78 protein-coding genes (2 of these 78 cut by a window edge) are annotated in these 115343 nt (G+C 44.4%); 39 read left to right on the top strand and 39 right to left on the bottom strand.

Features of this window, described 5'->3' with window-relative positions:
• The 3 genes from ACFQ21_RS04725 to ACFQ21_RS04715 all read left to right on the top strand — a co-directional run.
• Positions 1-161, top strand: the end of a protein-coding gene (locus ACFQ21_RS04725; protein ID WP_377575542.1) for an OsmC family protein. 250 nt of this gene lie to the left of the window's left edge; only the last 161 of its 411 coding nucleotides appear in the window; its start codon lies beyond the left edge, outside the window; it ends in the stop codon at positions 159-161.
• Positions 162-276: 115 nt separating this feature from the next.
• Positions 277-1257, top strand: coding sequence for an NAD(P)H-quinone oxidoreductase (locus ACFQ21_RS04720; protein WP_377575539.1), 981 nt, complete (start codon positions 277-279; stop codon positions 1255-1257).
• Positions 1258-1348: 91 nt separating this feature from the next.
• The gene (locus ACFQ21_RS04715) at positions 1349-1750 is read left to right on the top strand and encodes an STAS/SEC14 domain-containing protein (RefSeq protein ID WP_377575537.1); all 402 of its coding nucleotides are present in this window, start codon (positions 1349-1351) and stop codon (positions 1748-1750) included.
• 105 nt (positions 1751-1855) lie between these two features.
• Here the strand turns inward: ACFQ21_RS04715 and ACFQ21_RS04710 are convergent, their stop codons facing one another.
• Complete coding sequence (locus ACFQ21_RS04710) at positions 1856-2746, bottom strand: diacylglycerol/lipid kinase family protein (protein ID WP_377575535.1); 891 nt, start codon at positions 2744-2746, stop codon at positions 1856-1858.
• Between the two features lie 66 nt (positions 2747-2812).
• Here ACFQ21_RS04710 and surE point away from each other — a divergent pair, with 66 nt between their 5' ends.
• From surE to treY, 6 genes are all read left to right on the top strand, one after another.
• Positions 2813-3580 (top strand): 5'/3'-nucleotidase SurE, encoded by a 768-nt coding sequence (gene surE / locus ACFQ21_RS04705; RefSeq protein ID WP_377575532.1) that lies wholly within the window; start codon positions 2813-2815, stop codon positions 3578-3580.
• 360 nt (positions 3581-3940) lie between these two features.
• Positions 3941-5284, top strand: a complete 1344-nt coding sequence (locus ACFQ21_RS04700) for a glycosyltransferase (RefSeq protein ID WP_377575530.1) — start codon at positions 3941-3943, stop codon at positions 5282-5284.
• Positions 5271-6572 carry a glycoside hydrolase family 57 protein gene (locus ACFQ21_RS04695; protein WP_377575527.1) on the top strand — a complete coding sequence of 434 codons (1302 nt, stop codon included), beginning with the start codon at positions 5271-5273 and terminating at the stop codon, positions 6570-6572. The genes ACFQ21_RS04700 and ACFQ21_RS04695 overlap by 14 nt, the downstream gene beginning before the upstream one ends.
• Positions 6562-8748 carry a glycogen debranching protein GlgX gene (gene glgX, locus ACFQ21_RS04690; protein ID WP_377575525.1) on the top strand — a complete coding sequence of 729 codons (2187 nt, stop codon included), beginning with the start codon at positions 6562-6564 and terminating at the stop codon, positions 8746-8748. The genes ACFQ21_RS04695 and glgX overlap by 11 nt, the downstream gene beginning before the upstream one ends.
• Positions 8726-10573, top strand: a complete 1848-nt coding sequence (gene treZ, locus ACFQ21_RS04685) for a malto-oligosyltrehalose trehalohydrolase (RefSeq protein WP_377575522.1) — start codon at positions 8726-8728, stop codon at positions 10571-10573. The genes glgX and treZ overlap by 23 nt, the downstream gene beginning before the upstream one ends.
• Positions 10566-14780: a malto-oligosyltrehalose synthase gene (gene treY, locus ACFQ21_RS04680; protein WP_377575518.1), complete on the top strand. Its 4215-nt coding sequence runs from the start codon at positions 10566-10568 to the stop codon at positions 14778-14780. The genes treZ and treY overlap by 8 nt, the downstream gene beginning before the upstream one ends.
• Positions 14781-14889: 109 nt before the next feature.
• Here the strand turns inward: treY and ACFQ21_RS04675 are convergent, their stop codons facing one another.
• Positions 14890-15480, bottom strand: a complete 591-nt coding sequence (locus tag ACFQ21_RS04675; protein ID WP_377575515.1) for a DUF4142 domain-containing protein — start codon at positions 15478-15480, stop codon at positions 14890-14892.
• A gap of 120 nt (positions 15481-15600) precedes the next feature.
• Between ACFQ21_RS04675 and ACFQ21_RS04670 the strand changes: the two genes are divergently transcribed.
• Positions 15601-16329: an acetolactate decarboxylase gene (locus tag ACFQ21_RS04670; RefSeq protein WP_377575512.1), complete on the top strand. Its 729-nt coding sequence runs from the start codon at positions 15601-15603 to the stop codon at positions 16327-16329.
• A 202-nt stretch (positions 16330-16531) separates the two neighbouring features.
• On the opposite strand, the gene treS is transcribed toward ACFQ21_RS04670, so the two are convergent.
• Entirely contained in the window at positions 16532-19882 is a 3351-nt protein-coding gene (treS, locus tag ACFQ21_RS04665; protein WP_377575510.1) for a maltose alpha-D-glucosyltransferase, read from the bottom strand.
• Positions 19883-20151: 269 nt separating this feature from the next.
• On the opposite strand from treS, the gene ACFQ21_RS04660 reads away from it, so the two are divergent.
• Complete coding sequence (locus tag ACFQ21_RS04660) at positions 20152-22128, top strand: ATP-binding protein (protein WP_377575507.1); 1977 nt, start codon at positions 20152-20154, stop codon at positions 22126-22128.
• Between the two features lie 120 nt (positions 22129-22248).
• Here ACFQ21_RS04660 and ACFQ21_RS04655 read toward each other — a convergent pair whose 3' ends face one another.
• Positions 22249-22629 carry a MerC domain-containing protein gene (locus ACFQ21_RS04655; RefSeq protein ID WP_377575505.1) on the bottom strand — a complete coding sequence of 127 codons (381 nt, stop codon included), beginning with the start codon at positions 22627-22629 and terminating at the stop codon, positions 22249-22251.
• 7 nt (positions 22630-22636) lie between these two features.
• Positions 22637-23713, bottom strand: a complete 1077-nt coding sequence (locus ACFQ21_RS04650) for a class I SAM-dependent methyltransferase (RefSeq protein ID WP_377575502.1) — start codon at positions 23711-23713, stop codon at positions 22637-22639.
• A gap of 171 nt (positions 23714-23884) precedes the next feature.
• On the opposite strand from ACFQ21_RS04650, the gene ACFQ21_RS04645 reads away from it, so the two are divergent.
• The gene (locus tag ACFQ21_RS04645) at positions 23885-24865 is read left to right on the top strand and encodes a helix-turn-helix transcriptional regulator (protein WP_377575500.1); all 981 of its coding nucleotides are present in this window, start codon (positions 23885-23887) and stop codon (positions 24863-24865) included.
• A 110-nt stretch (positions 24866-24975) separates the two neighbouring features.
• On the opposite strand, the gene ACFQ21_RS04640 is transcribed toward ACFQ21_RS04645, so the two are convergent.
• The gene (locus ACFQ21_RS04640; protein WP_377575497.1) at positions 24976-25269 is read right to left on the bottom strand and encodes a hypothetical protein; all 294 of its coding nucleotides are present in this window, start codon (positions 25267-25269) and stop codon (positions 24976-24978) included.
• A 44-nt stretch (positions 25270-25313) separates the two neighbouring features.
• On the opposite strand from ACFQ21_RS04640, the gene ACFQ21_RS04635 reads away from it, so the two are divergent.
• The 4 genes from ACFQ21_RS04635 to ACFQ21_RS04620 all read left to right on the top strand — a co-directional run bounded on the left by ACFQ21_RS04635 (position 25314) and on the right by ACFQ21_RS04620 (position 29703).
• Positions 25314-25601: a hypothetical protein gene (locus ACFQ21_RS04635; RefSeq protein WP_377575494.1), complete on the top strand. Its 288-nt coding sequence runs from the start codon at positions 25314-25316 to the stop codon at positions 25599-25601.
• 32 nt (positions 25602-25633) lie between these two features.
• Positions 25634-26389 carry a hypothetical protein gene (locus tag ACFQ21_RS04630; RefSeq protein WP_377575492.1) on the top strand — a complete coding sequence of 252 codons (756 nt, stop codon included), beginning with the start codon at positions 25634-25636 and terminating at the stop codon, positions 26387-26389.
• Between the two features lie 245 nt (positions 26390-26634).
• Complete coding sequence (locus ACFQ21_RS04625) at positions 26635-28935, top strand: RHS repeat-associated core domain-containing protein (RefSeq protein ID WP_377575490.1); 2301 nt, start codon at positions 26635-26637, stop codon at positions 28933-28935.
• A 6-nt stretch (positions 28936-28941) separates the two neighbouring features.
• Positions 28942-29703, top strand: a complete 762-nt coding sequence (locus tag ACFQ21_RS04620) for a hypothetical protein (protein WP_377575488.1) — start codon at positions 28942-28944, stop codon at positions 29701-29703.
• Positions 29704-29744: 41 nt separating this feature from the next.
• On the opposite strand, the gene ACFQ21_RS04615 is transcribed toward ACFQ21_RS04620, so the two are convergent.
• From ACFQ21_RS04615 to ACFQ21_RS04605, 3 genes are all read right to left on the bottom strand, one after another.
• Complete coding sequence (locus ACFQ21_RS04615; protein ID WP_377575485.1) at positions 29745-30686, bottom strand: nitrilase family protein; 942 nt, start codon at positions 30684-30686, stop codon at positions 29745-29747.
• A 132-nt stretch (positions 30687-30818) separates the two neighbouring features.
• A complete protein-coding gene (locus ACFQ21_RS04610; RefSeq protein ID WP_377575482.1) occupies positions 30819-31070 on the bottom strand; it encodes a hypothetical protein in 252 nt (83 codons plus the stop codon).
• A gap of 142 nt (positions 31071-31212) precedes the next feature.
• Entirely contained in the window at positions 31213-32280 is a 1068-nt protein-coding gene (locus ACFQ21_RS04605; RefSeq protein WP_377575480.1) for a substrate-binding domain-containing protein, read from the bottom strand.
• A gap of 268 nt (positions 32281-32548) precedes the next feature.
• On the opposite strand from ACFQ21_RS04605, the gene ACFQ21_RS04600 reads away from it, so the two are divergent.
• The 3 genes from ACFQ21_RS04600 to ACFQ21_RS04590 all read left to right on the top strand — a co-directional run bounded on the left by ACFQ21_RS04600 (position 32549) and on the right by ACFQ21_RS04590 (position 38993).
• On the top strand, positions 32549-35872 hold the full coding sequence (locus tag ACFQ21_RS04600) for a SusC/RagA family TonB-linked outer membrane protein (RefSeq protein ID WP_377575477.1): 3324 nt from the start codon (positions 32549-32551) through the stop codon (positions 35870-35872).
• A 31-nt stretch (positions 35873-35903) separates the two neighbouring features.
• The gene (locus ACFQ21_RS04595) at positions 35904-37574 is read left to right on the top strand and encodes a SusD/RagB family nutrient-binding outer membrane lipoprotein (RefSeq protein ID WP_377575474.1); all 1671 of its coding nucleotides are present in this window, start codon (positions 35904-35906) and stop codon (positions 37572-37574) included.
• A 189-nt stretch (positions 37575-37763) separates the two neighbouring features.
• Complete coding sequence (locus ACFQ21_RS04590) at positions 37764-38993, top strand: monooxygenase (RefSeq protein WP_377575471.1); 1230 nt, start codon at positions 37764-37766, stop codon at positions 38991-38993.
• On the opposite strand, the gene ACFQ21_RS04585 is transcribed toward ACFQ21_RS04590, so the two are convergent.
• Positions 38994-40310, bottom strand: coding sequence for a vanadium-dependent haloperoxidase (locus tag ACFQ21_RS04585; protein ID WP_377575468.1), 1317 nt, complete (start codon positions 40308-40310; stop codon positions 38994-38996).
• On the bottom strand, positions 40307-43672 hold the full coding sequence (locus tag ACFQ21_RS04580) for a VCBS repeat-containing protein (RefSeq protein WP_377575465.1): 3366 nt from the start codon (positions 43670-43672) through the stop codon (positions 40307-40309). Before ACFQ21_RS04580 ends, ACFQ21_RS04585 begins: the two co-directional genes overlap by 4 nt.
• A 184-nt stretch (positions 43673-43856) precedes the next feature.
• On the opposite strand from ACFQ21_RS04580, the gene ACFQ21_RS04575 reads away from it, so the two are divergent.
• The 5 genes from ACFQ21_RS04575 (at position 43857) to ACFQ21_RS04555 (ending at position 49966) form a co-directional block, all read left to right on the top strand.
• Entirely contained in the window at positions 43857-45203 is a 1347-nt protein-coding gene (locus ACFQ21_RS04575) for an alpha-L-fucosidase (protein WP_377575463.1), read from the top strand.
• A gap of 81 nt (positions 45204-45284) precedes the next feature.
• Positions 45285-45839, top strand: coding sequence for a helix-turn-helix domain-containing protein (locus ACFQ21_RS04570; RefSeq protein WP_377575461.1), 555 nt, complete (start codon positions 45285-45287; stop codon positions 45837-45839).
• Positions 45840-45942: 103 nt separating this feature from the next.
• Positions 45943-48189, top strand: a complete 2247-nt coding sequence (locus ACFQ21_RS04565; protein WP_377575459.1) for a heavy metal translocating P-type ATPase — start codon at positions 45943-45945, stop codon at positions 48187-48189.
• A gap of 52 nt (positions 48190-48241) precedes the next feature.
• Positions 48242-48442, top strand: coding sequence for a heavy-metal-associated domain-containing protein (locus ACFQ21_RS04560; protein ID WP_377575457.1), 201 nt, complete (start codon positions 48242-48244; stop codon positions 48440-48442).
• A 114-nt stretch (positions 48443-48556) separates the two neighbouring features.
• Positions 48557-49966: an MBL fold metallo-hydrolase gene (locus tag ACFQ21_RS04555; RefSeq protein WP_377575455.1), complete on the top strand. Its 1410-nt coding sequence runs from the start codon at positions 48557-48559 to the stop codon at positions 49964-49966.
• A gap of 76 nt (positions 49967-50042) precedes the next feature.
• Here the strand turns inward: ACFQ21_RS04555 and ACFQ21_RS04550 are convergent, their stop codons facing one another.
• Positions 50043-50447, bottom strand: coding sequence for a response regulator (locus tag ACFQ21_RS04550; protein WP_377575453.1), 405 nt, complete (start codon positions 50445-50447; stop codon positions 50043-50045).
• 62 nt (positions 50448-50509) lie between these two features.
• Here ACFQ21_RS04550 and ACFQ21_RS04545 point away from each other — a divergent pair, with 62 nt between their 5' ends.
• The gene (locus ACFQ21_RS04545) at positions 50510-54208 is read left to right on the top strand and encodes a chemotaxis protein CheB (RefSeq protein ID WP_377575451.1); all 3699 of its coding nucleotides are present in this window, start codon (positions 50510-50512) and stop codon (positions 54206-54208) included.
• Here ACFQ21_RS04545 and ACFQ21_RS04540 read toward each other — a convergent pair.
• Positions 54194-54595: a response regulator gene (locus ACFQ21_RS04540; protein ID WP_377575449.1), complete on the bottom strand. Its 402-nt coding sequence runs from the start codon at positions 54593-54595 to the stop codon at positions 54194-54196. The two genes, ACFQ21_RS04545 and ACFQ21_RS04540, sit on opposite strands and share 15 nt — an antisense overlap.
• Before the next feature lie 541 nt (positions 54596-55136).
• On the opposite strand from ACFQ21_RS04540, the gene ACFQ21_RS04535 reads away from it, so the two are divergent.
• Entirely contained in the window at positions 55137-55517 is a 381-nt protein-coding gene (locus ACFQ21_RS04535; RefSeq protein ID WP_377575446.1) for a hypothetical protein, read from the top strand.
• An 87-nt stretch (positions 55518-55604) separates the two neighbouring features.
• On the opposite strand, the gene groL is transcribed toward ACFQ21_RS04535, so the two are convergent.
• Together groL and ACFQ21_RS04525 are read right to left on the bottom strand one after the other, a co-directional pair.
• Positions 55605-57242, bottom strand: coding sequence for a chaperonin GroEL (gene groL, locus ACFQ21_RS04530; RefSeq protein WP_377575443.1), 1638 nt, complete (start codon positions 57240-57242; stop codon positions 55605-55607).
• A 30-nt stretch (positions 57243-57272) separates the two neighbouring features.
• Positions 57273-57551 (bottom strand): co-chaperone GroES, encoded by a 279-nt coding sequence (locus ACFQ21_RS04525; RefSeq protein WP_377575440.1) that lies wholly within the window; start codon positions 57549-57551, stop codon positions 57273-57275.
• Positions 57552-58028: 477 nt separating this feature from the next.
• On the opposite strand from ACFQ21_RS04525, the gene ACFQ21_RS04520 reads away from it, so the two are divergent.
• On the top strand, positions 58029-58739 hold the full coding sequence (locus tag ACFQ21_RS04520) for a hypothetical protein (RefSeq protein ID WP_377575438.1): 711 nt from the start codon (positions 58029-58031) through the stop codon (positions 58737-58739).
• 151 nt (positions 58740-58890) lie between these two features.
• On the top strand, positions 58891-59382 hold the full coding sequence (locus tag ACFQ21_RS04515; RefSeq protein ID WP_377575435.1) for a hypothetical protein: 492 nt from the start codon (positions 58891-58893) through the stop codon (positions 59380-59382).
• A 125-nt stretch (positions 59383-59507) separates the two neighbouring features.
• Here ACFQ21_RS04515 and ACFQ21_RS04510 read toward each other — a convergent pair whose 3' ends face one another.
• A complete protein-coding gene (locus tag ACFQ21_RS04510; RefSeq protein ID WP_377575432.1) occupies positions 59508-60767 on the bottom strand; it encodes an asparagine synthetase B in 1260 nt (419 codons plus the stop codon).
• A gap of 166 nt (positions 60768-60933) precedes the next feature.
• On the opposite strand from ACFQ21_RS04510, the gene ACFQ21_RS04505 reads away from it, so the two are divergent.
• From ACFQ21_RS04505 to ACFQ21_RS04495, 3 genes are all read left to right on the top strand, one after another.
• Complete coding sequence (locus ACFQ21_RS04505; protein ID WP_377575430.1) at positions 60934-62169, top strand: ABC transporter permease; 1236 nt, start codon at positions 60934-60936, stop codon at positions 62167-62169.
• Between the two features lie 502 nt (positions 62170-62671).
• Positions 62672-70132 carry a S8 family serine peptidase gene (locus ACFQ21_RS04500; protein ID WP_377575428.1) on the top strand — a complete coding sequence of 2487 codons (7461 nt, stop codon included), beginning with the start codon at positions 62672-62674 and terminating at the stop codon, positions 70130-70132.
• Positions 70133-70186: 54 nt separating this feature from the next.
• Entirely contained in the window at positions 70187-70633 is a 447-nt protein-coding gene (locus tag ACFQ21_RS04495; protein WP_377575426.1) for a hypothetical protein, read from the top strand.
• Between the two features lie 57 nt (positions 70634-70690).
• On the opposite strand, the gene ACFQ21_RS04490 is transcribed toward ACFQ21_RS04495, so the two are convergent.
• Positions 70691-72373 (bottom strand): tetratricopeptide repeat protein, encoded by a 1683-nt coding sequence (locus ACFQ21_RS04490; protein ID WP_377575423.1) that lies wholly within the window; start codon positions 72371-72373, stop codon positions 70691-70693.
• A 126-nt stretch (positions 72374-72499) separates the two neighbouring features.
• A complete protein-coding gene (locus tag ACFQ21_RS04485) occupies positions 72500-73108 on the bottom strand; it encodes an arylesterase (RefSeq protein WP_377575420.1) in 609 nt (202 codons plus the stop codon).
• Between the two features lie 88 nt (positions 73109-73196).
• Between ACFQ21_RS04485 and ACFQ21_RS04480 the strand changes: the two genes are divergently transcribed.
• Together ACFQ21_RS04480 and ACFQ21_RS04475 are read left to right on the top strand one after the other, a co-directional pair.
• Entirely contained in the window at positions 73197-73901 is a 705-nt protein-coding gene (locus ACFQ21_RS04480) for an ABC transporter ATP-binding protein (protein WP_377575417.1), read from the top strand.
• Between the two features lie 90 nt (positions 73902-73991).
• Complete coding sequence (locus ACFQ21_RS04475; RefSeq protein ID WP_377575415.1) at positions 73992-76559, top strand: ABC transporter permease; 2568 nt, start codon at positions 73992-73994, stop codon at positions 76557-76559.
• Positions 76560-76639: 80 nt separating this feature from the next.
• Here the strand turns inward: ACFQ21_RS04475 and ACFQ21_RS04470 are convergent, their stop codons facing one another.
• Positions 76640-77044: a TerB family tellurite resistance protein gene (locus ACFQ21_RS04470; protein WP_377575412.1), complete on the bottom strand. Its 405-nt coding sequence runs from the start codon at positions 77042-77044 to the stop codon at positions 76640-76642.
• A gap of 156 nt (positions 77045-77200) precedes the next feature.
• Here ACFQ21_RS04470 and ACFQ21_RS04465 point away from each other — a divergent pair, with 156 nt between their 5' ends.
• Positions 77201-77884: a head GIN domain-containing protein gene (locus ACFQ21_RS04465; RefSeq protein ID WP_377575409.1), complete on the top strand. Its 684-nt coding sequence runs from the start codon at positions 77201-77203 to the stop codon at positions 77882-77884.
• 331 nt (positions 77885-78215) lie between these two features.
• On the opposite strand, the gene priA is transcribed toward ACFQ21_RS04465, so the two are convergent.
• From priA to ACFQ21_RS04445, 4 genes are all read right to left on the bottom strand, one after another.
• On the bottom strand, positions 78216-80717 hold the full coding sequence (priA, locus tag ACFQ21_RS04460; RefSeq protein WP_377575406.1) for a replication restart helicase PriA: 2502 nt from the start codon (positions 80715-80717) through the stop codon (positions 78216-78218).
• A 54-nt stretch (positions 80718-80771) separates the two neighbouring features.
• On the bottom strand, positions 80772-81272 hold the full coding sequence (locus ACFQ21_RS04455; protein WP_377575403.1) for a hypothetical protein: 501 nt from the start codon (positions 81270-81272) through the stop codon (positions 80772-80774).
• A gap of 59 nt (positions 81273-81331) precedes the next feature.
• The gene (locus tag ACFQ21_RS04450) at positions 81332-83344 is read right to left on the bottom strand and encodes a thioredoxin domain-containing protein (protein ID WP_377575400.1); all 2013 of its coding nucleotides are present in this window, start codon (positions 83342-83344) and stop codon (positions 81332-81334) included.
• 89 nt (positions 83345-83433) lie between these two features.
• Complete coding sequence (locus tag ACFQ21_RS04445; RefSeq protein WP_377575397.1) at positions 83434-84414, bottom strand: GSCFA domain-containing protein; 981 nt, start codon at positions 84412-84414, stop codon at positions 83434-83436.
• An 85-nt stretch (positions 84415-84499) separates the two neighbouring features.
• On the opposite strand from ACFQ21_RS04445, the gene nagB reads away from it, so the two are divergent.
• Positions 84500-86404: a glucosamine-6-phosphate deaminase gene (gene nagB, locus ACFQ21_RS04440; protein ID WP_377575395.1), complete on the top strand. Its 1905-nt coding sequence runs from the start codon at positions 84500-84502 to the stop codon at positions 86402-86404.
• Positions 86405-86649: 245 nt separating this feature from the next.
• Here nagB and ACFQ21_RS04435 read toward each other — a convergent pair whose 3' ends face one another.
• The 9 genes from ACFQ21_RS04435 to apaG form a co-directional block, all read right to left on the bottom strand.
• Entirely contained in the window at positions 86650-87606 is a 957-nt protein-coding gene (locus ACFQ21_RS04435) for a transglutaminase family protein (protein WP_377575393.1), read from the bottom strand.
• Between the two features lie 9 nt (positions 87607-87615).
• Positions 87616-88551, bottom strand: coding sequence for an alpha-E domain-containing protein (locus ACFQ21_RS04430; RefSeq protein WP_377575390.1), 936 nt, complete (start codon positions 88549-88551; stop codon positions 87616-87618).
• Between the two features lie 74 nt (positions 88552-88625).
• A complete protein-coding gene (locus ACFQ21_RS04425; RefSeq protein ID WP_377575387.1) occupies positions 88626-90077 on the bottom strand; it encodes a circularly permuted type 2 ATP-grasp protein in 1452 nt (483 codons plus the stop codon).
• A gap of 262 nt (positions 90078-90339) precedes the next feature.
• Positions 90340-90783 (bottom strand): 50S ribosomal protein L9, encoded by a 444-nt coding sequence (gene rplI, locus ACFQ21_RS04420; RefSeq protein WP_377575384.1) that lies wholly within the window; start codon positions 90781-90783, stop codon positions 90340-90342.
• Between the two features lie 25 nt (positions 90784-90808).
• Positions 90809-91060, bottom strand: coding sequence for a 30S ribosomal protein S18 (gene rpsR, locus ACFQ21_RS04415; protein ID WP_377575382.1), 252 nt, complete (start codon positions 91058-91060; stop codon positions 90809-90811).
• Complete coding sequence (rpsF, locus tag ACFQ21_RS04410) at positions 91057-91443, bottom strand: 30S ribosomal protein S6 (RefSeq protein ID WP_377575379.1); 387 nt, start codon at positions 91441-91443, stop codon at positions 91057-91059. The genes rpsR and rpsF overlap by 4 nt, the downstream gene beginning before the upstream one ends.
• Positions 91444-91592: 149 nt before the next feature.
• Positions 91593-92525, bottom strand: a complete 933-nt coding sequence (locus tag ACFQ21_RS04405) for a chromosome segregation protein SMC (protein ID WP_377575377.1) — start codon at positions 92523-92525, stop codon at positions 91593-91595.
• A gap of 56 nt (positions 92526-92581) precedes the next feature.
• On the bottom strand, positions 92582-93364 hold the full coding sequence (locus ACFQ21_RS04400) for an O-methyltransferase (protein WP_377575375.1): 783 nt from the start codon (positions 93362-93364) through the stop codon (positions 92582-92584).
• A 105-nt stretch (positions 93365-93469) separates the two neighbouring features.
• On the bottom strand, positions 93470-93856 hold the full coding sequence (gene apaG, locus ACFQ21_RS04395) for a Co2+/Mg2+ efflux protein ApaG (RefSeq protein WP_331967834.1): 387 nt from the start codon (positions 93854-93856) through the stop codon (positions 93470-93472).
• A 137-nt stretch (positions 93857-93993) separates the two neighbouring features.
• Between apaG and ung the strand changes: the two genes are divergently transcribed.
• The gene (ung, locus tag ACFQ21_RS04390; RefSeq protein ID WP_377575372.1) at positions 93994-94656 is read left to right on the top strand and encodes a uracil-DNA glycosylase; all 663 of its coding nucleotides are present in this window, start codon (positions 93994-93996) and stop codon (positions 94654-94656) included.
• Positions 94657-94764: 108 nt separating this feature from the next.
• Here ung and lepB read toward each other — a convergent pair whose 3' ends face one another.
• From lepB to ACFQ21_RS04355, 7 genes are all read right to left on the bottom strand, one after another.
• Positions 94765-95919, bottom strand: a complete 1155-nt coding sequence (gene lepB / locus ACFQ21_RS04385; protein ID WP_377575370.1) for a signal peptidase I — start codon at positions 95917-95919, stop codon at positions 94765-94767.
• Positions 95920-95994: 75 nt separating this feature from the next.
• A complete protein-coding gene (gene dapB / locus ACFQ21_RS04380) occupies positions 95995-96702 on the bottom strand; it encodes a 4-hydroxy-tetrahydrodipicolinate reductase (protein ID WP_377575367.1) in 708 nt (235 codons plus the stop codon).
• Positions 96703-96807: 105 nt separating this feature from the next.
• A complete protein-coding gene (locus tag ACFQ21_RS04375; RefSeq protein WP_377575365.1) occupies positions 96808-97401 on the bottom strand; it encodes a DUF5683 domain-containing protein in 594 nt (197 codons plus the stop codon).
• Between the two features lie 116 nt (positions 97402-97517).
• Positions 97518-98468 carry a ParB/RepB/Spo0J family partition protein gene (locus ACFQ21_RS04370; protein ID WP_377575363.1) on the bottom strand — a complete coding sequence of 317 codons (951 nt, stop codon included), beginning with the start codon at positions 98466-98468 and terminating at the stop codon, positions 97518-97520.
• A complete protein-coding gene (locus ACFQ21_RS04365; RefSeq protein WP_377575360.1) occupies positions 98465-99238 on the bottom strand; it encodes a ParA family protein in 774 nt (257 codons plus the stop codon). The genes ACFQ21_RS04370 and ACFQ21_RS04365 overlap by 4 nt, the downstream gene beginning before the upstream one ends.
• Before the next feature lie 218 nt (positions 99239-99456).
• The gene (gene yidC / locus ACFQ21_RS04360) at positions 99457-101298 is read right to left on the bottom strand and encodes a membrane protein insertase YidC (protein ID WP_377575358.1); all 1842 of its coding nucleotides are present in this window, start codon (positions 101296-101298) and stop codon (positions 99457-99459) included.
• Positions 101299-101319: 21 nt separating this feature from the next.
• A complete protein-coding gene (locus ACFQ21_RS04355; protein WP_377575356.1) occupies positions 101320-102942 on the bottom strand; it encodes a CTP synthase in 1623 nt (540 codons plus the stop codon).
• Between the two features lie 377 nt (positions 102943-103319).
• Between ACFQ21_RS04355 and ACFQ21_RS04350 the strand changes: the two genes are divergently transcribed.
• The 3 genes from ACFQ21_RS04350 to ACFQ21_RS04340 form a co-directional block, all read left to right on the top strand.
• Positions 103320-103868 (top strand): hypothetical protein, encoded by a 549-nt coding sequence (locus tag ACFQ21_RS04350; RefSeq protein WP_377575354.1) that lies wholly within the window; start codon positions 103320-103322, stop codon positions 103866-103868.
• Positions 103869-104033: 165 nt separating this feature from the next.
• Positions 104034-104375 (top strand): hypothetical protein, encoded by a 342-nt coding sequence (locus tag ACFQ21_RS04345; RefSeq protein ID WP_377575352.1) that lies wholly within the window; start codon positions 104034-104036, stop codon positions 104373-104375.
• Between the two features lie 3 nt (positions 104376-104378).
• A protein-coding gene (locus tag ACFQ21_RS04340) for a T9SS type B sorting domain-containing protein (protein ID WP_377575349.1) crosses the window boundary here: on the top strand, positions 104379-115343 show its 5' portion. Its footprint extends 729 nt past the window's final position; only the first 10965 of its 11694 coding nucleotides appear in the window; its start codon is at positions 104379-104381; its stop codon lies off the right edge, out of view.

The following is a 115343-nucleotide window of genomic DNA, read 5'->3' as shown; positions in this document are numbered from 1 at the left end:
TCGAGAATGGTGTTATTACTCAATCGCACCTTACGTTAGTGGCAAAGGTGCCCGGCATAACGCCCGATAAATTCAAGGCATGTACCGAAGATGCCAAGGAAAATTGTCCTATATCAAAATTACTGAACACATCCATCACACTGGACGCATCGCTCATCTGAAGCAGGTCGGTCCTATAGTATAACTGAAGTGGACAACAGTAATGTTGCCCACTTTTTTTATGGATATATGGCAAGAGCTTTTTGCTTTACGTTTAACTTTTTACTTTTAAAGTATATGAAAGCCATCGTTATCGAGAAGCCCGGGGCTCCGGACGTGTTACAATATAAAGAGCGCCCACAACCCGAACCACAGGCGCATGAACTATTGGTGAAAGTAGCTGCGGCAGGAGTGAACCGTCCGGATGTTGCGCAGCGCAAAGGACACTATCCGCCACCACCCGGAGCTTCACCGGATATACCGGGTCTCGAAATAGCCGGTACTGTAGTAACAACCGGGACGAACTGTTCGCGATTCAAGGTTGGTGATAAAGTATGTGCATTGGTAACGGGTGGCGGTTATGCTGAGTATTGTGTAGTACCCGAAGGACAGGCGCTGCCCGTGCCTGCTAATCTTTCGCTCGCGGAAGCGGCATCTTTACCCGAAACATTTTTTACCGTATGGAGCAATGTATTTGACAGAGGCAGACTGCAACCCGGAGAGTCTTTACTGATCCACGGAGGATCAAGCGGTATAGGAGTAGCCGCTATACAAATGGCGCACACGTGGGGAGCCACAGTATATGTAACCGCGGGTACGGATGATAAATGTATATATTGTGAAAAGCTGGGAGCAACGAAGGCCGTGAACTATAAAACCGAAAAGTTTGGTGACGTATTGCGACAGGCCACCCATGGTAAAGGTATAGATGTTATCCTGGATATGATCGGAGGCGACTATACACCTGTAAACCTGGAGCTATTGGCAGAAGAAGGCAGGCTGGTCTTAATAAACGTTATGCGTGGCGATGAAACTCCTGTGAAACTTTCAGCTGTTATGCGAAAACGACTTACCATTACGGGCTCAACACTTCGCGCGCGCGACACTGCATTTAAGACTGCCATTGCCCGGCAACTTGAAACTCACGTATGGCCTTGGCTCGCATCAGGCAAGGTTAAGCCGATCATCTATAAAACATTCCCGATGGAGGCTGCAGCGGAAGCACATACTCTGATGGAAAGCAGTGAGCATATCGGTAAGATCATTTTGTTAACATAACCTAAATATACCCGTAAGTATAGTCTGGTATATAACGTTGATAATCTATAGCAGTGGTATAGCATTTGAATTTATTTCGTAGCTTAGAGTAATGAATCCGAAAGTATTTGAAGCACCCTATGCTTCAGTAACCTACTACCCTGAAAAGCGTTTGCTGGTACTGGTATGGAACGGAAGTCCGACCAAGGAAGAATACCAGGTGCCATTTGTTACCATGTTGGAGTATAGCAAAACACATCCTGTTGACAGCATGTTGTCTGATATTTCGAATCAGGGTGTGATCAGTCCTGATAACCGGAAATGGTTTGAAAAGGAAATGATGCCCCGCGCAGTAGCAGCCGGACTGAAACGTGCAGCCATTGTTACAAACGGAAACGCCTTCAAGCTATACTATATTAACCTGATCCTCTCTGCAGTAAATAAATTCCCCATCGTAACAAAACTATTCAACAAACAAAACGAAGCGATTGAATGGCTTGAACATGGGAAATAGCGGTGAGCTTTGAGCCGCGAGCTACGAGAGAAAAAAGCCGCTGGTTTCAGGCTGCTGGCTACAGGAAGTTACTGCTTCTTCGAAGTTATATGATTCCGGCAGCAGCTACGCTGTTTCGTGGCTCAAAAAGTGCACTGCGTCTTCCTGTAGTTCGATCTTGATTTCGGTTTCTTTGTCAAACTTGATATACTCATCGTCTACGTGAAGGTGTACACCCTGCCAGTTGATCTTGATGTTTTTGCCTTTTAGTATATTAAAGAAGGCGGGCTCTTCCTTGCCCATAATTTTGTTTAGTATATAATTAGCGAACTGCTCGCGTTGAGATTCGGATATCAATACAATTTCAAACTCACCGTCCCCGGGATCAGCGAACGGGACGAGGTTCAGGTTGGGACCTATCGAACGTGTATTCATCACTTCCGCCATCAGGTAATTTCCGGAGTGTTCGGCATCATCAATTTGAATGGAACATTTACGTGCTTCGTAGTTCAATACTATATCGTGGAGAATCTCCAGGGCCGTCCGTAGTTTTTTATCGGGCGAATGATCCTTCTTGCTTTCCTTCCGCATCTCCTTCATCAGCCTTGGAAAAACTCCGAAGCCCAATCCTTCAATAAAAAATTTTTGATCTTTCAGATTATAGATGCGTCCTACATCAAAGCGTTTTATTTTGTTGAGATTCCATTCTTTAATAATTTTTTGTGGATCGTCCGGGAGATCGAGTGTTCGCGCTATATTATTGGCAGTGCCCATCGGTATAAGTCCAATCGGTAGTCGTTTATTTAATAATTCAAAGACAACTTTTCGCACCGTACCATCACCACCGGCTATCACAATCAGTTCAGTTCCTTTCGAATCCAGTTTTCCCCAGTCGTCTTCTTTTGTAGATGAGCTGCTACATTCGTAGCCTGCCTTGTTTAAAAGAGAAACAATGTTTTGAGTAGTATCCACCCCTTCTCCGGCCGTAGGGTTGTAAATAAGCTTGGCTAGTTTCATATAAAGTATTTTCCTGTTGGCATGTAGGCTAATTATATGCCTGGTATGAATATTAACATGGAATAAATGGAAACAACGAAGTGGCGTATGAGAATTCTGGTAACAAATGATGATGGAATATATAGCCCGGGCATAGCGTGCCTGGCTAAAATAGCTGCACGTTTTGGTGAAGTGAAAGTAGTAGCTCCCGATGTTGAACAATCTTCTATGGGACATGCCATTACAGCTTCACGACCACTTTTCTATAAGAAGTCTCCTATAAATTTTGGAAATATAGAAGCATACCGTGTGAACGGAACACCAGCAGATTGTGTAGCCTTGGGATCGCACCTGTGGGCGCAGACGGATGTTGTGCTCTCCGGTATAAATATGGGTTCGAACTTGGGTAACTCCATGTGGCACTCCGGTACATTGGCAGGAGCGAAGCAGGCCGTGCTGATGGGTATGCGTGGCATAGCGTTGAGTACACCGGCCGGTAAATCCGAACCAGACTTCAATGCAATCGAACCTTTTGTTGAGAAGACTCTCTCTGTATTATTAGAGCATCCTGATCTTTCGTTGATCAATGTAAATTTTCCTCCTAAACCTGAGGGTATAAAATGGACACGTCAAGCTGTGCAGCAGTATGATGGTAAGATTGTACCAGGTACCGATCCGCTTGGTCGCAAACATTACTGGTTTACTGTTACGACACTCGAGCCAGCACAGGAAGGAACTGACCGATGGGCTGTTGAGAACGGATATGTATCCATAACGCCATTACGTCTTGATCTTACCAATGAAAATGAATTAATGAAGGCACTGCAGAAAACCCCTGAGCCGGCAGTAGGATAATACTAAAATTAGTATACTATATTCTTTACTTTTTATCCGTTTCGGGAAGGCTATACTTGTGGGTTAAATTTATACCTGTAGATAGCTTGTTCCTTATCAAAAAAAATCGGAATTTATCAGAGCGGTATATATAAGTTGGCTTGATCGGTGTGACGTATATGTTGGCACAAAGAAGTTTCTCTGAATAAAGATCGTCACGCAAAAATTATTCCACCGTGTTATCATAATGTTACCAAGCAGCATTGCAATGCTTTGCCCAAAGTGTGGAGCATAAGCTGGCATAAATTTTAGATAAAGGTATGCGGTCGTATACTTATCCGGATATATGACTTGTTATCGTAAAATCTTGAGGGGCACACTATGAGAGTATTAATGTTTGGCTGGGAATTTCCTCCACATATTTCGGGAGGATTGGGAACGGCTTGCTATGGACTTACTAAATCACTAACGAAAGAAAATGTAGACATCCTTTTTGTTGTACCCAAACTGCATGGAGGTGAAGATGTTCCGCGTGTTGATTTTATTGACGCGGGAAAAGTGCCGATTAAAATTGGCAGTCATAAAGAATACACGACCCACCGTATCGAGGAGCCGGGAGAAGAAGTGAGTGGTGTTAACATCAGTATCACAACAATAGAAGTGGAGTCTGTTCTTTCGCCATACCGCTCGTCCCGGTATCATGCTCCGGTTACGCACATGGAGAGCTGGAGTTATACGTTGGAACCTACGACACATGAGGTTACACAAGAAGTAGAAGTTATCGACACCTTTACGCATCTGTTCTCGGGCACATACGGTCCTGACCTCATTGAAGAAACAAACCGGTATGCGGAAGTAGCAACCGAGATCGCTCGTAATTTTTCATTCGATATTATTCACGCGCACGATTGGATGACTTTCCCGGCCGGTATAGCAGCACAACGGGCAAGCAACAAACCCCTGATTGTTCATGTACATTCTACCGAGTTTGACCGCTCCGGTGAATATGTAGATCCGAAAGTGTATGCCATTGAACGAGAAGGTGTGGAGAAGGCCGATCATATACTGGCTGTCAGTAAATGGACAAAAGATATACTGGTATACCGGTATAGTATTGATGCTGCTAAAATCAGTGTGTCCTATAACGGCATCATGCCGAAAGACTTGAAAACAACATCGGTGATGCCTTCTATCGGTTCACATGTTGTGACATTCCTTGGCAGACTTACCTATCAGAAAGGTCCGTTTTACTTCGTGGAAGCTGCGCGAAAAGTATTGGAAAAATTTCCGGATGCGCATTTTGTTGTGGCGGGTTCCGGGGACCTATTTCCTCAGGTTGTTGAAAGAGTCGCCCAGTTAAAACTTTCATCAAGATTTCATTTTACCGGATTTCTGAAGGGCGAAAATATAGATAAAGTCTGGTCTGTATCCAGTGTATATGTTATGCCTTCGGTTTCCGAACCATTCGGAATTACCCCGTTGGAAGCCATCCAGGCGGGTGTACCGGTTATTGTCTCAAATCAATCCGGTGTGGCCGAAGTAATGCCACATGCCATCAAGGTTGATTTCTGGAAAACGGATGATCTGGCAGATGCGATCTGCAACGTGTTAGCGTACGAAAGTTTATCAACTACTTTAAAAAAGAACAGCTTGAAAGAGATCAAGAATATAACGTGGGATAAAGCTGCAAAAAAAATAAAAACTATATATCATGAACTTATCTGACACCACAACCAAACAGCACATCGTGCTATATTTTCAAGTACATCAACCCAGAAGACTGCGCCCGTTCCGTTTCTTTGATATTGGAACATGCGGAGAGTACTTTGACGATAAGCAGAACAAAGCTATAGCAGAGCGTGTAGCCCGACAGAGTTACCTGCCTACGAACGCCTTGTTATTGCAACTCATTCGCAAGTACCCGAAGATAAAGGTGGTGTTCTCGGTATCTGGCGTGGCGATCGATCAGTTCAAAGAATATACTCCGGAAGTATTAGACAGCTTCCGTGCTTTGGCGGATACAGGGTGCGTTGAATTCCTGTCGGAAACAGACCATCACTCACTGGCTTGCATGATGCCAGGCGATGAGTTTGAGTTACAGATACTCGATCACACTGCGAAGTTGCACGAACACTTCAACGTTAGGCCTACTGTTTTTCGTAACACCGAACTGATCTATAGCGATGAGATTGGCAGACGTGTAGAAGCGCTGGGTTTCAACGGTATATTTACCGATGGCATCGAGCGTATACTGCATGGTCGCAGTCCGCATCATTTATACCAGCATTCCGACCTGGGAGGATTAAAGATATTTTTACGCAACTATCACTTAAGCGATGATATAGCATTTCGCTTCTCGCATCACGGGCTTACCGTGGAAAAGTATATGGCGTGGCTCAACGGTATACCGCACCATGAAAATGTGGTGACGCTGGCGATGGACTATGAGACATTTGGTGAACACCAGAAAGCCAACACCGGCATTGTAAAATTCCTGGAAGGATTGCTTACCGCGATAGCAAAACAAAAACGCTTCGTGATGGCAACGGCATCGGAAGTGATTCGCACGGTGAAGCCGCACGATACCCTTTCTGTGCCCCACTATATTTCATGGGCCGACCAGGAACGCGATTTGTCGGCATGGCTGGGCAACGATATGCAGCGCGATGCATTTGACTGCATGGTGCGCATGGAACGCGATATCAAAAGTATAGATGATCCGGATTTGCTCGAGCGCTGGCGCTGGCTGCAAACCAGTGATCACTTCTACTATATGTCTACCAAGAAGAACGATGATGGAAATGTACATGCATACTTTAGTCCATATCCATCACCATACGAAGCTTTCATGAACTATATGAACGTGTTAAACGATTTCTCATACCAGGTAAGTGAACACGAGCGTCACCCGCTGAACAAACAGAAAGCCGGTGCAATACGCTCAGAAGCGGAGCGAAGAGAACTACAAGTGCCTACGTGGGCCATGAATTTACAAAACAGTTATGAGCACTAAGGAATTAGAAATTGAACCCATTGTCACACCCAAGATAAAGTCATACCCCGGTAGTCCCTATCCCCTCGGAGCTACCTGGGACGGTAGCGGAGTAAATTTTGCGCTCTATGCAGATAAAGCAACTGGTGTAGAACTCTGTCTCTTCAAATCAACCACAGACGAAAAAGAGTTTGTGAAATTGAAGATGAACGAACGTTCACACCAGGTATGGCACATCTATATACCCGGCCTGAAACCAGGACAACTCTATGGTTACCGGGTACACGGTGCGTATGAACCGAATAACGGACAGCGATTCAATCCCCATAAACTTTTACTGGATCCCTATGCGAAAGCTATAGCTGGTAAAATTGAATGGAGCGATTCGCTTTTCGGATACGAAGTAGGAAGCGAAGAAGAAGATCTCAGTTTGAGCGAACAAGACAGTGCCGCGTTTTTACCGAAGTGCGTAGTGATTGATCCGACTTTTGACTGGGAGAGCGACACACCTCCGCGTATACCGTATCACAAAAGTATAATTTATGAAGCACATGTGCGTGGCTTCACCATGCTGCATCCGGATATACCGAAAGATATACGCGGCAGTTATTCCGCGCTCGCACATCCGGTAACAATAGAGTATTTGAAGAAACTTGGCATTACTGCGATCGAGTTAATGCCCGTACATCATTTTATTGCAGACCGTCATCTTGTAGAAAAAGGACTTACCAATTACTGGGGCTATAACACGATCGGGTTCTTTGCACCTGAAGTTCGCTACTCCAGCAGTGGCGTGTTAGGCGAGCAGGTGAATGAGTTCAAGAACATGGTGAAGGAACTCCACAAGGCAGGTATTGAAGTTATCCTCGATGTAGTATATAATCATACAGCAGAGGGTAACCACATGGGACCAACGCTGTGTTTCCGTGGTATCGATAATGAATCCTATTACCGATTGGTATCCGATGATAAGCGATACTATATGGACTACACCGGCACCGGTAATACACTCAATGCAAATCTTCCGAATGTATTACGCCTGATGATGGACAGCCTGCGATACTGGATACAGGACATGCATGTAGATGGTTTTCGTTTTGATCTTGCATCTACGTTAGCCCGCGAGCTGCATGAAGTAAATAAACTGAGTGCCTTCTTTGATATTATACACCAGGATCCGGTGATCTCGCAGGTAAAACTGATTGCAGAGCCATGGGATATAGGAGAGGGCGGATACCAGGTTGGTAAATTTCCTCCCGGCTGGGCCGAGTGGAATGGTAAATATAGGGACTGCATCCGCGATTTCTGGCGCGGGGCCGACAGTATGCTCGGTGAATTTGCCTTGAGACTCACCGGAAGCTCTGACTTATACGAAGGAGACTATAGGAGCCCGACAGCCAGTATAAATTTCATTACAGCCCACGATGGTTTTACATTGAATGACCTCGTGTCCTACAATGAAAAGCATAATGATGCGAACGGAGAGAACAATAATGATGGCGAGAATCATAATCGTTCTTGGAATTGTGGTGAAGAAGGAGAGACTGATAAGCAGGATGTAATTGAATTACGCAAGCGTCAGAAACGTAATCTGCTTACCACACTTTTCCTTTCGCAAGGTGTACCGATGTTGTTATCCGGTGATGAGATTAGTCGCACACAGCAAGGAAATAATAACGCATACTGCCAGGACAACGAGATATCGTGGACCGACTGGAAGGATGCCGATGATGAACTGCTGGCATTCACACAACAGTTGATTGCGTTACGTAAAGATCACCCGGTGTTTTGCAGAAGACGCTGGTTCCAGGGACAACCGATAAAAGGCATAGGACTTGAAGATATAGCATGGTTTCAGCCTGACGGAGAGGAGATGACTGAAGAGCACTGGACGAAAGATTTCGCCAAATCGATGGCTGTATTTCTGAATGGCCGCGGTATACACACCCCCGGACCACAAGGTGAGCAGATTATTGATGATGATTTTTACCTGATCTTTAATGCGCATCACGAAGCACTTGAGTTTAAGCTGCCAGGCGCAAAATATGCCAGGAGCTGGACACGGTTGTTAAGTACTGCAGATGGTAAAATAGAACCCGGTGAAGTATATCCAGCAGAGAGTGTTATACAAGTAGAAGGCCGCTCCATCCTTTTACTGCAACAACCCACTGCCTATGGTAAATCCACTAAACATTAACCGAAGATCTATTGGGGTAAACTTTACAGCAAATAACGAAGCGGAAATCCTGTTATGGGCACCCATGGCAAATAAAGCAAGCATCCGTTTACTCGATAGTAATCGGATGCTTGCTTTAAAGAAACAGGAGTTTGGTTATTGGCATCTCCATACCACACAACTGCAGACCGGAGAACTGTATAGTTTTGTATTGGATGAAAAACTGGAATTGCCCGACCCCGCATCGCTCGCACAACCGGGTGGCGTACATGGACCGTCACAAGCTGTAAACCTCAACGAATTTCAATGGACCGACCAGGCGTGGATAAATCCACCGCTGGAAGAGTATATATTTTACGAAGTACACATCGGTACATTTTCAGAGCGCGGTACATTTCGCGGTCTCGAAAAGAAAATTCCGCATTTAAAATCCCTCGGCATTAATGCGATCGAGATTATGCCGGTAGCCCAATTTCCGGGTGAACGCAACTGGGGATATGATGGTGTATTTCCTTTCGCAGTGCAACATTCCTACGGTGGCGCGAAAGATCTGCAACACCTGGTAAATGTTTGCCACAATCAGGGGATAGCCGTGGTGCTCGATGTAGTGTACAACCACTTTGGTCCGGAAGGTAATTATGTGCATCAATATGCCCCATACTTTACCGACAAGTATAAAACACCTTGGGGCATGGCTGTAAATTTTGATGATGCGTGGTGCGATGGTGTCCGGCATTATTTTATTGAGAATGCATTGATGTGGTTTCGTGATTTTCATGTTGACGCTTTGCGACTGGATGCCGTGCATGCCATCAAGGATTTTAGTCCGGTGCATATACTGCGTGAAATACACAGTTATACTGACAGCCTGATCCGGCAACAACAACGCAATCACTATATGGTTGTAGAACTCGACCTGAATGATACACGCTATATTAATTCAGTCGATAAAGGTGGTTACGGTATGGATGCACAGTGGATCGATGAATTTCATCACGCGCTGCGCGTAACAGCAGGCGGGGAGGGAACCGGGTACTACTCCGACTTCGAAGGTGTAAAACACCTGGCAAAAGCATATTGCGATGCCTATGTATACGATGGTATATATTCTACACATCGGCACCGGAAGTTTGGTGTAAAAGCAGCCGAGCACCCCGGTAGTCAATTTATAGTCTTCTCACAGAATCACGATCACATCGGTAACCGGATGCTGGGCGAGCGTACCAGCGTATTGGTAAGTTTTGAAATGCAGAAGTTGCTGGCCGGTGCAGTATTGGTAAGTCCATATATACCCTTGTTGTTTATGGGAGAAGAGTATGGCGAGACCAATCCGTTTCTATACTTTGTAAGCCATGGTGATCCGGAACTGGTGGAAAATGTTCGCAAAGGGCGCAAAGCTGAGTTTGCAGCGTTTCATATAGCAGATGAAGCCCCGGATCCGCAAGCCGAAGAGACGTTTGCCAAATCAAAACTTCAATGGGATTTACCGGAGAAAGATCATCATAAAATATTATTTGACTATTACCGGGCATTGATTGCATTACGCAGACAACTCCCCGCGTTGCATCGGCTTGATCGAAAACAATTGGAAGTCTCGCATAGTGAAGCCAATAAGACATTGCAGTTGCATCGTTGGCACAATAATCAGCATGTGTTGTGTCTGATGAATTTTTCAAATGCACCACAGACTATATCTGTAACAACCGGGCAGCGTTGGAAACGAGTATTCGACTCTGCTGATCCACAATGGAGCGGCCCCGCAGCATCCGCTGATCTGCTTACCAATATTTCTGTACTAACGCTTCAGCCTGAATCGATCGTTATTTATACCAGTAACTATGTTTAATCCCGTATCAACATATCGCATTCAGTTTCATAAGGATTTTAACTTTAGTGATTTTGAAGAAAGTATACCGTATCTGCAAAAGCTCGGTGTACATACTATATATGCATCGCCTGTATTCGAAGCCGTGCCGGGTAGCACACATGGTTATGATGTAGTGAATCCGCTTCGTATTAACCCGGAGATCGGCACCGAAGAACAACTACGTAACATCAGCAATAAACTGAAGCAGGCCGGTATAAAATGGATACAGGATATAGTGCCCAACCACATGGCCTTTCATTCCAACAATATATGGTTGATGGATGTGTTGGAGAAAGGACAAAACTCGGTGTATGCTTCGTTCTTTGACCTGGCCTGGACGAGCGATCTTTTTCAGGGCAGACTTGTCGTTCCATTTTTAGGGGGATCTGTTGAAGATATACTTTTCAATAAAGAGATTACCATTGAGTACTTTCAGCAACGCCTGGTGTTCCGGTATTTTGAAAGCACCTATCCTATACATCCGCGTTCGTATGCTACCATTCTTCAAATGGATGATGCACCGGAATCTATACAGGTTTTTACAAAGCAGATTGGTGAGTTGCACTCGCTCGATGACGCGATGAATTATACCATGCGCTGGCATGAGCTGTTGCTTCAGTTCGGAGCGCTGATGAACAACACCGACATCCGGAATTATATAGAGAATCGGTTGCAGGTCATGAATGATACTGGAGAACAACTGAAAGCTATACTGGATGAGCAGAAGTATAAGCTTTGTGAGTGGCAGCGATCGGATGAGCAGATAAATTTCAGGCGGTTCTTTACCATAACCAATCTCATCGGTCTGAATGTCCGGAACGAAAAGGTGTTTGATCATTACCATTGCTTCATCAAGACATTGGTAGACGATGGTATATTTAATGGCTTGCGCATTGATCACATTGACGGGTTGTACGACCCCACGCAATACCTGGAGCGACTTCGTAACCTGGTGGGGCCGGAAGTATATATAGTAGTTGAAAAGATATTGCAAGTTGATGAAAAATTACCGGCATGGCCCGTGCAGGGAACAACTGGATACGACTTTCTTGCGTATGTCAATAACCTGATTACGTGGAATGAATCCGAAGGGAAACTCTCATCTTTCTATAACGCGCTGTTAAAAGATCGTCAACCGGCTGATGAAAAGATATGGGACAAGAAGTCACATATCCTGCATCGGCACATGGCAGGGGAGTTGGAGAACCTGAAACATTTTCTGCTCGACCTGAATATACTTGACGATGCTACTTTGCAGCAGATCGATCCGGAAAGTATAAAAGCAACCATTGCCGAATTTCTCATCCGCTGTCCGGTATACCGCTACTATGGCAACCAGATGCCGCTGGAGAATGATGAAGCTGAAGCTATACGGACGATATTTAAAAATATTCGGGAATATAAACCGGAACTTGAAATCGTTGCGAATGCCCTGGAAGATATACTGCTGAATAGAACACAGCAGGATGATGTTGCTTATAATGACCGTGTGCTTCGCTTCTATATGCGGTGCATGCAATTTACTGGACCGCTCATGGCGAAAGGCGTGGAGGACACGCTCATGTATACCTATAATCGTTTTGTAGGACACAATGAAGTGGGAGATTCGCCTGTATTCTTCGGTATTACAACGGAAGAATTTCACAAGCGTATGAAAGACCGGCAACAGCAATGGCCGCTCGCCATGAATGCCACCGCTACGCACGATACCAAGCGGGGGGAGGATGTGCGTACACGACTGAATGTTTTACCGGAACTGGCAGACGAGTGGATCTCCACCGTAAAACAATGGCAAAAACTGAACGCATCCAAAAAGATATTGGGAATGCCCGATACCAACGATGAATACTTTATATACCAGACACTCATCGGAGTATATCCTGCCAATGATGATCGGTTCGCACAACGACTGGAAGAATATATAGTGAAGTCTCTACGGGAGTCTAAAAGGAATTCCGATTGGGCATCGCCAAACGATGCGTACGAAAAATCCACGACCGATTTTGCACTTCAACTGCTGGAAAGAGAGGGGCGTTTCTGGAAGAGCTTTGAAAAATTTCACAAGACTATAGCTGACTTCGGCATTGTTAATTCGCTGGCACAGGTATTACTCAAATTTACCTGTCCCGGTATACCCGATCTATACCAGGGGTGTGAGCTTTGGGACTTCAGTATGGTAGACCCGGATAACAGGCGCCCTGTAGATTATCAACAGCGCATGCAATGGCTCACCGAGATGGAAGCCCTTGCGAGCGAAGATGCTCCCGCATTGTTGGAGGAGCTTTGGCAGCAGCGTAACAATGCCCGGATCAAGGAATGGATAACCTATACCTTGCTGCATGCGCGCAAAGAAAATCCCGAAGCCTTTACAGAAGGAGAATATATACCGCTGTTGGTCGAAGGCGAGTATAAAGATTATGTTGTTGCCTATGCCCGCCGGTATAAGAAGACGTGGTATATTACGGTAGCTCCGTTGCATTTGGCATCGCTTGGTAAAATGCAGAAGAAAGGTCCGCTGGATATACGGTGGAAAGATACTCACATCGTGTTGCCACCCGAAGTGCCTGGCGATGTAACGGATATACTGGTGAACAAATCAGGCAAGCACACCGGTACGCTCGCTGTAAAAGATCTATTCAGCCATGTGCCGATTGCCTTTTTGAAGCTGGAGCATGTTTCGCAAAATCGCGGTGCCGGTATATTGATGCACATCACTTCACTTCCGTCAACGTATGGTATTGGTGATCTGGGGCCGGAAGCCTATAGCTTTGCTGATTTCTTATACCGCAGTCATCAGGCTTACTGGCAGTTATTGCCGCTGGGCCCTACCGATGCCGGAACGCAATATTCTCCGTATAGTGCATACTCAAGCATGGCAGGTAATGCGATGTTGATCAGTCCGGAGTTGCTAGTGAAAGATAATCTGCTTACCCGTGAAGATGCATCAACTTATATATTGCCGGCCTCGGATAAGGTAAATTTCGAAACGCTGCAAACGCAGAAAGAGAAGTTGTTGGAAGCAGCCTGGCAGAATTTTAACCGGAATAAAAGAGATCCGTTGCAGTCTTCGTTTCGGCGATTTGTTGAGACAGAGTCCTATTGGCTTCATGACTTCGCTTTGTATGTTGTGTTGAAGCGCCACCATGAAAACCACTGCTGGTGCGACTGGCCGGAAGTATACCGAAACCGCAATGCTGCTGCGCTGGAAAAATTTGCAGATGAACATGAAGAAGCTATACTATATGTACAATGGCTGCAGTTTATCTTTACACGTCAGTGGAAAAAACTGAAAACCTATTGCGCCAGCCTTGATATCCAATTGTTTGGTGATTTGCCATTTTACATGTGTTACGACTCCGTGGATGTGTGGGCGCATCGGGATATATTTTGTCTCAATGCCGAGGGAAAGATGCAATGTATAGCAGGTGTTCCTCCCGATTACTTTAATGCCAGCGGGCAACTCTGGGGCATGCCCGTATACCGGTGGGGTGTGCTGAAAAAGCAGAGATATCAATGGTGGATACAGCGTCTTCGCAAAAACATGGAACTCTATGATTTGTTACGCCTGGATCACTTCCGCGCATTTGCCGGTTATTGGGAAGTACCTGCCGGTGAGGAGACTGCCATCCATGGGAAATGGCAGCGCGGTCCGGGTGCTGACTTCTTTAAAATACTTCGCGATGAATTTAGCGAACTTCCCTTTGTAGCAGAAGATTTAGGAGAGATAACGGAAGATGTATACCAGCTACGCGATGCATTTGGTTTGCCCGGTATGAAAGTGTTGCAATTTGCCGTGACAGATGATATCGGTAAATCCATGTATAGCCCGCATAACTTCAGTTCGGATAACTTTATAGCCTATACCGGTACCCACGATAACAACACGACAGCCGGATGGTTCAAGAGCGATTTGAAGAAAGAGCATATCCGGAATTTAGCGCTCTATGCCGGCACATCGGTTCGTGAAAATAATATACATGATGTATTGATCAGGCTCGCGTATAGCTCCATCGCGAAGATTGTCATCGTTCCGATACAGGATATACTCGGCTTAGACGATCAGGCCCGGATGAACATGCCCGGCTCGGTAAACGGCAACTGGCGCTGGCGTTTACTGCCCGGTAAAATCACGTCCGCTACCGAAGAACAGCTACGCCATTGGACAAAGGTTTTTAACCGAGGCTGATCGGAGACATTCGTTGTATATTTTTATTTTACTATATATATAGCATAGAAAAAAGGAGTGTCCTTGCGGAAACACTCCTGAACAGACGTATATGAGGGGTCTGTTTTTTTTATTTCTTAGCCTTGTCGTCTTTGCGTTCAGCATTTTCTTTTGCCTGCTTTGCCATCTCCAGGTGGTGTGTCAGGATCGGTAATTTTGCTGCAGCCCAGGATTTCAATTCCGGATCTTTTCCGTTTTCAGATTCATCTTTAAATTCAGATATATCTTTTTCATGATCATCCACCATGTGCTTGATATAGGCTTCGTCAAAATCTTTACCTGATTTGGCCGCGAGGTCGTCAAATTTCTTTTTGTGCTCTTCGCTGAGTGAATCAGGTATAGATATATTCTTTTGTTGTGCCAGCGATTTTAGTTCTTCGTTAGCTTTACCATGGTCGGTTACCATGCTTTCACCAAACGCCTTCACTTGCGGATCCGTGGCTTTGCTCTGTGCGAGCTTGCCCAGTTCAACTTCCATTAAACCACCGGCAGCAGCTTTTACGGCAAACTCCCAATCGGCTTTCAGATCGGTTTCGGCAAACTTGTCTTTATTTTCTTCAACAGCTTCTTCTTTACTGTCTTGTTCTTTCGGTTTATTACACGAAATGGCTATCAGGGTCATGGTGATGAGCAGGAGCGTGATGTGTGCATACTTTTTCATATCGTTTGTTTTTTGGTCTGACCAACAAGTGGAAAAAAGTATGCCCGATGTATAATTTGAGTAAAATGATGGGCACGAGATTTATATAGGTTCGGTGAAACTCTATTAATCACTGTCGATATGCGTTTGCTTTTTTTTATTCTGCTGAGCTCTGTCCTGATGATACGGTCAGACCCGAGAATGAATCCGCAGTCCGATGATCTATACTATGCTTCCCTCAATGAAGCGATACACCAGGGACAATATGATGGTGTTATAACAGTTAACGAACTGAAGACTCATGGTAACTTTGGACTAGGCAGTGAAGAACGGCTTGCCGGTGAACTGGTATTGCTGAACGGAATTGCCTATAGTATACCGGCTAGTGGTAAAGCTCATGTTATGCCTAAAACAAACAAGATCGCTTTCGCTGCTGTCAAGTTTTTTACCAGTGATAAAAAGCTGTTTGTAAAACGATCGCTTACCATGGCGGAACTTGAATCGTTACTTGATTCGGTAATTACCCAGAATTCTTTTGCCGCCATACGCATCCGCGCACATTTTGCTTCCATACAATACCGATCGTTCGAAGTGCAGGAACAACCGTATAAGCCCATTAAGGATGTAAAGGAAATTCCATTTGCCGGTGCCGATGTACAGGGAACGCTCGTAGGATTCTTTACACCTAGGGCAGCCGAAGTTCTGAATAGTCCGGTATATCATTTTCACTATATCGACAACAATAAAACCACAGGTGGACATTTACTGGACTGCAAGATCAGCAAAGCCGAGATTGATATAGACTATACATCTGAGTTTACTACGAAGCTTGCCAATCCTTCGCTACTACAACATGTGGATTTGAATTAGCTACTGGTCGCTAGCTTTAAGCTGCTGGCCGTTTATCTTGTAGTCTGTAGTTTTAAGCTGGTAGCTATATAAAAAATAAAGGGAAAACGATTCATGATCTGCTTCCCTTTATTTTAGGACCTGAACTAGCTACTAGCTTCAAACTGGTAAATCCTGTAGCCAGCAGCTTGAAGCCAGTATCCTTTTGAGCGTGCACGTTCTGCTATACCGTGGCAAGTTCTTCCAGTTCGTGGTATTCTTCGTAGTGCATGATGGCCTTGATGCCACGCAGCGGTATAATTACCCAGTCCGGACGATTGTTCAGCTCATAGTTCAATTCATATATAGCTTTCTCCAACAGGAATGTATTCATGAGTATATCCATGTCTTCTTTGTTTTTCGGAATGAACGCACTTCCCTGTACCGTTTCCAGGTACGCTTTAACAAAGAAGCCGCTCATGTAGTGATACCATTGTTCAACGTACGGTATCAGGTTGCTATAGTCTTCTTTCCGGATCTGGTTGTCGAGGAACAAACTCGCATAGGCAGCATAGTGGAAAGAACGTACCATTCCGGCTATATCCCGTAACGGAGAACGTTTCAATCTGCGTTCGCTATAGCTGCGGGCCGGTTCCCCTTCAAAATCTGTGATCACAAAATCTTTACCGGTAAATAAGACTTGTCCTAAATGATAATCACCATGGATTCGGATCTTGACCACATCGATCTTACGCTTATATATATTGCGGAATGTTTTTAGTATATCATCCTTCATCGAAAGTACTTCTTCTGCTTCATGCCTTACTTCGCTGGACAGTCGCGATAATGTTCGTGTCTGATTCTGAAATGTACCCCGCACGAGCGACTGTAATCCGGAGAATAAAGATCGTTGATAATGCAATGAATATTCTTCAGATGAAAATGCCGGCAGCGAACTTCCGGAAGCGAGTGCCAGGTGCATTTCCCCGGTGCGTATACCGAGTTGTCGTGCACGCTCCGCCAATGTAGCATCGATCAGTTCTTTCAAAGACTCCGGCATCTGGTCGTAACCAACCGGATCTGTTATGGTTCCGTGCAGTGAAGGTAAATTCGGTACATCCGCGAGCGACAATACTTTTTCGTTGAAATCATCGAGGCGATCCAGCATGTAAGTCCAGGCATCGCTGCTGCTTTCTACCATCTCCTGCATCATGCCCAGCACAATGGCATCATTGCCCAATCGCCATTCGATCGCTCCTACAAAAGGAGGCACATGCTGGAAGTGCGCATGTTCTGTAAGGAAATGTGAAATTTCAAGATCAGGATTAATGATGCGATCTACCTTGCGGTATAGCTTCAGGAAAAATTTATTGTCGAACGTAAGCGATGTATTGCTTTGTTCTCCTCCCAATACCCGAGGCTTTATTGATTCCTGATCCTCTATATATTTACTCAACGTGCGACTTGCCTGGAAGCGTATTTCACTGTCGCGTAAGCCTATAGTTTGGTTGGCAGCCATACCGGTTATTAATGCCAGCTGATATTCTATACCGTAGAGCGCATCGTATAGTATACCTTGTTCTTCGCCAATCGTGAGGTTACAGATAACCGACTGCGGACAGCTCTCGCGCAGTTTGGTGGCCAGTGTATCTTTACCGAATGCTACCGGCAACTGGTATATCTCCGATAAACCACTTTGATAGTGTACTTCAACAAGCAGAATAACCGTAGTGCTGGTTTCGTGCGGTATGGTGGCATGCTGAATGATCTGCATGTTTTCAATCACGCGGCCCTTTCCTCCAAACCAGCGCAGGTTCAGCATATAGTTAGGGAGTACATTTTGAGACAACGTCTCCAATATGCGCTTGCTGGTAATTTCTTTCCAATCGCGAATAGCCAGGTGTGGCAATTCTTTGGCGCGATCTATTTCCGGGTGCACTTTGTCCAATACAAACCACTGGCAGCCGTGTGCACTCAGCGTGAAGAAATATATACCATCGTCTTTGATGATCGGGAATTTGTTATTGCTGAATATCTCTTTCGGTACATAACCCAGGAACTCACGAAGATCAAGTTCGGCTGGCTGCGTATAGCGCGAAAGGTTTACAATCACCAGGATGCTTTCCTCTTTATAGTTGCGTGTAAACGCGAGTATCTTCGGATTCTCGCACGCTATGAATTTCATGTCGCCCCGACTGAAAGCTTTATATTGTTTGCGCTTGTTAATGAGCCGCTTCATCCACCACAACAACGATGAGGTGTTGCGTCCCTGAATCTCAACGTTAACAGATTCGTAATGATAATCCGGATCGAGTATCACTGGCAGGTATAGCTTATGCGGATTGCATTCTGAAAAACCAGCGTTACGATTTGATGACCACTGCATAGGCGTACGAACACCATCGCGATCGCCCAGGTAAAAATTATCGCCCATGCCAATCTCATCACCATAATATAGCACCGGTGTGCCGGGTAGTGAGAACAATAGGTAATTGAGTAACTCTATTTTATTCCGGTTGTTCCCCATCAGTGGAGCGAGCCGGTGTCGTATACCCAGGTTGATGCGTGCTTTTGGATCTTTAACATATACCCGGTACATATAGTCTCGTTCCTCATCCGTTACCATTTCGAGGGTGAGTTCATCGTGGTTGCGCAGAAATATAGCCCACTGACATGTTTCCGGTATAGGAGGAGTCTGATCAAATATATCCGTGATGGGGTAGCGGTCTTCCGTCTGCAACGCCATGAACATACGCGGCATCACCGGGAAGTGATAGTTCATGTGGCATTCATCGCCATCGCCAAAGTAAGAAGCTGAATCTTCCGGCCACATGTTGGCTTCTGCCAGTAACATGGTGCCGGGGTAATTTTCATCAATATGTTTACGAAGCTCCTTTAGAAAATCGTGTGTCTCCGGAAGGTTCTCTCCGTTGGTACCTTCACGTTCGAAGAGATAGGGAACAGCATCAAGTCTGAACCCATCTACACCCATCTCGCACCAGTAATCCAGGATCTTGAAAACTTCCTGTTGCACGAGCGGGTTATCGTAGTTAAGATCGGGTTGATGATAGAAGAAACGATGCCAGTAAAACTGTTGTGCTACGGGGTCCCATGTCCAATTAGATGCTTCAAAATCCTGGAAGATGATGCGTACATCTTTATACTGTTTCGGATCATCCGTCCATACATAGTAATTCCTATAGTCTGAACCCTTCGGAGATTTTCGCGCCCGTTGAAACCACGGATGCTGGTCGGAAGTATGATTGATAACAAGCTCGGTAATTACTTTCAGGTTCCGGTCATGCGCTTCTTTCAGGAACTGTTTGAATTGGTAAATATTGCCATAAGCCGGGTTAATGCTATAGTAATCGGCAATGTCGTAACCATCATCCTTGAGCGGCGATGGGTAGAACGGCAGCACCCATATAGCTGTAACCCCGAGGTCTTTGAGGTAATCGAGTTTCTCCAGCAAGCCATCGAAGTCACCAATGCCATCGCCATTCCCATCGCGAAAGGCTTTAATGTGCAATTCATAGATCACAGCATCCTTGTACCAGTGAATCTTGTCATCCAGTTCAGTTCTATTTACGGGCATAATCGTAAGAATTTATAGTCTGCGTATAGTCTTACAAGAAATCCGATTAAAATAGTGTACCAGCCTTTACACAATAGAATGTAGACAAATCGGGTCTTCACTGGCCTTACACCAACTATTTGTATCACTTTTTGCCCGCTTTATATGCCACTCGCCAGACGAGGTGTAATATTTAGCGGTAACTTCCATTTCTATACTCTTACTTTTTCGACACTTTTGGAGAAAATCTGCTAATGCCCTTTTCGATACGTTTTTTTTCAGGATGCATTATGCTCTGCATGCTCAGTCTGCAACAGGTAACGGCACAGGATGCTCCCGGTAGTTCAATTGACTGGTATGAGAGTTTTTTTCAACCGCGCAAGCGTAAACCTGTTGAGAAAGAACTGGAACAAGCCACTATTAAGTTACGAGAATCAAAACGTACTGGCAACAAGACAGCCGAAGTAAAAGCGCTGATGGAAACGGGGTTGCTACATTTGACGGGCGCACACAATGTAGATCGGGCTATGGATTTCTTCATACAGGCGCTTGCGCTGGAAGACTCATTGAACCTGAACCATGAAAAAATATTTACGTATCTGGCGATGGCTGAGGTTTCACAGGAGGTAGACTCTCACCAGGAAAGTGCTGCTTTTTTAAACGATGCCTTTGCAATCAGCGAGCCTTTCAAAGATCCCCAAATTTTTGTATTGATCCTGAACAAACTCGGACGCGTAAATGCGAAGCGTGGAAAGATTGATGACGCGTTCGAGAACTATGAGATGGTGTTGAAATATGAAGATCAACTGAACCAGCCAAGCATAGAAGCCGAGGCTTTGTTTAACCTGGGACATCTCTTTTCACAACAAGGTAAATATACCGAAGCATTGCAGACGCATAAACGAGCTTTGGCGATTAGCCGATCTATTCGCGATAAAAAAAGTGAAGCAACATCGTTGAATGACATCGGTGAATTATACCACCTGATGAAGAACGATGAAAAGGCGCTGGCCAATCATATAGTAGCCCTTGAAATACGGCAGGCGTTAAAAGACAAGCGTACTATTGCCGAATCGTACAATAACATTGGTGCTCTATACTACCGGAAGAAAAATTACCAGCGCGCTGCTGCCAATTTGCAGTTAGCGCTGGAAGCCGCGCGTGCAGCGCAGGCACAGGAGCAGATACAAAAAAGTTATGAATACCTGAGCTTCTGCTACCAGGCTGTAGGTGATTTTAAAAAAGCACTGAACTATAAAGATGAATACTTAAGTATACACGATTTTATAGTGAATGAGCGTAATGAACAGCAGGCGCTTGCAACGGCAAATCGTTATGCGCTGAAAAAGAGAGAATCACAGATCGATAAACTTGAAATTGATCGCATCCAACGCGAGAAAGAAATCGCAGCGCAGAAGAAATTCAGAAATGTACTTTTCGGTCTTATCGGGCTTGGCTGTATCATTGTTATACTCGTAACCTATCTTTATATCGTTAAGAAGCGATCGAATAAAGTTTTACAGGAGGCGAATGATAAAGTGCAATTGCAAAATATAGCATTGCAGGATTTGAATGCTACAAAGGATAAATTCTTCTCGATCATTAGTCACGATCTCAAAGGGCCGCTGAATTCGCTTACATCTTTTTCGGGCTTGCTGATTAACCACACCGACAGTTTGAGTAAAGATGAAATCAAGATGCTGGCAAAAGATCTTGATAAATCATTGAAGAATCTCTTCGCGCTACTCGAAAATCTGCTGGAGTGGTCGCGCTCGCAAACCGGCAAGATTGAATTTAAACCGGAGGCTTTTGATGTACACAAGTTGCTGGAAGAGAATAAAGATTTACTCACCGCACAGGCACAGAATAAAAAGATAACATTGGAAAACGGAAGTACACAACAGCAGATGATCTATGCGCATAAGAACTCCGTTAACACCGTGGTGCGTAACCTCATTGCCAATGCTATCAAATTTACTCCGGAAGGAGGGAAGATTACCGTGAGCGCACAGCAGCAGGCAGATTCAGTAGTTATCTCGATTGCCGATACAGGTGTGGGGATGAGCAAAGATGTAATGAATAAACTTTTCCGCATCGACACCAAGCACACTACCAAAGGTACTGCCGATGAAAAAGGTACCGGCCTCGGACTCATTTTGTGTAAAGAGTTCGTTGAAAAGAATGGCGGACACATCTGGGTTGAAAGTGAAGAAGGCAAGGGTTCTGTATTCAGATTTACCGTGCCTCGAAATTCACAAGCGAATTAATATATAGTCTTTTTTTAATCCAATTTCACAAAGAACGAAGGAGGCACAAAGATAGACAGAGGTATAAATCTTTGTGCCCCTTTAAGCCTCTTTTGTGTACTCCGTGCAATGGATTTAAAGTTAATGTTTATGAAAACCTTTACTCACCATATTTAGTATATGTCCCGAAGCGATGAGCAATCCTGACAGGATGCGGATCAGGATCATACCATAAAGATGTGTATACTCGCAAAGTATAAATAACAGCCAGCCGGAGATAAAGGAAGCAATGACTGCCGGTTTGAATTTCATATCAGTATTATTTCGCAGCGTAAGAAAAGACAGCCCGATACCTGCACCGAGTACAGCGAGGTGAAAGTAATGATCGTGATGTTCGTGAGGGTAAAACACAAGCAGCGTACCTGCCAACGAAGTGGCTATGCAGTGAATCATGCAGAGAAACGAAAAGCAAATCCCGGAGAGGTCCGGGAGTTTGCCTGCTATTAAACGAAGCGTCTTCATGTATATATCAACGTTTGGCTTCAATAACCATATTTACCTGCGACTTTATAGCCGTGCGTACATTTTTGAATCCAGCCTTGTGCAGTATGTCAAAAAGTTTCGCACCACCCGCCTGAGCTCCGAGACATTCACCACCATCGTGTTGTGAGTGAGGTACGCAAAGCGCAGTGGACCCCGCATAGTACATGCGACCGATCGGGTTGAGGTTGTCTTCTACGCGATCACCGGCAAGTGGCTCTACGAGCATCACGGAACCTGATTTACTCAATGCACGTAACGCATATATAGCCGCACGGCTGGGATGACCGAGATCGTGAAAGGCATCCATAAAACAAATAAGGTCATACCCGATAGCCGGGTAATTTTCCGCGGTACAATTCTCGAACGTAACGTTGCTGATACCTTGCTCGTGTGCACGCTGCCGCGCAACCAGTATAGATTCTTTGTGATAGTCGAACCCGAATACATGACTGTTGGGAAATGCTTTTGCCAAAAGCAACGAAGATGCCCCGTGTCCACAACCTATATCGGCAATATTTCCGCCGGCCGTGAGTATTTCTTTTATACCATCCAGTGCCGGAATCCAAGCATCCACGAGATGTGCTTTATAGCCTGTTCGAAAAGATGCTTCTGTCCCGAAGAAAAGTTTATGAGCATGCTGGTGCCATCCCAAACCTTTGCCGCTTTTAAACTCCGCTACAAGTTTTTCTTCTTCAGCCCATACGGTAGCCGGTATATCTAAACCCGCTGTGAGGTATGCAGGGCTTTCAGGTTCTGCCAATACCAGGCCATGTTCAAAAGGAAGTTGGTATGTCTTGGATTCCGGGTTATAGTATATATACTTTCCGGCAGCCATACAGTTGAGCCATTCCTGCACATAACGTTCATGTGTTCCGGTTTTGTCAGCAAGGTGCCGCGGTGTGATCCATCCCGCACCATGCATCGCGGTGAACAAACCGAGCTTATGGCCGAGCTGCGTCATGGCAGAACCCATGGTAGCAGACATGTCCATAATAACCTGTCCTGCGAAAGCTTCTACTTTGGACAGGTCGATTGAAGGGAGGTTTTCAGTTGTTGTTGTCATTTGAGGTTAATTTTTTTTTGACAAAACTATGTATACCGAAAACCTTCAGCCTATGCGAAACGGATGAAAGCTTATGCGGGAAGTATTTTGTGTTTACCTGCCAAGTGTCGTTAAATAGTTGACACTTGATGATGAACCCATACCGAGTCGATTCGTTTAACACGAATGATCATGATGGAGGCTATTAAAACAAAAGGAGAACTGGAGCATGCGCTAAGTACAGTTCTGATGAATGGTAAAACCGATCAGCTCCGGGTACAAAATGAGCTGGGAAAATTCGAATGCCGGGTGACGCGTCATCAGCACTTCTCGTTGTTGCAGCATGAGTATACCAATGAAGGTCCGTTATTAACAATTCCGATTACTCGCAAGACACCTTGCATTACCATGATCTTTCAGTTTGGTGGTTACTCTGCATACCGTGATAAGCATAATCCGTTTTTACTGCCATGCTATCACCAGTCTATTAACTATTTTAATATGTATGATTGTCGTAGCCTGGTGGATGAACGCATGCGACAACATGACATCACATTTGTACTGGACGATACATTCTATAACACGTTGTTACACGATGGTGTTATGGAAGGAAATTTACTGACTGAAAAAATTCTGAATCGCGAAGAGTTCAATACCATCAATGCTCGTCAACCAATCGATGCCGGTGTTCAGGGAGTGCTGCATAATATACTCCATTGTCCTTTCAAGAACGGCATGCGCGACATGTATATAACCGCTCAACTCAAAGCGCTTATGATGCTGCAATGCTGTCAGTTCCATTATGCGGTAAGTGATAAACCTGCACCTAAAGACGCCAAACTCACGAGTCGTGATCGCGATACATTGATGGCTATATATGATTTTCTCACCGAACGTTATCACGATGAGACAACGCTCACGGACCTCTCGCGCAGGTTTGGTATAAACGAATTTAAACTGAAATACGGTTTCCGGAAACTATTCGATACATCTCCCATAAAATATATACAAGATCGAAGACTTCAATTCGCAGGTCTCCTGCTACGCAATACAAACAAATCCATAACCGAAGTAGCAGATGAAATCGGCTACGAACACGCTAATAATTTTTCGATAGCCTTTCGAAAAAAGTTTGGCGTGGCACCTCAGGTTTACCGGAATGGGCTCGGTTAATTTTTAGCCCGCAGAGAGCGCTGATAGACGCAGAATGATTTTGCTTTGGCGTCAGTATAGTTTACTGATAGGTACTAGTTGTTTTATATATCGCAGGAGATTTTACTCTTTCAGGAAACATCCCAGTCGTCATCCATATTGTCTACGGATTTCATGTATATTTCCCGGTATTGATTTTGAAGGCGTTCGCGGAGTCCGTCTTCTTTTGTATACCCGGGTACTTTAACCAATTCTTTGCTGGAGTTTTTATTCGTGATCGGAGGTGTGATACAGCTAACATTCATCCCAGCTCGTTGCATGGCAATGGTGTTGTTATAAAACAAATTGCCATCCGGAGATTGACCGCAAACCTCGTACGTTCTTTTCGCGTCATCTTTTATTATCAACCAACAGCCGGTGTACATCGATCAATTTTTTTAGTTCTAGATTGCAAAGATATAAGTACTGTATGAACAAAAAAGCATTTTATGACTCGCTATTGGCATCCTTTTTATACGTTGGTTTGGGAACCATTAGCGTGATGTCTATCTATCCCGGATCATTATTTCATGGAGGTTGGGCCTTTGTTGGCGTTCTTTTGACTTTACCAGTATCTTTTGTCGGTTTTGGTATTATGTATGCCGATTCGGATGGATATTGGTACACACTACTTGCTCAAGTATGTGTTTTCTTTGTTGCATGGTTTGTTACCTATCAATATTATGAGAAGAAATATAGGAACGATGATTTTGACTAGATTGGATATAAAAATCACTGGAAAGTAAAAATATGTCAAAGTGTGTTGCTTTGGTTGTGTTAATGGTCGTGGTAGCTCAATGTACCGTGAAAGACAAGAGGAGTAATCAAGTGACAATCCTGCCACCTGAATTAAGCGATCCTTACCTGCAATCTTTTCGAAACAAGAATATTAGGTTTATTGTATTTGAACGAATCGGAGAAATAGATCCGCGTCCTGACACAATTGAGTTAGATGTTCATGGCAATGTCGTTAGCATAACCGGGCCGTATGAACGAGAGAAGAGAGCCTATGATGCAAGGGATTTTCTTGTGAAACGAATGATGTTTTCTGACTTTTCTGTGCAATATATAGCCCGGTACTCGGTTCGAGGAGATACGTTAATTCAAACGATGAGAGAATGTAATTCTCGTGATTGGAATTTGCACGGTGATACAACAACAAGACCTTATAAAGTAAATTTTTTTGTTCTTGACAGCGAAGGAAAAGTTACGCAGGAATTTGATGATGGCTTTGGCCCACTCATGTATATTTATTCAGAAAGTAAACTAGTTCGTAAGGAAATTGAAGTGTCGCTAAACAGCGATGATGAATATCATTGGGAAACAACCGCAGAATATAATTACTATGAAAACGGAGAAATTAAGGATATAAAAGAATTTGATCGGCTGAAGAAGGAATTTTTATTCTTTTTCTCTAAGGGCTTACTAGATTCTTCCCGAGTTACGCGGTATATACAGGATATGGCATCCCATAATCGATATAAATATCGATATATCTACTATTAGTACTACCACTTTTTGTCGGTATCGGATTGGTGTATAAAACTACAATTTCTGCACCCAACTTTCTGTTCTGCCTCGTGCTCCAGCCAGGTATATCCCTACATAACTCCGGCCATCCGGCTTTGATATACCTATGTCCGCAGCTTGTGTACCTGGAAGCAAAATAACATTGTTGTGGGAAGCGGTGCTACCTTGAATGTAAGTGAACCCGGTTCTTATGTTGTAGTTGCAACGACTATACCTATGATGTGAATGGCAATATGACCGTTGATCTTAATAAGGGATTGAGTACACCAATAACCTATAATTATCTTAATCTTCCGGAGGTTGTTACCAAGAGCGTGAACAATATTCGGTATATATATGACGCTACGGGCCGCAAACTTTCTCAGATTGTACGGACTGGGTTGGCAGTGAATCAGACTGACTACGCAGGAGAGTTTATTTATGAAAATGACTTCCTGCGATTTGTAAATCATGAGGAAGGCAGAATTGTGGTCTCATCTGAAAAGCTTTTGTATAAGCATGATGGGGATGTGATTGAAGGACTCACCGCCTTAAATACTACGCTTACTCCGATGACAATAAACGGGGAGAAGTATATTAGCGCTTCTTCAGGTGGCTCAGGCTCTGGTATTTTCCCTATAGGCAATGCTATCAATGTTGTTCCCGGAGAAAAGTATTTGATCAGGGTTAAGGGTTACAGAAGTGACTACAATGTAGCTATTATGGTCAGACGTAATAATTCAACGATAACGTATGGTAGTTATTTGCCTGCGCTAGTTGCAAACGAGTCGTGGATAGAACAGATTTATGTAGTGCCTGCTAATACAACGACAATGGAAGTCGGAATAGGATGGAATTCCCCCACAGGTACGGCTCATCTATTCTTAAATGCATTTGAGTTAATCAAGTTGGAGAGTACTACTCCGGAGTATCAGTATAATTTGAAAGATCATTTAGGCAACGTAAGGTTGACGTTTACCACAAAACAAGATATAGAAAGCAACACAGCTACACTGGAAGATGAAAATGCAGAAGAGGAGCAAGGGAAGTTTTTGCGATACGACAATACGCGAATTGTAAATCACTTCTTGTTCGATCATACGAAAGGTTCGAAGCCAACACAAGTAGAAGGAGGAGCGCAGCGTTTAAGTGGACAGGGTAATGAAATATATGGCTTAGCAAAATCGTTGAGTGTAATGCCGGGTGATGTTATAAATATGGAAGTATATGCAAAGTATATAGATCCGAATGAATCGAACCGGACAGCGGCCTTGAATACACTTATCATGCAGATTGCTGCCGGTACAGCCCCTGGCGGTACAGTGATAGACGGGGGAAGCTATGCGGCAAGCACAAGTTCGTTTCCATTCCCTGCTGATGCAACACAAAATACATCGAGCAGCAGTGAGGCTAGCCCGAAGGCGTTCTTGAGCTGGTTGGTATATGATCGTAATTATACTTTGATAGCATCAAAGAGTGGCTTCAGACAGATGAGTTCTGTTGCCAAAGAGGATGGTAGTGATGTGGCGCATGAGCTGTTATCGGGTACCGTCACTATTACCGAGCCAGGGTATATATATGTATTCCTTTCCAATGAACAGGGTACAAATCCTTATGAAGTATATTTTGATGACTTTATGGTGGAACAGGTTAAGTCGCCCGTTATTCAAACACAGGATTATTATCCTTTTGGGTTGACCTTTAATTCTTATCAAAGAGAAAATTCAGTCGATCAGAGACATTTATATAATGGAAAGGAACAGCAAAATGAACTGGGGATTGACTGGCTTGATTATGGTGCACGTATGTACATGCCGGAGCTTGGAAGGTGGGGCGTGATTGATCCCCATAGTTATAAATATAGCTCAGTAAGCCCCTATAATTATGCGTTTAATAACCCTATTACTATAGTAGATCCTGATGGTAAGGACGGAGTTATTTATCTTCAAGTGCTTTTGAATAGGAAAAATATCCCAGCTATTGATATAAAAACGCTGAAACTAATAGTTAATAAAATAACCCTTATGTTAAAGGAGGCAGGGATTGATCTTAGGGTAGAGGTTCATTATTCGAATAGAGTAATGAGTAAGAAAGAATTCTATTCAAGAGAGGGGGCTCATAAGTCAGATAGTTATCTACTGCTCGGATCTAATGAACAATTGGTAAAAGCAGCGAAGCAAGCTACATCCAAAGAAGGTGGATGGGATGAACGGGTATCAAGAACAACATATGAGAACGAAAATGGCGTCCATTCATATGATGACCATTTTGGATTATTAAATTCTGATAACTTAGCACAGAATGGAATAGGAAAGGATGGTAGAATGGAACGATATGCCGGTATGGTTGATAAAGCTTCAAAAATAGCTGTGCACGAAGATGGACACTCAAAGCTAAATGGCCATCCGAGCGCCGATAAAGAGGGCCATGTTATTAATACTATTATGGACGAAAATCCAGGATCTGTTGTTAATCCTAAACATGATAAGTGGATGATTGAACGACTAAAAAAAATACATGGATCAATTCCAGTTAGCAAATAGACGCTTATGTATAAGGTGATTTCGTCTAGCTTTTATTTTTTTGCCTTCTTGGTGATTTTTGGCTGCTCTTCCGAGAAGAAAGAGCAATCAAAGGATTTTAAAGGCTTAGTACTAGAGTCTTTTAATAGCTACAATCAAAATGCTCTAAGTGATTATGATAGCTGTTTTTTTGTAAACATCTTGAAGCAAGGCGACTTAAAGAATGCAGGAGGTAGCCTATTGAGGGAGATCTATGGTATCGAAATCTTGTCATATACTATTCCCTCGATAGATTTTTCCTTTGCTATGATGAAAAATAAAAATGAGGTAAACTGGACTTTTTTTGGTGCTTTTGAAAACTATATGCTAAGTCACTCGAATCGTAATGATTCAGCAGATTTAATTCTTATGAAGAATGACAACTTAAATGTGGTGGTGAATAAGTTTTTTACATCTACATCGGTGTCATCAGATTCGGTTTCGTTGAAGGTGTTTTTGCATGAATTATATTATGAAAATTATAAAGGATTATATAGGCCAATGTTCGATGAGGATGTGCGAGTAATAAACCTAAGCGAGTATTTGACTAAAGACCAGATTGATGTGTTGGGTAATAGTGATAATCTAATTGTTTTTAAAGATAGCGTTTTTGGATTGACAATCTTCAAGTGGACTGTCAAGGGAAAAGTGATTGAGATCTCGCAATTTGTTTTCCCTTTTGGTAAATATAAATTTCTTGGAGGTTCGGATGTGCCACCTGCTTTTCGAGATTGCGATAACTTGGACTAATAGCTTATTAATTGAAGAAGTCTTGGAAGGATATGAATGTTTTACATCCACACTACCTTCTGCTCAGCTTCATGTTCCTTCCCAAGTATATCTTTATACAGCTCCGGTCGTCTCGCTTTGATGTATCTATAGCCACCTGCCTGGGTAAGCTTTTCGGGTGTTAGTGTAGCAATTACAAAATCATCTCCGAGCGTACGGCATTCTGCGAGTATATCTCCGAAGGGATCGATGATCATGGAGCAGCCGTTTTTGAGTTGGTCATCGTCCATGCCGATGGGATTTGAAAATATAGCATAGATGGCATTGTCGTATGCGCGTGCCGGTAGCCACTTCATGAGCCAGCCTCGGCCTTTCATGCTATCGAACTCCAGGCGTAAGGATGTAGGGTCTGCTTCTCTGTTCTTCCATAAGGCCGGATCAACAAAACCAGCCCCCGGTCGTGTTGATGGTGTGCACATGGTTACGTGCGGCATAAATATAGCATTGGCACCGAGCAGGGTAGTGGCGCGTACATTTTCAATGACGTTGTTGTCATAACAGATCAGTATACCGAATTTCCATCCGTATAATTCGAAGACACAATATTGATCGCCTGGCACTAGATGCGGATTGATAAAGGGGTGTAACTTTCTATACTTTGCCACCAGTCCATCTTTCGTTACGCATATATAGGCTTTGTATAATTTGTCATTGCTGTCTTTTTCGAAAAGACCCGCGAGTATAGCAATGTTATTTTTACGGGCCAGTGCAATAAGTTTGTTTGTACTCTCGCCATCCGGTATATATTCAGCCAGATCTAGCATCTGTTGTTTGTTAAGATGACGCGCAAACGTATAGCCGGTTATGGAACATTCATGAAAAGCGATCATATGTGCACCTTGAGAGGCCGCTTGTTGAGACAGCCGATCTATTACCGACAAGTTGTAGGCTTTATCGCCACTTCTGTTTTCAAACTGAGCGGAGGCTATTTTAATGGGCTGCATACGACTGGTTATTTTTTGCAGTTAACGTAGCCTACAGGTCGAAGGCTGCGAATTGTGTATGAAGATAAAAATAAAATGACGGTCGAAGTATATTCGTTATAAACGGTTTAGTTCAGTAGAAACGGCATGGCGTTATCGTATGGTTGCCTGTGGGGTAGTGAGGTTGTATGTCTTTGAAAGATTTTCGATGATTACCCTGGCATCGCCTTCATCAAAATAGCGGTTAATATTCTGTAGGTAATTGATGGCGTTTTCTATTTCGTCTACGGTCCAGTTCTTAGCGTTGCCATTCTGGTTTGTCTTGTAGATGAGGTCTTTGATGAGCGAGCTTCCGCCAGCTTTGCTGACGAGTGTAAAGAGTTGATTTATGAGTAACTGTTCCATAGCATACGCTTTGTTAAAGTTACTCATTAAAATTTATGCCTGCACGGCACTTGCAATATTAGGAGAGAGGGGTGGCAAGCTATGTATAGTGTTGAAGTTGTTATGAAGCACTATACATAGCTACATATATTACCGACACTTATCAATGTTGTTTTGAATTCAGATATGAATTCACATTCTGCCGGCTAATGATTTCCAATGGAAATAAGTAAGACGCTGTTGCCTGTTTCTTAAATAGCAAATGATTGGACAATTGACTGATACCTACAAACGCCTGGCGTTTTGAATTCTGGTTGATCAGGAAATCAATGATGCCATTGTTGAGGTAGTGGAGGTTTTCAGCCAAGAGGTCGTACGCTACCAGGCGAACGCCATTCTTTCCTTTCTTTTCCAATAATTTGGATACCGTGTAGGCTCCTTTGGAAGTTGTTACCAATATACCTTTCAAGGTGGATTCGTTGAGCAGGTCAGAGAGTTCTTTTTCGAGCGTTGACTCGTGTGTATAGTTAAGGTCGCGACTCAATACGTTATAGGTATGGCCGTTGTTCTGCTCCACAAAGTAGTCTTTGAATCCCTTTTCTTTTTCATTCAAGTGCGTAGAGTTGTGAATGTCATCATATATATGAAGAATAGCATAGGTGCCGTTCTCCTTTTCATTGAGGTGTAACAACTCGGCCCCTACACGCCCGCTTTGATAGAGGTCTTGTCCTACAAAACTTAATGGTCCTGCCTGTTCAATGTTATTGTTGATTAGCACGAAAGGAATATTCTTTTCCTTGCACGTATTAATAAAATGGAGTGCTTCATTATAAAATATAGGAGCCATAAGCACACCGTCCGGATTGCTTTCACAAACTGTCTCGGCAAGTTTTATAAATGACTCTTTATCATAAAGATCGAAGTATAAGGTTTGCAGTTGCACGCCATATTGCGTCCATTCTTCTTTTGCCTGCTTGATACCTTCTATAGACTGGTTCCAGTATTCGTCTTGTTCCGGATTAGGCATCAGGGCTGCAATCTTATAAGTTTTATTAGAGCCCAATGTTTTGGCGATGAGGTTGGGTTTGTAGCCGGTCTTTTCAAGAATGGCCATCACCTTGCTATAGGATTCTTTGGCAACCTCTCCTCGGTTATGGATGACCCGATCGACTGTTCCAACTGATACCTGGGCCATCTGCGCGATGTCTTTGATTCTGATTTTTTTGTCCATTGGTGCTAATGTTAAGGGATATTTCGGAGGTAAAAAACATCTTTCTTAGGTACGGTTACCCGGTTTTAGTGTCGTGTATATACCCCTTCATACGTTATATGTTGATATTTCGTTTGCGTGCACGTTTTCCCCGTGCGCGGAAACGAAGTTATGTTTTTCTTGGAGTTTAACAAATACCTTCCTACCTTTTGGTCGGAAATTCATTTTTCGATAGAATATTCTGTTGATTATATGGTTTCTGAAATTTTAATCTCTAACCCAAATTTTCATGAAGAAACGTTTACAATTCCTGTCAGTCGTGTTTACACTGGCGGCATTGACTGCTTATGGGCAGACAGTGAAAGGCCGGGTCACGGCAGCACAAGACAACTCCGCCCTTCCGGGAGTGTCTGTAGTTCTGAAGGGTACCAGCGTTGGTACCACGACCGATGCTGATGGTAATTACTCTATCGCAGTAGGTACGAACGACAATGCTATCTTGTCGTTTTCATTTATTGGTTTTACAACCCAGGAAGTACCCGTTGGCGGACGCACTGCTATTGATGTTGTGTTGGTTGAAGATGCGATGCAGTTAAGTGAAGTAGTCGTAACAGCTTTCGGTGAAAAGAAGGAAGTAGGAAAAATTGCCTACGCTGTTCAGGAAGTTAAAGGCGGTGAACTTACACGTGCCAATAACGCGAACGTTGTAAACGCGCTTCAAGGTAAAATTGCCGGTGTACAAATCGACCAGGGTACTGGTGGTCCGATGTCTTCTTCACGTATTCGTATCCGTGGTAACTCTTCATTAAGTAACAACACACAACCTTTGTTTGTTGTTGATGGAGTTTTGATCAGACCTACAGTAACTGGTGCTGACTCTTGGGGAGCGACTCAGGACTTCGGAAATATCATGAAGAACCTGAACCCGGATAACATTGAGTCAATGACTGTGTTGAAAGGTTCTGCAGCAAGTTCTCTCTACGGATCAGACGCATTGAACGGTGTTATTATCATCACTACTAAAAAAGGTTATGAGCGTCCAGGTTTAGGTGTAACCTATAGCCATACTTCATCTTTCGAGAAAGCTTATAAGTTTATTGATGTTCAAAACGAATTCGGTGGTGGTAACGCTGCTACGTTTGCTAAAGGATCTGACGGTGTAGAAGAAGTTGATCCTGCTTTATTTTTCTATAGCTACGGTCCGAAGTTTGACGGACGCATGGTGCGTGACGTTGACGGTCGTATGATCAAGTGGGAAGCGAATGACCCGCTCAGCCTTTTCCAAACGGGTAAATTCATTAACAATAACGTGGTGATTGAGGGCGGTAGCGATCGCACTACATTCCGTATTTCTTATTCACACCTTGACAACTCTACCATCATGCCTGGTGGTACTGAAATGGTGCGTAATAACTTCAATGCAAATGCTTCTCAAAAAATCGGAAAGCTGTTTGATATTGGTGTAAATGTAGATTATACCAACAACGATCTGGTAAACCCTATTCGTCAAGGTGGTAACTACAACCCTGTATTTGCCTTAGTATATTTCCAGCCAAGACACTTTGATATAGACTACTGGAGAAATAATTATAAAGATCCGGTAAATGGCGGAAGACTTGCTGATGCTAACGATCCATATGGTATTACAGGTTTCCTTTGGGATACATTTGAAGACAGAACAGAGCGCACAGAAAATGTATTCAGAGCAAACCTCGATATAACAACGCATGTGAGACCTTGGTTGAATTGGGTTGTTCGTGCTAATATGCAGAACGAGTTGTACAAAGGTGAAAGAAAGAGATTGGGAGATGGTCCTCGCTTCTCAGGTGGTACATATAGCCAGAACGAGTCTTATAATACTCAATACCGTATACAAACTCTCTTAACAGCTAATAAATCTCTTAATGATAATTTCTTCCTGAGTGCTACAATCGGTGGTGAGACTAATAAAGTGAGTGGTGGTAGAAACTATACCTTGGAAACAAGAGATGGTTTACGTCTGCCAGGTGTGTTCTCAATTACAAACGGTGTGAACGGTATCAACACAACAACAAGTCTGAATCCGTCAAGACTCAAGAACGCTTTCTATGTATATGGTGACCTGACTTACAAAGACATGTTAACCTTAACATTGAGCCATCGTACCGACTTCTCTTCTACACTTGCTTATGCTGATGGAAGTGGTGACTGGAGCTATAGCTATCCTGCTGCAGGTCTTGCATGGACATTCACTGAAACATTCTCTTCGTTGCCAAATTGGTTATCGTTTGGTAAACTTCGCGGTAACTTCGGTATAACCGGTGGTGATACTGATCCTTGGACTATCAATAGCACGGGTGCTTATAGAAAGGCCGACAGTGAATATCTGTCACCGAATGGTCTAGTAAACTACTATAACTTTGTTGACAATACACTTCCTAACAAGAAGTTGAAAAACAAAGAAGCTCGTGAGTGGGAAGTTGGAGCTGATCTTCAATTCTTCGATAACCGCATTGGCTTAGATGTAGCTTACTACGATAAGATTGCACGCAATGAGATCTTTAAACTTGCAGCGGCACCTGAGTCCGGCGTGAGTGATATGATTATCAACGGTGGAAAGATTCAGAACAAGGGTATTGAAATTACCTTACGTGCTACACCAATTAAATCTGCAGATTTAGAGTGGAACACAATCGTCAATTTTACGCGCAACAGAAACAAAGTTCTTGAACTTGCTGAAGGTGTAGAACAATACGAGTTGAGCCTGGCATTTGGTGCAGACGTTAAGTCTATTGCTAAAGCTGGTGAAGACTATGCTACAATTGTTACGAACTATGCCTATGCTACTTATCAGGCAAAAGATTCTGAAGGTAATCCTATAGATCATCCTAACAATGGTAAACGCGTAATCGGTTCTAACCCGAATGCAAACGCGTTGACTTTCCTGAGAAGTGGTGACTATGGCCAGGGCCAGAAGACAATCGGTACTGCTATGGAGCGCTTCCTGTTGAGCAACATCAACACGGTATCTTACAAAAACTTTACACTGAACGTTCAGGTTGATGCAAAAGTAGGTGGTATGCTTGTATCTGCAACGCACCAGTATGGTACTACAAATGGTAGCTTGACTAACAGTTTATATGGTCGCGATTTAGATCACGGTGGTGTGCAGTATACTGCTACTAACGGAGATGTTAGAACTGATGGTATTATACCGGATGGTGTTTTGGCTGACGGTATCAAGTCTATTAAAGATGGTAGTGATTTAGGTGGTATTACGTACCAGGAAGCTGTTGATGGCGGCCACTTACTTCCTATTGAGGCAAGACGTTACTACAGAAACATCTCTAACTGGGGTGCTGGTATACGTGAATACTCTGCATTTGAAAACTCATGGGTAGCACTGCGCGAAGTTTCTTTATCGTACAATGTGCCAGTGAGCTTTGTAAATAAAATCAAACTGCAAAGTCTGAAGTTAAGTGTTACCGGTCGTAACCTGACGTATCTGTATAGCTCATTGCCAATCAACCTGAATCCTGAAGGTTTGAAGAGTAACAGAGCTGGTGAATTCTCTGAGTACGGAGGTCTTCCATTTACTCGTCAGATGGGTTTTTCTGTAACAGCAGGATTCTAATAATTTGAAAGACTTAAAAGAGAAAATCATTATGAAAATATATTATAAAAAGGTGTTATTGTGCCTGGCCGTGTCGTGTGCAATGGTAGTGTCTTGTGATGATCAAGATTATATAGATGCTAACAAAGACCCGGATATTCTCAATGAAATACCACCGGAAAATCAATTCCTGAATGCGACTATTGGTATACATGGTCAGGACTTTGAAGCATACTATGATTTCTATAGACGTATCATGCCCTGGATGCAATATGTAACACCATTGACAGGTAATCCAGAGTCATTTACACTTGGCTTCGGTAACTTCTCTAACCGTTATGGCAGACTATATAACGGAATCGGAAACGTATTGACCGATCTGGAAATGCTGGTAAAGAATCTTCCGGAAGAAGAGCAACCGAAGTATGCGCAGATGCTTCATATATCACATATACTGAAAGCTTACTATGCATTTTATGTTAGTGACATATATGGAAGTATAGCATACACAGAAGCGTTTCAGGCGCGTTATGGAGGTACGATGTTCCCTACATACGACAACCAGCAAGCATTGTTTGCTAAATTGGATGCAGAGGTTGAGGCTTCGATCAATGGGTTGAAAGAGACACCGTCTATTCAACAAATATCACTTGGAAGCTATGATCAGTACTACGGTGGTGATCCTGCTGCCTGGATAAAAGCTGCTAATGCACTTCGTCTTAAAATGGCGATGCGTATACTTAAAAGAGATGAGACAACAGCAAAAGCTATCGTTCAGGAAGTGCTGAACGATGCTGGAAATCTCATGGAAAGCAATGATGATGGTTGGGTACTTGTAGCATCATCAGGAATTACAAGCGGTGGTAACTTCAATCCTGACGGATTGAGAGCATCTAAGCCTTTGGTTGATTTCATGCTTGACTATAACGACCCTCGTATCGATGCATTCTTTGCTCCTAACAGCTATTCACAGGCTAATATCAATCTTCTGATAGCTGCAGGTCAGCTTGAAGCAGGAACAACTGAAACAGTTCGTTATGTTGGAAGCTTTACAAGCCCTGATGATGCGGCTGATGAAGATATTCAGGATCAATACTATTCAACACGTTCACTGAATGGTCAGACCTTTGATACCCTTTCATTAATCCAAAGAAGATTGTTTCAGCCTGCATTCAATACTGGTACAGGATTGAACTACTTGCCAGTAATTTCATACCCTGAATTCTGCTTCATGAGAGCTGAATTAGCGGCACGCAACATTACAAGCGAAGATGCAGAAGAGTTTTATAACAAAGGCGTTACAGCTTCTATCGAGTGGTATAACGAAGTTGCCATAGGTGCAGCATTGACAAACTATACTCCGTTGACAGGATCTCAGATAACTGATTATCTTGCTCAACCTGGTATAGCCTTCGATTCGGATATAGCTGTAGAGCAAATTGCATGTCAGGCATTTTTACATTACTTCCGTCAACCGGCAGAAGGTTGGGCTTCATGGAAACGTACTGGTTTCCCGAGTACAACAAGTGTGTTAGCGTTGACTGATATGAAGACTAACGGAGTTTCTCTGCCAATTCCAAGAAGGGCTCCGCTTAGTATTCCATCAGAAGGAATTCCAAACTACGAGAACATAAAAGCAGCGTATGATGATATGGCTAAAGACTCTGGTTTTGGTCAAGGCCCAACGGATGCTTTTGGCCGAGTTTGGTGGGATGTAGAGTAATAATCTTTTTATTTGGTTTGGTTTTTAAGGGTGGCCGTAAAAAGCCACCCTTTACTTTTTGGTATATAGATGTTTTAGAAGATTTCTTTATTTTTAATGATGATCCGGTATAAACTTCTTGCAGCATTTTTATTTCTATTTGTTCAGGTTAAAGGACAGAAGCTTACTTTTTATAAAGACATTCAGCCATTGGTACATACAAAGTGTGCCAGTTGTCATAGGCCGGGAGGAGGAGCTCCGTTTAGTCTGATAACATATGATGATGTAAGCAAGCGCGCAGATTTTGTGAAAAAAGTAATCGCGAGTCGGTATATGCCGCCATGGAGAGCCGATGATCACTATACTGACTTCTCGAATAAACGCTCGTTGACCGATGATGAAATTCAGAAAATCACTTCGTGGATTGATGCCGGTACACCGAAAGGAAAAGTAAATCTTCAATCCGAAAAAGAGATACTGGAGAAAATACGTTTGGGGACAGCCTATGGCAGAGTACCCGATATGGTGTTGAAAATGAAAACTCCTTACGTGGTAAAAGCAAACCGGGGCGAACGCTTTGTTGTTTTTAAAATTCCTTTTGAATTAAAAGAAGAGGCAAATGTTGAGGCAATAGAATTTACCACGAACGAGAAAAGAGTTATACACCACGCAAACTTTGCTGTACATCCTGTTGAAGATCCCGCTATAGATATTTATAAAACCATTGACTCGGTGGATCTCAATACATCTATGCATTTGTACGATCAATGGTTACCCTATAAAAAACGAATGATATACTATGGAGGATGGATACCCGGTACTTCATATGAGTCTTATCCAAAAGATATAGGATGGGTTATGCCTAAACGTGGTGTGATTTTGCTTACGGTGCATTTTGCTCCGTCAGGGAAGACAGTAGAGAGTATAAACGGTATTAATCTTTTTTTTAAGAAGACGCCGGTGAAACGTCACGTAAAAGTAATCAGTTTAGGTTCTGGAGGCATCGGTGAAAGTGAAATATACCCACCCCTCGTCCTCTTTGCAGGTGAAGTGCAGACGCACCGGTTGCGCATAGCGAATTCGCGGGAAGATATATCCCTGTTATACGTGTGGCCCCATATGCATTATCTCGGGAAAGATTTCAAGGCTTTTGCTACACGTGAGCAAGATACCATTCCGCTGGTACATATACCTGCGTGGGATTTTCGCTGGCAGGAAATATACCGCTATAAAAAGCCGGTAATCCTGAAGCGAGGCGATGTGGTAAATGTATACGGCACGTACGACAACACTGCGAACAATCCGCTGAATCCGAATAACCCACCGAAGTTTGTGGAGTCATCCGGAGACATGCGAAGTGACCAGGAGATGCTTACACTGCTGCTGGTATATGTGCCGTATGAAGCCGGTGATGAGACACTGGTATATGATCAACCCTGATCACGTCTTTTGCAGTTTTATTTTTCGCAATACCTGTTCGCCTACTTTTTTGCCTTGGATCTGTCCTTGCTCAATCGCGGGTAAATAATGAATGCCTCCATACAGGCGACTGATCGCTGCCTCATTACAAGCCTGTATAAAAGAAGTAAAGGTGCGTGCGGGATAACCATACGGAATTTCGGAAGTATCAGTGAATAAAAAATTATCACCAAAGAAATTACTCAATACAGTGGCCGAAGCGGTAGAGATTACACTATGGCCACTGGTATATTCCGGGAAAGGCGGTGTTTGCAGAAGCGGCTTCCAGGTTTCATCTATATAACTGTTGATATAGGACTCTGGTCTGATAAGATTACTTCTGAATTTCTCATCCCAGCAACTGATAAAACCATCAAACAATGCTATAGCAGTTAGGGTATAGGCTGCTGATGTTTTTACGATGTCGGCATTTATTTTTTGTGAGGCTATACCTGCAATGGAGAGCCAGTGTCCTCCCGGTGAAAGTTTTTTGGTTGCATAGTTAATATGTCCATGAACATTTACAGCAAACGGGTTGCAATCCCAGAAGTTGGCGATCGCGGTTTGTTCCGGTGTAAGCGTATTGCGTGTATGGTATACGTGGTAAGCTTCCTTGTAGAATTCACTGTTCTTGTCTTTGCTGAAAGGTGTTGGCGGATGTGGCGCAAACTGTGCAGAGCTGTCCAATGCAAAGGGGCGGATCATGCGCCAGTGCGGTTCAATAGCGGCCATATATACCGGTGGTGTTGCAACCCATTTACCTTCTCCTTTTACAAAATCATAGCGCCTCAGTTTTCGTGTATCTGCATAGTGATCTTTTTTAGACCAGCTTATTATACTATCCGAAACCATTTTGCCATACGCGAGCGATGCCTGGAAAGCTTTTGGTGACAGTTGTTTCTTATATACTTTGATAACCTGTGTGATGGAGTCTTCCATCGTTTTTTCAGAGAAAATAAGATTTTTGCCGGTTAGCATAAAGGCATATACTCCTGCCAGCGGAATGGACACGGGTTGCTGCGGAGCAGCTATAGCAGGAAATTCTTTCAATTGTCCCTGAAGGCTGTAATAGGAATCATTTCCTTTGATAAACGTTTCGTAAGCCGCGAGGTGCGCATAGGCATATATGCGTGACGCCACCGGTGGCGAGAATATATCGTGAATGGTAATGCTTGTTAATACCTGGTGTGCATGATGCAAGGGTGCTGCCGATTGGTTAGACTTATCCTGTTGCCCGTATACAGTCTGAGTAAAGTGTATAAGTATGATTCCTAATATATAGTGTAAAGATTTCTTCATGGTTGTTGAATGGTAAGGATTTGCACAGCATCGTTGTTTTTTACGATGACAAGTTTCTTTGTGTGATTGGCATCTTTTATCACGGAGGCAGCACGAACATCGCCATCTGCGAAAAGTCCGGATGCAGAAGGATTTATAGTCTCAAATTCGCCACCGTCTTTTCCTTTCATCACGATACCGAGGCTGGCATCATTGTCTCCAAATTGTGTGCGGTTGGTAAATGAGTTTCCGGTTATGATGATGTCCGTTTTTCCATCGTTATCAAGATCATCCGTGAGAATGCTATGCACGTTTGAGAACTGTACTTCAGAAGGTAGTATCTTTTTCGAGAAACTCAATTTGCTGTTGTTGATCAATGCAATACTTCTTGCTTCGGTGCATTTATACACCCTTGCCTTGGCGAGTTGTTCTTTGGTAAATATGGTTTGAATCGTGGCATCTGCGTAATCCGTATACTTGATATACTTCTTCTTGAGCACGGGTATCTGATCCAGCAGCTCATCGCGACTTGCCAGCGGGTAACTTTTTCCCTGTATATAATAACATATAATCGGATCTATATTCCCGTTGCCATCAAAATCACTGACGTGCATCGTCATGGGTTCCTGTTCAGAAGGTTTGAACTGATTGTTAGTGCCGCAGTTCCCAAGCAGTATATCCCGGTCGCCATCGTTATCTATATCGGCAATGTGTATGGCACTCCAGAGTCCATAAAGACTGTTGGCGTCTGTGCCGGTCAATGTATTGGTAAGTTTGCCATTTGTATTCTTGAAAATCATTACCGGCATCCATTCTCCTGCCATAACAAGTTCGGGAAATTTGTCATTGTCCAGGTCAGCCCAAGCTGCTACGGTTACCATGCCGGGTAATTCCAATTGCTCGCTTACTTCTTTTGTTACATTGGTAAACGCTACTTTATCTACCCGACTGTCGTTTCGTAATATATAGCTGCGTGAAGCCTCCGGGAAATAACCGGACTTGCCGCGGCCACCGACAAACAAGTCGAGATCTCCGTCCTGATCGAAATCGCTGGCAGCGATAGCTTGTTTGCTTCCCAGCATGCGGGGAAGCGCTTTGAGCGCAGGTTCAAAATTCCCTTTCCCATCGTTCAGGTAAAGTATATCCTGAAATTCTGGTGAACCATCCAGGTATTCATTGCCTCCGTGTACTACATACAGGTCAAGGTCTTTATCTCCATCAGCATCGAAGAATAAAGCGTTTACATTTTCGCATTGGGTATATTTACCCCATGGCTGACTTGCTGCGGGAGAAAATGCACTTTGAGAGTTTTGTAGATATAGTTGTGCAGATTGTTCAATCGCACCACCTATAAATATATCTTCAAGTCCATCACCATTCACATCACCGGTAGCGAGCGCAGGACCGAGTTTGCTTAATTGATAGGGGAGTAGTACTTCTACCTTGAAATCAACAAAATTATTTTCCTGGTGACGAAATGGTATTTGTTGTTGTGCAGGTGCTTGAGTAAATAGTTTCTTTTGAGATTGAGACTTTGATTTATAGGTTACAGTTGGTGTTGTCTCTTCCACGAGCGTCAAAAGTTTGTCTATGGTTACTTCTCTTATAGCAGACTTTTTTCCGGAAGGCCATTCTATAATCATAGAGTCCGCGTGGCTTGTGTGCATACCGAAATATACCACGGGCGATACACACGACTGAAAGCCTCTTACCGGGTATAGCTCCTGGTATTGTACTTTGTTATCAGCATACAACCATAGTTTAGTGCCGAATGCCGCGGTGTTGCTGTTGCTGCCTTTCAGTTGTACCTGTAACCAGTGATGAGATCCTGCTGCATTATTTCTCCATACCATAACCGGCTCATTGTTATTTCCAATAACAAGATCGAGATCGCCATCATTGTCCAGATCTGCATAGGCAGCAGCGTTGGAAATGGACGGTACAGAAAAACCCCAGTCTTTTGTAATGTCCTGAAACGTGAGGTCGCCCTGGTTCCTGAATATATAGTTGCTGAGTTTGTTAGACGGCATCTTCTGCACCAGGCTATAGGTTTTGAAATTAAGATTACCCTTTGCCGCAGCTTCAAGCTGTGCATCGGCCATAGTATATTTCAGAAAATCAAGATCGGTGAAGTCGCGGAGATAGCCGTTGGTTATGACAAGATCTTTCCAGCCATCGCTGTCCAAATCAGCAAACAAGCCCGCCCAGCTCCAGTCTGTATTTGATACATTGGCAAACTGTCCTATTTCACTAAAGCGTACGTTGCCGTTGGCATCAGTTCCCCTGTTTAGCTGCAACATGTTGCGCATGTTCTGTCGATAGTATCCGCTGTCCAGTAAGAGATGGTATGCATCATATTCATCCGGACCTTTCAATAATTTTTGTCGGTGATTATCAGCCGGAAGCATGTCCAATGTAAATACATCCGGAAGTGCATCGTTATTAAAGTCGGCAATGTCAGCACCCATTGAAAACTTGGAGATGTGTGAAAACGATTTTTGCAAAGCCTGTGTGAAGGTACCGTTCTTGTTATTGACGTAATAACAATCATGTTCTGAATAATCGCTGGTGGTATATATATCGGGCCAGCCATCCTGGTTCACATCGCTGATGTTTACACTAAGCCCGTAATTAAGCGGGTTATTGATAATTCCGGCCTTTAGTGTTACATCGGTATATATAGTGGAGCCATCGGCTTGTTTATCATTTCTGAATAACCGATTGCCGTACCGAAGGTCGGGTGTAGCCCGTTGCTTCCGTGTGTTGAGAAAAGCATAGTATGTGTTGGTGGAGTGATTCAGCAGGAACATGTCCAGGTCTCCATCGTGATCATAGTCAAAGAAGGCAGCTTGTGTTGATTGCGTTCCGGGGGCATCCAGTCCATATAGCTTTGCCTGCTCCTTAAACACGGGCTTCCCATCGGTAATGCCTGTGTTGATAAATAATTCATTGGACAGTTTGGCGTCTTTGAATTTTCCGGAATGGCATACATATATATCTGCCAAGCCATCGCCATTTACATCTGCTATACTGACACCCGTACTCCAGGTTCCGTTTCCAGCGACAGCGGCAACTTTGGTAATGTCATCAAACTTCAGCGATCCTTTATTCAGAAAGAGTTTATTGGGGGTAGCATTACCGGATATAAATACATCTTGTAAACCATCGTTGTTGAAGTCAGCTATACCAATACCGTGTCCGTTGTAAAGATATTCATATACCAGCACGTGCAGCGAGTCGTCTTCCCGCACTTTGTTTGTAAAGCGTATGCCGGTTGCGTCTGGTTTTAGAAGTGTAAAAAGTGGTGTGCTCTTCTGTGCTTCTGTGTGCGAAACAGCGAGCAGCGTAAAAATATACCAACAAAAAAAATACTTTTTGGACATTGGGCAGTTAGGTTTTATTAGGAAAAGAGTAATTATAGGTCGTTAGGAAAACACGGAATAAACACGGTAAAAAGTGTAAAAAAAGAACTTTAATTTTGGGGGCGAATGTGTTAACAAAATATAAAGAAGCTTCTATTTTCGCAAGAGCTTTCACAGTTAAAATCGTGATATAACTATTCCACCTATGACAAAAAAAACAAATCGAATTGCGCAACAACTATGGCTGTATAGCCTTCTGTTATTGTTGACGCATGGCACTATATATGCACAACGTATTCCAGCAGATTCTATAGCAAACAAGATGGAGTGGTTTGCAGATGCCAAACTGGGTATCTTTATTCATTGGGGAATTTATGCCGTTAACGGAGTTGATGAATCATGGTCGTTCTATAATAAAAAGATTGGTCATGAAGCATACATGAAACAGCTGAAAGGATTTACAGCGAAGAATTATAATCCGGAGCAGTGGGCTGATATTGTGCAGGCTTCCGGAGCGAAGTACGCTGTGATTACTACCAAACATCATGATGGTGTTGCACTGTGGAAATCAGGACCGGTAAATGTAGTAAACAACAGTCCTGCAAAGCGTGATCTGCTGGAGCCTTTCTATAAAGCATTGCGAAAACGCAATATAAAATGCGGTGCATACTTTTCGCTCATCGATTGGTCGTACAAAGATTATCCGGCCTTTCTGAAAGACAGTACACGCTACAAGATCAGCGCACAGCCTGCCCGTTGGCAGAAGTTTCAGGCGTACAATAAAGGACAGATCCAGGAAGTAGCAACAAAATATACTCCGGATTTATGGTGGTTTGATGGTGACTGGGAGCATAGCGCTGAAGAATGGCAGGCACCTGAAATTCGTCAGATCATTCTGAAGTCAAATCGAAACGCTATTATCAATGGACGTTTGCAGGGTTATGGCGACTATGAAACTCCGGAGCAAAATTTCCCGGTAGAGAAGCCTGCGTTTCCGTGGTGGGAATTATGTCTCACCACCAATGCAAACTGGGGTTATCAACCTACAGACACTGCCTGGAAAAGTCCGTATCAAATTATTTCAATCTTCGCGGATGTTGTGAGTTATGGCGGAAATCTTTTGCTGGATATAGGGCCCAAAGAGGATGGCACGATTCCCGATAAACAAGTATATATATTGCAAGAACTTGGTAAATGGAATAAGAAACATGGTGAAGCTATTTTTGGTACACAGGCCGGATTACCTGCGGGACACTTTTACGGACCAACAACGTTATCAAAAGATTCATCAACGCTATATTTATTTCTGCAGGGGAATCCGCAGCAATCTGTGATGATCAAGGGACTGAAGAATACCATCAAGCGCGTTCGTGTTGTTGGTACATCTGCCGAAGCGAAGGTTAAAGTAGTTGGTAAAATATCCTGGAGTCCCGTGCCCGGACTGGTATATATTGAGACACCTGAGGATCAGCATGATCAATATCTTACCGTATTGGCCGTTGAGCTTGAAGGTAAAGTAAGTCTTTATCGTGGTAAAGGTGGTTTGCAATGATGGTATGCAGAACTTTTCGCGTGCCGCTAAAGTTGTTTTAAAGAACGATATATTTAGGATATGGTACTTCACATCAAAAACATGGTCTGCAACCGCTGTAAAATGGTGGTGGAGCAGGAACTTACAAAGCTGGGGTTTAAGGCAGATCATGTTACACTTGGAGAGGTGACGTTGCCGGAGTCTGAGTTATCGAAGGAACAATTGGAGCGGATCGATCAGGCGTTGCTGCAAGTCGGGTTTGAGCGGATCGATGATCGCAAGGCAAGACTCATTGAAAGTGTAAAGAACAAGATCATCGAGCGCGTTCATCATGTTGACAGCATCGATCGCAAGTTTAACTGGTCGGATATACTGGCAGATGAATTGAACCACGACTATAATTCATTAAGCAACCTGTTCTCTTCCGTGGAAGGAATTACAATTGAGCAGTATATCATCCGGCAAAAAATAGAACGAGCCAAGGAACTTCTTTTCTACGATGAACTCAACTTGAGTGAAATCGCCCTTAAACTTGGCTACAGCAGTGTGGCACATCTTTCATCTCAATTCAAAAAGATAACGGGACTTACTCCGTCTGAATTAAAGAAATCAAGAAAACCACAGGATGTAAGAAATCCGCTTGACGCTGTGCAATGAGTCTTTGGACAGCTTCAGAAATGATATAAATCGTCTCTATAATTCTGTAAAACACCAGCCTGCATTTCCCTGTATAATTGTACTGTAATAATACACGACTTTTATGAAGGGAAATGTTATAAATAACGGGAAGCTTGTGAAGCAGATTTTTCCGGTGCTGGAAATGAGCTGTGCAGCTTGTGCCGTGAGTGTTGAATCGATGCTCAAAACGGTGCCCGGTGTAAAAGATGCAGCCGTTAACTTTGCGAACCAGTCAGCATCGGTTGAATATGATCAGGCGCTGGCCGATCCGTTGGCATTGCAAAGTGCTGTACGTTCTGTAGGATACGATCTTGTCGTTAATAGCAATGCAGAAGAATCACAATCCATACAGGAAGAAGCACAGTATAAACACTATCAGCAAATCAAGAACAGAACCATTGGCGCTTCGGTATTGGCTATACCGGTGGTGATCATCGGTATGTTTTTTATGAATTTGCCCTATGGAAACTATATATCACTAGTGTTAACAGCGCCTGTGGTATTCTATTTTGGAAGAAGTTTTTTTGTAAATGCCTGGAAGCAGGCGCGCCATGGTAAAGCCAATATGGATACACTGGTGGCACTCTCTACCGGTATAGCTTTTCTGTTCAGTACTTTCAATACATTTTACCCGGAGTACTGGCATGCACGCGGCCTTCATGCACATGTATACTTTGAAGCGGCCGCGGTTGTAATTGCATTTATATCGCTGGGAAAACTCCTGGAAGAACGCGCCAAGTCCAATACATCTTTTGCCATCAAGAAATTGATGGGACTACAACCCAAAACTGTACGATTATTACGAGACGATGGAATTGAAAGCGAAGTGACTATCGCTTCCGTAAAAGTAAACGACACTATTGTGGTGCGCCCGGGAGAGAAGATCGCAGTAGATGGTGTGGTGATAAACGGTATATCGTATGTAGATGAAAGTACCATTACCGGTGAACCTATACCTGCTGAAAAGAAAAGTGGCGATAAGGTATTTGCCGGAACTATTAATCAAAAGGGAAGTTTTCAATTCAAAGCCGTTAAAGTAGGAGCCGATACGGTATTGTCCAATATCATTCGCATGGTGCAGCAGGCACAGGGCAGTAAAGCACCGGTACAAAAACTGGTTGATAAGATCGCAGGTATATTTGTGCCTATTGTTATTGGTATAGCAATTCTTACATTCATCGTGTGGCTGATCCTGGGAGGTGACAATGCGTTTACGCATGCGTTGCTTGCTTCTATTACGGTATTGGTTATAGCATGTCCGTGTGCATTAGGACTGGCAACGCCAACGGCCATTATGGTAGGTGTTGGTAAAGGCGCAGAGAATAACATCCTGATCAAAGATGCCGAAAGTCTGGAGACAGCTCATCGCGTTAATGCCATTATACTTGATAAGACCGGTACAATTACACAAGGTAAACCGGTGGTAACCGATATAGTGTGGCGCAATGCAGTTCTTCCTCCAAACGGTAAACAGATTTTGTATGCGTTGGAAAACCAATCGGAACACCCACTCGCAGAGGCTGTGGTGAACAAACTTAAAAATGAAGCTATAGCACCAGCATCGGTTACAAGCTTTGAGAGTGTTACAGCGCGTGGTGTAAAAGGTGTCGTCGGTGGAAAGGTATATTTCGTGGGGAGTAGGAGGTATATTGATGAGATTAAATCTTCCGTTGACACTGCTATAGATCAACAGGCATCAGCGTGGTTGCAGGAAGCTAAAACGGTTGTATACTTTGCGGATGAAAAAAATGTGCTCGCCATCATCGCGATAGCCGATGAAGTTAAAGCAACATCAAAAGCGGCAATCACTGATCTGCAACGGCAAGGTATAGATGTATATATGCTTACCGGTGATAACGAGCAATCTGCAAAGGCAATTGCTGCCCAGGTAGGACTTAAACATTACCGCGCTGAAATGTTGCCGGCTGATAAAGCAACTTTCATTCAGCAATTGCAGCAACAGGGAAAAGTTGTGGCAATGGTGGGCGATGGTATAAATGACTCGCACGCACTGGCACAGGCAGATGTAAGTATCGCCATGGGTAAAGGATCTGATATAGCCATGGATACAGCGAAGATGACGCTGATCACCTCAGACCTTCAATCTATACCGAAGGCGTTACGACTTTCATCTGTAACGGTACAAGCCATACGACAAAATTTATTCTGGGCGTTCATATACAACGTGATCGGTATTCCGCTGGCAGCCGGTGTGCTATATCCCGTAAATGGTTTCCTGTTGGACCCAATGATTGCGGGAGCCGCCATGGCACTGAGTTCTGTTTCCGTTGTATCTAACAGTTTGCGTCTGCGCTTCAGTAAGCTTTAAGAGAAAAATGAATCAATAGAGATTTTTTAACATACATTTTAAACAATGAATTATGAAAAAGTTCAAAACCAATATTAAATGTGATGCCTGTGTGGCCAAAGTAACACCGTATCTGAACGAAAGTGCCGGAAATGGAAACTGGCAGGTAAATCTTGCCGATCCACAGAAAACTTTAACAATAGAAGGTGATGTTGCATCCGAAAAGATACAGGATGCCTTGCAAAAAGCGGGTTATAAAGCGGATCAGGTTTAAAAACGTGGCTATAAACTGATCAAGTTTATAGACTATACCGAACGATTAACCGATGAAGCGTAAAGCGAAAAACTTAACTTATGATTATCTTTGCGCTTCATTAATGATTTATCCATGAAGGTTGAACAGATTTATACCGGATGCCTGGCCCAGGGAGCGTATTACATTGAGTCGGAGGGAGAGGCTGTGATCATCGATCCGCTGCGGGAAGTTGCCCCCTATATTGAAAAAGCAAAGAAGAATAACGCGGTTATAAAGTATGTTCTGGAAACACACTTTCATGCAGACTTCGTATCCGGTCACCTTGATCTTGCTGCCAAAACCGGAGCAACTATAGTATACGGACCGAATGCCAATCCGAAATTCAACGCACACATTGCTACAGATGGTGAAGAACTGAAGATCGGAAACATTACCATCAAGGTGTTGCATACACCGGGGCATACACTCGAGTCAACTACCTATCTTCTTAAAGACGAGGGCGGAAAAGATTACGCGATCTTCAGCGGTGATACTTTATTCCTGGGGGATGTTGGTCGTCCGGATCTTGCACAGAAGGCGGCACACCTGACGCAGGATGAACTGGCAGGATTGCTTTACGATTCACTGCGCTCGAAGATCATGCCGCTGGCTGACGATGTAATTGTATACCCTGCTCACGGTGCGGGCTCTGCATGCGGCAAGAGTATGATGAAGGAAACGGTTGATACACTTGGCAACCAACGCGTACGCAATTATGCATTGCGTGCAGATATGACGCGCGATGAGTTTATCAAAGAAGTGAACGATGGACTGCTTCCTCCGCCTGCTTATTTCCCGGAGAACGTAAAGATGAACAAGGAAGGCTACGAGAGCATCGACACGGTATTGAGTAAAGGTACACACGCGCTTACGCCCGATGAATTTGAGACAGCTGCGAATGAGACAGGAGCTCTGGTGCTTGATACACGTGCTGCCCAGTTATTCGCGAAAGGATTTATACCGAACTCCATCAACATTGGTATTGACGGAAGTTTTGCTCCGTGGGTAGGGGCACTGATTCCCGGAGTAACACATCCTGTTTTACTGATCGCTGATGAAGGTCGCGAAGAAGAAATTGTAACACGCCTTGCACGTGTTGGTTATGATAACACGTTGGGATACCTGAAAGGTGGTTTTAAAGGGTGGCTGCAAGCCGGTAAAGATGTAGATACCATTGATACTATATCTGCCGATGAATTTGCCAAACGCTTTCATCAAAGCAAGCTTGCTGTATTCGATGTTCGTAAACCCGGAGAGTTTCAGGCCGAGCATGTTGAAAATGCCCACAGTACTCCATTGGATTTTCTGAATGAACACCTGGCAGAAATTCCGAAAGAAGGTGAGGTATATATACACTGTGCGAGTGGCTATCGTTCCATGATCGCGGCTTCTATTCTGAAAGCAAGAGGATGGAATAATCTTGTTGAAGTGAGCGGAGGTTTCAAAGCAATTGCAGCAACAGATATACCGAGAACGGATTTTGTATGTGCATCCAATAAATAGTATATATAGCTATAGTTATGATAAGCGAATCTGTAAAGACAGGTTCGCTTTTTTTATGGATGGCTTATAAAAGGGATTAGTTTTTCTCAGCGTGCTGCGTGGCGATCTGCGTAATAGCTGTAACGGTTTGGTTGAATCCATCGACAGTAGCAGGCTTGCTCAGGAATTTATCGGCTCCGCACTTCAAACAGAAGTCCATGTCTTCTTTCGAAGAGGAAGTGGTAAGGATCACTACAGGGATATGATTGAAGCGCGAAGCTTTTAGGGAAATAAGTACCTCACGTCCGTGCATTTTCGGAAGATTCAAATCCAGAATAATAATATCGGGGAAATTATTGCACACTTCCAGGTAGGACAACACCTTATCACCTTCTTTAATTGACTCCATGGAAAACTCTACATCATTGTCATGCAGCGCTTCTAAAAGGAGTTCAACGTCATCCGGATCATCTTCTACCAAAAGAATGTTGAGGAGATTCATTGCTTAAATATAGGCACATTAATTTACCCGGCAAATTCCAAAAAATTGGCTTTTGAGTTAAAATGGCCCACTTAGTACGACATTCAAAACACTATATTGTTGGCGTTGGCGCCTCTGCAGGCGGCATGGAAGCAATTCACGATTTGTTCGACAATATAGATCAGCACACAGGCTTCTCCTTTGTTATTATCCAACACCTTTCACCCGATTATAAAAGTCTCATGGTTGAATTGCTGTCCAAGCATACTTCCATGGATGTGTTTGAAGCGGAAGATGGAATGACTGTTCAGCCGGATTGTATATATATACTTCCGCGCAAGAAAACGATGACAATACGAGAGGGAAAACTTTGGCTGGAGGAAAAAGAAAATACGCCTCAGCCAAATCATGCGATCGATATTTTCTTTTCTTCTCTTGCTATCGACAAAGGTAAAGATGCCCTTGCTATAATTCTGTCGGGAACCGGTACCGATGGATCGCGTGGTATAGCGGCTGTAAAAGAGAGGGGGGGTATTGTAATCGTACAGGACCCGCAGAGTGCAGCGTTTGACGGTATGCCAAACAGCGCGATTGCTACGGGACTTGTAGACCTGGTATTGCCACCTGAAATAATGGGCAACGAGATTTTGGACTTTCTGAGGGAAGTACCGCTGATCCGTTCCATGAACACTCTTACAAAAGCTGAAGAAGCTTTGGTAAAAGATATACTGCAGATGTTGCATGACCACACGCAACATGACTTCATGCACTATAAACGGCCAACGTTGTTCAGGCGACTGGCCAAGCGCATGACGGAACTGGAGATTAAAACATTAAAAGAGTATCGCGATTATCTGCGCGATAACGGACAGGAACTTGAAATACTCTGTAAAGAATTCCTGATCAATGTAACACGCTTCTTCCGTGATGGTGATGCGTTCGAATGTCTTCGGGTTGAAGTTATACCCGGTATATTTTCACTCAAGAAACCGGGTGAAGTAATCAAGATATGGATTGCCGCCTGTAGCAGTGGTGAAGAAGCATATTCTGTGGCCATTCTGTTGCTGGAACACCTGGAGATGGTAAATGTTAATTGTACCATAAAAGTATTTGCAACAGATATAGATGAAGAGGCGCTTGAAGTGGCTTCGCGTGGTATATATAGTGAATCGATTGCGGCAGATGTACCTTCAAATTTTCTGCAGAAGTATTTTATTAAAGAGGGCAATACCTATCGTGTGTCTCAGGAGTTGAGAAAAGTGGTTGTGTTTGCGAATCATGATATTCTGCGCGACCCGCCATTCAGCAAGCTCGATCTTATTACGTGCCGGAATATGTTTATATACCTCACGTCTGATCTGCAAACAAAAGCACTAAAGCGTTTTCACTTCGCACTGAATATAAACTCGTACCTGATGCTGGGGCCGAGTGAAAATATAGGTATATTAAAAGATGTGATGCATGAAGTAAGCCGCAAGTGGAAGGTATACCGCTGCCTTACCAAATCGCGTATCACCGACCAGGACGGCATCATTACTCCGTTGGAGAACCGGCTATATGTTAACCCGCAACACCCGTATGCCAAGCAGGTTACCAATAGCATGGCAGAGGCGTTTAAAGAAACTTTGATTGAAGGCAGAAAGATTGCCGGCTTCTTCATCGATCGTGAGTTCAACATCAAGCAGGCCACCGGTAGCTTCAAGCATTTTATGCAGTTGCCGGACGATCACTTCAATTTCAATTTGCTGAAACTTGTGCGCCCGGGCCTCGCTGTTACACTGGGTATATGTGTGCGGAAGGCGCTTGCCAAGAACGAACGCATGGTGATGAGACATGTGTTAATCCCGGAAGATACCGAACATTTCGTGAACATCACGGTGAAGCCTTTTTATCGTCAACCTGATTTTTCGTTTCTATGTGTTGTGCTGGAAGAAGAAGCGATAGAAGGACGGGTGGCATCTGCAGCGAACCTGGCAGCAAGCGACTACGAACGTGTTGCTGAACTTGAAAGAGAGCTGAAAGAGACACGCGAAAATCTTCAGTCGATTATTGAAGAAACTGAAACAACCAATGAAGAGCTTCAATCCAGCAACGAAGAACTCATCTCCACGAACGAGGAGCTGCAAAGTACAAATGAAGAGTTGCAGTCGCTGAACGAAGAACTTCATACCGTAAGCGGAGAGCATCAACTGAAAATAAAAGAACTGCTCGAGCTTAACGATGATCTTAGTAATTACTTTACCAATTCCGGTATAGGGCAGATACTGATCGATAAGAAATTTACGATTCGCAGGTTTAGTCCCGCGGTAAAACAAGTCATTAACCTGATCGAGTCAGATATAGGGCGTTCCATTATGGACATCACGACCAACCTTACGGATATTGATTTTATTGATTGTATACGGCAGGTAATTGCGGAAGGCAAATCTATTCAGAAAGAAGTCCGACTTGTCAATAATTCATATTACTCCGTGCGCATTACACCTTACTTGCGTCATACGCGCGAGAAGGATGGTGTAGTGATTAACCTGATCGATATAACGGAATCGAAGAAGCTGTCCAGTATAATTGAAGGTGTCTTTCACAGCTCAACCAGTGGTGTTATGGCGTACCAGGCTGTACGTAATGAAAAGAATGAAATTGCCGATTTTCAATGTATTGTTGCGAATGAGACAGCCGACAGAATCTTGGGGGCCAGGTTCAAGCCGCTTGTTGGGAAGAGATTGTATAGAGACGTGCGCGATTTTGAGGACTATATTGCCACGTATGTTCAGGTAGTAGAGACCGGTGATGCTGCACGCTTTGAATTTAACAAAGACGATCGTTGGTATGATGTTGTGGTTGTGCGTATGCTGGACGGTGTGGTAACAACGTTCAATGATGTTACCGATAAAAAACGCGCAGCCGATGTTGCCGCACGTAGCTATCATGATTTACAATCCACTTCGCAGAAATTGGTGGAGTCTAATAAATTACTGGAGCGATCTAACTTTGATTTGTTGCAGTTTGCTTCGGTGGCATCGCACGATTTGAAAGAACCTCTTCGCAAGATCCAGGCTTTTGGAAATATACTGCAGTCGAAGATCGAAGATAAACTATCTGAAAGTGAATTGAATTACCTGACGAAGATCGTCTCTGCATCTACACGCATGCAGACATTAATTGAAGATGTGCTGACGCTTTCGAAGTTATCCAATCGTGAATTATATAAGGAGAAGACTGATCTGAACAGAATCGTAAGACGCATTTGTGATGATCTCGATATTACCATCACGGAGAAGAATGCGGAGATCACTGTGGGTACATTGCCTATTATCAATGCTGTTCCGGGGCAAATGAGACAACTCTTTCAGAATCTTCTGACCAATGCGTTAAAGTTCAGCAATAAAGATATACCGCGGATAATTATTGAAGAGCACGCCATTACGGATGACATGGCGACTGATTACAACATTCGTAAAGAAGATTTTGTGTGCGTGAAGGTAGAAGACAACGGAATTGGTTTTGAAAATGAATACCGCGACAAGATCTTCGGTATATTTCAACGATTACACGGCCGTAACTATGAAGGCACGGGTATAGGTTTATCTATTGCCAAGAAGATCGTAGAGATACACGGAGGTATAATTGACGGAAAAGGAGAGTTGAATAAAGGCGCCACATTTTTAGTCATCCTTCCGATCGATGGCGTGAGAATAGAATTCGATGGTCACGATGGACTCCAGCTCCTGGATGGTAAAGATGGTCACGAAAAACGCGATGGAAAATCAGGAACGAACTAGAAGTTCTTTTAATCGCTCCAGTGATACAGGCTTGGTAACATACGCCATCACTTCTTCAAAGCTTTGGGCCTGGTTGATGTCACGCGGGTGATCAGACGAACTCACCACCATGATATCAACCTGCTTGCTCAACGTGCCTTTGATTTCCTTGAACTTGGAGAGGAAGTCCCAGCCATTTACAACCGGCATATAAATGTCCAACAGAATAATGTCGGGTAATTGATTTGTTGCTTTCGGGTTGGTCTGCAGATAATCCAGCGCAGCACGTGCACTGTTATAAATAGTGATGATGTCAGCTAATTCCCCGAGTTCAGCCAGTCGTTTGAGCATAAATGATGACATAGGATCATCATCAATTATCCAGATATTCGGTATTCTATTGCCCATAGACAGCTTTTACTTCAGATTTGTTGTTATGCCAAATTTATAGGAAATCCTTATAATTCAGCAGTTTCCATGGGAACGGCATAGGTTACAGGCACAGGTTTGAGTGTAAGATAAATACGTATATACGCGTATTTTTTACAGGAATGTAAGTGTCAACCAGACCGTTGGCTGCTTTTCACAGAATCATCGTGTGTTTTATCTATATATAGGTTTTGTGCATGATACACATTGCGGTAAGGTGTGTGTTCTTTCAGCATAAAAGAAGAGGCTGCATTTCAATGCATCAACACACAACCGTGTCGTGCATGCTAGATTTATACATGCTTGTTTATACATACATCCCAAGCCCTGTCAAAAGAGTATATTTTAAGCTTGTAAGTTTTTCAAAAAGAATACTTTGTATGTCGTATGGCTATACCGTTGGATTAGCATGTTGAGTGACAACTTGAATAAAAAATACACAATCTTGCGGTATGTATTTACCCTAACTCGGTCTCATTCTACAACGTTTACTACGCTATAAACAAAATACAATCAGCCCATGAAAAGAATATTAATGATGGCCATGATGGTGTGTGTGCTAGGCGTGGTTGCACAGGCGCAGACTCCGGTAAGACAAACGATCCGTATAACACCTGAGCAAGTGCCGCTTGCAGTGAAGCAAACGTATGACAGGGATTTCAACTCGTTACCGGAAGATGGATATTGGATGGTATATACTGAAACTACTCAGGAAGGAAAGCGTACCGCGACCAAGCCGTTGTGGTATAGCTATCACAAGCGCAGTAAATCAGATCGCATCGAAGTTCGCTTTTTGCCTAACGGTGCGCTGGAGTCTGCCAAAGGTATAGATCGTAACAAGTATAATGTTTCCGACTCAGTATCACTTGATGGTGATAAGAAGAAAGTAGGTACAGACTAAGTGTGTTACTTTGTTTATTGGTTTAGGTAAAAGAAAAAGGCTTCATCATTTGATGAAGCCTTTTTACTTGTATAGATCCGAAGCGGATTACATCATGCCGCCCATGCCGCCACCGTGTGGCATAGCAGGTGCTTCTTTTTCTTCTGGTATTTCTGATACTACTGCTTCAGTAGTTAACAGAAGACCAGCGATAGAAGCTGCATTCTCTAATGCAAGGCGTGATACTTTAGTAGGATCGATGATACCTGCTTCAAAGAAGTTTTCGTATTTGTTTTCGCGCGCGTTGAAACCGAAGTCTTTCTTGCCATCGCGAACTTTGTTTACGATTACAGAACCTTCCTGACCAGCATTCTCAGAGATGGTTCTCAGAGGAGCTTCCAGTGCAAGGCGAACGATGTTTACACCCGTAGCCTGGTCATCGTTATCAAGACCAAGAGCAGTTACATCTTTCAGTGCTTCGATAGCACGGATATAGGCTACACCACCACCTGGAACGATACCTTCCTGAACAGCAGCGCGTGTTGCGTGCAATGCATCGTCAACGCGATCTTTCTTTTCTTTCATTTCAACTTCTGTAGCAGCACCAATGTAAAGTATAGCTACACCGCCAGAAAGTTTAGCAAGACGCTCCTGCAGTTTTTCTTTATCGTAATCAGATGTAGTTGATTCGATCTGAGCTTTGATCTGCGCTACGCGACCATCGATGTCAGCTTTTTTACCAGCACCGTTTACGATCGTAGTATTGTCTTTGTCGATGTTGATTTTCTCAGCACGACCGAGCATATCCAATGTAGCGTTCTCCAGTTTGAAACCTTGCTCTTCAGAGATCACTTTACCTCCTGTAAGGATTGCGATATCTTCCAGCATTGCTTTTCTTCTGTCGCCAAAGCCAGGAGCTTTAACAGCGGCTACGCGTAATGCACCACGGATTTTGTTTACCACCAGTGTAGCAAGCGCTTCGCCTTCTACTTCTTCAGAGATGATAACAAGTGGTTTACCGGTTTGTGCAGATTGCTCCAGTATAGGAAGCAATTCTTTCATGCTGCTGATCTTCTTGTCGTAGATCAGAACGAAAGGATTGTCCAGATCGGCTTCCATTTTCTCCGTGTTGGTAACGAAGTAAGGAGACAGGTAACCGCGATCGAACTGCATACCTTCTACAGTCTTCACTTCAGTTTCAGTTCCTTTAGCTTCTTCTACTGTGATCACACCATCTTTACCAACTTTGTCCATAGCATCGGCAATCATTTTACCAATGGTAGTGTCGCTGTTAGAAGATATAGTTGCTACTTGTGCGATCTCGTTAGAGTCTTTTATCTTTTTAGATTGTTTCTTCAGGTTTTCAACAACAGCATCAACAGCTTTGTCGATACCGCGTTTCAGGTCCATCGGGTTAGCACCGGCAGCCACGTTCTTAATACCGTGTGCATAGATAGCTTGTGCCAATACAGTAGCGGTTGTTGTACCGTCACCGGCAGCATCAGCAGTTTTAGAAGCAACTTCTTTCACGAGTTGTGCACCCATGTTTTCGATAGGATCTTTCAACTCGATTTCTTTCGCTACGGATACACCGTCTTTTGTTACCGTAGGAGCACCGAATTTCTTGTCAAGAATAACATTGCGTCCTTTAGGACCCAGAGTAACTTTAACGGCATCCGCTAGTTTGTCAACACCCTTCTTAATTCTGTCGCGGGCGGACGTATCAAAGGTTATTTCTTTAGCCATAATTCTTAGTTGATTGTTTGAGTTGATTGATTAAATGATTCCGAAGATATCAGAGTTACGCATGATGAGGTACTCTTTTCCATCGATGTTGATTTCAGTACCGGCATACTTTCCATAGAGTACAGTATCTCCAACTTTCACTGTTACCGGCTTGTCTTTCAGACCTTCGCCTATAGCGATGATTGTGCCTTTCTGAGGCTTCTCTTTAGCTGTGTCAGGAATGATGATTCCAGACGCTGTCTTCGTTTCAGCTTCAGCGGGTTCAACTAGCACCCTGTCCTCATTTGGTTTAAAGTTGATTTTTGCCATATACGTAATGGATTTTTAAGGTTTAACAAATTTGATAGTCACCGCTTAACAGCTTTTGTGCCATGGCGGAAAGAGACGCGAATAACGGACAATTTTTCCAATTCCTGTCAGCTTTTACTACCTTATTATCCCCTTGGTGGCATGAAATTAGAATGCAATAATGGCAAGATGGCAGTAGGGGCGAAGGGTGCTAAGCGATGAAAAAGTTAGAAAGTCCGGAAGACTAATAGTCGGGAAGCTTGAGTTCGTGCAGGTGGCGCGATTCATTATCAAACCCAATTTTCAAATTTCTCCGTTCCTCAGACTCGGATTTTTTTACGTTCTGACTTTCGGTCTTCCGGACTTCCCGATTTCACTAACTCAATCAAAAACTCCCACTTTCCTCCAAACCTTACGCTCCACTTTGCGATTTTCTAACCTCGGGTCTTTACTGCTTCAAAAGGATTTGTTAAATTTTATTTGTTAAAACGCACAGATATGGAAAAATTGTCAAAAGACTGGCTGACGCAGGGCTTGATTGATTTTGAGTATAAGAAGTATGTGTTGCTGGCATATCTTCAAACCGTACGAAGTTCATTCGGCAAAGTTGAACTATATCCGTTCCTCGCTGACCTGGTTTTTCATTACCGGAATTTGTTAGCGGTAAAAGAAAACAAAACGCTTATACGCGAATCATTTCCAAAAGAGATATCACTGGAAGAATTCCGCAAGCTTGAGTTAACATACCGACAGTTGGTAGAAGATGATGCTGTTATGACCGAACTTGAAAACATCATCGACTTCTCATTGCCGAAGATAAAAGACTCGCTGCAGGAAGGTTCGGTGATCTATGAATATGTAGAGTCGCAGTGCGAGATTGCTCCTATAGGGGTAACGCCACTATATGCTAATGAAGGCTATCTCTTTGTAACGGTGCCTCCTGAAAAGGAAACCAACATTTACCGCTACCAGGTGAGTATATTTGAAGGGAGCCAGGAACAACTACGCAGCCTCAATACCGAATTTATAGAGTGTGTTGAGAAGCGTCCGCTGTATACTTACGAGAATTTGAAACTCGACCTGATCCGGAAATTTACCGATCTGCCAAACCCGGCTACCTATCTGATTTTGTCGAAGATGAAGTTCCCGTTTTACGAAACCTTAATGCCGGTGGCCAAGCGACTCTTCGTAAAACATATATCGAAGTAAGGACTGATCGGGATTTCAGATGTTGCTACTCATACCGGGTATCTCTCTGAAATCCAAAACTTTTTGGTATATACTATACATGTAATATATAGCTCGTTTTCAGACTACTTTAATAATAACAAGTTGAGTTCTTTGTATCAAAGAACCCCACATGAAAAAGAACTTCCTCCTTTTAAGCATGCTGTCCGTAGCAGCTTTCTCCTGCAAAGACGATATCGAAAATCCTGCATACAATTTCAAAGATCAGAATCTGACCGGAAAGATTGACAATGCCGACTGGGCTTATCAGGCCGGTTATGCATCGCAAGATGGGGCTTCGTCAGAGAGTACGCTTTATATTACACTGGTACAAGGGCATGAAGGCGAAGGGTGTAGTGTAACTCCGGAGGGCGATCATGTTTTCTTTACCGTGCCGAACGCAACGGGTTTATACAAGCTTAAGTTTGATTACAACAACTGGGATGCAGAGGACAACCAGATTGTAACGTTATTCGACAAAGAGACAACGACCAACTACTTTGCTTCTGAAGGAGCCGTAGAAATCACATCGATCACATCGACTCAGATCTCCGGCCGAATTGATGCCCGTTCCGAAGAAGACACCTTCGTAAACGGCCGCTTCACCATCACCATCTGCAACTGATATTTTTCTAACCTAACCTGATAGATAAGCGAAAAGGCACGTACTCCGTGCCTTCGCTTTTTATATACTATATATTATCTGTTGCCCTATCCAATAACATCAACACGCGAACACCTTAACACAACTCACGTTTTCTGCTTCTTCTTCTTCGCAGCCGGGAACAACACATTGTTCAAAATAAGTCTATAGCCCGGTGAGTTCGGATGCTGATTGAGGTCGGTAGGTTCTTCACCAACCTGGTGCTGGTAATCTTCCGGATCGTGTCCGCCATAAAAAGTCCAGAAGCCTTTGCCGAGTACACCGTGAATATACTTGGCTTCCTTGATCTCTTTATTCTCGCCCATAACCAGTACATCCGGTTTGATAAGATGCTTTTTGAAACCTGTAGTCTGTCCGAAAAATCCCTGGATTACCTGCGTGTGATTTTGTGTCAGCATCGTAGGGATAGGGTCCCACTTGGCAGAGAATTCGAATACCGAGAAGTAATCATTGTCTTGACGAAGCCCGCGTTCATTGGGTTGATTGTCGATATCCGAAAATTCATATTGAAGCGGATTACGCTCCAATCGGAAATTGGTAAACGCGAGTGTATTGTCGTAGTTTAATTTTTGCTGCGCCTGCGGATCAGCCGGATCGCCATCGTACATGTGATCGCAGATGTCAACACCATCTGCTGCCAAAGCTATATCATAGCTATCAGTAGCCGAGCACATCGCGAATAGGAATCCGCCACCACTAACAAACTCTTTTATCTTTTTGGAAACAGCAAGTTTCAATTGTGATACTTTATGGAATCCATGTTTACGCGCGAGGTCTTCTGCTTCCTTCTGTTGTTCTACATACCACGGATAATTACTGAACTGACTATAGAACTTTCCATACTGTCCGGTAAAGTCTTCGTGATGCAAGTGTATCCAGTCGTATTTCGGGAGTACACCATTCATTACTTCATCATCGAAGATCACATCATACGGAATTTCTGCATACGTTAATACGAGCGTAACGGCATCGTCCCACGGTTGCTTGCTTTTGGGAGAGTATACGGCAATGCGCGGATACTTTTCGAGTTTCATCAGATCGTAGTTAACGGCAGGACTCGCAATCTCATTGATGATCTGGTTTGCCTGCGCATCGGAAATAACTTCGAAGCTCACGCCACGCACCACGAGTTCATTCTGTATAGCCGGATGATACTGACACATAAAACTACCACCGCGATAGTTCAGCAACCAGTCAACTTCCATTTCACTTTTCAATATCCAATATGCAATGCCATACGCCTTCAGGTGGTTGGCCTGCTTTCCATCCATTGGTATAAAAATCGAATTAGCCATGCCGATCTTACCGATCAGCACCAAGGCGAGTAAAATCACACATTTCTTCATACACGACCCATTATTCAGTTTAAATTTACAACACTTGCGTAACATTCACGAGAATGATGCCCGAATTTGGTAATAACGCAGGCCGGCTAAATTTTAGTTGCCCGTACGTGTAACATTTCGGGCCGTTTATCAACCTATGTATACGCTCTAAACGTTTCAGACAGACATGGATATTGTTGAAAATATGAAGGAAGGCCTCCGGTCAGTGAGGGCCAACTTGCTGCGATCGATCCTTACCGCGCTGATTGTAGCCATTGGTATAACTTCACTGGTAGGTATACTCACAGCTATTGATGGTATCGAACAATCGGTTAACGAGAGTCTGGCGTCACTGGGCGTGAATACATTTGATATTAAATCCAAAACGAACCGGGGTGCCAACAACCAGGGCAGGACGGAGAAGGTGTATCCACAGATCACCCTTACGGAAGCGTTTCAGTTTATCGAGAAATATAGTGTACCCTCAACGAAAAGTCTCGCAGCCGATCTTACCTATGTTGCCGAAGTAAAACGCAAATCCAAAAAGACAAACCCAAATGTGCGCGTTATAGGATGTAACGAAGAGTATGCCGCTATAAAAGCACTGGAGTTACAAGACGGCCGTAACTTTTCACGTATAGAGATCGAGCGTGGTTCGCAGGTAGCGGTGCTCGGGTATAAGATATATAAGACGTTGTATGAAGAGAACGAAAAAGTGATGGGCTCTGAAGTAACATTTCTGGGAGCGCAGTTCAGAGTGATTGGAGTACTGGAAGAGAAAGGACAACTGGCTGAAGATAATTTTGACAACATGGTGCTGGTGCCGGTGATCAAAGCCAACCAGATGGCGAAGGGCCGTGGACTAAGTTATGAACTTACAGTAGGTATAAATGATCCGACCCAGGTTGAATATGCTATGGGTGAAGCTACTGGAGTGATGCGTAACATTCGTCACGATCGTATCGGAACGCCGGATTCATTCGAACTTGAAAAGAGTGAGACACTGGCTGAGAACATGGCTACTATTACCAATGCACTGCGTATAGGCGGCTTCAGTGTTGGCTTTATAACACTGCTGGGTGCATCTATAGCTTTGATGAACATCATGCTTGTATCCGTTACCGAACGAACCCGCGAAGTAGGTGTACGCAAAGCATTGGGAGCAACTCCGCTGCGCATTCGTCAGCAGTTTGTGATCGAAGCTATCGTGGTATGTTTACTCGGAGGTATAGCAGGAGTTATACTTGGTATAATTATAGGCAACCTCATGTCGCGTGCTATGGGTATAGATACCTTTGTAGTACCGTGGATGTGGATGCTGATCGGTATGATTGTGTGTATTGTTGTGGGGCTGATCTCCGGTTACTACCCGGCACACAAAGCTTCGAAACTTGATCCGATCGAGTCGTTGAGATTTGAATAAAATAGTTGCGAGCTGCGAGTTTTAACTACGAGCTCCTGGAAGCGTGCGAAATTATTGCGCTAGCCGTTAGTGCAGAAGGAGTACGCTCGGACTAGGTGCATCTATCAAGATTTTGTTAATCGATATTCCTGTTCTTTATTCTCCCTATTCATCTGAGGTTGGCGGGAGCGTGTTCGTGCTCGGGTGTTCCTAACCTCATCGTACGATGAAGTCTTAACCTTTTTCTTTCTATATGTCAGGTGGAAAACGCTTCCCCAGTATCATGCCAGAATACCAGGCACCAGGCTAAACGCGCATCTGCCAGCGGCCTGCAGCTAGCAGGGCAGTGTCCACTCAATCAACAGATAAACAGTATCTTAAAATCCCATTGTACAGTCATTGTGCAGTCCCATCTTCTCGTCTGTATGGTCGTTGTGAATAGCGCTTTTGGGGTATAGCTGTCTTTAATTGCCTACTGTTGCATGTGCGATGCACCCAATAATCATTAACCTAATCAAAACCTATGAAGAATTTTCTACGGCTAATGTCCTTAACAACCGTGGTCTGTTTGCTGATAGCAGGCAGCATCGTGGATGTGTGGGCACAAACAACATCGGCAGCTGTGGTGAGCGGCAAAGTGCGGATAAAGTTCAGCTCCGGGATGGAGGCCACCTTGAAGACCATGAAGGTCGCACGCAAGAGTGGTTACATCCAGACCGGTATAGCGGGCTTTGATGCGCTGGCGGTAAAACACAAGGCAATGGAAATGACGCGCGTCTTTCCTTACAATCCCAAAAAAGAAGCAGTACACCGCAAGCACGGCTTACACCTCTGGTACGAACTTACCGTTCCGCTGAACACGGATGTAGAGTCGGCAGCACGGGAGTTCAAGAGACTCGGTAATATAGCGCATGCGGAACCCATCCGCGCCAAAGCAGCAATACAGCCGGGCAAGGCTACCATTGTTTCCGATGCGCGCATCAGCTCCGTAACGGAAGCAGTGAACGATCCGCTTTTCTATCTGCAATGGCATTATGAAAATGATGGCGAGACCAACGGAGGTATACCCGAAGCCGACATCAACCTGGTAGAAGCATGGAAGGTACAGACTGGTGATCCGAATGTGATTGTGGCCGTACACGATCTCGGTATAGATGTAAAGCACCGCGACCTCGCAGCGAACGTATGGGTAAACCTTGCCGAGAAGAATGGTCGCCCCGGAGTAGATGACGATTACAACGGCTATATAGATGACATCAACGGTTACGATTTTTCAGGTGACTCGGGTACTATACCTCCCGGTGATCACGGAACACACGTAGCCGGTACGATTGCAGCCGTTACCAACAACGGCATTGGCGTGAGCGGTGTAGCCGGTGGTGATGGCGTGAACAGTGGTGTAAAGGTAATGAGCGCCAAGATACTCAACGGTATGTACGACAACACTGCAGCTTCCTATATATATGCTGCGGATAACGGAGCCGTGATCTCGCAAAACTCATGGACTTACACAACGCCCGGTGCATACGATCAGGCTGTGCTGGATGCCATCGATTATTTTATAGAAGAGGCTGGTAATTATCCGAACAGTCCGATGAAAGGAGGGATTGTGATCTTTGCAGCGGGTAACTCGAACAACGATCTCGACTATTATCCCGAAGCATACGATCATGTGATGGCTGTAGCATCGCTGGGAAGAACCAATCAGAAAGCATTTTACTCCAACTATGGTGCGAAGGTAGAATTGTCGGCACCGGGTGGCGATCAGTATAACGCCAGCGAGGATGGTATATTAAGTACATTACCCGATAACCAATATGGTTTCTTCCAGGGAACATCCATGGCCTGCCCACATGTGTCGGGTATAGCAGCGTTGGTGGTGTCGCAGCATGGTGGTAAAAATTATACTGCGCAAGACCTTTGGACAGCGTTGATCACGGGTACGCACGACATCAATCAATACAATCCTGACTATATCGATCAGTTAGGCGTAGGCTATATCGATGCAGCATTAGCCTTGAAGACCAACGAGAAGGTGGCGCCTGCTATAGTAACCGACCTGTTAGCAGCCGATACAGGACAAGACTATATAGGATTAACCTGGAGTGTGAGCAGCGACCGCGATGATGGTGTTGCTGCTAAATACGAGATTACCTATGCACAGGACAGTCTCGATGTGGCGAGGCGCAAAAATATCAAGACAGCTACCGTAGCAAACCTTGGGGATGCCGGGGCAAAAATGCAGTATAGCATCGGTAAGCTTTTTGCCGCTACGAAATATTATGTTGCTATATATGCTATTGATCGCTGGGGAAACAAGTCGGCTATATCTGCGATCATTAAAGTAAAAACAACGGAAGGTCCGAGTGTAATGATCGATCGGTCGTCTCTTGAATTTTCAATTGATGTGACTACCGCCACCCAGGCACAGGATGCTTTCATCATTCAGAACAATGCCAACGGAGAGCTGCGTTGGAAAGGAGAAGTGCGACAGAGAGATTACTCACTCGACTGGAATCATTTGAAATATCCTGCTGCGAAAGTTACCGCAGGATCAGTGCGCAAACCTGGTGTACAACCATCGCACGTTAATCTGAAAGACAGACCGAAGGCTGTTACTACCGGGTATAACGATTCGTATGAGCCTCGCGAAATTCGTCATGTGCTTGATGAATATTATGGCGGGTATATGATCGGTGAAGAAGATACAACGATCTCCAATTCATCGGCTACCAGGTTTATTGTGCCATATGCGGATGGTTTTAACATGACCGATTTGCGCCTGTTGGTGAACAACAACATCGAACGTAACGATCCTCCCTTCATTGTAGAGATATACCGCGGTGAAACCATGGATCGTCAGAACCTGGTATATGCCTCGGAATTTTCCGGTAACTCCAATTATGATGTAGTATATTCATTGCAACTGGGCCAGCAATTATACTTTGCATCCGGCTCAACGTTTTGGGTTGTAGTTCACATGCCTGCCGGACATTTATATCCGCTGGGGATGAGCGAGGAGGCTGCTGATTCTTATTCCGATAATTGCTTTATCAGCTTCGATGTAGGCAAGAACTGGACACCACTGGCAGACGCTATACAGAATCCATACTATGCCTGGGTACAAACGCCTGTATCTAATAGTCCTGCACTCGATCAGTATATTACACTGTTGCCGGAAGAAGGAGCGATTGCCGGTAAAGATATAACACCTGTAGCGGTGGCGGTTGATGGAAGTCACCTGATAAACGGTGAGTATCGCGCTGATGTAGTGGTGTTGAACAACGACTATAGCAACAGTCTCACAGCAATTCCTGTTACGGTACAGGTGAAAGGACAGAAACCCGTGCTTTCCTCTGCATCGGTCGCAGACTTTGGTGGTATATTTATAGGCCGCAGTAAAGAACTTGAGCTTACTATAAACAACACCGGCTATGGCAACTTTATAGTAGATAATGCCACGGTAAGCAATGACGATTTTGTTATTACCAATACTCCATACAAGATTAATGCCTTGGGTAATGGTAAGGTCAGTGTAAAGTATACCGCCAAACAAACCGGCACCAGCAATGGAGTGCTTACCTTATCTGATGCCAGTGGAAATAAATATAGTATATCGTTAGTAGGTGTAGGGATATCGCCTTCGAAGATCAGTCTTACTCCGGCTGCTGCTACCTATAACCTGGCACTCGGTGCTACCGCTACGGGTAAATTTACGATTAAGAACACCGGTAACTATCCGCTGCAATATTTCATGCCGAAGTATGCGAGCGGTGAAGGTATAGACTATGTGAGCGAAGGGTATAATGCTTACGGATATTCCTATCGCACCAGTACCGATGGTTCAGGCCTTGCATACACTTGGGAAGATATAGCAGCTACCGGTAAGGACATCACGACCTTCTTTAAAGATGTAGTGAACAATGATTTTTACCCGGTAAAACTGGGATTCGATTTCCCGATCTTTAACCAGACTACCGATCAACTGATGATCACACGCTATGGTATGCTCACCATCGATGATAAAGTAAATGTGGTGGGGAATATGATCGATATAGGAAGCGAGTATATGCCCTTTGGATTTATATCCGCATTTAACCAAGGTATAAGCGCTGAAGGTGGTAAAATATACTACCAGGCGAAACCAGGCAAGCTGATTGTGCAATACGATAATGTACCGCACGAGTGGGACGACACGCAGCACATCACCTTCCAGATCATTGTATATGATAATGGAAATGTATTGATCAACTATAAAGACATCAGCCTGGATGCATTCAATACAAACTATATCGAGGTGGCGATCGAAGACCCGGCCAAGAAATTCGGATACCTGATCTCCAACTATGAAAAGCCATTGAATGCAGCGAGTGGATTCTCTGTAGAAATTAATTCTCCGGGAAGAGACATAATGCAGGAGATTTCTTCCACTACCGGAACACTGGCGGTTGGCGCATCAACCGATGTTACTTATAAGGTTGAAACAAGTGATCTGACGGAAGGCAGCTTCTGGCAAAACCTTGTGATCGTCAGCAATGATCCGGCAACACCAGCCCAGGTGTTCAAAGCACAAGTGAATATAACCTCCGGTGGCACACCCAATATCGCTCTGAGTACAGATGCACTCGACCTTGGTGATGTTTTTATTGGTGATGAAGTAAACGATATCGTGCAGGTACAAAACACAGGCACAAAAGCCATCAGTATCAAGAGTATTACTTCCGATCATGGATATTTCACAATAACACACGATGCGCTTCCGTATAGTCTGAAGGCGCGGTCGTCCCTATATATTGGTGTAGCCAAAAAGGGAGTCACGGCAGGAGAGGTGAACGATAATCTTCACATTACCTTCAGCGATAACTCGGTGAAACATGTAGCGGTACATGCTGTGGTACAAACGCCTCCGAATATAGCGTTGGCATATGATGCTATCGAAGATGTACTGGAAGCCGGAACATCTGCTGATCATACGATCAGTATTACCAATAACGGAGCCAGTACATTGAACGTAGTGCCATCCGGTACATCGTGGGTGTACCCGGTCGATACAGAAACTGTAGCAGGTGCAGCCGGTATACAATATCCGAAGAATACATATTACTGGTCTACCAGCAAAGATGGTTCTGTGCAATATGTATGGGAGGAGATCATGAAGAAAGAAAACCGGATTGATTTTGTGATTGATGGTTATCCGGAAGAGAAAGAGATGCCACTGCCTTTTGCATTTAGATTCTACGGCAAGGAGTATAACAAAGTATATGTGAGCACGAATGGCCTGGTATATTTTACCCCGAACCAGCCCGTGGGCATCTTTACATCCGGAACGATACCTGATCCGGAAGGTCCGAATAACTTCATCGCACCTTTCTGGAGCAACGGAGCTTTTTATTCACTTGATAACGATGTATATGGTGTATACTATCATGCTACCGAAGATGTAGTAACGATCGAATATGTAAACCAATACAATATATTTGGCATGGGCGATCCGTGGAACATGCAGGTGTTGCTCTATAAGAATGGTAACATTCGTTATCAATACCAGATACCCGGATGGACTTATACCAACGGTGGCGTTATAGGTGTAGAGAATGAAGATGGAACGGAGGGTGTGCGTATTGCAGCTTACCAGAATTTTATTGAGAATGGTTTGGCTGTAGTACTTACACCAGCCAATCGCGTAGAGCTGGCAGCGGGTGAAACCAAGACCGTTAACGTACGCGTAGATGCAACGGAGTTGATGGCGGGTGACTATACATCTAACCTGTTGCTGCAAACCAACGTGCCAGGAAAAACATCACTCCATATACCGGTGTCACTTACGGTAACGGGTGTTCCGAAACTGATCGCTCCGGATGCAGTAGACTTCGGTGATGTGGTTGCGAAAGAAGCAGATGGTATACCGGCAACCTATAGCCAGGAATTTACCCTGAGCAATACTGGTGCAGCTATGCTGAACTTCACACAACTGCAAATGAAGAGCGGAAGTGATATGACACTTTGGATGGAGATGTCTGGATTCTTTGGAAACTACTGGGCACAAATTCCGGGTGAAGTTGCCGCGGGTGATATTATACTTTCTCCCAAGCAAACACAGAAGTTCAGAATTACTGTATCGCCTGCTATGGACAATTATACATTAACGGATGCACTGGTGATAGAAAGTAATGATCCTGCAGGACTTATCGAAATACCGGTGCAGGCGAATGTTGTACTTCCTCCGGCGATGCGCGTGAGCAGGAAAGAGATCGTATTCCAGGCGAACGACAATACCTATACAGGTAGTGAATCATTCGTGATCAGCAACAAGAAAGGTTTGTCGCCATTGAAATATAGTGTTTCGATGCAGTATCAGCGCATAGGTACAACGTTGGCGCCTGTAGCTGAAAAATCTGTGAAGAGCGGAGCTATTCCTTCCATCGAGCTTGCATCAGCAGGTCTTCAAACAGGTATAACAGCCGTAGAAGGCTATAACCGTACGCTGGAATATATAGCGGAAGATCAGGCCGATAATATGCTCGGCTTTGGAATTGGTGGCGCATTTGTATCGGGTACTAAATTTACAGCGCCTGGCGATGGCTTCACATTAACGCATGTGCAGACATACTATGCTTCCGGTGATCTGGAATCCAGCCTGATCAAAGTAAGTATATATGCAGGCGATGATGTAGAGACGGCAGCCTTGCTGGCCAGTGAAGAATATGAACTGGCACTTGGCAAGAACTACAAGAATACATTGATGTTCGATCTGAAGACTCCGATCACGTTCTATCCGGGCGAAACATTTTTTGTAGTGATCAGCTATCCGCTGGGTACAGGACATCCACAGGGAACTTCTAATCTCACCGAAGCCATGCCGGGTAAATTCCTGTATTATTATTCAGATGCCGGTGTATGGTCCGATATAAATTCCATTCCAGATTATCGCAAGGCCGCATGGTTTGTGAAAGCATTGGAGAAAGATTTCGTAAATGGAAGCTGGCTCACGTTGCCCGCAGTTGCCGAAGGTTCTGTAGCTGCAGGAGATTCACTGACCGTGTCGGTAATGGCTAACGCTGCAAACATGGGTACATCAACGGATGCGTATGCAACCATAGCTATCAGATCAAATGATCCGGCCCATGCAACTACAAGTATCAAGGCACAGCTTCACATCAACCAGGCTCCGCAGTTTGAAGAGAAGGTATATGAGTGGTACGTAACGGAAACAGAAACTTCTGTTTTTGAAGTGCCAGTTACTGACCTGGAAGGAGAAGCAGTAACCGGAACAATACCAGGCGCTCCGACAGGCATGACTTGGACAACATCGGCCACCGGTATAACCGTAACCTATACGCCAGACTATATTTCACCCCGCGTGATTAACTTAACAATACAGGCAAAGGATGCCGGTAACCGAAACAACACTAAACCGGTAACGATCAACGTATGGAATATGAACCGCGCACCTGTAGTGGTAGATCATACCGATCGTCATTACGATTACGCAGCTCCTGCGGATGACATTGCTATGTCTTCGATCATTACTGATCCGGATATCGATGACGTACTGAATGTATCGGCTATATCTTCGGATATCACCGTAGCGGAAGTGATGGCATCCAGCGATAAGCTTCGTATCAAGCCGAAGAAGGCTGGTGAATCTATACTGACAATAACCGCTACCGATAACAGTGGTGCTTCGGTAACAACTACACTGAAGGTTGTCGTAAACCTGGTAACAGCCATTGAGACAACTAACTTCGGTAGTGTAAAGCTGTATCCGAATCCAACCTCGGGTATACTTAATCTTTCGTGGGAAGATGCCGGTGTCAATGTTGAAAACGCTATGATTTTGAATGTTACAGGTGAAGTACTGCAGCAGCCTGCAGTGGCGAACCATTCGCTTCGTGCCGATGTATCATCGCTTGCGCCTGGCTTTTACCTGATCAAGCTTCAGAACAAAGAGACCTCGCATGTTTTCAAATTCATCAAACAATAAATACTTAATCCAGTCAGGCTATCATTTCGGTAGCCTGACCTATACCTAATGTCTATGGGAAAAATTAACTATGTATGGTTCGTTGTCACGCTGGCGTTGATGACGAAGTGTGGTGGTGATAACACTACCGACCCGGCAACGGAAGCAGTCAATAAATTAGCGGGCACCTGGACGATTAATGGTGGCTATATAAAAGCGGATGGCACGGATGTAAGTGCAGAATATACCGGTCTGGCTATAACTTTTACCGGGACGAAAGATGTGCCGGTATACCTGGTGCAAAACGGTGGCTATGCATTTGGCAATGTTTCGGCTGATACCTGGAGCTTTACCGACAACACATTTACCGCGATAAAACGTGGACAAGACGAAACGGTTATGCACTATACCATTGCCGACAATACGCTGACACTAACCTTTACTATATCTGACCCGCTGGATGAGAGCGGTCGTACGCAAGGTATGTTTGGCGACTTTGAAGTAGTGCTGAAAAAGAAGTAACACAACTAAACCTTAACCTTTGGGGAGTATCGGGGTATATACCGGGTGCTCCCTTTTTTACTGATCGATCTTCGAAAGAAAATCTACCAGCCCGACTTCTGAATTGGTAAGATTGAATTTCTTGCGCAGACGTGTTCGTGCTACTTCCAGGCTTCGTGTGGATTGGTGTGTGATGGAAGAAATTTCCTTCGTGGTCATGTTCAGCTTTAGCAATGCGCAGAGCCTTCGTTCTTTTGGTGTTAACTCCGGATAGCGGGCTTCCAGCTTTTCATAAAAATCTTTATGTACTTCCTTAAAGCGTAGTTCAAATTCCTGCCACGAAGTATCGTTGTGCTTCGATATAGCAGCCAGCTCTTTGGTAATGCGCAGGAGTTTTGATTGCACCTCAGACGGAAGATCTTTCTTAACGGTATCAAGACGATGAATCACTTTGTGGATAAACTCATCTTTCTTCAAGAGAAAAAGCATCTGCGCAGTGAGGTCTTTTTGTTTATACTCCAGCTCCAGTTGCAGGTTGTTCTGATCGCTCACCAGCTTCTCTTCGCGCAGCTTTAATTGTTCGTATTGCAGCCGTTGATTTTTACTCCGTACTTTTTGAATGGCGTATAGCAGCAGCAGTATAATAATGCCGGAGATAAGAATTGAAATAGCAATGATCGTTTTGAACTCACGCGACTTTTGTTTTACCTGTTCTTCCTGACTTTTGTGCAACATCTCGTAACGAGCTTCTACGCGCGCCAGTTCGCGAAACTTCGGTCCGTTAAAGACACTGTCTTTATACTGTACATGTAGCTTGAATGCATAGAGTGCGCTATCGTATTTACCTTCGCGGGTATAAATATCCGAGAGCAGCATATATATTTCTCCGAACTTATCGGTGAGGTCACCAATTTTTTTCAGCGCGCTGGTGGTCTTGTGGATGTAGTGTTTCGCAGAGTCAAGATCGTTAACAGCAATGAAGTATATCACCAGGTTCCGATAGGACGAAGCCAGTCCGCGATCGTCATGGATCATCTCACGGAGATGTTCGCCTCGCTTCAGGTATGGATAGCCTTCCGCCATTCTTTTTTTCTCAATCATCACTTTGCCGAGGTTGTTCAGCAGGTTGCCTGCATGAAGATAGTCTTTGATGTCAAGTGCATATTGCAATCCCTTTTTATAGTATACCACAGCTTTCACCGTGTCTTTCATTTTGATGAGCGTATTGCCGAGGTTGTTATAGATCGGTGCGTGCAAAGCCGAGGGAGCTGTTGCATGTTTATCGCGATCGTCTTCATTCAGCAGACTCAGCGATCGTTCATAGTAATGCAACGATTTATCCAGTTCATCCTGTCGCTCATAGATAGCACCGAGGTTTGAGTATACCCGCAGCAATTCATTTTTATTAACAGGCTCTTGTTGTTTGAGGAGATGTTCGGCTTTCAGAAAGAGATCGAGGGCATCATCATACGAAGGAGTTATAAATTTTACACGTCCCAACTGCGAATAGATACGAGCCATGTCCTGGTCAGCTTTGGTATCGGTAGCGAATTGCATTGCTTTTTCCGCGTACCCGTTGGCACTATCGAGATTAACGTTGATGAAGTACTGCGATATAGCGAGCAGCACATTGATGCGATTGGAAGCTGTGCTGATGATGAGCTCGTTCTTCAGACTATCGAGCGGGTGTGGTTGTGCTATAGCGGCCGTTGTAAGTAATGCCAGCACGATAGCACCGATCGTGTGTTTTTGACGCGCCATATAGTCCATCATCCGGCAAACCATTGCTTAAGCCCAAGTTAAGACCTGAAATATGACGAATCGCTTTGACTTCAAAAAATGCGTTGATCCATTTTTAAACGATCAACGCAGTTGAAAGGCTATATTTTAGAGTAACGGCTGAATGACCTTATAGACATTTTCGGCTACAATCTTATGTCCTTCCACATTCGGATGTATACCATCGGCCTGGTTGAGTTTTTCATTGCCGGCTACATCTTGTAATAGAAAGGGGATGAGTGTTGCATTGTTTTTCTTCGCGAGCTCCGGAAATATTTTTCTGAACTTCGATGTATAGTCTGGTCCCATGTTCGGGGGCACCATCATGCCGGCTATAACAATTTTCACTTTCGGATATTTAGCTTTTACCTTGTCTATAATAGCCTGAAGATTTTTCTGGGTTTGCTCAATGGGTAAACCCCGCAGACCATCGTTGGCACCGAGTTCCAGTACAAATACATCTACCGGCTGACGAAGCACCCACTCCAGACGCGATAGACCACCTGCGGAAGTCTCGCCACTTAACCCGGCATTGATCACTTTACAGGGCTTGCCTTGCTGCTTGAATTTCTTTTCAACGAGTGCCGGAAAAGCCTCTTCGGTTGTAAGACCCAGTCCTGCCGTCAGGCTGTCGCCATAAAACAAAATCGTTTTTGTAGAATTTCCTGCCTGAAACAGGAGCAGAAATGAAATAATCAACCCTAATTTTCCGACCATACGTGTAATAAATCTATTCGTGCTAAATTAAACGAAAACAATTTTAGTTCTTTTAACGATTACTCTTACAATATCATAAACAAAAACCATGTCAAACACGGTACTGCAAACTGACAACCTCACCAAAATATACCGCTCCGCCAGTAATGAACTAACCGTGCTCGATCATGTATCGTTCTCGGTTAACCAGGGAAATTCTGTCGCGATCATCGGTCCATCCGGTAGTGGCAAAACCACACTCCTCGGCCTCTGTGCCGGCCTAGACACACCTTCTTCCGGCACGGTTTCACTGATGGGATTCAAACTCAATAATATGAGTGAAGACGATCGTGCCTATATCCGCAATCAATATGTAGGATTTGTCTTTCAGAACTTTCAGCTTTTGTCAACGCTAACAGCACTCGAAAACGTAATGGTGCCACTCGAGTTACGCGGTGAACGAAATGTGCAGGATAAAGCAAAAGGTTTATTAGAGCGTGTAGGACTTGGAAGTCGACTGCATCATTACCCTACGCAGTTATCGGGTGGTGAACAGCAACGTGTGGCGATGGCGCGCGCATTTATTACCGATCCCAAAGTTTTGTTCGCAGACGAACCTACTGGTAACCTCGATGAAGAAAATGCGAAGCATATTACCGAGTTGTTGTTTGGTATGAATAAAGAGAACGGCACTACACTGATACTCGTTACGCACAACCTTGATCTGGCCCAGCGCACACAACGTATACTGCGAATGAAAGGTGGCAAGCTGATTGAAGAGATACAAAATACACTGGTGGTAGCGAATGATTAAAAGATTCGAAGATTGAAAGATTTTAAAATTGAATCTTCCAATCTTCTGATCTCTTAATCTTCCAATCTTCCAATTTTCCAATTATACCACATGATTGAATATATAATTAAAATAAAGCGCAAGGCCCGGAATATATTTACCGATCGCTGGGTATGGACGATGGCGTGGCGTGATGCACGTCATAATTTTTCAAGACTGCTTTTGTTTACGGCATCGCTGGTAACAGGTATAGCTGCCGTTGTGGCGCTTGATTCGTTGAACTATACTTTGCAGAATGATATCGATCGGAATGCAAAAGAACTGATCGGTGCAGACTTTGTAGTGAATGGCGATAAGAAATTCAGTGCCGAGTTACAGAAAGCATTTGATACCGTAGGAATGCCACAGGCATCGGAAGCTGATATGGCTTCGATGGTGCTTTTTCTGCATAACAATCAATCGCGCCTGATACGACTGGTAGCGCTCTCCGGACCTTTTCCTTTTTATGGTGAAATTGAAACATTACCTGCTGATGCCTATAAACGCATGCAGGGTGGAGGTTATGCCATGCTGGATGAGACACTGGCAAGTCAGTTTGAGGTAAGTTCAGACGACTCGCTACGTCTGGGTAACAGTGTGTTTAAAGTAGCCGGTGTAGTGAAGAAGATTCCGGGTGGAGGCGGTATCATGACAACCTTTACACCTTCGGTATATATAGCGATGCGTGATCTCGATTCAACACGGTTGGTACAATATGGAAGTCGTGTGAGCTATAAACAATATTTCAAAACAGCGAATGATGAGCAGGTAAAAGATATAGAAAAAACACTCGGGCCGCTGGTAAAGAAATCCGGACATTCGTATGATACTGTCGAGCGCAGAAAGGAGGGACTCGGAGAGGGATTCATGTCTATATATCGTTTCTTCTCGCTGCTTGGTTTTGTTGCATTGATACTTGGATGTATAGGGGTAGCAAGCTCCGTTCATATTTATGCCCGCGAGAAACGCGAAGAAGTTGCCATGCTGCGCTGCGTGGGTTCTTCCGGCTGGCAGGCATTCAATATATACTTTATCCAGATCTTTATACTTGGTATTATGGGGAGCATGATAGGCTCACTCATCGGTATAGGTATACAACAACTGATACCAGTTTTTCTGAAGGGCATTATTCCGTTTGAGGTTGGTTTCTCACTTTCACTGCGCTCGCTCGCGGTGGGATTGTTGCTGGGTACTGTTGTGTCTATTTTATTCTCCGTGCTGCCGCTGGTATCGGTTCGGTTTGTGCCGCCTTTAACGGTGTTACGGGCTTCATCAGAATCGACCAGCAAGTTTTCGAAAACAAAAATTGTAGTGCTGGTATTGATCGGTTTATTCCCCATGGCATTCGCAGCGATACAAACCAAAAGCATCATGACAGGTCTCATGTTTTTCCTGGGACTGATTGCTGCGTTGGGATGTCTTGCGCTGGTGGCAACGTTGCTACTATACCTGGTGCGTAAATTTTTTCCGTCACAGGCCGGCTTTGTTTTGAGACATTCACTCTCCAGCTTGTTTCGTCCGAATAACCAGACGCGTGTGTTGCTGGTAACGATCGGGCTAGGCGCCTTCATCATCTCTACATTAAACATTGTAGAGCAAAGTATGTTAGGACAGGTGGAGTTTACCGGACAGGAGAATCAGTCCAATACAATTCTGTTTGATATACAGCCCGGCCAGAAAGATGGCGTTGTGAAATTGATGCAGGACAACAAACTGAAAGTAAACCAGGTGGTGCCGATCATTACCTGCCGGCTGAGCGAAGTAAAAGGTAAACGTGTTGAGACCTTGCAAAACGATACAACAGATGATATACCCGGCTGGGCGTTGTCACGTGAATACCGCGTAACCTATCGCGATACATTGAATAGTGCTGAAGAGTTGATAAAGGGTGAACTGCAAAAGAAGAAAAACAGTAAAGACTCCGTATGGGTAACGATCTCCGAAGGCATGGAAGAAAACCTGAAGGTATCGATAGGTGACTCGCTCGTATTCGATGTGCAGGGTATACCCGTGAAAGTGCGTATAGCCGGTATCCGTAAAGTTGACTGGCCGAAAGATCCACCTAACTTTATTTTCGTCTTTCCGAGTGGTGTGCTTGAAAATGCACCACAGATCTACGTGACGGCTACACGCATTAACGATCAGCAGCAGGCAAACCAGTTTCAACAACAGTTGGTGATGCAATATCCCAATGTCTCCTTGATCGACTTGCGGCTGATATTAAGTACCGTGAATCAATTGTTCGACAAGCTTGGGTTGGTGATTCGTGTCCTTGCGCTGTTCAGTATCATTACCGGACTCGTTGTATTGGCAGGTGCAGTGATTAACTCTAAATTCGTTCGCATCAAGGAGAATGTGTTGCTGCGCACGGTGGGGGCACGCACGCGGCAGATTACCATGATAACGCTCATTGAGTATGCATGGCTGGGTTTGTTTAGCGCGCTCACCGGAATGATCCTGTCGATGGGAGGGGGGTGGCTGCTCACGAAGTTCTTCTTCGAGATCACGTTTGGTTTTGATTGGGTAGAACTGCTGATTATAGCGGCTGGTGTCATTGTACTTACCGTAACGATTGGCTGGTTTAATTCGCGCGAAGTGATCAGTACACCTCCGTTGCAGATACTGCGGAAGGAAAGCTGAGTATATATAGCGCAGAAGGCTGGTAAATAAAAAAGCCCGCGGTATATATCGCGGGCTTTTTCAGAAGATAACTTTAGATGTTATGCTTTCAGATATTTAACAGCTTTTTGCTTAACCATATCACGATCGGCAGTGATGGAAGGGTCGCTGTAAACGTGTTGTGATACTTCCGCTACAACAGCCTTTTTGAATCCCAGTTTTTCAGCGATGTGTTCGCAGAATACAATCTCACTTCTGAAAACCTGTCCGTCCATTTTCATTAACTGGATCAGGAAGTAGAGGTGCTCGAATTTTTCATCGTTTGTGAGACTGTTGATGTTGCCAATGGGTTGAGGGTTGCTTAGCATCTGATCAACTTCTTCCTTCGTAATGCCGTTTGCTTTGGCAATAGTCTGGATAAGTTTGGATTCGCGGTCGGCTACTTTTTTATCGCTCGCAGCCAGGTTGATTAGCACATTAAGTTCGGCTTTTTTGTCAAAAATCATAGAAGCTCTTGGTTAGAAATGCAAATGTTAAAAAATGGACTATGAAATTTAGTGTAAAATACAATGTTTTAGTACATCCTCAAAATTATTACATGTCAACGTCCCGCATGCAACCCTTATATTTGCAGCTTGTCTTTAGGGCAAATTGATAATACCATGAAGAATTTATTAAGCGTAATCTTACTTATAGCCTCCCTGTCGGTAGCATCAGCTCAGCAAACCCAGAACCGTACGGTTGGTTCTTTCACGGGAATAAAAGCAGCCGAAGGTGTTAACGTTTACCTTAAGAAAGGTGATAAAGAAAGCTTACGGGTGGAAGTTACAGGCACCGATCCAGAAAATGTTGTTACCGAAGTATCGGGCTCATACCTGAAAGTACACATGCGCGATGGCCGCTACCGCGGGAATATTGATGTGAAGGTGTACGTTACGTACGTTCAACTGGATAAACTCTCCGCCAGCTCGGCCGGCAGTATTTATTCTGAAGAAGCTGTTAAGAGTTCTTCATTGGATATAAGCGCTTCCAGTGCCGGAGAAATTGAAGTTGCTATAGATGCCGAGTCGGTTACCGCCAGTGCGTCCAGTGCCGGTGAACTTGAACTGACCGGTAAAACAAAATCGCTAAGCGTTGATGCCAGCAGTGCCGGTGAGATCGATGCCTATAATCTTGATGCTGCTAAAGTACAAGCTGAAGCCAGCAGCGGAGCCTCCATCAAGATCAGTGTTACAACCGAGCTCAACGCTCACGCCAGCAGCGGAGGAAGTATACGCTTCCGCGGAAACCCGAACAAATCCGTTACCGATTCAAGCAGCGGAGGGTCGGTGAAGAAGTCGAGTTAGTAAATATATAGTTTGAAAATATAAAGAGGCTAACCTATATAGGTCAGCCTCTTTTATTGATCAATGTATGATGTTGTTTCAATACCGATAGCCACTTATCTAAAAACATTTTGTTATATCGCTCAGCACCTACCACGATTCGGCCTTCCTCGTCTCTTCTTCATAGGTATCTATCACCTCAATCCGACATTGATCTATATTTCAGTTGCCTAAATCAAAGCTAAACGGAGTGGTCGGGCAATAACAAGCGTGATTTTACAGAATCAGATATACTATAATTACCGGAAATCGGATCGGTAATTATACAGAGGTATATATAGGTGTGCTGTTGTTACATGGGGTCTACATCCACCGTAATACGAACACTTCGAAATTGCTTTTCGGTGGTGAGCTGGGTAGTTAATGTAACGATGGTTTTCTTGATCGCTGCCAGGTCATATTTACCGCGCGGTACTTTTAGCAGTATATTCATCAGGAATTGATTCCTGATCTTGGATATAGCGGGTTCGCCCGGACCGAGTATACGGATGAAGGATAAAGTATCGCGAAGTTGTTCAGCTAATATATCCGCTGCTGTTTTGCAGGTTTTCTTGTCGGTATGCTTAATGGTAATTTCAATGAGTCGCGTAAAGGGCGGGTAGTCGTGCTGTTTCCGGTCGGCCAGTTGGGAGGCAAAGAATTCTTTATAGTTATGACGAAGTATAGTCTGTAACAACGGATGATCCGGTCCTGACGTTTGTATAACAACCAGTCCGGGTTTATCTCTTCGCCCTGCGCGCCCACTTACTTGTGTGATGAGTTGAAAGGCACGTTCGTAGGAACGGAAGTCCGGAAAGTGAATCATGCGGTCTGCATTAAATATACCTACCAGGCTTACGCGATCGAAGTCAAGCCCCTTCGTTACCATCTGCGTTCCTACCAGTATATTCGTTTCACCGCGTTCAAATTGATCGATGATGGTTTCGTAGCCGGTCTTGGAACGTGTCGTGTCCAGATCCATGCGCTGCACTTGTGCGTCTGCGAAATGAAGGCTCAGTTCTTCTTCCAGTTTTTCTGTACCATACCCCACGGTCTTGATACGCGCAGATGTACACGTAGGACACTGTTGCGGTAATGATTCTTTATAGCCGCAGTAATGACATACCAATGCATTTCTAAATTGATGATAGGTAAGACTCACGGCACAGTTAACGCACTTGGGCACCCAGCCGCAGTCTTCACAGTTTACCATGGGTGAGTAACCTCTGCGATTCTGAAAGATAATTACCTGTTCTTTTACCTTTAATGTCTCTTCTATTTTCTTTAACAGTAAACCGGAGAATTCTCCTTTGATTGTTTTTTGTTTTCGCTCACGACCCATGTCGGCCAGTATAACCTGTGGTAACTGAGCGTCACCAAAACGTTTGTTCAATTCGATCAATCCATATTTACCTTGTTGTGCCTGGTAGTATGATTCAATCGAAGGTGTGGCAGAGCCCAGCAATACTTTTGCATGATGCAACTGCGCCATCACCATGGCTACATCGCGCGCGTTATAGCGGGGTGCCGGGTCTTGTTGCTTGTACGATGAATCGTGCTCTTCATCTACAATGATCAACCCCAGGTTATCGAACGGTAAAAATATAGAAGAGCGAACGCCAACAATAAAATCAAATTTACCCTGCAGCACACCGTTCCACACTTCAACACGTTCGGCATCCGAAAATTTTGAATGGTATATACCCATCGTGGAGCCGAATACTTTTTTCAGTCGTTGTACGATCTGGGTAGTGAGGGCTATCTCGGGTAAAAGGTATAGTACCTGTGTGTTACTATCGAGTGCTTTTTTTATCAGGTTGATATATATTTCCGTTTTGCCACTGCCGGTAATGCCATGGAGCAACGCTACACTTTGCGTCTCAAAGCTTTTAAATATAGCGCTCTGTGCGCGATCCTGTTCTTCGCTCAGCAGAACTATAGGCAACTCGGATTTATCTTCGGTGTCGAACCGGGGCACTACCACTTCAAACTCTTCAAATATTTTATTTTTGATGAGCGTGTTGAGCGATGACTCGGATATATCTTCCGTAATGAGTTGCTTCTTGGCTATACCTTGCTTGTTTGCTTCCGGATGATGAATGACCTGTACATGTTGCAGGTATTTCAAAATAACATCTTCCTGCTTCGGTTTATTGGCAATGGTGTTGAACAGTTGCTCCAGCGCTTCCGAAGTATTATAGTCGGGCGTGAGGCGAACTTTTTTCTCCGTCTTCGGTCTGTATTTTTCGCGGATCTCCTCAAAGAGTATAATCGCTTCTTTACCGGTGAGAGATTTCAGTATAGTATATAGATGTTTTGTACCGAGCAGTTTCGCGATATCGGAATAGCCGAGTGATTCGTGCTGCAGCCGCTTTAAAAGTATAAGCTCTTTTTCGGAGAACGCGTGGTTTGATTCTTCCAGGTTAAAAGCCGGGTGTAATTGCACGATCGACTCACTGGAAAGTTTTAATCCGGATGGAAGTGCAGCGTTCATGACTTCCCCTAATGTGCAGAGATAATAGTCAGCCATCCACTGGAATAACTTTAGCTGTACATCGTTGACAGCCGGAAAGTTATCGAGCAGTTCAAGAATATATTTGGCTTCATACTCCTTCGGTGCCTGATGATGGAGGGCGAGGATGATACCGGTAATGATCTTACGCTCACCAAACTGAACGATAGCCCGTTGTCCAATCAAAACATGCTCATTCCAGGCGTGAGGTACCCGATAGGTAAAAAGTTTAGGGATCGGCACAGGTAACAGAACTTCTGCAAAGAATGTGTTGACTGTATCGGGTTGATCAAAGATTTCCACTTCCCAAAAAAAGCTATTTTTTTCCGGCAATAATAATGGATGTCGATCGGATGATTACTCTTTTACGCTAAGAGACTTCAGTTTGGCGTGGATTCGCTTCAGGTCGCGCGAATGACTGCTATCGGTAATGCGAAATATGCGGGTAGGATTATTAGTCTCCACGGCAAAAAGAAAAACTACTTCATCGTCCATCACAAACGCGAGGTCATTGAAGGTGAACGTAGCGCCCACTTTTTTAAGAGCCAGGTGTGCTTTCTCAGAAAGCGTAACGTCAAAGAAAGCAAAGTTCTGTTCCGGTATCTCAAACAATTCGCTGATGGCTTCAAATCCATCAATGGAAACCACTGGCTGTGGGGTTGTGCACACCTGTATTTTAGTCAGTCCCAGTGTTACGGGTTTAGGCTTGCCGGTATACTTCGAGCATTCCACGGTAAAGTAGAATCCAGTTACCTGTTGAGCATACACATGGTGTGTTGATACTAAACTTGCAACCATCAGCACAGGTATACCATACGGCTTCAGGAAACGCAATAGGATGGAGAGGCATTTCTGCATTTATTCCGAAGATAGTCATTTACCCTCAGAATAAGCAGTGAAACAACCGGTAAATATAGTTACTGCGTGGCGATCATCTGGCTCGCTTCTTCAGCGGTTTGTACCGGTAGCAGGCATGTTTTGTTACGACATACATATACCGTTGTGCGCCCGTTCACCAGTGTTTTATCTGTAACAAGCGGAAGGTTGCTCGTTGTCTTGGTACCCATATAAAGCGCGAAGGGATGAAAGGAAGTCTGTATCCCGCTTCGAAGTTCGTGCAGGGTTTCTCCCGTGATAACCACCTCGGCCATGCCTTTGCGAATTTCAGTATACACCATGGCCCAGTATGCCATATAGTTTGGTTCGCCTTTAATGAGGTGTGCAAATGACGTAGTCATGGCAATAGCCTTCATCTTCCAGTCGTCACGGTCGAGTATAACGCCAAGGTGGTATAGATTCTGTGCCATGATAGCGTTGGAGGAAGGTATAACATTGTCGAAGATTTCTTTCTTGCGGGCGATCAGTCCTTCGGCGTCATGTCCGGTATAAAAGAAATATCCTTCCGTTTCATCAAAGTATTTATCCAGCGTAAACTCCAGTAACAGCGAAGCGCGGTTTAGCCAGTACTCCTGGAAAGTTACCTGGTATAGTTTGAGGTATGCCTGTATCACGTACGCATAGTCATCAAGAAATCCTTCTACTTTCGAGCGACTTCCTTTGAACGATCGGTATAGCTTTGTGCCTTCCATTAATTCATTCTCCAGGAAGCGCATGTTCTTCTCGGCAGCTTTCAGAAATATACTATCGTTGAAGATGCGATAGGCATCGGTTAATCCAACGATCATCATGGCATTCCAGGCGGTAATGATCTTGTCATCGAGTCCCGGTTTAATTCGCTTCTCACGCTCATGCAACAGTATCTGTTTGCTGCGCTTTACGATACTCTTCCACGACTGTTCATCTACCGGGTGTGTATTCAAAAATATTTTATCCGTATGGAGGCGGGTTAAGATGTTGTTACCGTGTTCCCAGTTACCGTCCGGTGTAACGTTATAGTATGCAGCAATCAGTTCTGCATTTTCTTTTAACAGCGAATCAAGTTCTGACTTTGTCCATACATAATATTTACCCTCTATGCCCTCGCTGTCAGCATCCAGTGCTGAGTAAAAGCCACCGGCCTCGCTGGTCATTTCGCGTTGCATCCATTCAAACGTTTCGTAAACAACGGTCTTGAATTCTTCATCACGGGTAATAGCGTATGCCTCTGCATAAAGCGTCATCAGTTGAGCATTGTCGTAGAGCATTTTCTCGAAGTGAGGTGCAAACCATTCGCCATCTACCGAGTACCGCGCAAAACCACCACCAACCTGATCATATATACCGCCCATGCCTACTTTCTTAAGCGTAAGTATAACCTGGTGAAGCGCACGCTCGTGTTGCGTAATGTTGTAATGACGCAACAGCCATTGCCATACAGCAGGCATTACAAATTTAGGAGCGCGGTCCATGCCGCCCCATTTTGTATCAAACCGCACGGCCAGTTTCTTATATATATCTTCGAGGTCGGTGCCTAACGCTGTATCAACCGGTTCCTGTTTGAAACGTGCTACATCCGAGCGGAGTAAATGCAGACTTAGTTCGGTAGCTGTACTTTCGATCTCTTTACGGTTTGCCTGAAACGCACGGTTGATGTTGGTAAGGATCTGAACCCACGCGGCAGGAGAGAAGTATGTACCGCCAAAGAATGGTTTTTGTTCAGGTGTAAGAAATACGTTAAGCGGCCATCCTCCATTTACTCCCAGAGCCTGTACGGCATCCATGTATATCTGGTCGATGTCGGGACGTTCTTCGCGATCTACTTTTATACAAACGAAGTGTTCATTCATTACCTGTGCAATGTCATGATTCTCGAACGACTCGCGTTCCATTACATGACACCAGTGGCATGACGAATAGCCAATGCTTACCAATATAGGTTTATCTTCTTGCCTGGCTTTTTCAAGAGCCTCGTGTCCCCACTCAAACCAGTCAACCGGATTGTGGGCGTGTTGTAACAGGTAAGGTGATGTGGAGTGACGGAGTCTGTTCATGCTAAAGTATAGTTGACAAAGTTGGTGCGTGTAAATAAATATAGTTTATCGTAAGGATGTATGCCTGATGCAAATAATCATACCCGATGTTAACCGGTACGTTGAGATTTAACAAAAGCAATCTCCTCATCAACGTTAACCAGCGATTTTAGTTCTTCCAGTTTCTTAAGCGTATCGTTCAGGAATTTCTGATGTGCGTCTGATGACGGGTGAAACGCTTTGTGTGCCAGTGCCTGCTGAATGTTCTTCCACCTGTCGATAAAACTTTTTAGTGGTGCATCGAAATAGCGGGTAGCAAATTGTTCCCAGATATAGTCTTCTGCTTGTTCGGTAGGATGAATCATATCCGCTTTGTAAAAACGATAGTCGCGCAGGTCGTCAAGTTGCATTTCGTAAGCCGGATAGTATTCAACATCTATATACGTCTCCTGCAATGCATGGCACGCAACGCGAAGTATACTTTTGCTTACGCTGTTTAGCTCAAGGGTGTCTTTAATATGCCTTACCGGACTTACGGTTAATACGATGCGTAGGTCCGGGTTGAATTCTTTCAATGCCCTATATATAGTGTCAAAGGATTGAACGATTGTATCGTGTGTAAGAAGTGATTTCTGAAACTGACCAGCCGGTTGCTTGTGACAGTTGGCTACAACTTCTCCGGTATCCACCCGCTCATATACCCATGCTGTGCCGTAGGTGATGAGCAGCCATTGTGCGTCTTTTAAAAAATGGTGCGTGGCGCCAATCATGTTGCGCAGGGTATGTTGCAACACGTCTTTCTGCAAGGCCGATAGTTCGGAGTGAAAGTCGTAGTTCAGGTATATATCCTGGTGCTTCAGAAAGGTATGTTCCGGCACCGGCTCGTTAAAAACAGTGTACTGCAAAAGCCGGTGAATCGAGTGCGGGTTATACAAAACACCGAACGGATTGGCCAGTGCCTGCACTTTGGAACGAACGAGTCTGGAGCCAATGGCATCGGCAAAGCACGACCCGAGTGTCAGAATTTTATCCGACAAAGAAATTGTGTGCGTTGACACACCTGCATTTAAAACGGTTCTGAAGGGGTTCATAAATTATGTTACCGCAAACACTTGAAAATTTCGCATGTTTTGAAGTAATTTAGTTCTCAATAGAGTTAATCATTCAACCAAAAATATGAACAACGACCTTATTGCTTCTGAAAAAATCCCCGTAAAAATCTTTTCCGGCTCAGGCGAGGCTTCTGAATTTGTTGCCCGCGAGATTGCAGCCCTGATTAAAAACCGTCAGCAGGAGGGAAAAAACTGTGTGCTTGGCCTGGCTACCGGCTCTACGCCTACACGTGTATATGCTGAACTTGTTCGCATGCACAAGCAGGAAGGTCTCAGCTTTAAGCATGTATATACTTTCAACCTCGATGAGTATTACCCGATGCAACCGGATAACCTGCAGAGTTATGTGAGGTTTATGAACGAGCATCTATTCAATCATATAGATATACCGAAGAACCAGATTCATATACCAGACGGAACATTGTCCAAAGAAAAAGTAGCTGACTTCTGTCGTGAGTACGAAGCGAAGATCGATGCATTGGGAGGTATAGATATACAGATACTCGGTATAGGTCGCACAGGTCACATTGGTTTCAACGAACCAGGTTCTACTGAGAAGTCATTCACACGTCTTGTTACACTCGACCAGGTAACACGTATCGATGCTGCCAGCGATTTCTTTGGTGAAGAAAATGTTCCGCGCAAAGCAATCACCATGGGTGTTGGTTCGATCCTGAAAGCCAAGCGTGTTATCATGATGGCATGGGGTGAAGGAAAAGCAAAAGTTATCAAGAAGGCAGTTGAAGGACCGATCACCGATCAGATACCATCATCCTTCCTGCAGAAGCATGACAATTGCCTGGTAATATTAGATGAAGCTGCTTCATCTGAACTTGTGCGCATCAAGACGCCATGGTTGATTGATAGCATCGAATGGAATGACGCGCTGATCCGTAAAGCCGTGGTATGGTTGTGTCAGACGATGGGTAAACCTGTATTGAAACTTACCAACCATGACTATATGGAACATGGTATGGGTGATATCATTACCGAGTATGGTTCAGCGTACCAGGTAAATATCAAAGTATTTAATTTCCTTCAACATACGATTACAGGTTGGCCAGGAGGTAAACCGAATGCTGATGATACACACCGTCCGGAGCGTGCAACGCCATTCCCGAAACGTGTTATCATTTTCTCGCCACACCCGGATGATGATGTTATATCAATGGGCGGTACCTTCATTCGTCTTGTAGACCAGGGACATGAAGTACACGTAGCATACCAGACATCCGGAAATATAGCGGTGTTTGATGATGATGCTGTTCGCTTTGCAGATTTCGTGCGCGACTTCAATCATCAGTTCAATCTGAGTAAAGATGACGGAGAGAAGTTCTACAAGAAAGTTGTTGAGTCGATCAAGCAGAAAGGTGCCGGACAAAATGATAGTCCTGAAGTATTAAAGATCAAAGGATTGATCCGCAGAGGTGAAGCGAAAGCTGGTGGCCGTTATGTAGGTATACCGGATGAGCAGATGCACTTCCTCGACATGCCTTTCTATGAGACCGGTGCTGTGAAGAAGAAACCGCTTGGTGAAGATGATATAAAGATCACGATGGACCTGATCGAGAAGATCAAACCACATCAGATATACGCTGCCGGCGATTTGTCTGATCCGCATGGTACACACCGTGTTTGTCTCGCTGCCGTAATGGAAGCCGTGAACCGTTTGAAGAGTAAAGATTGGATGAAAGACTGCTGGGTATGGTTATACCGTGGTGCATGGCAGGAGTGGGACATCGATCAGATCGAGATGGCTGTACCACTGAGTCCGGAAGAGTTAATGCGTAAGCGCAGAGCGGTATTCAAACACCAGTCACAAAAAGACAGCGCTATGTTCCCGGGTAGCGACAAGCGTGAATTCTGGATGCGTGCTGAAGATCGTAACCACGCTACAGCCGAAGCCTATAACAAACTTGGCCTCGCTGAATACGAAGCGATGGAAGCTTTTGTGAGACACAAATTTTAGAAATAGCTCTGAGCTTTGAGCTGCGAGCTGCGAGTAGAGAGTACTTGCAGCTCGCGCTTTTTTACAGCACTTCTGGCCACTAGCTGCTGGTTTCTGGTCACAGGAAAGAGAAGTAGTTCGTTTGAAAAAAACTTTTCAAACGGCAGCTCATTTCAAGTATATATCTATATCCAAAAAGTAAAACCTTCCAGCAGCTTGCTGCCAGCAACTTTACTCACAGCTCGCAGCTAAAAGCTAGCAGCTAACTATTGCTGCATCTGCATTTCCTGGTATTTTCTGAAAGAGTTTTGTTGCTCGTTGGTTGTAGTGGCCATTGGCCCGGGGGTAACTGAGGTGTCTGCCGTAGTGGTGCTGCCATCTTCGTTGACTACGGTTACGGTAACATCCAGGGAGTGGTTGGATGTACCGCGGTAAGTTCCTTTTACCGGTGAGCAATCTGAAAAGTTTTTCCCGACAGCAAGACGCACGTGTGTGTCATTCACCAGGCAGTTATTGGTGGGGTCTAGTCCAAGCCATCCATAAAAAGGTAAATGGATCTCTACCCATGCATGTGTGGCACCTTCTCCGCGCATGCCACTTTTATTCGGACATATATATCCACTTACATAGCGTGCCGGTATATTCATCAGCCTGAGTATAGCCAGTAGCATGTGGGCGAAATCCTGGCATACACCTGATTTTATTTTCCAGATCTCATCGAGCGTTGTTTCTACTGTGGTAATGCCGGTGCGGTATTCGAACGTCTTATATATATACTCGCTTACGTTTTGTGCCGACTGAAAAGGTGATTGCTTCCTGGCGAGCTCTGTTTCTGCAATGGATCGTATTTCCGGCAATGCCTTGAAATCTTCTTGTCTCAGAAAATCAACAAACTCCATGTGATGTTGCAAAGGTTGAAGAGCTGCCCACTGGCTGTCAGGAGGGGAGTTGTCCTCTGGCATCTGGCGAAGTTTGGTTGCAACCGTCAGTTGCGAATCGATCACCAGTTCGCGATGCGGGTGTGCATTGGTAAATGTACCTACGTGATTGCCAAAGTAATCAGTATGTATATGTACCATCGGGTTGCCCGTGATCGTAATGGTATGTTCAAGTATATCCTGAAAAGGATCACGAATCGGGTAAAGCATCAACTGGTTCGCGCTATCGCGAACGGTTTCTTCATATCGGTATCGGGTAATGTGTCTGATTTTAAATTTTGACATGCGAGCTGATTAACTGTATGCGAAATAATGTTGATTCAATGTATTTCCGATTGCGTAAATATCGGTTGTAATTTCCGTTAAGTAATGATGAAGTCCAATCCTCGAAACGCTGTCAACGTTGGAGTACTGAAGTTTACTGCGAAGTTTTCCAATAAGAAAATCTACTTTGCTGTAGCCCTCTGTATTCTGATCGTTCTTTAGCCCGTTGAACGATCGGTGCAACTGATTGATGGAATATAAAATAGATCGGGGGAAATCGTTGTTGAACAACACCTGGTCAACAACATTACGTGCTTCAAAGCCGGAGCGATAACGCTTCAGGTAAAGCGCATAGCCCGATACGGATTTCAGTAAATGTTTCCAGTACGTTGTATCGGTGGTTTTATCCAGGTCATACGACAAGTCGCTGAATTTTATATCGAGTATGTCTGCTGATTGTATAGCACGCTCCAGGTACTTGCCGAGATTCATAAAGCACAAACCTTCTCCTCTGAACATCGTGATATCCGTTGTGCCGTAGTAAAGCATACACTGTCGTATTAACGTATCGAGTACGGTAGCGGGGTCATCATATTGCAACGCCTGTTTCAAACGCTGATCCCGCACAACATGATAGAATTCATTGAGACATTGCCAAAGTTCTTTCGTGATATTGTCTTGTACAGCACGTGCATTTTCACGCGCTTGTATAACCAGGTTTGAAACAGAGTTAGGGTTGTCGCGACTCAGCACCATATACTGCAGCACTTGTCTGCCGTTGCGCTCAATGGCTATTATATCCTGTTCTTCCATATTGCTGAAAATGCGTAGCAAAGGCCCCCAGGTAAATTCTTTCGGATTATCCTGAGCAGAAAGATGGTTAATCGTAAGAGTACGCAACGTACTATCGGTTCGTTCGATATATCGCGACATCCAGTAAAGTGAATCGGCAACGCGGCTGAGCATGTTCGATGTGTGTTTAGATGTTTATGTGTTTAAGTGTAACGAAGGCACGTACACACGTACCAGCGTAAACACGCTCAAATAGAAAGCACCCAAGTATCCTTACTACCTCCGCCCTGGGAAGAGTTTACTACGAGAGAGCCTTCGCGGAGGGCTACACGGGTAAGACCCCCGGGTACGATCTCTATACCGTTGGGACTGCACAAGGCAAATGGCCGTAGATCTACTCTGCGTGGTTGTACTTTGCCATCTATATAGCATGGTGCAGACGACAGGCTTATCGTTGGCTGGGCGATAAAGTGACGGGGCTCTTTCATAATTTCTTTTTTATAGGCTTCAATCTCCTGTTCAGAAGCGGCATGTCCCATTAACATACCATAGCCTCCAGACTCGTTGGTCTTTTTTACGACCATCTTATCTATATTTTTTAAAACATACTCCTGCTCATCAGCTTTGCCAAGCTGATAGGTGGGAACATTTTTTAGAATTGGCTCTTCGTTCAGGTAGTATCGTATCATATCCGGTACATATACATATATAGCTTTGTCGTCCGCTACACCATTGCCGATCGAGTTTACAATAGCAACATTACCTTTTCGGTAAGCCGAGAGAATGCCAGATACACCGAGTACGCTATTCGGATCAAATACCAGCGGATCCAGAAAGGCATCATCGACTCTGCGGTATATAACATCTACTTGCTGTAGCCCGGCCGTTGTCTTCATATATACATGATGATTTTCAACTACCAGATCACGGCCTTCCACCAGTTCAACACCCATGAGTCTGGCGAGTGTTGTGTGTTCAAAGTATGCCGAGTTATAGATCCCGGGTGTAAGTAAAACTATATTGGGTGAGGCGATTTTCCGTGGCGAGAGGGCCATCAGATTTTTATATAGTATGTTGGGATAGTGTGTTACTGAACGAACATGGTTCTGCGGAATGAGATCCGGAAAGATACGTTTGGTGATCTCCCGGTTTTCAATCATATACGACACACCGGAAGGTGTGCGGAGGTTGTCCTCCAGTACGTAAAAGGTTCCGTCATGATCGCGGATCAGATCGATGCCGGCAATGTGCACATATATATCATACGGTACATTTACACCCTGCATTTCGCGCAGGTAATGAGGGCAGGAATAAACCAGGTTGAAAGGAACAACGCCATCTTTAAGAATGAACTGCTCGTGGTATACATCGCGAAGAAAGAGGTTTAATGCGCGAAGGCGTTGCTTGATGCCGCGTTCAATAAAGTCCCATTCCGATGCTGTAATGATCCTCGGAATAATATCAAATGGAAATATCTTTTCGATGCCTTCTCCGCTGGAGTATACGGTAAAGGTTATACCCTGGCTCATAAACAAACGCTTGGCTAACTCTTCTTTCTTGTTGAGTTCATCACCTGGTATCGTCAACAGGAAGTTGGCTACATTCTGGTAGTGCTGCCGGATGTCGGAGGCATTGGCAAACATTTCATCCCACACAGAAGAATGACCATTGTAATGTTGGAAAAGGGATGTTGCAGCCATAGGTTTTCAGATTCAAGTGAACCTAAATTACCACGACATGAAGAATATATTAACGTGACCTGTGGAAATATTTATGCAAACGAATGTAGCAGTAAAAGGAGGTTACCAATTGATATATAGTTTACCATAAGAAGTAGGAGGTCTTAAATGACAAATTTAGCGGCTCGCGTTGAGGCTGAATGTGTAATCAAGCGACAGAAGGGTATAAAATGAAAAAGGCTGTCTTAGAAAGACAGCCCTTTGATATTGGTATACTCTGAAATTATTCACCTACCACATTGAACTTAACTTCATGCTTCACTTCTTTATGAAGGTCAAGCGTTACAGCATAAGAACCTAATTGCTTAGGAGCATCTTTCAGAATTACTTTCTTACGGTCTACATCAAAACCTTTTGCTTTCAGCGCGTCAGCAATCTGCAGGGCTGTAACAGCACCGAAGATTTTGCCAGATTCACCAGCTTTCGTTTTAATTTCAAGCGTAACATCGCCAATCTTAGCAGCAAGTGCTTCAGCATCTTGCTTAAGCTTAGCCGCTTTGTGGGCAGCCTGGCGAATGTTCTCGTTTACGAGTCTTTTGTTAGAGTCGTTGGCGATCAGTGCAAAACCATTTGGAATCAGGTAGTTGTTACCATATCCAGCTTTCACTTTTACGATGTCGTTTTTATAGCCAAGGCCCTGTACGTCCTGTTTCAAAATTACTTCCATGTTCGTGTTCTTTAAAGGTTAAAGATTACTTCAATGAATCACCAGTGTACGGAAGAATCGCCAGGTGACGAGCACGCTTAACAGCTTGTGCTACTTTCTTCTGGAATTTCAGGCTGGTTCCTGTCAATCTGCGAGGAAGGATCTTGCCTTGCTCGTTGATAAACTTCAAAAGGAAGTCAGGATCTTTATAGTCGATATACTTGATACCGTTCTTCTTGAAACGGCAGTACTTCGGCTTAATCTCAGCGCGCTTAATTGGTTCGTTCATTAATGTCATCTTCCACGCTCCTCCTCAGCTTTTTTAGCAACAGGTTTCCTGTTCTCTTTGTTTTTAAATTCGCCTTTACGTCTGCGTTCGTTGTAAACAATCGCATGTTTATCAAGAGCTGTGGTTAAAAAGCGCATGATAGATTCGTCTCGTCTGTACTCGGTTTCGAGTGTGTCGACAACAGGCCCTTCAGCCTTGAATTCGATGAGGTTATAAAAGCCTGTAGACTTTTTGTTGATGGGATAAGCCATCTTCTTTAAGCCCCACTGCTCGATGTTCAACACATCTGCATTAGCTTTTTTCAAAACCTTCACGAACTTATCGACAGCATCCTTTGCCTGGTCTTCAGACAAAACGGGATTTAAAATGAATACCGTCTCGTAGTTTTTCATGATGTTTAATTTGAGCCTGCAAAGGTAGGCATTTCTCCACGATTTCAAAGCCCTGGCTCCATTATTAGGTAAGGACACAAATGCAAAAGCAGAAAGCCCGAGGTCTGTCAAACCATGAACTTTCTGCTTTTCAGCCTTTTTTCCGGCTTTTATTTAACAGCAAACTGCCCGCTACCCATTTTATAGCTGTCGCAGTAGATCTCTAGTGTATAATTTCCGGAGGTATAATCAGAGCCTTTTTCGTACAGGTACGTCAGCTTCTGCTTAGTATTATCGAACAGGATCTCCTGCGATGCTGTGTAAAATTCTTCTTTGCCATTGTAGATGAAGGTGCCGGATCCGCGGGCTACATCAAAGATCACCTGCCCATTCTCATCGATTATACGGATCATGATCTTTTTGCCTTCGATTGGCGCTACGTTGTTTTCAGCAATGTTGAATTCAACTTTCAGCTTACCCAACTGGCGATTCTTGAAGGGAGATTCACGCTCTTTGCCGCGATCGTTCACAGCCAGTATACGCAGGTTCTCAGCCTTTAACTCCGATGCAATAGCAACCTTCGTTGCAAGCTCTTGTTTGCTTTGACTGAGTTGATTGATCGAGTCGCCCAGTTGATTTTTCTCGGTCTTCAAACTGCGGTTCTCGGTCATGAGCTCCTTGTTTACGCTCTTCAGTTTTTCGATCTCTTCATCTTTATTCTTCAGCAGGAGTTCATATCCTTCAACACGATCTTTCAATGCTTTTATTTCTTTGCCTGTGGCACGTTTCTGGCGTTTCAGTTCAGTCTCCAATTCCTGCTTGGCTTTCTCAAGATCAGAAACATCGCCTCCCAGTTTTTGAACCTCGGCAATCTTGGCATCAAGCTCTCCTTTTATTTCGGTAAGGCGCTGCACGGTAGCATCCAGCTCTTGCTGTGTTGATGTCTTCTCAGCAATAAGACGTTGTTCTTCACGCGGATCAAGAACAAAAATCTTGATACCCTGAACAACAATGATCACGGCCATCAGCGCAATAATGATGGTGCTCTTGTGTGATTTCTTCGGAGCCGGCTGAACCGGTTGTGTGCTAGTCGTTTCGCTCATAGGTGATTAAAATGGGTAACCGCAAAAATAGGTTATCCCGCGCGGTTATTCAACGCTTAAAATTGTAATACAACGTGTTGTTTGTTCAGTGAAGGATCAAAGAATAACAATCCGCATCGGTATAGATCGACACTGGCATATACCAGAGCATGTTTACGCACATGGTTCCAGGCCTTCTCCATCTCTGGTGAATAGTGAATATCATCCAGCACCACTATACTTTTTACGTGGATCTTCTGCACAACAGCATCGAAGTATTTCAGAGTAGGTTCGTATCGGTGGTTGGCATCCAGAAAGGCAAAGTCAAGCGAGGTACAATTGCCGAGGTAGCTATATAGCGTGGAGTTGATGTTACCTTCTACAAGACGAATGTTTTTTTTATTCAGCTCTTTGAAAGTATCGAGTGCTATAGTTGCTATAGGAGGCGCACCTTCCAGTGTGGTGACAGAACTGTCGGGCTTGGTGGCCAGGTAAAGTGTATTGATGCCAAGCGATGTGCCCAGCTCCAGTATAGATTTGCAATTGAAATGATGAATGATGCGTGCGTATAGTGATGAGTATTTGGATGAGCTCAGACTGGTGCGTGCTATATCGCATACCTTGCGTGAAGATGTCTTGAGGTTAAGTGATCCGGCTCCCGGATCTTGTATAGTCAATAGCGTTGTGTCGTGGAGGTATTCTTTTCTCCGTTGCTCGATGGAATGATATATAGCCGGATCGCTCTTGGCATGAAGAACCTTGGTATAAAAATCAAACAGGAAAGGGGAGTGAAGCGAATGCTCCGATACCTGGTCTAACCAGTAGGCAAAGTAAGTTTTAAACTGAAAAAATGTAGGCATGAACGTATTATTGAGCAGGGGGTCAACGAATGATGAAATTCATAAGAGCTATCTTCAACATTCTGTTACCTGTTCAATAAGTAAGTATAATCGGGAGGAGTAAATTTAATTGAGTCGCAGAGGTGCGATCATTGTAAACTCAGGAATATTTACCTCAACTTTTAGCCCATCAACGATGCGTTCCATCAGGTATGTTCCAACCATCTTGCCTATACCTGATTTGAGATTACATCCGGATACATATTGATGTGCTTGTCCTGGTTCCAATACAGGTTGCTGACCTACAACGCCTTCACCTTCTACTTCGCGCGGACTAAATCCTGCATCATGTATATACCAGTGCCTGCGTAACAGTTGAATGGTATACTCACTCTGGTTTTCAATCGTGATGCGATAGGTAAAGACATAGTGATATTGGCTGGGACTGGAATAAGCGGGTTGATATTCCGTCTCGACACTTACTTTGATTCCTTTGGTGATCTCCGTTACCATGCGCTTCAAAAATATTAATTTTTTGGAATTACCAAGTGCTTCCGACAAATAGTCATTCAAAATACTGAAAATCGCTGAAATTTATTCTGGTTTTCGTAATGAATTGGAGGTTTCCTTGCAGGCGTTTAGTTTTAGGCATGGATGTTAAAATTGCTCCCTCGTGGAAAACCAAGCTGGAAAATGAGTTTAGCCAGCCTTATTTCAACCAGTTAATTGAATTTGTTAAGCAGGAATACAAAACTCAAACCGTTTATCCGCCCGGAAAAGAAATATTTAAAGCCTTTGACGCCTGTGAGTTTAACGATGTTAAGGTAGTTATTATAGGGCAGGACCCGTACCACGGAGCCGGACAGGCCAACGGACTTTGCTTCTCGGTACGTGAGGATGTGCGTATGCCGCCATCGCTGGTTAATATCTTCAAAGAAATACAAAACGATCTACGAAAACCTATACCAAAGTCTGGCGACCTGACGCGTTGGGCTGAACAAGGTGTGTTGCTGCTGAATGCAACGCTCACGGTACGCGCCTCATCAGCAGGCTCACATCAGAATAAAGGGTGGGAATCTTTTACCGATGCGGTCATTAAAAAGATATCAGACGAAAAAGAGAATGTAGTATTTCTATTGTGGGGATCGTACGCTCAGAAAAAAGGAGAAGTGATCGATCGCAAAAAACATCATGTGCTGATGTCTGCACACCCATCACCCTTCTCAGCCGACAGAGGCTTCTTCGGCAACAAACATTTCAGCAAAACCAACGAGTACCTCCGCAGCAAAGGGCTGAAAGAAATTAATTGGTGAGTTTGGGTAATTAATTGGAAAATTAAAAGATTGAAAGATTACAAGATTGGGGATGCCCCTATATCTCTACGTAATCTTTCAATCTTCGAATATTACAATCTTCCAATCTTATTTAATGAGTTTGAAGAATCTGCTCCAGCGTACTTTGTGCATCATGCTTGCGTTACGGTCGATGGAAAGCCAGATGAAGAATGCCTTACCTACGATGTGATCTTCCGGTACAAAACCCCAGAAGCGTGAGTCAAGCGAGTTATGACGGTTATCACCCATCATGAAATAGTAATTCTGTTTGAAGGTATATTCGGTAACTTCTTTACCATCGATGAACAACTTGCCATTCTCAATCTTTACATCTTCGTTGTGATCATATAGCTTGATTGTTGTGCCGTATAGGGCCAGCGTTGAGTCATTGATAGCCAGTGTAGCGCCTTCTTTCGGTATCCAGATCGGTCCGAAATTATCCGTTGACCAATGGAAGTATTTTTTAGAGTTGCTTCCACCTGACCAATCGTAGTAAGTAGAGTAGGGGATTGTGCCATCCTCTTCGTTACGTTTCTCTACTTCTATACTTTGGATATAGGACAGTGCTTTTATTTCAGCAGCTTTTTTCTCGGTGATCCACATGATGTATACGAACTTGCCATCAGCCTGGCGTCCATATACCTGGTAATCCTCCGGACCAAGTTCAAGCTTCTCCAGGTTACGCTCACTGATCGGACCGTTTGATGTTACAAGGTAGCTGAATTGCATCTCTGGTGGGTTCGCTTCCGCTACACCGTTGATGAAAACCTGTTTGTCTTTAATCGTCAGGGTATCGCCTGGTATAGCAACACAACGCTTGATATAGTTTGTCTTGAGATCGACCGGGTAATCTTTACCTTCATTTAAACCAACCGGCGGTACATTGAAGACCACTACATCTTCACGTTTTACTTCGCTGATGCCTGGCAATCTATACTGTGGTAATTTTATCCACTCCAGATATGAAGGCACATTGGTAAACCAGATCTTCTGGTGTGTCAGCGGCACCTGCAGGGGAGTAGTTGTAGTGCGTGTTCCGTAATGGAACTTGCTCACGAAAAGAAAATCACCTACCAGCAAAGAGTTCTCCATAGAAGGCGTTGGAATGGTATAGGCTTCCATGATAAGCCAGCGGATAAGCGTGGCAGCAACAACGGCAAAGAGTATAGCATCCCACCACTCACGGGCTTTTGATTTTGGTTTTGCTTCGTTCTGTGATTTCTTCCAAAACTGCCAATTCATAATCGTATAACTGAATTTAAAACTTGTAAATAAAGAGAAAATAATTTGATCGTATGATTAGTCGCACGAAACCACCTAGAATTTCAGGTAGTCGTCCATGCTCAGCACACCTTTCTTGTTTTTTATCCATTCGGCAACCATCACGGCTCCTTTGGCAAAACCTTCGCGCGAATGTGCTATATGTTTGATCTCGATGTCATCGATCTGCGAAGAATACTTGACAACGTGCGTACCCGGTATCTGGTCGATACGGAACGACTGGATATACAAATCTTCACCTTTATCGGTGTCTTCATTTACCCAACCTTTTTTAGTTTTTACATGCTTGAGTATGCCTTCAGCAAGGGTAATAGCGGTGCCGCTGGGTGCATCTCTTTTTTCGGTGTGATGAATCTCATCCATACCAACATTATACTCATCAAACGCCCCGATCATTTTTGCCAGGTGTTCGTTGAGTTTAAAGAAGATGTTTACTCCCAGGCTATAATTGGATGCATAGAAGAACGCTCCATTCTTTTCGCGGCAAAGTTCTTCTATCTCCGGTTTTTGTTTCAGCCAGCCTGTGGTGCCACACACTACCGGTATATTTTTAAGAATACACTTCTTTACATTTTCGAATGCAGCATCGGGATGTGAGAATTCAATGGCTACATCGCCTTTTATGGTTTCAAATTCGTGTTGATTGTTTACGTCAATGCGGGCAGTAATGGTATGGCCTCGTTCAAGCGCCACACGTTCGATGATCTTGCCCATTTTGCCGTAGCCTAAAAGAATAATGTTCATACAGAGTCAATTGTCTGTAAAAATGCATTTTGTCTTTGGATTTCAAAGACTATCACCTAAAAATATGCCGTGGAAAATAGGGCCTTTAAAGATTAAGAAGACCTCCTAAAAACGAATCACCAATGAAAGGCCGGATTGCTTGCCCAGCATCATATTCTGTTCCATCATCGGTTCTATACTCACGCGGAGCTGAGGATTCAAGTCGAATTCTTTGAGGTGGGCATCTACGTGTGCGTCAACGATCTGCAGTAAATACATGGCGCCCATCATAATCAACCAGAAGTCGCGGCTGCGTTTGGCGCGGTCTACGGCTACGCGATAATTCTTGGTGGTATATACATCGCCCGGCCGTATATCAGAGTCAGCGTCATATCCATCTTCAAGGTTGGCAAAGAGTTTCTGTTTGTAATCGCGGTATAGGTCGTTGTAAAATACCATCGCATAGGTTGTTCCAAAAAAGCCTCCGTATACCAACGGAAGCTTCCAGTATTTTTTATTGTATATCTGGCCAAGCCCCGGAAGGACAGCAGCAAACAATAAAGCCTTACGCGGATTATAGCGTGATGCATACGACTTCAGCAAGACAGTGTCCTGACTTTCAACGATGAGGCTATCGCTTTCTGTTGCCACGGCAGTCTGTGCCTGTAACTGAAAGGTGAGCAAAAATGTAAATGCACTAAGTACGAACAGGTTCTTCATTGAATGTTGCCGCTTGAGGCAAAACAGGCACAAGTTACCGAAACATCGGAACAAGACAAGCAACGCTTCTGTACGAGTAAAAGGGTAGAGCAATCAGGTTAAAAAACCTGTATGCTTTACTCTGTACGGATCCTCAGAATGTCGAGCACTCGGTTCAGATCCTCTACTGAAAGGAACGGTATCTTGATTTCGCCTCTTTTACCATCGCTCTTCACTACAACACGAGTGCCAAAGTGTGATGATAGTTTAGATTGCAACTGAGAAATTTCTCTTGATGCCGGGTTATTGGCTTGCGCACTCTCCGGTTTTGCTACAGCAGTCTTCTCTGATACTTCGCGCACGAGTTCTTCTACTCTGCGAACAGAAAGATCTTCATCTAACGTTTTCTTGAATATATAGAGTTGTTGTTCCGGGTTCTCTACACTGATGATAGCACGCGCCTGACCCATAGAGAGTTTGTTGTCGCGTACGGCAATCTGTATATCCGGTGGAAGTTTTAACAGACGAAGGTAGTTGGTAACTGTAGTTCTGTTCTTGCCAACACGCTCGCCAAGTTCTTCCTGCTTCAGACTACACTCGGTAATGAGTCGCTGATAGCTTAACGCAATTTCTATAGCATTCAGGTTTTCACGCTGAATGTTTTCGATCAATGCCATCTCCAGCATCTGCTGGTCATCGGCTGAACGAATATAGGCTGGTATAGCTTTTAAGCCCGCGAGTTTCGATGCCTGAAAACGTCTTTCACCAGAGATCAACTGGTACTGGCGATCGGTGAGTCTTCTTACTGTTATAGGCTGAATGATACCATGTACAGTAATAGACTCGGCCAGTTCAATCAACGCTTCCTGGTCGAAATGTGTACGAGGCTGGAAGGGGTTAACTTCAATCTCGTCAACAGGTATTTCAGTTATACCACTCACCGGTATAGCTGCAACCGGAGCTGTAGTTATCGCTGCAGCTGAAACTCCAACCGGAATATCTACTTCCAATTTCTCATCAGCAGAACTGTCGCTTAGCAGCGCACTGAGTCCGCGTCCTAATGCTTTCTTCTTGTTGTTGGTACTCATTTAGACATGCCGTTTTTATCTAATACTTCGTGCGCCAGATTCAGGTAGCTTATGGCTCCTTTACTCTCTGCATCGTGAACGATGGCTGGTAAACCAAAGCTTGGTGATTCACTCAATTTTACGTTCCGTGGAATGATGGTATTAAACGTCATCTTCTGGAAGTGCGTACGCACTTCTTCTACTACCTGGTTTCCTAAGCTGGTACGTGAATCATATAACGTCAGCAGGATGCCTTCTATTTCAAGCTTGGGATTTAAACGTGTCTGAATAATCTTGATCGTATTCAGTAATTTTCCGAGACCTTCCAACGCGAAGTATTCGCATTGTACGGGAATGATAACCGAATCAGCAGCCGTAAGCGCGTTGATCGTGATCAGACCGAGCGAAGGTGAGCAGTCGATAATGATGAAGTCGTATTCATCACGAACAATGCCCAGCGCATCACGCATCTTTTCTTCTCTGCGTTCAATGTTTACCATCTCGACTTCAGCACCTACAAGGTCGATGTGAGAAGGTAGTACATCCAGAAATTTCAGATCGTTTTTTACAAGTGCATCTTTCGGATTCACACCATCTACCATGCATTCGTAAATGCCCTGCGTGATGTCTTTCGGATTAAGCCCCAAACCAGAAGTTGAGTTGGCCTGCGGATCGGCATCCACCAGCAGCGTTCTTTTTTCTAATACCGCCAGACTGGCTGCAAGATTGATCGCTGAAGTTGTTTTACCTACACCGCCTTTTTGATTTGCAATCGCAATGATTTTTCCCATCTAAGAATGACGTTTAAAAAATAAAAACCCGCCCGGGGGTCTTAACCAGGCGGGCACAAATATATGGGAAAACTTAAGTGAGCGTGGAACATCGTGGAACGGTTTATCCACAATCGTTGCACAATCCGTTAACAGTTCTTGAATGCCTGTTAATAGTTATTCATGAATATATTTAGCCTAAAGATTTGTTTGTAAATCACTTACCTCTCACTAAACAATTACTTACGCTTCTTTTTGTCATCTTCAGATCGTTTCCGTGCTTCCTCACTTGCCTTCATGGCTTCTTCAAGCTTCGCCATGAATTTGGATTTCTTACCACCACCGGCTGCATTCTTTTTCTTATTCTCTTCCATGATGGCGCGAATCTTACTTTCATCTACGAAACGTCTGATGATCGCCTGCTGCGCAAATGTTACCAGGTTCGATACGAAATAATAGAAGGTAAGACCGGCAGAGAATGAGTTCAGGAAGAAGAAGAAAATTACCGGCATGATATACGACATCGACTTCATCGGTCCTTGTACGGATGACAACTGATTGTTCTGCCAAGTATATATCAGTGTAGATATAGTCATGATCAGTGTAAATAAACTGATGTGACTACCAACACCGAACGGAATTATAAACGGTAATTGAATGAGTGAGTCGTATGTAGAAAGATCTTCTGCCCACAGGAAAGGTTGCTGACGTAACTCTATACTGGCCGGGAAGAGATAGAACATCGCGAAGAGAATCGGCATCTGCAACAATACAGGAACGCAACCACTGATCGGATTTACACCCACCTGCTGGTATAGCTTCATTTGTTCCTGCTGTACCTTTGTCATGTCTTCACCAACACGTTCCTTAATCTCGTCAAGCTCAGGCTTCAGTACTTTCATCTTCGCCATGCTCAGGTACGAGCGATAGGAGAGCGGGAACAACACAAGCTTCAGCAGAATTACCAGTATAATAATGATGATACCGTAGTTGGCTATATGTTGTGTGAGGAAATGGAATACCGGGAAGATTACAAACTTGTTGATCCAGTATACCGGTCTCCAGCCAAGGTATACGTTCTCTTTAAAGCGCTCGGATACATCTCCGATTACCTGGTAATCGTTCGGACCAACATAGAATTTGAAGTTGGCAGTACCGTCTGCCAGTGATTTCTTTGGTATAGAAAGTTTAATGGCTGCCTTCTCTACTACAGAAGAGTCGCTGGTGTTTACGATTGATTGTACTTCACCACCCGCGAAATTCGTTTTTGAAATGAAGGATGCCAGGAAGAATTTTTGTTTAACAGCAACCCATTTGACCGGAGTAGCAAATGCTTCTGTCTCCGTGCTGGTAGCACGTGCCGGTAATTCTCCGAACCCGTCTTCATCGGTATAGTATGTAATGGTGGTGTTATTACGTGTGTCTGTAAGATCTTTCTCTAATGGCTTCACGGTATAGTTCCATTGGAAATTCAGGTTTTCACCGGTGAGTTGTGTATCAAAACCTTTGCTTACAATCGAATAACTAATCTCATAACCGCTCTTTGGTATTTTATAGGTATGAGCAATGGAAGAACCGCTGCTAAGCGTTACTGTAAATGTTACTACGGTTGTATCACCTACATCCTTCTGATCAACCTGGTAGAATAAAGAGTACAGATCAATCTCTCTGCCTTGGTACTGGCTCAACAGTTTTAGTTCGCTTGCTTCGGAAGAAACAAGTTTCAGCGGATCGTTTACTTTTTTGCTATACTTCTGGTCGTAGGATTGGAATTTCTTCAGTTCCAGTTCTTTGATGGAACCACCTTTATTGCTGAAAGTAACTTTGATGTCAGCCGTTTCAATAACGGTTGGCGCTTCAGTGCCTTTCATAGCAACCGATATATCGCCATACGTTGCCTGAAGAACACTGTCGTCAGGAACAGAAGGTGCTGCCTGAACGGAATCTTTCTTTTCAGAAACGGATGGGCGTGTAGCCGTTACGTTAGGAGTAACCGGTTGTGGTTGTGGAGAGAACCAGTAGAAATATCCGATCAGTAAAACTGCAATTAAAGTAAGGCCAATAGCCGAGTTCCTATCCATTGTATTCTGTTCTTAATTCTGTTATTTATTTACCGACTTCTTGTGCTCCAGCGATGCTTCCACAAATTTTACAAACAAAGGATGTGGATTAAGCACCGTGCTCTTTAGTTCAGGATGATATTGCACACCTACAAACCACGGGTGATCTTTTAATTCAACTACTTCTACAAGACCTGAGTCCGGGTTAACCCCCGTTGCTTTCAAGCCCGCCTCTTCAATTTGCTCGAGGTATTTGTTGTTGAATTCATAACGATGACGGTGACGCTCTTCTATTAAAGACTCGCCATACGCTGCGTATGCTTTGCTGCCTTTCTTCAATTTGCAGTTAAAAGTTCCAAGGCGCATGGTACCACCTTTTATCGTGATCTTCTTTTGCTCTTCCATCATGTCGATCACCGGATTTTTTGTTTTCGGATTCAACTCGGTAGAGCTAGCTTCCAATCCCAAAACATTTCGAGAAAACTCCACGACAGAACACTGCATACCGAGACATATACCGAAGAACGGAATCTTATTCTCGCGCACATATTTGATCGCTTCGATCTTTCCTTCCAACCCACGTTCACCAAAACCAGGTGCTACCAGAATTCCATCGAGTCCGCGCAATACGGTTTCAACAGAATCTTTTGTGATGTCTTCCGAAGAGATCCACTTCACTTTTACTTTACAATCGTTACGTGTACCGGCATGTACAAATGCTTCTGCTATAGATTTATAGGCATCTGGTAACGAAACATATTTACCTACGAGTCCGACATGAACTTCATTTACCGGGTTCTTTAATTTACCCAGAAAAGATTTCCACTGATCGAGATTCGGTTCTTCCTTAGATTGTACTTTCAGTTTTGAAAGCACACGCTCATCAAGCTTCTCCTTTCTCATCAGGAGAGGTACATCGTAGATTGTCTCAGCATCCATTGCTTCGATAACCGAATTGATATGAACGTTACAGAAGAGCGCCAGTTTTTTTCTGATCTCTACCGGCAACGGCATCTCGGTACGACAAACGAGTATATCCGGCTGAATACCAGCTTCCAGCAATTCCTTAACAGAGTGTTGTGTAGGCTTGGTCTTCAGTTCCTTCGCTGCATTCAGGTATGGAATCAGCGTAAGGTGTATAACGATGGAGTGATTCGGAGGAAGATCGTACTTCACCTGGCGAACCGCTTCGATGAAGGGCAGTGATTCGATATCACCAACGCATCCTCCGATTTCTGTTATAATAAAATCATACTCACCGCTTTCACCAAGCAGGAATATGTTGCGCTTTATTTCATCGGTAATGTGGGGGATGACCTGAACGGTCTTTCCCAGGTATTCACCTTTTCGTTCTTTGGTGATTACATTATTATAGATTCTTCCGGTGGTGATATTGTTAGCCTGCGAAGTGCGAACGTTCAGAAAACGCTCGTAGTGCCCCAGGTCAAGATCGGTCTCCGCACCATCGTCTGTTACGTAACACTCACCGTGTTCATACGGATTAAGCGTACCCGGATCGATGTTGATGTACGGATCGAATTTTTGAATTGTGACCTTAAATCCCCGAGCCTGAAGCAGTTGCGCCAACGAAGCAGCAATGATTCCCTTTCCCAGCGATGACGTAACTCCCCCGGTTACAAAGATGTATTTGGCAGTAGATGACATAGATTAGTGAAGCAGCCTGAGTAAACCGGGTGCAAAGGTAGATTTTTCGGATAAATATTGAAGCCTATTATTCAAAGTTCGCCCGCTTTCATGGTCTTTACTCATTTTATTTTTTCTGCTCAGGCTTCTCAGCACCATGCACTCAAATTATAAATCAGGAACGAGCCGGATATTACACGGTAAAAGACGGTGCTGCCAGAATATTATTGTTTCAAAAATTTTTTGCAGGCAGGATAGAAGTGGGGAGCTGAGCTTTTCCGAGACTGTATTTTTAAGCCCGTCACGATGAATATCATACCTAAATTTTCAATTGAGAGCACAAGGGCTAAAGTGCTGATCAGTATTTTTTTCAATAATTTTACATAAATTTGTTTGTAATGAGGGATTTTCAGTTTTGGCTGTATGTGATTATAGGCGTCATCTACCTGTTAACCAGGTTAAAGAAGAAGCCTGAGCAGCCGAGTGATTTTCCTTCGAAGGGACCGGAGAAGCCGGTTCAAAAGTTTGAGCCACCTACTGCAAAACCATCTACTGCTGCATTACCCAAGCCGTTGACGTTCGAAGAGTTGCTGAAAGAAATTACAGAAGGCAAATCGCAGGAAACAACGAAGCCGCAGCAAGAGTATGTTGATTACGATGATCTGATTGAAGAGGAAGAAAAAGATCTTGAAGACGTTGACTATGACTATCGTAAACAGGATAAGATCTACGATGTATATGATGAAGGTAAGCGTGAGGCATTCAACAAACTTTCCCTGGAAGAAACGATGAAGGTGGACGACACGGTTGTGAGTTACGAACGATTTAAAGTGTTCGAAAAGCAACAAAGCCGTGACTTGGTCCAGGAGTATTTAGCAGACTTCAGAGATCCTGATGGATTGAAGAAGGCTGTCGTTATGGGTGAGATTCTACAACGGAAATTTTAATTTTTTAAGAAAATAGTACATACGAATTAAGGGAAGTTAATTTTTTGAACTGTACGAATTTTTTGAACTGAGTAGTGTAACCCCATCTTTATTCAATAAAGACGGTTACAATAATTTTTTGAATAATATTTAGAATATAGATTAATCCAACTCATCCTTAAAAAAATGAGAATTTCACTATTCTTCATTGTCTTACTTTCAATAGGTATATCCTTTGTAAGTCGGGCACAATCAACCTGCAAATCTTCAGTTAAGGTATCCTCTGTTCGCAACGGTATTAAAGTGAATGTTTCCGGTTCAGGAGAGTTCTCGGGTAAACTGATTCAATACGAAGGAATAAATGAAATCGTGGTGAAAGAGTTTTCTGGTTCAAACGCGAAGAGCTTTTTGTTTGAAAACCTTGCGACTGACAAGAGTTATGTAGTAAAAGTTGCCTTCCATAATGAGCAGGACTTCCTGTGCAGAAATAAAGTTTCAGAATTCATTGATCTAAAAGGAGGGAAATAATATATGCTGAAAACTCTTTACAAATATTTTTTAGCCTTAGCATTCCCACTAGTCTTATTATCGTCACACACGGCTATAGGCCAATGTTTAACAACAAATGTCTCCAGTCAGGATGTAAACTGTAACGGTGGTAACGATGGTCAGATTATCGTAACCGTCAATACTGGTGTGGCTCCTTATCGTTACGATTTATATTATGATGATAGCGGGTTAACACTCTTGGGAAGTGTAACGACATCCAGCACGTCTGTAACCTTTACAACAGGCAATGGTACGCTTACTGAACCGGGTGCAGAAACATTTGGTATTCCTGCCAATACTGGAGTAAGTCAATATAGAGTTATTGTTCAGGCCAGCGGTACTGGTAACATTGTCTGTGAACGTAAAACATCATTTGTTACTATAGACGAACCAACCAACCCACTGGCAATTACGGTAAACTCAATTAATCCCGATTGTAATCCGTCCGTGGGTATAGGTGAAGGTGACGTGAACATAACTGCATCAGGTGGTACATCGCCTTATACATTTTTATGGTCAGACGGAGCAACATCGGAAGACAGAACAGATATAGACGCGGGTACTTATTCAGTAACAGCAACAGATGCCAACGGATGCCAGACAACTATATCGGTTACTATACCAGTCGTAACACAAGCGAATGCAGGTGCCGATCAAACAGTTTGTGCCGATAATACAACACTGGCTGGTAATGCAGCAGGCACCGGAGAGATCGGAACCTGGACAGTTGTATCAGGAACCGGAACTTTCACAAATGCTAACTCACCAACTACTACGGTTGGTAATTTGTCTTTTGGGGCCAATGTATTTCGCTGGACTATAACTGATTCAGGACTTACCTGTTCGGGAACAACATCAACGGTAACCATTACAAGAAGTACGCCTGCATCGGTAGATGCTGGTGCACCTCAGACTATATGTAACGGAGGTTCCGCTACATTAGCCGGTGTTATTGGAGGTTCCGCCACCAGTGCAACCTGGAGCGGAGGTACCGGTACATTTTCTCCTAACAATGCAACTTTAAATGCTACCTATACGCCAAGTGCTGCAGAAATAACTGCAGGCACAGTGACGCTTACATTAACTACCAACGATCCACTCGGACCTTGTCCGGCGGTGAGTGATAACGTTGTTATTACAATCAATGCAACGGCTACGGTAGACGCAGGTCCTGCCCAAACGATATGCGCTGGTAACACAGTGACATTGGCAGGTACTTTTGGTGGATCGGCAACCGGTGTTTCCTGGAGCACTTCCGGTGATGGTACATTCAATAATATAACAAACCCGAATGCGATCTATACTCCGGGTGTAAATGACAGAACGGCTGGTACCGTTACATTAACATTATCTACGGATGATCCGGCAGGTCCATGTTTGCCAGCAACGGATAACGTAGTAATTACGATAAGTCCGGCAGCAACGGTTGATGCTGGTCCTGCGCAAACTGTATGCGGAAGCAGTACGGTAACATTAGCCGGTACGATAGGAGGTTCCGCTACATCAGCAACCTGGTCTGGCGGTACAGGAACATTTTCTCCTAATAATACAACGCTCACAGCAGTGTATACACCAAGTGCTGCGGAGATTACAGCAGGTTCTGTAACCTTAACCTTAACAACGAACGATCCTGCAGGTGCATGTCCGGCAGTTTCTGATAATGTTGTGATTACGCTGGATCCTGTAGCAACGGTAGATGCCGGCCCTGCACAAACTATATGTGCCGGAAGCACTGTTACATTAGCCGGAACTATTGGCGGAGCAGCGATCAGTGCAACCTGGAGTGGAGGCGCTGGTACATTTTCTCCGAATGCCAACACACTGACTGCAGTATATACACCTACAGCTGCTGAAGTTGCTGCAGGCACTGTAACCCTTACGCTTACTACGAATGATCCTGCAGGTTCATGTCCGGCAGCAACGGATAATGTTACGATTACCATTTCACCAGCCGCAACGGTGGATGCTGGTCCTGCACAAACTGTGTGCGGAAGCAGCACTGTAACGCTTGCCGGTACAATTGGTGGTTCAGCTACCAGTGCAACCTGGAGTGGCGGTACAGGAACATTCTCTCCTAATAATACTACACTCAATGCAGTATATACACCAAGCGCAGCTGAGATCACGGCCGGTACAGTAACGCTAACGTTAACTACCAACGATCCGGCCGGAGCATGTACAGCCGCTACTGATAATGTGACGATCACACTTGATCCGGTCGCAACGGTTGATGCCGGTGCAGCGCAATCTATATGTGCCGGAAGTACAGTTACTTTGGCAGGAACTATAGGTGGAGGAGCAACTACAGCAACCTGGAGCGGTGGCTCGGGTACATTCTCTCCGAACAACTCTACTTTAAATGCAGTATACACACCAAGCGCTGCGGAAGTGGCCGCTGGTACTGTAACGCTTACATTGACAACAAACGATCCTGCAGGTCTGTGTCCGGCAGCAACGGATAATGTTACGATTACTATTTCACCAGCTGCAACTGTTGATGCTGGTCCTGCGCAAGTAATATGCGGAGGAAGCACCGTTACCCTTGCCGGTACTATCGGTGGCTCAGCTACCAGTGCAACGTGGAGTGGTGGTACAGGAACATTTGCTCCAAATGCCAACACGCTCAATGCAGTCTATACACCAAGTGCTGCGGAAGTTACAGCCGGTACAGTAACGTTGACGTTAACAACCAACGATCCTGCCGGAGCATGTACAGCTGCTACGGATAATGTTACCATTACTATAAACCAGGCTGCAACGGTTGATGCTGGAACTGCTCAAACTATATGTGCAGGAGGTACTGTTACCCTGGCGGGAACTATAGGAGGTTCTGCTACCAGTGCAACCTGGAGTGGAGGTGCCGGAACGTTTGCTCCGAACAGCTCTACTTTAAATGCAGTATATACACCAAGTGCAGCAGAAGTTGCTGCAGGTACAGTAACACTAACCTTGACTACGAACGATCCGGCCGGCTCATGTCCTGCTGTATCGGATAACGTAACGATTACAATCTCTCCAGCTGCGACTGTAGATGCTGGTGCAGCTCAGACTATATGTGGAAGTGGAACAGTAACACTCGCAGGTACTATTGGTGGCTCAGCTACCAGTGCAACGTGGAGTGGAGGTACCGGAACATTTTCTCCGAATGCGACTACACTGAATGCAGTATATACACCAAGTGCAGCAGAAATTACTGCCGGTACAGTAACGCTGACGTTGACTACCAATGATCCTGCAGGAGCATGTACTGCAGCAACCGATAATGTGACTATTACTATTGATCAACCTGCTACGGTTGATGCCGGTACAGCACAAACTATATGTGCCGGTAGCACAGTTACTCTCGCAGGAACGATAGGAGGTGCAGCAACCAGTGCAACGTGGAGTGGTGGTACCGGAACATTTACTCCGAATGCTACTACACTCAATGCAGTATATACACCAAGCGCTGCAGAAGTAGCAGCGGGTACAGTAACCCTTACGTTAACTACCAATGATCCAACGGGTCTGTGTCCGGCAGCAACGGATAATGTTACGATCACTATTTCACCAGCCGCAACAGTGGATGCGGGACCAGCACAGGTAATATGCGGTGGAAGCACCGTTACCCTCGCAGGTACAATTGGTGGCTCAGCTACCAGTGCAACGTGGAGTGGTGGTGCCGGAACATTTTCTCCGAATGCAACTACACTGAATGCAGTATATACACCAAGTGCAGCAGAAATTACAGCGGGTACCGTAACGTTGACATTAACAACGAATGATCCAGCGGGAGCATGTACGGCCGCTACAGATAATGTAACAATCACAATAAATCAACCTGCCACTGTTGATGCCGGTACAGCACAAACTATATGTGCCGGTAATACAGTAACACTCGCAGGTGTTATTGGAGGTTCAGCTACCAGTGCAACGTGGAGTGGCGGTACAGGAACATTTGCTCCGAATGCCAACACACTGAACGCTGTATATACACCAAGTGCTGCAGAAGTTACAGCGGGTACAGTAACGTTGACATTAACTACCAACGATCCTGCAGGAAGTTGTCCGGCGGTGAGCGACAATGTAGTGATAACCATTACTCCCGCAGCAACTGTAAATGCAGGACCTGACCAAAGTATATGTGCGGGTAACACCGTAACACTGGCCGGTACAATAGGTGGTTCTGCTACAAGCGGAACCTGGAGTGGCGGTACCGGAACATTTGCTCCAAACGCTACTACGCTGAACGCAGTCTATACACCGAGTGCTGCAGAAGTTACAGCGGGTACAGTAACCTTAACGCTTACAACGGCCGGGCCATGCGCAGTTGTAACAGACAACGTAACAATTACAATCAATCCTGCTGCTACTGTAAATGCGGGTCCTGATCAAAGTATATGTGCTGGTAATACGGTAACACTTGCAGGAACAGTGGGCGGATCTGCTACCGGCGGAACCTGGAGCGGAGGCACCGGAACATTTGCTCCGAATGCGACTACACTGAATGCTGTTTATACTCCAAGTGCTGCAGAAGTTACAGCCGGTACGGTAACCTTAACACTTACAACGACCGGGCCATGCGCAACACTAACGGATAACGTTACCATTACAATCAATCCTGCCGCCACTGTAAACGCCGGACCTGATCAAACGATTTGTGCAGGCAATACGGTAACACTTGCCGGTGCTATAGGAGGTTCTGCTACGGGTGCTACCTGGAGTGGCGGCACCGGAACATTTGCTCCGAACGCTAACACACTCAATGCAGTATATACACCAAGTGCTGCCGAAGTTACAGCCGGTACAGTAACCTTAACGCTTACAACGACTGGGCCATGCGCAGTAGTAACGGACAATGTAACGATTACCATCAGTCCGGCAGCTACGGCAAATGCCGGACCTGATCAAACGATATGCGCAGGCAGCACAGTAACGCTGGCAGGATCTGTAAGTGGTGCTGCTACAGGAGGTACCTGGAGTGGTGGCACAGGAACATTTGCTCCGAATGCTAACACGCTGAATGCAGTATATACACCAAGTGCCGCGGAAGTATTGGCAGGTACAGTAACGTTGACATTAACAACGACTGGTCCATGCGCAGCGGGAACTGATAATGTAGTAATTACGATCAACCCTGTCGCTACTGTTGATGCAGGTACAGCACAAACAATTTGTGCAGGCGGTACTGTTACCTTAGCGGGTACGATAGGAGGTTCTGCAACATCGGCTACATGGTCAGGTGGTACCGGAACATTCAATCCGAACGCTAACACACTCGGTGCAGTATATACTCCGAGCGCAGCAGAAATTGCCGCGGGTACAGTAACATTAACATTAACAACGAACGATCCTGCCGGACCATGCGCAGCGGTAAGTGATAACGTAACCATTACCATTAGCCCTGCCGCCACTGTAAATGCCGGACCTGATCAAACTATATGCGCAGGTAATACGGTAACGCTGGCCGGATCAGTAGGTGGCTCCGCTACAGGAGGAATCTGGAGTGGAGGAACCGGAACATTTGCTCCAGACGCCAGCACGCTCACCGCAGTATACACGCCAAGTGCTGCAGAAGTTACAGCCGGTACGGTAACCCTGACGCTTACAACTACGGGCCCGTGCTCTACATTAACAGATAATGTTGTAATCACCATTAGTCCTGCAGCAACGGTAACTGCCGGTCCTGATTCAGCTATTTGTGCTGGTAGTTCAATAACATTGGTTGGTGCAGTTGGTGGCGGAGCTACAGGAGGAATCTGGAGCGGAGGCACCGGTACATTTACACCAAACAATACAACATTAAATGCAGTCTATACACCGAGTGCTGCAGAAGTTACAGCGGGTACAGTAACCTTAACACTTACTACCAGCGGACCTTGTGCACCAGTAAGTGATAACGTAACCATTACCATTAGTCCTGCCGCAACCGTGAATGCGGGTGCAGACCAGAATATTTGTGCGGGTAGTACAGTTACGCTGGCAGGTACTATTGGAGGTTCTGCATCATCGGCTACATGGTCTGGTGGTACAGGCACATTCGCTCCGAACAATACAACACTCAATGCTATATATACTCCAAGCGCAGCCGAGATCGCTGCGGGTACAGTAACGTTGACATTAACTACCAATGATCCTGCGGGAGCATGTACAGCAGCAACGGATAACGTAACGATTACTATAGATGACGCTGCCACTGCAAATGCAGGTACAGATCAGGATATATGTTCAGGTGGTGCAGTAACGCTGGCCGGATCGGTTAGCGGATCTGCTACAAGCGGAACCTGGAGTGGCGGTACCGGAACATTTACTCCGAACGCCAGCACGTTGAATGCAGTCTATACACCAAGCGCAGCGGAAGTTGCTGCAGGTACGGTTACACTTACATTGACTACAAATGATCCTGCAGGTTTATGCGATGCAGGTACAGATGATGTGGTGATAACAATCAATCAGGCTCCGACTGCAGCGAACGCAGGTCCTGATCAAACGGTATGTGGTCCTGCTACATTAGCAGCCAATAACCCGGCCGTTGGAACGGGGCAGTGGACAATCGTAAGTGGTACAGGAGGAAGCTTTGGAGATATTGCCGATCCTGCAACAACATTCTCAGGTACAGGAGGTACTACCTATGTATTACGTTGGACAATCACCAACGGAACCTGTACAGCAAGTTCGGATGATGTGTCCATTACATTTGATGTCAACACGCCAACAACAGCAAACGCTGGCCCTGACCAATCTATATGTAACACAACCACTACACTGGCTGCTAACACAGCGGTAGTAGGTACAGGAGCATGGAGCATCGTGAGTGGTACAGGCGGAAGCTTCGGAAACGCAGCCAGTCCTACCAGTACATTTACCGGTACTGCCGGAACTACCTATATATTACGCTGGTCGATAAGCACAGGCGGAAGCTGTGTGCCAAGTACAGATGATGTAACTGTTGCTTTTGAAGTAACTCCTACAACAGCGAATGCCGGTACAGATCAAAGTGTGTGTGCTTCAACAGCAACGCTGACTGGCAATACTGCTACCATCGGTACAGGCACCTGGACAATTATAAGCGGTACCGGTGGAAGTTTTGCGGATGATAATGATCCGGCTACTGTGTTCACAGGTACAGCAGGACAGACATACGTTCTTCAGTGGACAATCGCGAACTCATGCGGTACATCTTCTGATCAGGTAACAATTGAACTGGAAGCTGCTCCGACAACAGCAAATGCAGGTCCTGACCAAACCGTTTGTGGTCCTGCTACATTGGCGGCCAATAGCCCGACCGTTGGAACAGGTCAGTGGACTATAGTAAGTGGCACGGGAGGAAATCTTGCCGATGATGCAGATCCTGCAACAACCTTCACAGGTACTGCCGGCACTACCTATGTACTTCGCTGGACAGTCACCAATGGATCATGTGCACCAAGTACAGATGATGTGTCGATTACCTTTGATATCAATACTCCAACAACAGCAAACGCTGGTCCTGACCAATCCGTGTGTGGTACATCTACACCACTAGCAGCAAACACTGCGATTATAGGTACAGGACAGTGGACTATAGTAAGTGGAGCAGGTGGAAGCTTTGGCGATGATGCAGTTCCTACAACTACTTTCACAGGTACAGCAGGAACCTCGTATGTATTGCGCTGGACGATAACCGGATCATGTGCAACTACCTTTGATGATGTTGAAGTTGTATTTGAACAAGCTCCTACACCAGCGAATGCAGGTCCGGATCAAACCGTTTGTGGTCCTGCTACATTAGCAGCAAACACACCGGCAATTGGTACGGGTCAATGGTCAATTGTAAGTGGAACAGGTGGAAGCTTTGCAGATGATACAAATCCTACAACAACATTCTCTGGTACAGGTGGTACTACATACGTAATCCGCTGGACAATCAGCAACGGATCATGTACACCAAGTACAGATGATGTATCTATAACTTTCGATATCAATACACCGACTACAGCCAATGCGGGTCCAGACCAGTCGGTTTGTAATACATCAACAGCACTCGCGGCAAACAATCCGGTAGTGGGTACTGGTGCATGGAGTATTGTGAGTGGAGCAGGTGGTAATTTTGGTGACGCATCAAGCCCTACCAGTACATTTACCGGTACAGCAGGTACTACCTATGTATTACGTTGGACAATCAGTACAACAGGAACGTGTACACCAAGCACAGACGATGTAACGATCACATTTGATATTGCACCGACTGTAGCGGATGCCGGCCCTGATCAAAGTGTATGTGCTACCACCGTTACATTGGCTGCGAACACAGCTGCAAGTGGTACCGGTACATGGACTATAGTAAGTGGTACAGGCGGAAGCTTCGCAGATGATAATGATCCTGCGACAGTATTCACCGGTACAGCAGGACAGACGTATGTTCTTCAGTGGACCATCGCGAATACATGTGCGTCAACATCCGACCAGGTAACAATTGAACTGGAAGCTGCTCCGACACCTGCCAATGCTGGTCCTGACCAAACTGTATGCGGTCCTGCTACATTAGCAGCGAATGCACCAGTGGTAGGTACAGGTCAGTGGACAGTAGTAAGTGGAACGGGTGGTGTCTTCGCAGATGATTCAAGTCCGACAACAACATTCTCCGGTACAGGTGGAGCTACTTATGTAATCCGCTGGACAATCACAAACGGATCTTGTACAGCAACATCCGATGATGTATCCATAACATTTGATATCAACACACCAACAACAGCAAACGCTGGTCCTGATCAGGCTATATGTAATACTAGTACCACACTGGCTGCGAACACAGCAGTTGTAGGTACAGGAGCATGGAGCGTGGTGAGCGGAACAGGTGGAGTATTTGGTGATGCATCAAGTCCTACCAGTACATTTACCGGTACAGCAGGAACTGCTTATGTATTACGTTGGACAATCAGTACGACCGGAATCTGTACACCGAGCACCGATGACGTAACGATCTCGTTTGACGTTACGCCTACAGTAGCGAATGCAGGTGCCGATCAAACCGTATGTGCTACAACTACAACCTTAGCTGGAAATGTGGCGACTATAGGAACCGGTACATGGACTATAATAAGTGGTACAGGTGGAAGCTTCGCAGATGACAATGATCCGGCAACAGTATTCACCGGTACAGCAGGTCAGACTTATGTTCTTCAGTGGACCATCGCGAATGCGTGTGCTTCAACATCCGACCAGGTGACAATTAAACTGGATGCTGCTCCTACAGTAGCCAACGCAGGTCCGGATCAAGGACTTTGTGGCGTGTTTGTAACAACGCTTGCTGCGAATAGCCCGACCGTTGGAACCGGTGTATGGACCATAGTAAGTGGAACCGGTGGAGTTGTAATTAACCCGCTGAGCCCTACATCTCAATTTGTAGGGGTAGCTGGTAACTCCTATACATTACGCTGGGTAATTACCAACGGCTCGTGTACGCCAAGTACAGATGATGTAGTGATTAACTTCTCTGCATCGCCAGTGGCTACCAGCCCGGTTACAATATGTGTTAACAACCCTGCACCGGTATTAACAGCAACCGCTCCGGGAGCAACAAGCTTCAAGTGGTATCTGTTTACGGCACCGGCTACCAGAACACTTCTGGCAACAACAACGACAGGAACCTTCACACCAGGTGCTGAGTTAATTCGCACAGCTCCGGGAACCTTTACTTATGAGGTTACAGCGGTATATGCTTGCGGTGAAAGCCCTGCCACTCAAATTGTAGTGAACGTGTCGAATACAGGTTCATGTGCTGGTGGTACAGGTAACTGCGCTACGGTTAAGATCACACCGAACCCGAAACCGGCTACATGTACGTTGTCGAATGGTTCAGTGACCTTTACGATTGATCCGCTTGTTCCGGCAATCAACAACGAAGGTGTGATTATTCGTATCGATGGTGTTTCAAGTACAAACCTGAACATCACACGTACAAACTATAATGATACAACCTTCCTGAATCTGCCAATGGGTACCTATACCTATACTATAGTATATGGTGATTCAAGCTGTATCAAGCCGGGAACATTTACGATCGATCAATCCGGAACAGTAGGCACGCCAGTAGCTTCTAATATAGTACAGCCGGTTTGTGCCGGTACACCTACAGGGGCACTTACCTTGAGTGTTGCTGGTGAAGCTGGTAATTTACTCGAGTGGTCATTGGATGGAGTCAACTGGACATCATTTACGGCAGGCAGCCAGATAACCGGTATACCGGCAGGTGCTGCGCCTACCTTTGAAGTTGTAATCAGTGTGAGACGAAATGCTTCTGATCCGTGTAACGCGGCTGTTACCGTGGTGATGCAGGATGCTAACCCTGCTATCAACGCAACATTTGATATTACGTCATCAACTTGTAACGGTAATGATGGTGCGATCACAAACATAACGGCATCAGGTGGTGTAGGTGGCCCTTATCAATATTCATTGGATGGAACTACATTCCAGACGGATAATGAATTCACAGATATATCAGGCGGTTCCTATACACTTACTGTGAAAGATAATATAGGTTGTGTGCAGACCTTTACAGCTGCCGTAACATTCCCTGGCTTCATCGACTTCACAACGTCTGTTGTATCTGCAACTTGTACGAACAACGGATTGAGCGGTAAGCTTGCGATCAGATTCAATGATCCTGGAACATACCAGGCAGGTATCAGTGCAGATCCTTTGGTTGAACCAACGAAGTATAGATCCTATACAACGTTCGATCCTTCCAACGATGTGCCGCTTACATTCGATTCATTAGGAAGAGGAACGTACTATGTATTTGCGAAAGGTGCTTCTGCACTGTGCGCTACAAGACAAGGTCCGTTCACGATCGATGGAGTATATGCACTTACATTCGATATCGTTCCAATCTGTAATGACAATGAAGTATCGATAGCGTTGACAAATATTACAGGCGAACCTGGAACACCATTTGAGATTCAGGTATTCAAGAAGTTTACAAGT

The organism is Ohtaekwangia kribbensis (genome assembly GCF_042676245.1).
GTDB lineage: Bacteria > Bacteroidota > Bacteroidia > Cytophagales > Cyclobacteriaceae > Ohtaekwangia > Ohtaekwangia kribbensis.
This window is presented reverse-complemented; position numbering and strand designations above follow the sequence as displayed.

What these genes read in the sequence shown, in the direction of transcription:
- ACFQ21_RS04580 (WP_377575465.1), bottom strand. Translation starts at nt 43,672, where the DNA reads ATGTCCAAAAAGTATTTTTTTTGTTGGTATATTTTTACGCTGCTCGCT.
- ACFQ21_RS04500 (WP_377575428.1), top strand. Translation starts at nt 62,672, where the DNA reads ATGAAGAATTTTCTACGGCTAATGTCCTTAACAACCGTGGTCTGTTTG.
- nagB (WP_377575395.1), top strand. Translation starts at nt 84,500, where the DNA reads ATGAACAACGACCTTATTGCTTCTGAAAAAATCCCCGTAAAAATCTTT.
- rplI (WP_377575384.1), bottom strand. Translation starts at nt 90,783, where the DNA reads ATGGAAGTAATTTTGAAACAGGACGTACAGGGCCTTGGCTATAAAAAC.
- glgX (WP_377575525.1), top strand. Translation starts at nt 6,562, where the DNA reads ATGAGCACTAAGGAATTAGAAATTGAACCCATTGTCACACCCAAGATA.
- ACFQ21_RS04345 (WP_377575352.1), top strand. Translation starts at nt 104,034, where the DNA reads ATGAGAATTTCACTATTCTTCATTGTCTTACTTTCAATAGGTATATCC.
- rpsR (WP_377575382.1), bottom strand. Translation starts at nt 91,060, where the DNA reads ATGACATTAATGAACGAACCAATTAAGCGCGCTGAGATTAAGCCGAAG.
- ACFQ21_RS04445 (WP_377575397.1), bottom strand. Translation starts at nt 84,414, where the DNA reads ATGAACCCCTTCAGAACCGTTTTAAATGCAGGTGTGTCAACGCACACA.
- ACFQ21_RS04470 (WP_377575412.1), bottom strand. Translation starts at nt 77,044, where the DNA reads ATGATTTTTGACAAAAAAGCCGAACTTAATGTGCTAATCAACCTGGCT.
- ACFQ21_RS04405 (WP_377575377.1), bottom strand. Translation starts at nt 92,525, where the DNA reads ATGAGCGAAACGACTAGCACACAACCGGTTCAGCCGGCTCCGAAGAAA.
- ACFQ21_RS04435 (WP_377575393.1), bottom strand. Translation starts at nt 87,606, where the DNA reads ATGTCAAAATTTAAAATCAGACACATTACCCGATACCGATATGAAGAA.
- ACFQ21_RS04505 (WP_377575430.1), top strand. Translation starts at nt 60,934, where the DNA reads ATGGATATTGTTGAAAATATGAAGGAAGGCCTCCGGTCAGTGAGGGCC.
- ACFQ21_RS04605 (WP_377575480.1), bottom strand. Translation starts at nt 32,280, where the DNA reads ATGGACAAAAAAATCAGAATCAAAGACATCGCGCAGATGGCCCAGGTA.
- ACFQ21_RS04370 (WP_377575363.1), bottom strand. Translation starts at nt 98,468, where the DNA reads ATGAGTACCAACAACAAGAAGAAAGCATTAGGACGCGGACTCAGTGCG.
- ACFQ21_RS04535 (WP_377575446.1), top strand. Translation starts at nt 55,137, where the DNA reads ATGAAAAGAATATTAATGATGGCCATGATGGTGTGTGTGCTAGGCGTG.
- ACFQ21_RS04650 (WP_377575502.1), bottom strand. Translation starts at nt 23,713, where the DNA reads ATGACAACAACAACTGAAAACCTCCCTTCAATCGACCTGTCCAAAGTA.
- ACFQ21_RS04700 (WP_377575530.1), top strand. Translation starts at nt 3,941, where the DNA reads ATGAGAGTATTAATGTTTGGCTGGGAATTTCCTCCACATATTTCGGGA.
- ACFQ21_RS04455 (WP_377575403.1), bottom strand. Translation starts at nt 81,272, where the DNA reads ATGCAGAAATGCCTCTCCATCCTATTGCGTTTCCTGAAGCCGTATGGT.
- ACFQ21_RS04720 (WP_377575539.1), top strand. Translation starts at nt 277, where the DNA reads ATGAAAGCCATCGTTATCGAGAAGCCCGGGGCTCCGGACGTGTTACAA.
- ACFQ21_RS04560 (WP_377575457.1), top strand. Translation starts at nt 48,242, where the DNA reads ATGAAAAAGTTCAAAACCAATATTAAATGTGATGCCTGTGTGGCCAAA.
- ACFQ21_RS04375 (WP_377575365.1), bottom strand. Translation starts at nt 97,401, where the DNA reads ATGAAGAACCTGTTCGTACTTAGTGCATTTACATTTTTGCTCACCTTT.
- apaG (WP_331967834.1), bottom strand. Translation starts at nt 93,856, where the DNA reads ATGGTAACGGAGATCACCAAAGGAATCAAAGTAAGTGTCGAGACGGAA.
- groL (WP_377575443.1), bottom strand. Translation starts at nt 57,242, where the DNA reads ATGGCTAAAGAAATAACCTTTGATACGTCCGCCCGCGACAGAATTAAG.
- ACFQ21_RS04620 (WP_377575488.1), top strand. Translation starts at nt 28,942, where the DNA reads ATGTATAAGGTGATTTCGTCTAGCTTTTATTTTTTTGCCTTCTTGGTG.
- ACFQ21_RS04515 (WP_377575435.1), top strand. Translation starts at nt 58,891, where the DNA reads ATGAAAAAGAACTTCCTCCTTTTAAGCATGCTGTCCGTAGCAGCTTTC.
- ACFQ21_RS04520 (WP_377575438.1), top strand. Translation starts at nt 58,029, where the DNA reads ATGGAAAAATTGTCAAAAGACTGGCTGACGCAGGGCTTGATTGATTTT.
- ACFQ21_RS04615 (WP_377575485.1), bottom strand. Translation starts at nt 30,686, where the DNA reads ATGCAGCCCATTAAAATAGCCTCCGCTCAGTTTGAAAACAGAAGTGGC.
- ACFQ21_RS04710 (WP_377575535.1), bottom strand. Translation starts at nt 2,746, where the DNA reads ATGAAACTAGCCAAGCTTATTTACAACCCTACGGCCGGAGAAGGGGTG.
- ACFQ21_RS04490 (WP_377575423.1), bottom strand. Translation starts at nt 72,373, where the DNA reads ATGGCGCGTCAAAAACACACGATCGGTGCTATCGTGCTGGCATTACTT.
- ACFQ21_RS04715 (WP_377575537.1), top strand. Translation starts at nt 1,349, where the DNA reads ATGAATCCGAAAGTATTTGAAGCACCCTATGCTTCAGTAACCTACTAC.
- ACFQ21_RS04430 (WP_377575390.1), bottom strand. Translation starts at nt 88,551, where the DNA reads ATGCTCAGCCGCGTTGCCGATTCACTTTACTGGATGTCGCGATATATC.
- ACFQ21_RS04545 (WP_377575451.1), top strand. Translation starts at nt 50,510, where the DNA reads ATGGCCCACTTAGTACGACATTCAAAACACTATATTGTTGGCGTTGGC.
- ACFQ21_RS04550 (WP_377575453.1), bottom strand. Translation starts at nt 50,447, where the DNA reads ATGAATCTCCTCAACATTCTTTTGGTAGAAGATGATCCGGATGACGTT.
- ACFQ21_RS04610 (WP_377575482.1), bottom strand. Translation starts at nt 31,070, where the DNA reads ATGGAACAGTTACTCATAAATCAACTCTTTACACTCGTCAGCAAAGCT.
- treZ (WP_377575522.1), top strand. Translation starts at nt 8,726, where the DNA reads ATGGTAAATCCACTAAACATTAACCGAAGATCTATTGGGGTAAACTTT.
- ACFQ21_RS04675 (WP_377575515.1), bottom strand. Translation starts at nt 15,480, where the DNA reads ATGAAAAAGTATGCACACATCACGCTCCTGCTCATCACCATGACCCTG.
- lepB (WP_377575370.1), bottom strand. Translation starts at nt 95,919, where the DNA reads ATGAATTGGCAGTTTTGGAAGAAATCACAGAACGAAGCAAAACCAAAA.
- yidC (WP_377575358.1), bottom strand. Translation starts at nt 101,298, where the DNA reads ATGGATAGGAACTCGGCTATTGGCCTTACTTTAATTGCAGTTTTACTG.
- rpsF (WP_377575379.1), bottom strand. Translation starts at nt 91,443, where the DNA reads ATGAAAAACTACGAGACGGTATTCATTTTAAATCCCGTTTTGTCTGAA.
- treS (WP_377575510.1), bottom strand. Translation starts at nt 19,882, where the DNA reads ATGCCCGTAAATAGAACTGAACTGGATGACAAGATTCACTGGTACAAG.
- ung (WP_377575372.1), top strand. Translation starts at nt 93,994, where the DNA reads ATGGATGTTAAAATTGCTCCCTCGTGGAAAACCAAGCTGGAAAATGAG.
- ACFQ21_RS04510 (WP_377575432.1), bottom strand. Translation starts at nt 60,767, where the DNA reads ATGAAGAAATGTGTGATTTTACTCGCCTTGGTGCTGATCGGTAAGATC.
- ACFQ21_RS04655 (WP_377575505.1), bottom strand. Translation starts at nt 22,629, where the DNA reads ATGAAGACGCTTCGTTTAATAGCAGGCAAACTCCCGGACCTCTCCGGG.
- ACFQ21_RS04350 (WP_377575354.1), top strand. Translation starts at nt 103,320, where the DNA reads ATGAGGGATTTTCAGTTTTGGCTGTATGTGATTATAGGCGTCATCTAC.
- ACFQ21_RS04575 (WP_377575463.1), top strand. Translation starts at nt 43,857, where the DNA reads ATGACAAAAAAAACAAATCGAATTGCGCAACAACTATGGCTGTATAGC.
- ACFQ21_RS04595 (WP_377575474.1), top strand. Translation starts at nt 35,904, where the DNA reads ATGAAAATATATTATAAAAAGGTGTTATTGTGCCTGGCCGTGTCGTGT.
- ACFQ21_RS04670 (WP_377575512.1), top strand. Translation starts at nt 15,601, where the DNA reads ATGCGTTTGCTTTTTTTTATTCTGCTGAGCTCTGTCCTGATGATACGG.
- ACFQ21_RS04365 (WP_377575360.1), bottom strand. Translation starts at nt 99,238, where the DNA reads ATGGGAAAAATCATTGCGATTGCAAATCAAAAAGGCGGTGTAGGTAAA.
- ACFQ21_RS04630 (WP_377575492.1), top strand. Translation starts at nt 25,634, where the DNA reads ATGTCAAAGTGTGTTGCTTTGGTTGTGTTAATGGTCGTGGTAGCTCAA.
- ACFQ21_RS04355 (WP_377575356.1), bottom strand. Translation starts at nt 102,942, where the DNA reads ATGTCATCTACTGCCAAATACATCTTTGTAACCGGGGGAGTTACGTCA.
- ACFQ21_RS04600 (WP_377575477.1), top strand. Translation starts at nt 32,549, where the DNA reads ATGAAGAAACGTTTACAATTCCTGTCAGTCGTGTTTACACTGGCGGCA.
- ACFQ21_RS04475 (WP_377575415.1), top strand. Translation starts at nt 73,992, where the DNA reads ATGATTGAATATATAATTAAAATAAAGCGCAAGGCCCGGAATATATTT.
- ACFQ21_RS04400 (WP_377575375.1), bottom strand. Translation starts at nt 93,364, where the DNA reads ATGCCTACATTTTTTCAGTTTAAAACTTACTTTGCCTACTGGTTAGAC.
- ACFQ21_RS04565 (WP_377575459.1), top strand. Translation starts at nt 45,943, where the DNA reads ATGAAGGGAAATGTTATAAATAACGGGAAGCTTGTGAAGCAGATTTTT.
- ACFQ21_RS04640 (WP_377575497.1), bottom strand. Translation starts at nt 25,269, where the DNA reads ATGTACACCGGCTGTTGGTTGATAATAAAAGATGACGCGAAAAGAACG.
- ACFQ21_RS04480 (WP_377575417.1), top strand. Translation starts at nt 73,197, where the DNA reads ATGTCAAACACGGTACTGCAAACTGACAACCTCACCAAAATATACCGC.
- surE (WP_377575532.1), top strand. Translation starts at nt 2,813, where the DNA reads ATGGAAACAACGAAGTGGCGTATGAGAATTCTGGTAACAAATGATGAT.
- ACFQ21_RS04555 (WP_377575455.1), top strand. Translation starts at nt 48,557, where the DNA reads ATGAAGGTTGAACAGATTTATACCGGATGCCTGGCCCAGGGAGCGTAT.
- ACFQ21_RS04450 (WP_377575400.1), bottom strand. Translation starts at nt 83,344, where the DNA reads ATGAACAGACTCCGTCACTCCACATCACCTTACCTGTTACAACACGCC.
- ACFQ21_RS04425 (WP_377575387.1), bottom strand. Translation starts at nt 90,077, where the DNA reads ATGGCTGCAACATCCCTTTTCCAACATTACAATGGTCATTCTTCTGTG.
- ACFQ21_RS04660 (WP_377575507.1), top strand. Translation starts at nt 20,152, where the DNA reads ATGCTCTGCATGCTCAGTCTGCAACAGGTAACGGCACAGGATGCTCCC.
- ACFQ21_RS04570 (WP_377575461.1), top strand. Translation starts at nt 45,285, where the DNA reads ATGGTCTGCAACCGCTGTAAAATGGTGGTGGAGCAGGAACTTACAAAG.
- ACFQ21_RS04635 (WP_377575494.1), top strand. Translation starts at nt 25,314, where the DNA reads ATGAACAAAAAAGCATTTTATGACTCGCTATTGGCATCCTTTTTATAC.
- ACFQ21_RS04645 (WP_377575500.1), top strand. Translation starts at nt 23,885, where the DNA reads ATGATGGAGGCTATTAAAACAAAAGGAGAACTGGAGCATGCGCTAAGT.
- ACFQ21_RS04485 (WP_377575420.1), bottom strand. Translation starts at nt 73,108, where the DNA reads ATGGTCGGAAAATTAGGGTTGATTATTTCATTTCTGCTCCTGTTTCAG.
- dapB (WP_377575367.1), bottom strand. Translation starts at nt 96,702, where the DNA reads ATGAACATTATTCTTTTAGGCTACGGCAAAATGGGCAAGATCATCGAA.
- treY (WP_377575518.1), top strand. Translation starts at nt 10,566, where the DNA reads ATGTTTAATCCCGTATCAACATATCGCATTCAGTTTCATAAGGATTTT.
- ACFQ21_RS04540 (WP_377575449.1), bottom strand. Translation starts at nt 54,595, where the DNA reads ATGGGCAATAGAATACCGAATATCTGGATAATTGATGATGATCCTATG.
- ACFQ21_RS04525 (WP_377575440.1), bottom strand. Translation starts at nt 57,551, where the DNA reads ATGGCAAAAATCAACTTTAAACCAAATGAGGACAGGGTGCTAGTTGAA.
- ACFQ21_RS04465 (WP_377575409.1), top strand. Translation starts at nt 77,201, where the DNA reads ATGAAGAATTTATTAAGCGTAATCTTACTTATAGCCTCCCTGTCGGTA.
- ACFQ21_RS04585 (WP_377575468.1), bottom strand. Translation starts at nt 40,310, where the DNA reads ATGAAGAAATCTTTACACTATATATTAGGAATCATACTTATACACTTT.
- ACFQ21_RS04695 (WP_377575527.1), top strand. Translation starts at nt 5,271, where the DNA reads ATGAACTTATCTGACACCACAACCAAACAGCACATCGTGCTATATTTT.
- ACFQ21_RS04495 (WP_377575426.1), top strand. Translation starts at nt 70,187, where the DNA reads ATGGGAAAAATTAACTATGTATGGTTCGTTGTCACGCTGGCGTTGATG.